The sequence below is a fragment of the Terrimonas sp. genome (genome assembly GCF_003075435.1).
Taxonomy (GTDB): Bacteria; Bacteroidota; Bacteroidia; order Chitinophagales; family Chitinophagaceae; genus Agriterribacter.
Genome location: NZ_QCZJ01000012.1, coordinates 1 through 115,343, shown reverse-complemented (window position 1 = coordinate 115,343; position 115,343 = coordinate 1). Strand labels below are relative to the sequence as shown.

Here is a 115,343-nt window from a genome sequence, read left to right as displayed (position 1 = left end):
ATTCATCAGCAAACACAAAATGCAGGATGTTGACCCCGATCAGCAGGCAAGACAATTCCTGCAATTAATATACTGGTTGAATAATGCAGGCTATGAACATTACGAGATATCCAACTTCTCACTACCGGGCAGGCGTAGTCGCCACAATACAGCTTACTGGCAGGGTAAAACTTATTACGGTTTCGGGCCATCTGCCCACTCGTTTAATGGTATAAATACAAGAAGCTGGAATGTTGCCAATAATGCTTTATATATAAAATCAATCAACCAGGATATATTACCGGTTGAGCAGGAAACACTAACTGAAACCCAGCAACTCAACGAATATATCATGACTTCGCTGCGCACAATGGAAGGCATTGATCTCATTAAAATTAAAAACGGCTTTGGAGCACATCACTACACCAATATTTTAAAAACAGCAGCTTCATTTACAGGCGGGAATATTATTTTGGATGAAGAGCATATTATACTAACGAATGAGGGGAAGTTATTTGCGGATGGATTAGCGGCGAAGTTGTTTCTTGATTAGTGATTAAGGATTTGTTTCAGAATTTTTAAGGGCTTCGAATTTTTAAAAGTTCAAGATACGCTTTGTAACAGTATATCAGTCGCCAGCATAAACACAACCCTATACAGTTGGCTACAACAAAACCATTACTACATTATATATATGAAAACACTTTGGTAAAATCAATTTAAAACATCCTATATTCACTTAAGAAAATAAAGCATGGGACACAATAAACTTGTGCAACGTTTTCGCCAATTTAATTCTCACTCATATTGAAATGCCCATAATAACCGCTTTGGATGTTGTAACAATAGAAAACTGAAAGAGGATTACATTAAACCTAAAATCAGTTTATGAAAACACTTGTGTTATCATTTACGCTTTTGTTCATTACTTTTTCAGCTTATGCGCAAAATATCAGTTCTACCCTTGAGATAAAGCCTTACTTCAGGTACGATAAATATCCAAAGTTTAGGTTTGATGATAATTCTATAGCAGCCAAAGATATCAGTATCCAGGGTAAAAGCTATGGAGTTTCTATCGCATATGGTCATGGAATTTCAGACAATTTGAGAGTGAAGTTTGCACTTGGCTACTATAGGCTTTCTTTCAATAAAATTGATGCGGAAGGCAGGTTTGGGGATGCTGGTGCAAGGGTAATAAATTATCCAAGTCCCTTGTTTATACCTTTTTCTACTAATAAATATTGGTATAATACGGTGTCAGTCTCTGCCGGTATTGAAAAAATATTTTCGTTAAAAAATGGCTTTTCTCTCTCTGGAGGCATGAATATTACCGATTCCTATTCTTTTTCGCAGTATTACAGAATTAAGCAGGATTACCCTACAGGCCCGCCGGATAATAAGTATATGCGTTATAAAAAAAGGAATGTTTCTGCCACTTTAGATTTACAAATGGGAATAAACAAACGATTGGGAAAAAGAATTGAACTTAGTCCGGTGATCAATCTGCCTGTTTTTAGCATTTGGGCTTTAGATGATGCTTTCTATGAAGGCAATAATCCTGAAAATAACGCTCTTTACAAGTCAAAATGGTTAATGGCCTATGGCGTTGGATTACAATTCATTTATTTACTTCATCCATAAATACTAAGCATATGAAAATTCACAAATCACTACTACCAATGCCATGTTTTTTATTTCTTATTATTTCATTGCCAATGGCACAAGTAAAGGCAAATAAAGCAATTCCAAACTTCGGAACAAGAAGTATTGGCATTTCCATTCCTGCCATCTGGAATAATTCCCAAGGCACCTATTATCAATTAGGAAATCCAAAACATCCAAAAGGAAGTGCTATAAGTTATGGGGTGAATATTAACTATTCTCAATCATTTTATAAGAGCGTCTATTGGAAATTAGGAATCGGTTATTTTCAACAAAACTTCAAAATAAGGAGACCATTTAACTATAATGACAATCCGGGACAATTAGGATACGCTACTCAGTCATACATTTACAACAATATTCATTTGTTTGCGGTAGCAGGCTATAAAAAAGCAGTAAACAATAACCTAATATTAAACGGTTGTGTTAGCTATAACTTTTTAAACTCCTTTCGTCAAAAATACATAGTAAACAATGATAATAAGGTATGGCAAATTAACCGAAGATCCATGCCGGTAGGGAACTTGATAATCTGTGATCTTGGTATTGAAAGAAGCATATCCCCAAAAATATCTTTTGGAACAAATCTTATCATTCCTGTTTATTCCCATTGGTATAAAGACGAAATATTTATCGGCAATAATTACGAGCAAAATGAACAACGAATAGCCCAAAACATATTTTCTGCAGGACTAAGCTTTTCATGTCAATATAACCTTTAAACTAAAAACCAATTGTATGAAACCTATTAAAAAAATCTTAGTATTACCGTTACTAATACTTTGCCTTTTATCAAAAGCTCAGGTAAGCACCAACATTAACAGTAGCGAATTGATAAGCGAAACAGGAAAGTTTATTAGATCCTATAAATCTAAAATTGATTTTGAAATCCCTGCTAAAAATATTCCTGATTTATTGCAGGCTGAAAAGAAAAGAAACACTGCAACAGCCGAAGTTCAACCATTCCAGATAGCAGTTCCGATCCAAATTGATCTGGATTTTACTAAATTAATAGAATGGAATTATGATGATACTTTTGCTTATGGAAAATTTTCCATCAAACTCAATGGCGCATTGTCCTCAAGCATAAATTTTGACAGCTTCTATTTGCCGGAAAAGACAGAAATGTATATATACAACGAAAGAGGGAATATGATTACCGGGCCTATAACAGAAGCTGAAAATAACGCTAACAACATATGGGGAAGCTGGGTTCTTAAAGGGGAGTTTCTTATAACTGAAATTAAAACACCCATCTCAACATTAAAAAGACTTATTCTACACTCAAATAATATTGCCTACGGATATAAAGAGGTATATCAGGTGTCAGGGTTCGGGCAATCAGCCGCCTGTGAAATTAATGTATTATGCCCATTGGGCAATGGATGGCAAAACGAGAGAAATTCTGTTTCATTATTACTTAGTGATAATGGAAGCGCATGGTGCAGTGGTTGTTTAGTAATGAATACATGCAATACAAATAGACCATTTTATCTGACAGCAAACCATTGTTTTAATCCTCCAAATCTACCACAGCAAAATGTAGCCGCATGGCGATTTACATTCCAGGCCTGGAGTCCTACATGCGACCCTTCACAAAATTCAAATGGCGTAACATATAATGGTTCCACATTACGAGCTAACTGGGCAGGTTCAGATTTTTGTTTGATAGAATTAAATAACACCCCGCCCACAACCTCTGGTATTAATTATGCAGGATGGAATAGAAATACGAATGGAATTACACAAACTACACTTATTCATCATCCACAAGGTGATGTAATGAAAATAACGAACGATATAAATGCCCCTACATTCGGCAATTTTTCAGGCGCACAATGCTGGCATTTACTAACAGATAATGGCACAACGGAAGGCGGATCTTCCGGTTCGCCCTATTTCGACCAAAACCACAGAATTATAGGACAGCATTTTGGAATTGATGACGCAAACCTTCCCGTTTGTCAGCAGGTTAGCAAATATGGCGGTCGCTTTGATATTTCCTGGGCAGGTGGTGGCACTAATGCCACCAGGCTCAGCAACTGGCTTGATCCAAATAACACAGGCACCATAACAACCAATACTACCAATGTGTCAGCGTTAGTGCCTCCGGTCATAACCGGAGATGTCAGTACATGGTGTAGTTATTCAAACCGCATCTTTACAGTTACTGCTACGGCAGGTACTACTTATACCTGGGCAGTTAATGATAAGCTAAATATTCTTTCAGGGCAGGGTACTAACCAGGTTACTGTAAGCCCCGGGTATAACGGTACCGGCGTTTTAACCCTTACAAGAACTGTATGCGGCGTTGTTTATACCGAAAATATAAATATTAATGTAGCAGCTTCAGGTATCGGCGGTACCATAAGGCAGACCGGGCAGGCTAATAAGCAAATGAATACCGTTAATTTCATTAAAGCCGGCACTGCCGATGTAGACCTGGTGCTACCAGGCTCAACCTCCATAAGCTGCACCCGAACTTCCGGTTCTGGCACGTGGTACTATAACAGCTCAGGCAAAATTCTCACTATGAATTTATCAGCAGGGCAAAGCGCTGATTTTTATATGAGCGGAACAGGCAGTTGCGGCGCTACCAGCAGAACGGTATCTTTTACGGTTAGCTCCGGTGGCTATGGATACCTCCTTTCACCTAACCCGGCAAATGATTATGTAACCGTAACGGCGGTAAAAGATGAAAATGCGCCTGAAGGAAAAGCAGCCTGGGATGAAGACCTGAGCTATGAGGTTGCGGTATATAATGTTAACCAGGCGCTTATAACAAAAAGCAGGAATGTAAAAGGGCAAAAACAAGTTAAGCTGAATATCGGCGGGCTTGCTAAAGGTGCATACTTTGTTGTAATAAAAAATGGAAACAATATTTCATCTCAGCAGCTTATCATTAAATAAACGGCATAAAAAACTATACTGCAGAGATCAGATGATTCAACGCTCCTAACAGCAGGTTAGGGGCGTTTTTTGTAAATATTTTTTACCGCCTGGTTCACTACCAATATCACTACCATTATTATGATAGCGCTGCTGCTGAATATGGTATAGGAGAAGGGCATTTGCAATGTTTTCTGATACTAATATACAAAACAGGGCTGAAGCTTTTTGTTAAGAAAGGATGAACGGAAGCTACCAAACCGTTGGAATTATTCCTCTTACGCCCATATCCACCACTGTTTCCCCTTTTGCCGGATCCCATTTACCGTTCTTTACTACTTCCTGCCATTCAAAGCTTTTATTGGTAGAAACAGCCACTTCTATAATAATGTTCTCTGTTTCTTTGCCGGTTATGGTTAGTTTGCTGCCTGCAAAAGCCCCGGTAACCACACCTGAACCTGCCGGAACAGGCGACGTGGTATAGATCGGATTGACCTCCGTAGTTACAGCCGCCTGCCCGAAAATAGTATCTACTTTACTGAAATCCTCGTAGCTGATATTGCTCTCAAATCCCCAATACCCCTGGCTGCGGTTTTCGTTTATACCGATAACCTGCGAATTGATTTGATATGAGGTGATATAAGTATTATAGCCAATAAAAGAAGCAAGCGTGCCCGAAAAGTCCTGGTCAATATGCAATGTATCGCCAATGTTTTCATCTACATGATATTGTATGGTACAATGCTGGTAAGCCGGCAACAGGCGCAACCATTCATATGTTCCGGCCGCAACATCTTTTAAAGGAATAGCAAAAAACACTTCATTATTCCCGGCAAGCACCGATCTGTCAAAATAAATAGCGCTATCGCCGCCAAGGGCTGTTTCTTCCCCTTTATAAATAACAGCACCGTTACCCAATGTGGTAGTATTTGAAGGAACAAGCTCAATATAATGAACGCTCATTTTGCTTATTGCCGGGCTTTGCGCTCCATGATCTTCCGGCAATGCTGACGGTTGCCCTATATTATTTAAGCGCTCCTGAGTAGAATCAAACCTGAACCTGAAAATTAAATTAGGTTCAACAGCCACTTCATCTTCTTTTTTACAGGAAATGATCCCCAAACATATCAGTATGCAAAACAGGTAAAACTTCACGTTGTGCTATTTGATTTGCAAACGAAATTAGCTTTTCAAAAATTGCTTTGCAATAAAAGAGAAGACATCAGTTATTTAATTTAACAAAGCCTCCATCAATCGGGTAATCACAACCGGTAATAAAAGAAGCTTCGTCTGAACAAAGGTATAAGGCGAGATAAGCAATTTCCTCCGGTTTTGCCATTCTCCCTATCGGCTGGGTTTTAGAAAGTTTTTCAAACATTTCCGCTTCTTTGCCAGGGTAATTCTTTGCCAGAAAACCGTCAACAAAAGGTGTATGCACTCTTGCCGGCGAAATAGCGTTGCAACGGATATTGTACTTCATGTAATCTTTAGCCACAGAAAGCGTCATGGCGGCTACAGCTCCCTTGGCAGTTGAATAAACAAACCTGTCGGGTATACCCACCATTGCGGCAATAGAAGCCATATTTAAAATAGAACCGCCTTTTTCTTTCATAAAGGGAATGACTTCATGCAGGCAATTGTATACGCCTTTGATATTTACAGATACAATACGGTCAAAATCTTCTTCACTGGTATTATCCGCCTGACCTACATGAGCAATACCCGCATTATTCACCAGGATATCAATTGAACCATGTTTAGCGGTAATTTCTGCCGCTACTGCCTTCACGTTTTTCTGATCGGCAACATTGCATTTATAAAACGCGGCTTTGTTACCTGCATCAACTATTTCCTGCACGGTAGCGCTGCCGCCTTTTTCATCCATATCAAGCACATATACCTGCGCTCCCTGCCTTGCAAAAACTGTTGTAATAGCCTTTCCTATTCCGCTTCCCCCACCGGTAATAATGGCGGTTTTGTTGTTAAGTGTGAACATGATGAGATTTCTGATTTGAAATTTTAAATTTGAGATTGTGCGGGTTGCGGAAACAGGTTTAAAGTTTATGGTTTTAGTTTATGGTTCAGTTACCACTTTTACAAAGATACTCCTCTCTTCCACGGAATAAAATCATCCTGGTTGAGCTGTACGGCTTTGGGAATTACTTCGCCACTGGCTGCTTTTATACAGTATTCCAGTATCTCTTCTCCCATTTGTTCAATGGTTTTTTCTCCTTCAATAATTCCGCCGGTATCTATATCAATAATATCTTTCATTCTTCTTGCCAAAGATGAATTGGTGGCTACTTTAATGGTTGGGCAAACAGGATTACCGGTTGGCGTTCCCAGTCCGGTAGTAAACAATATCAATGTAGCACCAGAGGCCGTTTTACCGGTTGTTGCTTCCACATCATTGCCCGGTGTACAAACCAGGCTCAATCCCGGTTTTTTCACTTTCTCTGTATAATCCAGCACATCAACCACAGGAGATGTACCGCCTTTCTTAGCAGCACCGGTTGATTTTATAGCATCAGTGATCAACCCGTCTTTAATATTACCGGGAGAAGGGTTCATGTGAAATCCAGAACCCACTTTATGTGCCAGCTCATCATAGTTACGCATAAGCGTAATAAATTTTTGGGCAGTTGCTTCATCCACCGAACGGTCAATCAGCTCCTGCTCTGCCCCACACAATTCCGGGAACTCAGCCAATAACACTTTTGCGCCTAACCCTACCAGTAAGTCTGCGCAATAGCCCACCGCCGGGTTTGCAGATATACCACTGAATCCATCACTGCCGCCACACTTAACGCCTACACACATTTCCGATAAAGGAGCGGGAGTACGTTCGAGTTTATTTAATTCAACAAGCCCCTCAAAAGTTTTACGAATAGCTTCTGCCACCAGTTGCTCTTCACTTTGTGATTGCTGCTGCTCAAAAACATATAACGGTTTATCAAAACCAGGATTTCTTTCTTTCAAATATTTCAGATAGTCCTGCACCTGCAGGTTCTGGCAACCCAGACTCAACACGGTAATACCCCCAACATTAGGATGATCAGAATAGGCAGCGAGCAATTCACCCAGCGTTTTGGCATCCTGCCGGGTACCGCCGCAACCCATCTGGTGATTCAGGAATTTTATGCCATCTATATTTTTAAATACCCTGCGTTGTTTAGGATCGGGTTGTAAAGCTGTGATATCAACACTGCCCAGATCTGCACCTTCTTTAAAGGCATCCACCAAAGATTTAGCATAGGATTTATACTTATCAGTTACGGCGTATCCCAATTCATTGTGCAAAGCTTCCCTTATTACATCAAGATTCCTGTTTTCGCAGAACACGGTGGGCAGAAAAAGCCAGTAATTGGCCGTTCCCACTCTTCCATCGCTACGTTTGTAACCATTAAAGGTTCTGCCGGCAAATTTTGATACGTCCGGCGCATGCCACTCATATTTTGCAGCACGATAAGCATAAGCATCAGCCGCATGTTTGGTATTATCGGTTGTCATTCTGCCGCCTTTCGGCACATCAAACTGGATTTTACCTACCAGCACGCCATACATATATACAGAGTCGCCGGCCTTCATATCGTCAATAAAAAACTTATGCTTGGCGTCAACATCATCAACCAGCGTATAACTGTTTCCGTTATGCTCAATTACTTCACCTTTTTTCAGGTTTGTGAGGACAACCAATACATTATCCTTGGGATGTATTTTCAGAACTCTTGCTTTCATCGTTCAAAAATTAGTGGAATATCCGGGGTTTAAATAGTAGAACAGGCAGCGAAATTATTAAAATGGGGGGTGATAATAAAAATTGAATTTGCGGGTAAGCGGTGAGTATATTGAATACGGAAATATCTCTGCTGAAAAATTATATCATTATAATAATGGCGAAATCAGCCTTGCTGTTTTTTCTATCATCTCTTTATAAAGCGGTCGCTTATCCCATTTTTCTATATCCACCAGTTCCGCGTCTTTAATGTCGTTATAAAAAACATCTGCCATCTGGTTAGCGATTTCCTTATCGTATACAATAGCATTTACTTCAAAATTCAGATCAAAACTCCTGTAGTCCATATTAGCTGTGCCAACTACAGAAAGCTTTCTGTCGGCAACAAGTGTTTTAGCATGTACAAATCCTTTCCTGTATAAATATATTTCAATACCTGCTCTTGCGAGATCACCGTAATATGACCTAGCGGCTGCATTCACTATTATGGAATCAGATTTATCAGGCACTAAAACTTTTACTTTAACGCCACCCATTGCCGATACCAGCAACGCATCAATAACACTTTCGCCGGGGATGAAGTAGGGTGTGGTAATTAATATTTCCTGGGTGGCAAGATTAATAGCCTGTAAAATAGAAAACAAAATAACAGGCACTTCTGAATCTGGTCCGCTGGCTGCAATCTGCACTATTTTGTTTCCTGCTTTAGGTATAGATGAATATTCAGGAAAGAACGCTTCATTTGGCTTTAAATGATCTTTAGCACAAAAATTCCAGTCGCACATAAAAAGATATTGGAGATACCTTACACCGGAGCCCTGAATATAAAGATGAGTATCACGCCAGAAGAGCTTGTTTTCTTTTGCGTTAATATACCTGTCGCTAACATTAATCCCACCAATAAATCCGATGGTTCCATCTATTACAATTATTTTGCGATGGTTTCTGTAATTAAGCCGGTTGGCCAGTGCAACAAAAATTATTTTATGAAACGGAAAAGTCTGCACATGATTACTCCTTAATCGCCTAGACAATGTGCGGCGGATAGAGCGGCTGCCAAAATCATCATATATAAATCTCACCTCAACGCCTTCTTTTGCTTTGCGTATAAGAATTTCCTCCACAGTTTTTCCTATTTCATCATCCTCAAAAATGTAATACTCTATATGAATATGGTGTTTTGCTTTTTCTAATGCAGCAATAACTTCAGGAAATTTTGATTCCCCGTTAATCAGCAGCTTTACATCATTATCGCCGGTTAATGTGCTCATACTGCCATTCACCAGCATATAAGCAAGTTCACGGTTGCTTTCCAATAGCGCTTTGTTTTCATTGTAGGTTTTTTGAGAAGACTGCAATGATTGTATCCTTATTTTTTCAGCAAGCACATCATCGGCAACCAGCTTTTTGTCATACATTCTTCGCTTCCTGTAATTAATGCCAAAAGAGAAATATATGATTGCGCCGATTACAGGGATAAATACTACCAACAGAAGATATGCCAGCGTTTTTATATTGTTCTGCGTATCATAAATAATGCGGAAGCAAACAAGAATAAGGGCGATAATATAAAGTATTTCGAAAAGTAACAGCCAGTTCATAATGTAGAACGCTTATAGTATATTGTTTTGGATAAAGGAGTTGCCGGAAAATGATTGCATTCTTTATAAGAAAGATACTAATTTATTGTGAGCAGGAGTGTAAGTAGTTCTGCATTTCAAAGGCGTTTGATAATAACGATCAGCATTCCTGTAAAACAGAAAAGTTTAGATGCTTCATTCATCTAAACTTTTCTGTTTTGATTTCAACAATATTTTATCAACTCGCCCAGGCCCTGTCGCCTTTTTTATATGCTACACAACCCTCGTATTTTCCGGGTACTGCTACATAGCGCAAGGCTTGTGTAGCCCCGGGTTCAGAAGTAAAATAGCCAAGCAGGGTAAGCTCTTTCATCATTCTGAAGTAATGCTTGGGGTCTTCATTCTTTTTAGAAGCCATATAATCTTTGGCTTCTTTATCAATATCAATCAACAGCGCTTTACGTTCTTCGGCACTGCTATCCATAAATGATTTGTTGTTTTTTTTCTTACTGGCTTCTTCCAGTTTTTTCATTCCATCAATAAACACCTTTTGATCAGCTTCAGGATAACAGTCCGTTACCATCACTGTCATAAAAGCGCCAACCTTAGCAGCCTTGGCGCCGGGAGTATCTGTTGCAGGTATTATTGTTTCTGCTATTTCATCAAGATAGGCAGCGTCTGTAGCAGCAAACAAAGGTTTAGCGCTGCTATCATCGCTGCTTTTTTTATCAGCAGGTTTACATCCTTCTAAAAAAGCGTTAGCGCCAATCACGGTTCCTCCAAGTATCAGGGCAACTCTCGATAAGGCATCACGTCTGTTCATATAATTCGTTTTTAAGATTGTCAAAAAAATTTTTAACCCTTACATTAAAGATTTTGTTTCTTTAATTCACTAAATGCATGATCAACAGCTCTTGCTGTAAAAGCCATATAAGTAAGAGATGGATTTACGCAACCCGCTGAAGTCATGAACGCCCCATCTGTTACAAATACATTCGGCGCATCCCATACCTGGTTAAATTTATTCAAAACAGATGTTTTAGGATCGTGCCCCATACGTGCGGTTCCCATTTCATGTATACCTCTTCCTAAAGTGCCGTCTCCTTCGCGCCCCTGCACATTTTTTACGCCGGCAGCTTCCAGCATTTCAATAGCATCGCTCAGCATATCCTTGCGCATTTTCTTTTCATTCTCTTTATACTCAACATCCATAGCCAGTACAGGTAAGCCCCATTTATCTACACGTTGCTTTCCGTTTTTATCAGGAACAGGGCGCATACCAAGGTCTTTGCCGGTAACGGGATCATTGAATTGCTCCATTTTATCACCGTAGGTATTCTTATCAATATATATCCTGTTTTCATGGTAAGGCAGTGTTTCACCAAAGCCTCCTATACCCATTGTCCATACACCTGGCTCAACCAACGCATTCTTAAGGTCTGCTCCCAGGGACACCTCTTCTGCCGAACGGCTGTAACCGCCCCTGCTTCCTCCTCCCTGGTAGCCAAAGCCACGGAGATAGTCTCTCTTATCGCCAAAGAAATTCCTGTAACGTGGAATATAAATACCATTGGCACGACGACCAAAATAGTATTTATCTTCATAGCCATCCACTACTCCACCGGCGCCTACACCAAGGTGATGATCCATTACATTGTGCCCCAGTTCTCCGCTGCTGCTTCCAAGCCCATCGGGCCATATATCTGTTGCAGAATTCATCAACACCCATGCACTGTTAAGTGCAGATGCATTAAGGAAAATAATTTTGGCAGTATACGTATATGTCTTGTTACTTTCAGCATCCAGCACTTCAACGCCGGTAGCTCTTTTTGTATCCTTATCGTATAAAATTTTGGTAACAATGCTCCAGGGGCGCAGTGTGAGGTTGCCTGTTTTCATAGCGGCAGGCAATGTAGAAGATTGTGTGCTGAAATAAGCGCCATAAGGGCAACCCAACCAGCATTTATTGCGGAACTGGCAATTTTGTCTTCCCTGATCGGTAAAAGGAACAGTAATATTAGCTGTGCGGCCAATAATCATTTTTCTTTTGCCGCCGAATTTTTCTTTTATGCGGGCTGCCACATCTTTTTCAACACAGGTCATTTCCATAGGAGGTAAAAATTGTCCGTCGGGCAATTCCGGCAATCCTTCTTTTGATCCACTTATGCCGGCAAATCTTTCAACATGATCATACCAGGGAGCAATTTCTTTATAGCGAACCGGCCAGTCAACGCCAACCCCTTCTTTTGCGTTTGCCTCAAAATCCCAGTCACCCAAACGGTAGCTCTGCCTGCCCCACATTAATGAACGCCCACCAACATGGTAGCCACGGAACCAGTCAAAACGTTTGATTTCTGTATAAGGATTTTCCTTATCGCTGCACCAGTAATCGAGGTTGGTTTCATTTAAAGGATAATCTCTTTTCAATACAGGATAATCATGAACCATCTGTTGCGTGCGCCCGCCTCTGTGCGGAAACTCCCACGGATTTTTGTTGGCATTTACATAATCTTTTACGTGTTCAATATTTCTCCCACGTTCCAGCATAATTACTTTCAGTCCTTTTTCGGTCAACTCTTTTGCGGCCCATCCGCCACTTATTCCCGAGCCAATTACAATAGCATCATAAACGTTTTCCGGCATAAGTTATAGTTTAATCAATTAGCAATCTGTTTTTAATAAATTATTAAAAATATATGTGACTGGATTATACATCGCAAATTTTTACCGCAGCTTCTAGTGATGCAATCTGTCCTTGAGCATCTTTGGGTGTAGGGATGAATTCCTGCGCTACATATCCTTTAAAGCCAATATCAATGATAGCTTTCATTATAGCAGGGTAATACAATTCCTGGGTCTCGTTTATTTCCCTTCTGCCGGGAACACCGCCTGTATGATAATGAGAAATATAAGGGTGATATTCTTTAATTGTTCTTATCACATCTCCCTCATCAATCTGCATATGATATATGTCGTACAGCAATTTGAAATTTTCAGATCCAATGCGTTTGGCCAATTCTACCCCCCAGGCTGTTCTGTCGCATTGGTAATCTTTGTGGTCAATTTTACTGTTGAGCAGTTCCATTACCAGTGTTACCTTATATTTTTCAGCAATACCTATTACCTGTTTTAAACCATCGGCACAGTTTTTCCAGCCGGTTTCATTGTCGAGATTCCGCCTGCTGCCACTGAAGCAAATAAGTTGCTTATAGCCTGCTTTAGCAACAAGAGGTATCATTTCGCTGTAATTTTTTATTAACTGCGGATGAAACTCGGTATGATTCCAGCCATCCTCAAGATTTATTTCGGCCCCGTTGCACATAGAAGAATAAATACCATATTTCTGCAGTACCGGCCAATCCTTTGGTCCAATAAGATCAATAGCATTGATGCCTAATTTCTTTACAGACGCGCAAAACTCTTCCAGGGATATGCTGCCATAACACCAGCGGCATACCGAATGATTGATATTTCCTTTCATATTATAATTGCTTTCTTCCCCACGTTTGGAAGAAACAGAACCGGCAAATGCCGGCGTGGTGCCTATTGCCAGAGAACCTGCAATAATATGCTTTATGGCACGCCTGCGTGGATTCGATGATGAAGTGGACATAACCTTATAACTGGCAGTTAAGGTAGGAAATGTTTTATAAATAAATTTCTTTTTGATTGTTAAGCTGCATTTTTTTGAGAATTCTTAAAAGGGAGAAATAAGGTGGCTATATTAAAATTAATGCTGTGAACCAATACAGTTGTAAAATTATTTCACATAAAAAGAAATTGCAGTAAACGTAAATGTTTTATTTTTAATCCCTCTTCAGATTTTTTATCACGTTAATATTTTTTTCATGAACAGAAAATTAAAAATGGGAATGGTAGGCGGAGGCAAGGATGCCTTCATCGGCGCCGTTCATCGTATTGCTGCCAACATGGATGGCCTGATTGAATTAGCTTGTGGCGCACTAAGCCACAATCCTGATATCGCAAAAGATTCCGCAAAGTCATTATTTCTTCCTGAAAGCAGAACATATACTACCTACCAGGAAATGATAAAAGCGGAAGCAAAGCTTCCGGAAGGTGAACGTATGGATTTTTTAACCATTGTTACACCGAACTTCGTACACTTTGATCCTGCATATATGGCACTGGATAATGGCTTTAATGTAGTGGTTGAAAAGCCAATCACGTTTACTTTGGATGAAGCTAAAAAGCTGCAAAAAAAGGTTGAAGAAACAGGACTTGTTCTTGCATTAACGCATACCTATTCCGGCTACCCGATGGTTAAGCAGGCAAAGCAAATGGTAAAGGATGGTGCATTGGGAAAGATCAAAAAAATAATAGTAGAATATCCGCAGGGGTGGTTAACCCGCATGAGCGAAAGGGAAGGTAATGCACAGGCCGCATGGAGAACAGATCCATCTAAATCAGGTAAATCTGGTTGCATGGGAGATATCGGTACACATGCCGCGCATCTGGCAGAATACATTACCGGTTCACGTATAACAAAGCTCTGTGCGGATTTAAATATTATGGTTCCGGGCCGTGCACTTGATGATGATGGAAATGTGTTGTTGAAATTTGACAACGGCGCGGCAGGAGTGCTTATAGCATCGCAGATTGCCGCCGGTGAAGAAAACGCGCTTAAGATAAGGGTGTATGGCGATAAAGGCGGACTGGAATGGGCGCAGCAGGAACCTAACACTTTATTGCTGAAATGGCTTGATAGACCTACAGAAATATACAGAACAGGCGGCGGTTACCTCAGCAGTTTTGCCAAGCATAATACGCGGGTGCCGGCAGGTCACCCCGAAGGTTATCTTGAAGCTTTCGGTAATATCTATCGCAATTTTGCGCTTACTCTTTCCGCAAAGCTTGATGGCACAACACCTACTACAGAAATGCTGGATTTTCCAACAGCGGCTGATGGTGTAAGAGGTATGGCGTTTATTGATAATGTGGTGAAGAGCGGAGGAAGCAGCGAAAAATGGACTGATTTTACGGTGTAGGGTACAGCGTGTAGAGACAAGGTATGCCTTGTCTCTACCTAATAACCGGCAAATGGCAAACCACAGACATCAAACCTGTGTTTTTTGCCCTCTACCCTTCACCTTCCACCTTATTTAAGAATTTTAAAATTTTATAGTCATGACGAACGTACAGGGCCCCGGTATTTTCCTTGCCCAGTTTTTAGGCGATAAAGCGCCTTTCAATAATTTAAAATCTATTTGCGAATGGGCGGCAGGCTTGGGTTATGTGGGTGTGCAGATACCAACATGGGCTACCCATATTATTGACATAGATAAAGCGGCTGAAAGCAAAACCTATGCAGATGAAATAAAAGGTGTGGTAAACGAAGCCGGATTACAGATCACAGAACTAGCCTCTCATATAATCGGGCAGTTGGTTGCTGTGCATCCGGCATATGATGCACTGTTTGATGGCTTTGCCCCGGCGCAATATCATAATAATCCAAAGGCCCGTACAGAATGGGCGGTAAAGCATCTGAAAAACGCGGCCAAAGCTTCCAGGAATCTTGGCTTGAATGCGCATGCTACCTTTAGCGGTGCCTTATTATGGCATACGGTATATCCATGGCCGCAACGCCCTGCCGGATTGGTAGAAACCGGGTTTACCGAATTGGCTAACCGCTGGTTGCCCATATTAAATGAATTTGATGCGCAGGGAATTGACCTGTGCTATGAAATACATCCCGGCGAGGATTTACATGATGGCATTACCTACGAAATGTTTCTGGAGAAAGTTAAAAATCACCCGAGAGCCTGCCTGCTGTATGATCCAAGCCATTTTGTATTGCAATGCTTAAACTATCTGGATTATATCGATAATTACCATGAGCGCATCCGCATGTTCCATGTAAAAGACGCGGAGTTTAACCCAACAGGTAAACAAGGTGTATATGGTGGCTACCAGGGCTGGGTGGAACGTGCTGGTCGTTTCCGCTCGTTGGGCGACGGACAGGTTGATTTTAAATCTATTTTCAGTAAACTGGCAGCCTACAATTATAAAGGATGGGCTGTGCTGGAATGGGAATGTGCACTGAAACACCCTGAACAGGGAGCTGCTGAAGGAGCGCCGTTCATTAAAAATCATATTATTCGTGTTACAGAGCACGCATTTGATGATTTTGCCGGAACAGGCAGCGACGAAAAATTTAATCGCAAGGTTTTGGGGCTTGAGTAGTTTTTCTTCGGATATTTATGGCCGTTTTTTTGACATAATCATGACAATTTAAATAAAGTAAGTAATGAAGAAAATTTCATCGGCCCTGATTTTAGCAGTGATTTGTTATGCCTGTGGCAACCATCCTTCAGAACCAAAAAAACCGATAAGCGCCAGTATTAATCCACAGATTGGTGAAACCAAGGCTAAAAAAGCCTTTGTGGTTGATTCTGCAACAGGCGCGGTAACAGTAGCTGTGCCGCCACCGCCACCTGCAAAAGATGGAAAAGCGCTGATAGCTGGTGGTGACTGCCTCGCATGTCACCAGGAGAAAACAAAGCTGGTTGGACCCTCATATGCAGAAGTTGCAAAAAAATATAATGAGAAAGACATAGCAAAACTTGCAAAAAAAATAAAAGAAGGAGGTGCTGGTGTTTGGGGTGAAATTCCAATGGCGCCTCACCCAACTTTATCCGAAGAAGATTGCGAAGCAATGGTAAAATATATTCTTACAATCAAATAATAAAGAATGAAAAAAATAATATTGAGTGGTTTTGCATTGGGAGTTTTAGCGTTAAATAATCTAAGTGCTCAAACCAGGGACAATGAACTGACTGCTAAAGAAAAGAAAGCAGGATGGACATTACTTTTTGATGGTACAACTACCAATGGCTGGCATTCATACGGTAAAACAAATTTAGGCGAAGCGTGGTCTGTTCAGGATGGCACCTTGTATTTAGGACCCCACGAGGGCGAAGAAGCCGGCGGTGATGCAACTACCGCTGAAGAATATGGAGATTTTGAATTAAAGCTCGACTGGAAGATATCCCTTAATGGTAATAGCGGTGTTATTTTTCTGGTAAATGAATCCCCTGAATACAAACGTTCTTATTTAACCGGGCCTGAAATGCAGGTGCTGGATAATAACGGTCACCCGGATGCAAAGATCATAAAACACCGTGCCGGCGACTTATATGATCTGATTACCAGCAAACCCGAAAATGTAAAGTCTCCAGGAGAGTGGAACAGCATTACCATAAAATTTCACAAAGGCAAACTTGAACTCTGGCAAAACGGCGCTAAGGTTGTATCAACCACAATTGGTGATGATGCCTGGAACCAAATGGTAGCAAACAGTAAGTTTAAAAATATGCCTGGATTCGCAAAAGCAAAACAAGGTCGTATTGCATTGCAGGATCACGGTAATGAAGTTTGGTTTAAGAATATCAAGATCAGAAAATTGTAATAATACCATTACTACAGATAAAGTAAAAGAGGCTGTTCTAAAAGGACAGCCTTTTACTTTTTGTGGTCATCCCTTTCATGTTCGGGTTAATGATTATATCAATGTTCCTACTCCTGTCTTTTATGGTTATGCAATAGTTAAAAGGAAAATAAATCCGGGTACTACCCTAAATAGGTATTGCTGTAACCGCTTATAAAGAGTACATTTAATTTATCGAAGCCGATGCTATTTGCTCCTTACTCTATAACACATCATAACTGATCCTCCCTGAATTTTTAAGCATTTAAAAATTATAACATGGAAAAGCAGGAAATACCTGAATTACTGGGTAATTATATTAATATCATTAATGCCGCAGCTGAAAGTAATAATGGAGAAAGATGCATGATAGCCCCAAGCCCTGAATTAAAAAAGAAATTAAAGGCAGATTTAAAGCAGGTAAAAAGAAGCCTGGGAAGCTCTGTATTAAGTACCCTGATTAAGCCTTTGGCAAAATCAAGATTAGGGTTTAATGATGGATTATTAAAACCAGGAAGTGTATTTGCCTTGGGAACCTCTGCTAACGGAGTGCGTGTTCGTTCAGCATCAAGAGCGCCATTGCAGGGCACACTTAAGGTAGCAGTTATACTGGTTGATTTCAGCGATAAACCAATGACACAGCCTAAGAAAAGGTTTGAAAATTTGTTTTTTAGTGAAGGGGTAATAGCAACAGGCAGCGTAAAAGAATATTATAAAGAAGTTACCAATGGACTGGTATCTATTACCGGGCAGGTAGTTGGTCCTTACAGGATGCCCAGGAAATTAAGCGAGTACGCGCATGGCGACAGCGGCACGGGCAATGCTACGCCGAATGCACGTACATTGGCACAGGATGCTGCCCGGGCCGCAAACCCAAAAATAAACTTTAGTACTTATGATAATGATAACGATGGATATGTTGATGCTTTTGTGGTGATTCATGCCGGACCGGGAGCCGAGGTAACAGGTAGCTCAAACGATATATGGAGCCATAAATGGGTATTACCACAGGTGTATAACGCAGACGGAACAAGTATATACGCTTATCTTACCGTTCCGGAAGACTGTGAGTTGGGAGTATGCGCACATGAACTTGGACACTTGCTTTTTGGATTTCCTGACCTGTACGATATTGATTATACCAGTGAAGGTATTGGCAACTGGTGCCTTATGGCAGGAGGCAGCTGGAATAACAATGGACTTACCCCTGCTCATCCCTGTGCATGGTGCAAAGTGCAGCAAAACTGGGTTACCACTATTAACCAGAGTGCTAACTCCGCCGGCGTTGTAATAGAGGATGTAAAATCCGGGAAAAAAGTATACCGGCTGTGGAGGGATGGCGGCCCTGGTAATGAATACTTTCTTGCAGAGCATAGAATGAAAAAAAACTATGATAAATATATTCCTTCAGAAGGCTTACTCATTTACCATGTAGACGATTCAATGGAAGATAACAGTAATGAACAGCATTATAAAGTAGCGCTTCTGCAGGCAGATGGAAATCAGCACCTGGAAAAGGGAACAAACGGAGGTGACACAGGAGACGTTTGGCCGGGAACCTCGAGAAAAAAAACGTTCAGCCGTTCCTCAAAACCTAACAGCAAAAGTTATGGCGGACTGGATACAAAAGTAGCCATCAGAAATATTAAGCTTAGCAGCGGAAAAATCACTGCAGATATTTACGTTAAACCAGGCGCTGCCGCTACAAAAAAGCCAGCGAAAAAGAAGAAATAATCTTTGCAATAAATAGATCAGTAGCTTTATTAAAAATATCAGTTTGATGTATGCCCCCGATAAGGCCTAATTGTGCTATTATTGTAGCTATTGTAACACATACGGAAACGTATAGTGAGCAGAGCGACTTTAATATATTATCATTAGATGTTAAGAGCGCTTCGCCCAAAAAGGAAGAACCATTTTTATTTAATGAAAAGGAAGATAACAAACTCAAAGCCCTTATAAGCAAAGAGAGCTGTATATCTGCTGACATTAATGAAAAAGCTACTATTAAAGCTGAACTAAAAAAAGTGGATCCAGGCTTATGGCGTATAATTAAACTTATATAAAAAACCTTTGTTTGTTATCATAGATTAATTATTGGTAGTTATAAGCATAATTTTTTAGGAACTTCTGCAATAAAATATACATTTGCATTACCGCTTGCACTATTTGTTGTAGCGGATTCTCTTAAATCCATTCTTTTAAATCCGGTAAAACCGGTTACTTCTTCAAGTTCATTATCCCTTGTAAGCATTCTAAGTTTTCTATCCTTTCCTGGAACCAATTGTTTCAACAAGTCGTCATTTATTATTAACATACAATTGTTTCAACCTCAAACCTCTTAATCATGAAGAAAAGTGTACTTTTTGCAGGACTATGCCTGTTCCTTGGCATCAACCTTGCATCAGCTCAAATTAATCAAACAGTCACCTATCCCACAAAGCCACTTCGCTTTGCTTTAACGGCAGAAGGAAATTTTAATGCAGCAGAATACCCGGGCAGATACGGAGTGAGCGGCGCCGCGAAAATGATGTTCAAAGCGCAAAAAAACCACGATACTTTTCATGAATATGTAATTACTTTCAAAGCATTGCATAGCCCTGCTACAGATGGAGATTTTTTTAAGGGATTTGATGGCGGGCATTACAATAATATAAGCACACTTTTATTAACTGGCGGTTACCGGTTTAATTTTGGAGTACCCCGTTACATGATTGATGGGTTTACCGATGAAGTTGGGGGCTGGTTTATCGAAGCTAATGCAGGTGTATCTTATATCCATTATTCAAGAACATGGGCTCCTGCTATTGCGCCTTCTATAGGATATGCAGTAGCACGTCATCTCGACCTCATTGGATCATTTACTGCTTCCTGGGCCGATACAAAAAAACTAAAGAATAGCCTTTTCATCACTGGTTTAGGGCTACAATATCATTTTTAATAGTAATAACCTCGGTTAGATTATTTGCAACAGGTTTATATATTCGCAAAGCGTTTATATAAGCCTGTGACCATTATACAAATCAATACCAATATATATTCATCCCCGGAAATCTGCTTCGATCTTTCCCGGAGCGTGGAATTGCATAAAATATCAACCATTGATACAAATGAATCCGTGGTTGCCGGCAAAGCAACAGGTTTATTTGAAAAGGGAGATACCGTAAAGTGGCGGGCTAAACATTTCGGCATTTACCAGCACCTTGAAATGAAAATTACGGAGATGGATTTCCCTGTTTATTTTGAGGATTGCATGCTGAAAGGCATTTTTAAAAGTATTACGCATAAGCACTATTTTAAAAGGAATGCTGATCACACCATTATGACAGATGAATTCATGTATAAAGTTCCTTTTGGTATTGCAGGTGAAATATTTGACAGATTATTTCTAAAGAAATATATGACTGCCTTATTAGAAAAAAGGAATGAAACGATAAAACAATTCGCTGAGAGCGAACGGTGGAAAGAACTATTCTGATTTGACGACATTATTTATCACCAGGCTGCTCAGCTTCATCCTCTTCTTTTCTTTCGGGTATTTCTATTGGGGATAGCGTATTTGGCTTATCATCTGTATCACGATCAGGTACTTCAATTATTTTCTTCCGGTTTCCGGTCTGTATTTTCTTCTCTATTTTTTTTATATCCGGAAAATCAGCCTTGCCTCCTTTTTCAGATGATTTATTCTTTTTCATTGGTACAATTAATTTAATGAATATCTCCTATCCCTTTCATTGCCCTGCCCTTAAGGTCGGGCAATGAAAGGGGAATACATACCCCGTATTGCTGAAAAGTTTCGGCTAATCTTTTTTTGCTTTAAATACAATCCAGAGGATGAGGATAATTACCAGTGCAACAAGAAAGAACGCCCACCACATGCCTGCCTTAAAAATTGTTTCAACAGCGCTGCAACTGGTTAAAAAGCTAGTGCAAAGGATGAGCAACACTGATATAAATGTTTTCATATGCCCTGTTTTAAGCAGAGATAATCCAACTATTATACCACGCTTTGGCAAACCGGCGAGATGCTGCCTTATTAAACATTATTGATTGATCAAAATCTTCTGCCCGTTTTTCCTGATGGATTCATATACCGCATCAATTACGATCATATCCTTCAATCCTTCTTCACCTGTCATATTGGGATCGGGCTTGCCGTTCAATATACAATCAGCCAGCCCGTCCATCTGCGCCGCCTGGTGTGTTACGTCCTGTATCTGTAATTCGCCTAAATGCGTTCTGCCTTTAATTGGTCCATAACCAAATGCAGGGCTTAGTTCTGCGAAACCCTTCTCTCCGATCATATACAGTCTTTCAAAATTGTTGAAATTATACGTAGTACCGCATTCCGCTATTGCGCCGCCGGGAAAGCCGAGCTGAAATGTAACCGTCTCGTCAACTTCAGCAAATTTTACGGGATCGGTTTTTGCTTCCTGTGCCGTAACCCATATTGGTTCTTCACCGGTTGCATAGCGGGCGCCATTAAGCGCATATACACCCACATCCATCATGGCGCCGCCGCCGGCAAGCGCTTTCTTCAACCGCCATTGTGTGGGATCGCCAATGCGAAACCCCATATAATTGTTTACATGCATTATTTTACCAAACTCGCCAGCCTGCCGCATACGGATTATTTCGCGGGTATGCGGTTGAAAATGCAACCTGTATCCTACATAAAATTTTACGCCGGCTTTCTTGCAGGCTGCAATCATTTCCCTTGCCTGCTGGGCAGTATCAGCCAGGGGTTTTTCACATATAACATGTTTACCTGTTGCCGCCACCTGCAATACATGCTTCTGATGCAATGAATTGGGCGTTGTAATATATACAACATCTATATCCGGGTTTTTCGCAATATTTTGCAGATTATCATAATTGTAAATATTCTTATCCGCTATATTATAATCCTTTTTCCATTTATCTATTTTGGAAGGTGTGCCTGTAACAATGCCGGTTAAAGTCGCCATCTGGCATTGCTTCATTGCTCTTGCCACTATGCCTGCATAACCACCTAATCCCATTAATGCAACATTTAATTTCCGCCCGGGAATTTTATTGGCTGAAAAAAATGAAGCCTGGCTCATTAATGGCGACAATGCGGCAGCGCCAAGTCCCATAGATATTTTTTGCAAAAAATCGCGACGGGTATTCATATGATCTTATTTTTATTCGGCTATAAATAATAGTTATGAGGGAAGTTAATTATTATAGTTGGTATATTGCGACATACCTTTAAAACATTATCATGCAACACCAGAGCTATAAAAATCATATACGCTATTATCCGCCTCATCATTTTGTTTTTTATCCTGTTATAGCAATACTGCTTGGCACAGCACTCTATAAATATTTTACTGATGATGCAAATAATGCCTCATGGTTAATAATTGCTTTGCTGGTTACATTAACAGGATGGTTAAGTTTTATGATGCGGCAACACTATGCACTCACTTTACAAAACAGGATAGTAAGGCTTGAAATGCGGTTAAGATATTTTCAACTTACCGGCAAACGATTGGAAGACATTGAAAATAAAATCAGCTTTGCACAATTGGCCGCTTTACGCTTTGCCTCAGATGAAGAGCTGGAGGATTTGATACAACGCACACTTGCAGATAAGCTTCCTCCAACCCAGATAAAAGAATCTATCAAAAACTGGGCGCCTGATCTTATGCGTGTTTAACTTTTCCGGATGATTCCCAACCTAGGGAAGGTTGGAAACCTGTTAACCATCAGGATGCTTTATTCAGTAATTTCTTTTGCGGAACAGCGCTTCTTGCACTGCGCATATGTTTTTCATGAATGATGGCAGCAAGCGATTTGCCATACACTTTACTTTCAACCCACGAAATAACATCGAGATATGCAAAAGCACGTGTTTCAAAACGGTTCTTTTCAAGATGCTTTATCTTTTCAAGAAAATTTTCCAATTCCGGTTTTAACTGGCGTGGCGAAACATTAAATGAGCGTCTTAAAAAGCGGAACATCTCTTCTTCAACAACAGTCAGGTTTTTCATTTTCGCCATAAAACGATATACCGATTTTATCAGCGATTCTATAATATCATAATTACCCAGCTCATAATGCGCCATTAAATGAAGCACTCTTGCATAACATTGCAGGTCGTGGCGCAGATCCTGTGAGCCATGTATGATTTTTTGCAGGTAGTCAATAGATTCTGAATAACGCTCTGCTCCAAAATATAGCGTTGCTATCTTATAATTGAAAACAAGAATCCTGTGCCGGTCAACAAACAGCGCATACTCTTTAAGGTTAGTTTCTATTTCAGGCACAAGTGATAAACCTTCCTTAAATGTTCCAACCATCAAATGCCAGTTTAATTTGGCAATGTTGATGTATATAGAAGTATGCACGCGAAAATTATCATGATGCGTAGCCGCAGGTGTTTTCGCAAAATTTTCAAACTTGCGTATGGTGCCCTGGAATTTGCGGTAGTTGCGCAAATCAAAATGCGCATTCAGCAAATTATGCATCCCCTTTACGTAGTGCCCGGTTTCTACAGTAATCATAGTAGGGTGCTCATCAAATAATTCTATCCATTTTTCACTGTAACGGTAATACATCAAAAAATCCTGGCGAATAAATGCATACCAGCAATAACTCTGGTATAAATATAATTTTTCGTAAAACCCATTTACTGCGTTTATATCCTGGGGCAAATAGCTTTTAAAGAAAGCCTTTATATCTTTTTCATCATTTTCGTTGCGGGCATGCCCGTATTTAACATACCAGCGGTATAACAACAACGCAAGGTTTGAAAGTCTTGTAACACGATCAATATGTTCACTGATATCTACTGCTTCTACAGACAGCTGTTCGGTTTTTTCAAGCGTACTTCTTGTTATATGTAGTGTTTCTATTTTCTTTTCCAGGGAGATAACCTGTGCAAGAAAATTAAATTTTTGGTTGGCTTTGGCTAATTCTTTCGCTTTCTCCAGTATTTTCAGGCTTTGGATCTTAAGCCCTTTGTTATATAATAAACGGGCATGATCCAGGTGCTCGCTCAACTGGAGATCTGTATTTTCTGTTGTTTTCAGTAAACGGAGGCTGGCTAAAAGCTGCTTGTAAAGATGTGTTTTTAAATTAGCCAATTGAGGTTTGGTAACACCTTTCAGCTTTTTCAATAATATCTTCTCATCATATTCGGGAAGCTTGTCTAAAGCATCGAATAATTGAATGATTTTAAGGTCCTCTTTTCCCGAGCTCCTCTTTATATATAGCTTAAAATGCCTTTTTTCCGACTTTTCTAAAGAACGAACAAGCTGAAATAAAGCATCTGTAAAACTGTTGGACGTCATAATAATTTTTTCCTAAAACTCAATGCCAGTAAGGGTTTCATAGGTTCTACAACCCTTTTGGCATGATAAAATTACGAACAAGTTGTTTTGTACAGCATAAAAACGCGTATTACTTTTACATTGTCAAACGGAAAAAGAGAAAAGGCAAGCAAATCGTGAGAAAAAAATGGCAAGTGGCAAGTGAGTTAGAGGCATCCAAATGATAGCAAAAAGTTGCCATCATTTACAGAAAAAAGACTTATTAAGAATTTTCATATGGCAAGCAATCGTTAGAGGTCATCTGTTTCTACAGAAGACCTTTTTTCTTTTGTAGGGGTCAAATATAACCATGTTTTTTAAAAAGTATTAACTTTTTCTTAATTTTTTTCTTTCTTTTTAAAGAATCTCAAATTCGGGGTCTTGCCAAATTCCGGTTATTTTATGTTTTCCAATGGGTTCTTCATTTAACTACCCCTATTTTTGCCGGAATGAGCAAACGCAGAGATAAAAACCAGGTTTTACAGGGTATTAAAGTGGATGATTATGCCGCCGAAGGCAAATCTTTGGCGAGAATAGACGGGAAGGTTGTTTTTATTGAGGGGGCAGTGCCCGGAGATATCGTGGATGTGCGGCTTTCTAAAAGCAAAAAAGACTGGGCGGAGGGCAAAGCCATTCATTTTCAATCTTATTCTTCTGACAGGGTTGATCCTTTTTGTGAACATTTTGGAACATGCGGCGGCTGTAAATGGCAAATGCTGCCCTATTCGAGGCAATTAGAATATAAACAAAACGAAGCGGTACAAAATCTCAAAAGACTCGGCAGAATTACCTTACCTGAAATTTCGCCTATTCTCGGCTGCAACAGCAATACACGGTACAGAAATAAGCTTGAATTTACCTTTAGTAATAAGCGGTACAAAACCTGGGAAGAACTGAGAGTAATGGATGCCTCAGGCGAAAAAAAAGAAGATGTTCCTGCGCTGGGCTTTCATGTACCCAGGCTGTTTGATAAGGTGATTGATATACATACCTGCCACCTGATGGATGAACCGTCCAATCTCATAAAAAATACCATTAGAACATTTGCTATTGAAAGGGGATATGCTTTTTATGATATCAAAAATCATACAGGCTGGCTGCGTACCCTGGTTATAAGAGTATGTACAACCGGCGAAGTGATGGTAAATATTTGCCTGGGTTATGAAGATAAAAAAGAACAGCAGGTGTTATTTGATCACCTGCTTAAGGCAGTTCCTGCAATCACTACATTGCTTTATACTATTAATCCCAAAAAAAATGATAGTATTCACGACCTTGAACCTGTAGCTTATTATGGAAAAGGATTTATAACCGAGCAACTGGAAAATTACAGGTTTAAAATAGGTCCGAAGTCTTTTTTTCAAACCAACAGCAGGCAGGGAGAAAAACTATACCAGATTACCAGAGATTTTGCGGCATTAACCGGCAACGAAGTGGTATACGACCTGTATTGCGGCGCAGGCAGCATTGGCATATTTGTAAGTGCGCAGGCAAAAAAAATTATAGGCGTAGAAGTGATAGCCGAAGCCATTGAAGACGCGAAAGAGAATGCCCGGCTGAACAATGTGCATCATGCTTCATTTTTTGCAGGTGATGTTATTAATATTTGTGATGATGCTTTTTTTGCAGCGCACGGAAGGCCGGATGTGATCATTACTGATCCCCCAAGGGCCGGTATGCACGAAAAACTGGTGCAAAAGCTTATTGAAATAAAAGCGCCAAGAATTGTTTACGTAAGCTGTAATACAGCTACACAGGCAAGGGATCTTCAATTGCTGAATGATTATTATGAAGTTACCCGGGTTCAACCGGTTGATATGTTCCCTCATACCCATCATATTGAGAATGTAGCGCAATTAAGGCTGAGATAGGGGTAAGGTATAGGGTGTAAGGTGTTGGTATTTCAGATTGTTGCAAAATTGCTGAGTGTTTATAGTTAACAGATTATTGGTTAAGATTTAGGATATATGGGGTTGATAATTCTGCCTCATGGTTTAAATTCGCATCTAATTTTGGAAAGATTATGACAGAATTCCGTCCGAGAGGTTTCCAGGTATTGCCATTGATAGTAAAGAATTTACTGATAATAAATGCGCTGGTTTTTTTAGCTCAAAAAGCATTTGAGGGATCAACAGGTTTTTCCATTGAAAAATATTTTGCATTGCATGATATTCATTCGGTGTATTTTAAACCGCACCAGTTGATTTCGTATATGTTTTTACACGGAAGTTTTGAACATATTTTGTTTAATATGTTCGCTTTGTGGATGTTTGGAAGTACCCTTGAGAACTATTGGGGTCCTAAAAAATTTTTAATATTCTACCTGCTTTGTGGTATTGGTGCCGGCGCGTTACATCTTGGAGTATTATACTATGAAAACGAAATGTTGATACGTGATACATATCAAAAAATAGCATCCCTGGGTGAGGGGGCTCAGCTTGAGGCTCTGAAGCAAATGTACATACAAATCAATACCTCTACACTCGGGGCGTCAGGCTCGGTATTTGGTTGTTTGGCAGCATTTGGCTACTTATTCCCTAACAGTCTTATTTATTTATACTTTTTCATCCCTATAAAAGCCAAATGGTTTGTAATTATGTACGGGGCTATGGAATTGATACTTGGTATTCAAAACTCTGCCGGCGACAATGTTGCGCATTGGGCGCACTTAGGCGGAGCGTTGATCGGCTTTTTGTTGGTATTATATTGGAATAAAACCAACCGTAGAAAATTTTATTAGTAAATTTATGTTATTATAGCCTGTAAAATGTAAGGAATGGGAGTGCTTCAACAAACAAAGACGCGCAGGGTTTTTTTCGGGGCCGATAATGACGCGCTGGTAAAGGTTATCATTATTAATGTACTTATTACAACAATTCTTTTCTTTATCCGGTCTGTTTACCTGATTTCAGGCCTGGAAGCAGGTTTATTTACAGTACAGATATCGGATTGGTTCGTACTACCTGCCGATGCTGCAAAACTACCATCCCGGCCATGGACTTTGATAACGTTCATGTTTTCCCATACAGATATCTGGAGCCTTATTGCCAATATGCTGTGGCTTTGGGCATTTGGATATATTGTACAGTCTTTGCTTGGTGGCAAAAAATTAGTACCACTCTATATTTATGGCGGTATTGCCGGTGCTGTTGTTTACCTGCTGTGCAGCAACCTGGTGCCAGCTTTTGCTGTAAACGCACCTCAAATGGTATTAGCAGGAGCCAATTGCTCTGTTATGGCGATTGCTATAGCCGCCACCGTTACAGCCCCCGGGTACCGCATTTTCCCGCTTTTAAATGGAGGAATTCCGCTTTGGATACTAACGGTTATATATGCCGTAATAAATTTTACAGGCACAACATTCGGTAATCCTGCAGCATATGGAGCAGAGCTGGGAGCCGCCGGAACAGGATTTTTATTTTTATGGCTTCTTAATAAAGGGTATGATACCGGAGCATGGATGAGCAGAATGTATAATTGGATATTTGATTTGTTTAATCCCGACAAAGCGCCCAAACATTACGTAGAAAGATCAAAAGTTTTTTATGATACCCAGGGGCGGGAGCCATATAGCAAAATACCTAATTTAAATCAGGCCAGGGTTGATGAAATACTTGATAAAATCAATCAGAAAGGATACAATAACCTTACTGCAGAAGAAAAGGATATACTCCGTCGTGCGGCAGAAGAAGACCTATAATCGAAATAAATGATCCGAAAATTTTCCAGACGCTTATTGGTCTTTATATACATCTGTATCTGTATTTCTTTTCTTGTAGGCTGCCTCTCACCTTTTTTTAATCCTTTCAGGTGGTGGTTGTTTGGGTTTATTGGTTTGATGTTCCCCTATATCCTTATTACACTTACGATCTTTTTCTTTTTTTGGCTTTTTGTAAAACCGAAGTGGTGCATATTGGCAGCGCTATGTTTTATTATTGGCTGGAAAAGCATATTAGCGGTATTTGCCTTTCACATAGGCAAAAGTTTTGACAAGAATAAAAAGCAGGAAAATACGCTGCGGGTAATGACATGGAATGTGCGGAGCTTTGCAAGAATTGATGAAAAGTTTAAAAAGCCGGGATTAAGCATTCACCAGATGAAAATGCTTGATTTAATTAAAGAATACGATCCGGATGTTTTGGCCATGCAGGAATTTTTTACAGTAGATTCCGGCAAATATTTTAACAGCGTCTGGCATTTTACAAGAGATATGGGTTACTCCTATTATTATTTTTCAAAAGACGAGGTAAAGTATCGTCATTTCTTTTCAGGAACAGTTATTTTTTCAAAATACCCCATTGTAGATACTTCAAAAGCTTCTCTTTCGCTGGCAAAGGATGACGTTACAGAAAGCCTTTTATCTGCAGACATTGCTTTTAAAGAAGATACTATACGTGTGTATACAGGGCATTTGCAATCTTTTGGTTTTAAAGAGAGGGAATACGAGGATATCTCCAAAATAAAGAATGACCCTTCTGAGCGTCTTGATGCTTCCAAAAACATTTTCAGGAAAATGAGATACGCGTTTGAAAGAAGAGGGGAACAAGCTGAGTTTATTCGTGGTAAGCTTGATTCAAGCAGACACCCGGAAATATTCTGCGGCGACTTAAATGACGTTCCTAACTCTTATACCTATTTTTCAATAAAAGGGGATAAAAAAGATGCCTTTATAGCCAGTAATTTTGGCTTCGGTCAAACATACTATAGCTTTTCTTCCGGGTTTATGAGAGAGCTTCCTACCCTTCGCATTGATTATATTTTTGCAGACCCCAGGTTTAAAATACTGCAATGCGACCGTATACCAAAGGTTTTCTCTGATCATTTTCCGGTAGTTGCTGACGTGGCACTGCAGAAATAAAACGCCGGTTAGTGCTGAGTTATATACCTCCATTTATTCCATTTATATTTGCAGATATCTGTATACAACATCGAAAATTATGTCTGAATTAAAAGTTTATAATTCACTTACAAGAACAAAAGAAGTATTTACGCCTATTACACCCGGTTATGTTGGCATGTATGTATGCGGACCAACAGTATATAGCGATGTGCACCTTGGAAATTGCCGCACTTTTATTTCTTTCGATATAATATACCGCTATCTTAAATATCTTGGGTATAAGGTTCGGTATGTAAGAAACATTACTGATGCAGGGCATCTTGAAGGAGACCGGGATGAAGGCGATGATAAATTTTCAAAAAAAGCCAGGCTTGAGCAACTGGAGCCTATGGAAATAGTACAGAAATATACACTGGGATTTCATAAAGTGATGGAGCTTTTCAATAACCTTCCACCAACCATTGAACCTACAGCTACGGGGCATATATCTGAGCAAATTGAAATGGTAAAGCAGATCATTGAAAATGGTTATGCTTATGTGGTAGATGGCACTGTTTATTTTGATGTAGAAAAATACGACAAGGAAAAGCCATATGGCATTCTTACCAACAGAAAGCTGGAAGACCTGCTTGAAGGCACAAGAGAATTAGGCGGTCAGGATGAGAAAAAAGGACGCCTTGATTTTGCCTTATGGATAAAAGCCAAGCCAGAACATTTAATGCAATGGCCTTCGCCCTGGGGAATGGGCTTTCCGGGCTGGCATATTGAATGCTCAGCTATGAGCGGAAAATATCTCGGGCACCAGTTTGATATACATGGCGGAGGTATGGACCTGGCAGCTACACATCATACTAACGAGATAGCGCAATCGCAGGCTTGTTATCATACCAGCCCGGTAAACTATTGGCTCCATACCAATATGCTCACAGTAAACGGGGCCAGAATGAGTAAAAGCGCCGGGAATGGATTTTTACCTCACCAGTTATTTACAGGCGATCACCCACTTTTGGAAAAGGCTTATGCACCTATGACGGTTCGTTTTTTTATGCTGCAAACACATTACAGAAGCACGCTTGATTTCAGTAATGAAGCATTACAGGCAGCTGAGAAAGGATTGAAGCGACTATGGGAGGCGTACGATAATCTCAACAAATTGACATATACCGGAACAGGCGATAGTGAAATTGATGAAGAGCTTGAAAAGCGAACTATTGAACTGATCAATGGTTTTGATGACTCAATGAATGATGATTTCAATACCGCGAAAGTGCTGGCGAATATGTTTGAGCTTGTGCCGGTAATTAATTCTTTAAAAAACGGACATCTGCCTTTAACCAGCATCAGTAAGCAAACGCTTGAGCTTTTGCAGCATAAATTTAAGGTGTATCTTTTTGATATTTTCGGATTAAAAAATGAGAAGGAAGGAGATAACTCGTTGCTTGAAGGTGTATTACAATTGCTTATCCAGATAAGAAAAGAGGCAAGAAGTAAGAAGGATTTCGCCACTTCTGACAAAATCAGGAACGAGCTACAGGGGCAGGGAATAATTTTAAAAGATGAAAAAGACGGAACTGTAAGCTGGTCTGTTAACTGATTTGAGTATTATTTCATGTTTCTGCGCTTTATAAAGAAACCCGGGGATAAAACCGAGAATACTGATGCCCACAATTAAAACACAACGTAACAGTTCAAAAAAACAATTTATTGTTGCTAAAGCTGCAAAGCTATTCCGGGAAAAAGGCTTTTCTGCAACATCCATGAGAGATCTTGCAGAGCAGGTAGGGGTGGAAGCCGCCAGCTTATATAACCATATACAGTCAAAAGCAGAGATTTTACAGGATATCTGTTTCCGGACAGCCAATCTTCTCACCCAAAACCTTGAGAATATTGAAAACAGCAAAATAACAGCCATTGAAAAAATAAAGTCTATTCTCAGGTTCCACATTCAGCAAATGCTGAATAATTATGAAGAAGTACATGTGGCAGACCGGGAGTGGCGGCATCTTACAGAACCTTATCTTTCAAATTTCAAAGTACAGCGCAGAGCTTACCGTCAGCGTTTAGCAAATATTATTACCGAAGGCATTCAAAAAAACCAGATTAAGCCTATAGATGCACCAACTGCTGTGCTGATCATGCTTCATGCTGTCAGTGGAATAGAATCCTGGCATCGCTCAATGGAAAAGATATCTCCTGAACAACTTGAAGATAATATGATCATCATTTTGGTGGAAGGATTGAAAATTTAATTATTTGTTTCTTTATATCATATGTTGTTGTAACTTCGGACAATTGCTGTTCAATGTAAAACCCACCACTATTGCTGTGCAGCACGAATATGAGTTAATGAAATTCTCCTTTCAGCACAACCTTGAAAAACATCATATCCTATTCTAAACTAGATTGTATTGTTTAACCCCTTCTTAATCCAAAAAAAACTAAAAACCATGGCTATCAGGGAATCTGTAAAAATGCTCCCAAACGAAATCTGGAAAGACCTGCCCGAACATGAAACCAAAGGTGCTGTCTGGTATAAATATGCCATATCAAATCATGGCAGAATAATCAAGTACAACAAACGTATGGCAGATGGGTTTATCCTTAAGTTAAGCCGTCAGGCAAATTACCCCATCTGGAGAAAAAAGCTTAATGGAAAATATTTTACTGCGTTGGTACATCGCCTGGTAGCCAAGCATTTTCTGCCTAAGCCAAAAGCAAAACAACTATTTATTATTCATCTTGATCATAACTATGAGAATAATAAATACACAAATTTAAAATGGGCCACACAAGATGAAGTTTCTGCACATAACAGGAAAAATCCACGTGTAAGAGCCGCTATAAAATACAGGAAAGACAACCCAACGGTTAAGGGTGCAAAACTGGATGTAAAGAAAGTAAAGGTGATAAAGCAAATGCTGAAAGAAAAGAAAACCCTGAAAGCAATTGCTAAAAAATTCAATGTATCTGATATGCAGATACACCGTATAAAGACTAAAGAGAACTGGGCTCATGTGAAGATATAATTGTAACCGATTAACCTGCCATAGTATAGTGCTCCTGCCAGTAATAGCGGGAGCATTATTGTTTTATATACTCCGGATAAAATATTTCAGGATAAGAAACGATCAATTGCCCTGTTATAAGTCCCAGTAAACAACTTCTTCCAGAAAAAGTTCATACACTTCCTTCCAGCCGGCAAACATTTTATCACTGCCGAAGAAATTATTGTGCCATATGGTGATCATGGTTCCGTTTACCTTCTTAATCGTGTCATGATATTTCCGGATTTCAGTGAACGCCTGGTGCGGAGCAAGCTTTTGCTCATAATATGCATTGGCGTCCATAAAACAAAAAGGATAGATAAGCAGAGATGTTATTTCTTCTGCAGCAAGATCGTACCAGTAAAAAGGAGATGCGACTGACGCCCTGAATCCGTTGATGCTTCCGTAGCCCATTGAAAATTCACTGTGTATGCCCTGCTCAATAAGCTTGCGGTAAGTGCCGGGAAACCCCATGCGGATATAGTGTTGCCTGCTATGCACAACTTTCCGTTCAATGATGGCTTCCAGTATTTTTATTTCTTCATACAGTAGTGTTTCATTATCGCCGCTTTGCCAGGAAGGATGTACACCAACATTATAGCCAATAGAGTGATATTTTATCAGTTCCCGCATTTCCGGAATTGCCGGGTCAATATTTTTGTCATATTCACCGGTTGAAGCAGCCACAAGAAAAAAATAATAGGGGTTGAGGTTATATTTCAGGTGAAGCGCGTATAGCCATTCATAGGTATCAAAAGGATCCTCTTTTTTACCCGCAATCACTTCAAAGCGGTCTTTGATGTCATCAATCTCCCCTTTCAGTAAAGAGCGCATTGCGCCTCCTGCATTTCGTATTGTACCTTTATGCAGGTAAGAAAAAGCGATATCAATATCGTATGTGGGGATAAACCTGAATTTTCTCAACGCAAACAAAAGAAAAGGAAATCTCGACTGCAAAACAATCTGGAAATCTTTCAGCCAGTAGTTGACGAGCGGCTGTTCTAAAAATGCCTCTTTAAAAGCAATACTTTCTGTGTGTGCAAAGCGACCGTATTCATCTTGTTGATGTGGGAGATACTCTTCATAGCGGGAGAGTAAAAAAAATGACGCCGCGAAAATGTCGAATGAATGATCGCCCTGCGTACAGGGAAAAAGTACTTTATAATGATTGTGTTCTTTTACAGGAATACTGATCTCCCTGATATCATTTTCGAAAAGCAGGGAAGTGGATGGAACTATATGAAATTCATCTTCTGATAACTGGTTGAAAGAGTAGTTGATCTTAGCGCCATCAAAGTTGCGGAATTCCTCAGTGCTGCTGGTATAAAAAACTTCAATACCGCTGAAGTTATGCAATAAGGTTCCGGCAATATACTTCAGTCTTGAACTTATTTCTATGGAATAAATAAGCAGCATGTTTAATGCGGCAAAGTTTTTACAATGATAACTAAGGAAACGAATTTAACCGGAAAATCATCCTTTTAATTTCCTGCGAAATGATAATATAAGATATTTTACGTAATGCTAACAGCAGTGAAGTGCCCGTTATGCGCTTATGCTTCTATTCCTGGTTTTCTTTGTGTGAAAAACGCTTCACTCTCCATCCTTATAATATTGATTGGCAATCTGTTCAAGCAATGTATAAAACTCCTCCCCGTATTTTCTGATGAGTGCTTCTTTTAAAAAAACGTACACTGGCACCTGCAGCTTTTTACCGAGTTTGCATGCCGGGCTGCAGAGCGTTTCCCGTGGTTCATAGTTAACCAGTTCGTAGGTTTTTGTTTTCTTTGTTTTGATGGGGTAGAGATGGCAGGTCAAAGGTTTTTTCCAGCTTATTTTACCATCAAGATAGGCCTGCTCAATACCACATTTTATGATGCCTTTGTTATCGTAATACCCGTAAGCGCATATCTTACCATCAATGGTTGGTGTTACCCAGCCAAAAGACCTGTCGTAATAATACTTACCCTTTTTTTCTATTTCATCCATGCCTTCTTTGGTAAGATATGGTTTAAGTATCTCGTAATTATCTTCCAGTATCTGTGTTTCTTCTTTTGATAGCGGTGCACCGGCATCGCCGTCTTCACAGCAACCACCTTTACATTTAATAAGATCACAAACAAATTGTGCCTTTACCACATCATCACTTACCAGAATATTATCAATTTCTATCACGGGTTATTTTCTTGTAAAGGTAAGGGGAAGTGAGAAAAGAGTGGTAAGTAGAAGACTGGCAGCAGTAATAAAGCTGTTATGGCTGATCACTGCTATATCAATTTTATTCTAACATCGTAAACAAAATCTTCCACATCAAGAATTTTAAAGTCTTCTGAGTTTGGGTGTTGTGGATTAAGGATGAAATTGAACTCACGGGGAATAATAGCTGAAGGGATTTTAATTATGGGTGAGTTGGCTGACCTTAAAAGCTTTGTACCAAGATCTTTAGTGGAAGATGGGGCTGGTGCTTCTTTCCAGTTACCCGGAAGGCCTTTTATTGCTAATTCCTGTATTCCGGTATCAGGTATTTCAAATGTTGAGATGCTTAGTGATCTGGGGATGTCATCTATATTAACGTTTACAGTATATTCCAAAACAGCAAGAGCCCGGCTTTCAGAAGTATAAATGCAGGATGTTAAAATATGATTCCACCTGCCGCCATGTAATCTTGCTCCTTCTCCGGAAATATCTTTGCTGAATTTAGTCCTACCAATCCTGTATACAATCATTGCTATTTATTTCATGAGTATACCCCATATTCAATTCTCCCGATAATATTTTTTACCTCTTCCCTTCCAAACTGGTTATTGCATACTTCGTATGGCGTTTTACCTCCCAATGCATAATTTTGCCTGAACATCCATTGATTAAAGCTTTCTTCATCTTCAAATACCTCATAGCCATAAGAATATATATCCGCTAACCCAAGCATTCTTTCGCTTAAAGCACTATTAAATTTTCCAGCACCGGTTTTATTTATAAGTGTTGCCCTTGTAACGGAAAGCAGCTTTGCAAGTTTATCATAATCCAGGTTTGTTCTCGCCTTTAATGTTTCCAGGTCTTTTTTGCTGATCCCAATATTTAATCTCTCCATTTTTTCCATCGGCGTCATCTGGCTTTCCGGCTTTTTTACAGTGCCGGAAAAAATGATTGGATTTGCTTTTGAAATTCGCAAAGCAGGGTTTGCAGTATTAACGCTTACGGAGCTTAAACGTTTTTTTGAGTGGCTCCGTTTACTATGGGTGTTTTGTTTTATTTTTGGCATAGTATAATATTTTACCTTATTCAGTATAAAAATATACTAATCTATTTAATCGGCAAAATTTTATTACAGCTGAATGCCTACTGTCTCCCTCATCTCCATCTAACCGTATTGATCATATGCTGCATATCCTTACCTATAAAATCGTATACAATATTCAGGGAGTCTTCATTGGGAGTATCGTTGAAATATAGCGCCCCGCGTAAGAAATGTTTGGTAGTATCAGTTATAAAAAACTGCTTGCCTGTAGCAGCATTGCCGCCCACCCTGAAGAAAACGCCACCGTATCCCTGTGGTGTAATAAATGCTGAATCTTCAATAGATGAAGCCTTGGTAGTATGCTTGAATGTTATTTTGTAAGCGTCGTTTCTCAGGTTATCGAAAGTATTTATGGAAGAAGAATCCTTATACCCGTTTCCGGTTTTCACTTTATATATTGATTTACCGCCGATGGTTTTATAACTCAGGTAAATCTTGGCATTGAATGAAGGGTAATCAATATTTATCCAATATGGATTATCAGGGTCGGCATCAAAATAAGCGCTGTCTTTAACAATATTGGCATAAACAGGATATTCAAAAGTATAGGGATAGCCGTGCTGATTGAATAACTGGTATTGATGTTCGGGGAATGTTATATTAAAATAGCCTTTCGGTTTGGGTGTATAGTTGCTGTTGCAGGAAAATATTGCTAAAAACAAAAAGCCAAAGGAAAACAGGTATCGATTCATCATATAGTTTTTGGTAAAAAGGAGAGAAGCTGTCAGCTATCAGCCTTCAGCTATGAGCTATTGGGTCCTTCGTTTCACGTCTTACATTTCACTATTGCTCATTCACTATTGCCTATTGCCCCGCTTACCCTCACAGGCCGGTAGGAGCTTTGATGGTTATTTTTACTTTTTTTATTCTGTTCTTCTCAATTTCGGTTACGGTAAATTCAAAATCACCAATGGTTATTACCTGGTTTTCTTTTGGAATTTCACCTGCTAACTCAAGTACAAGGCCCGCAACAGATTCGCTCTCTCCTCTAACCTGGTCAAAAGTATCTGGTTTCAATCCCATTGCTTTGCATGCATCTGTAATCATTATCCTTCCTTCAAATACAAAGTTATTATCATCTAATTTTTTATTGGCGCTTTCCTCATCATCAAATTCATCCCGGATATCGCCAATAATTTCTTCCATAATATCTTCCATAGTTACAATGCCTTCAGTTCCCCCAAATTCATCTACCACCACTGCAAAATGCGTATTCTTCTTTTGTAATTCTCTTAAAAGATCTTTAATGAGATTTTGCTCCGGAACAAAATACGGCGGGCGAATCAAAGAATGCCAGTCGTAATCATCTTTTTCATTTATAAAAGGCAATACATCTTTACTGTGTATAATGCCTACCACATCATCAAGGTTGTTTTTATAAACCGGTATGCGGGAATAATGCAGCTCTTCAATTTTTGTTACAAGATCCCGGAAACCTGTACTGTATTCAATAGCGCTTACATCAAGGCGTGTGCGCATAATTTGCTTAACGGTAACATGCCCGAAACGTGCAATGCCACGTAAAATATTTTTTTCTTCTTCTGTTGTACTTTCCGTGGCATTCATTTCTATTGCCTGGTCAATATCTTCGGGATTGTAAACGTGATGTTGCTTTATGCCACCAAAACTTCTTTCAATACCATCGGTATATTTCACAAACCATTTGCTCATGCTGCCAAAAAAAGAATACAGTACTTCGATGAGTAAAGAAGAGCTGTAAGCGAATCGTATATTGTTTTGTGTTGCCCAGACTTTTGGAAGTATCTCAGCAAAAAGCATCAGCAAAAACACGATCACTACAAGCTTAAGCAAAAAGCCTACCACCTCATTGGATTGGGTAGGGAGCTCATCCATCAAAACATTAGCAACTATAATAGCACTCAGGTTTACGAAAGTATTTGCTATTTGTAAAGTTGCTAATAAACGTTTGGGTTGGTCAAGCAGGGTAATAATTCTTCTTGCAGCCGGGTGTTGCTTTGTTTTAAGCATATTGATATCGCGGTAGCTGAGGGAAAAAAAAGCCACTTCGGCGCCGGATACAAAAAAAGATACCAGTAAAAGCATCAATAATAAAAAACCAAGGATAGCTATGCTTTGGGTATTTACTGCCAGTAATACCGGTTTTATATTAAGCAGGTAATAATGTACAACCGAATGATGGTCCAAAACTGATTGGATTTAAATGAAAAATTTTAATCATAAAGGCAGGTCAATTGGCCTGCCCGCTACACCTAACGCACAAAATTAAATATTCGTGTTAAAATGCCATGTTTTCAGGGGAATCGCCGATAGGCGGAATATCATTATTAAATCCTTCTGCCGGGTGGTCACCGGGATGGCTGCCATGCACGCCGTCAACTCTTTTATCAAGCATTATAAGATTATCGCCCACCACTTCCGTGGCAAATTTCCGATTGCCATCCTTGTCTTCCCAACTCCTTGTGCGCAGGCGGCCTTCTATATATACCAGGCTACCCTTGTGCAGGTACTTCTGAGCCAGCTCTGCCAAACCGCGCCATAAAACTACGGTATGCCACTCTGTTTGGCTAACCAGTTTGCCTGTACGGTCTTTAAATGTTTCGGTAGTTGCCAGGGGAAACTTTGCTACACCAATGTTGCCTTCTAAAAATTGAATGTCAGGGTCCTTACCAAGGTTGCCAATTAACATTACTCTGTTTACGCCGCGCATATTACTTGTTTTTAATTCGAGCAAAAGAACTTAACCATCAATGCTGACTTAAATTTACATTTTTTTCCTGCAAATAAGTAGTGATAAATTTCGGAAATGCATATAATGGCAAATCTTTAGGAATAACAGCAATAAAATCTTTGCCCAGATCCGGCAAACGGCTAACCGTTAATTCAATAAACCGGCCCTGTATAGTTTGGTGGGTAAGCTGCTGCACATAGTGTTTTGAAGTGCCGGTTATGCTTCCTTTATATTTGTTCATATATTGTTTGATGACATTGTGCCGGGCAATTTCCTCATTGCTCAATTTGCTTTCTGCTTCCACCAAAACAAACTCATGCAGGTTCTGCCATATATCTTTCCCGGTTCTCATCCTGATATATACCCTGCTGTTATATGTGATGATTATATAATACATCCAGCGGACTTTTTTAATGATCTTCTTTTCTTTAGCAGGAATTGCATCAACCAGCCCTTCATTATATGCTATACATTCATTTTTCATTACGCAATCATCACACAACGGAAGTTTGGGCTTGCATATCACCGCGCCAAAATCCATAATGGCCTGGTTGTATATGCCCGGTAATTTTTTATCGAGCAGGTTATTGGTCAGCGAAGTAAGCAACGCTTTCCCTTTGGTTGAATCAACAGGCTGTTTTATGCCAAACATTCTTGCCATTACCCTTAGTACATTCCCGTCAACCACGGCATAAGGCAGGTTAAATGCAAAAGACGCAATAGCCGCCGCAGTGTATGGGCCAATGCCCTTCAAGGCAAGAATATCTTCGTAGGCAGATGGAAAAACACCTTTATACCGGTCATGGATGATGCTGGCAGTAGCAATCAGGTTTTTGCAACGGGTATAATAACCTAACCCTTCCCACAACTTAAACACCTGTGCTTCAGGTGCGGTTGCCAGGTGCTTTACAGTGGGGAAAGCTTCAATAAATCTCAGGTAATAATCCCAGCCCTGCTCCACCCGGGTTTGCTGCAGTATAATCTCGCTCAGCCATATTTTGTACGGGTCTTTTTCCCCTTTCCATGGCATGGCGCGCTTATTATATTTCCGGTTCCATGCTAAGAGTTTACTGGTAAAAAAAGGTTTCATAAGGAGTAATTACCTGTTATTCAACTAAATGTCGGGGTTTTTATTGAACCGGAATACAATTTTCTGAAAAAGGGGGCGTTCAGTACATAGTAAATACAAAATGCGGCAATAAATTGGTTTTCTTCTATCTATAAATGGGATAAAAAAATTTTTTGTAGCGTTTATTTGCACAGAATGCAAGATTTTTGCTATCTTATCGTTGAATTTCATTTACTTATAAAAACAATACCATGCGAAAAGCTGATCTCATCAACAATATTTCTGAAAAAACAGGTATTCCTAAAGTGGATGTTCTTGTAACATTGGAAACCATGTTTAAAGAAGTAAAAGAAAATCTTGCCAACGGCGAAAACATTTACATCCGCGGTTTTGGCAGTTTTATTACCAAGAAACGTGCTGCTAAAATTGGAAGAAACATTAAGAAAAATACTGCTGTTCATATTCCTGAACATTATATACCTGCATTTAAACCTGCTAAAGAATTTGTACAGGAAGTTAAAAAGCTGCAATCTGCAAAGCCGGTTGATGAGAATTTTGACGATGAAACCGATGATAGCATTTAACTTTGCGGCAAATTAAACGATTTTGAAAAAGCAACAATGGGTTGTTGTGTTCTCTGGGCTCGTTTTATTACTGAGCCTTTATTTTTTAGGAAGAACCAAGCCCAATAATACCAAGCCGCCGGCAACAGCACAGTCGCAAACAGGCGATTCGCATGAAGAACATTTAGAGACAGAAAAGATCCTTGCTACTGCCAAGTCGCGGCTCTCTCCTGAACAGCAGGCCTGGGTTACTGCAAAGGAAAACAGCATTACCCGGGGTGATGTAAATGCACAAAAAATTAAACTCTACAACGAACTCGCATATTTCTGGAAAGATTCAGCCCGTGTTTTTGAGCCTTTCGCTTATTACCTGGGGGAAAAGTCCAAATTGGAAAATTCTGAAAAAAGCCTCACCTTTGCTGCCCATTTGTATTTAAAGCAGCTAAAGAGTGTTGATCAGCATGCTTTGCAGGTGTGGATGGCTGACCAGGCTGCGGATTTGTTCAGGCACGCGTTGCAGGTAAATCCTGAGAATGATTCCAGCAAAATAGGTTTAGGAAGCAGCTATATTTTTGGAGCTCACGGCGCTTCAACTCCTATGGAAGGTATCCAGAAAATACTGGAAGTAGTACGTAAAGATTCCACCAATATATACGGACAGTTTATGCTGGGTTATGGTGGAATAATGACAGGACAGTATGATAAGGCTATTGAAAGGCTGAATACTGTGGTGAAAATGGAGCCTGATAATGTGGAAGCTGTTTTTTTACTGGCTGAAGCATATGAAAGGCACGGCGAAAATGCAAAAGCCGCTGAGTGGTATGAGGCAGGAAAGAAATTTGTTCAGAACCCTGATGCCATACAAGCGATTGATAAAAGGATAAAGGAATTAAAATAAATTATTAAGTAACAAAAAACTATTTCGGTTTATGCCTTGTGGTAAAAAAAGAAAACGTCACAAAATTGCTACCCACAAACGTAAAAAACGTCTCAGAAAGAATCGTCATAAGAAGAAAAACAAATAGTTTTTTTGTTTTGATGCCGGTTTGCTCCACTGGATTTATAAACATGTGAAAGGTTAATTGCTGCTTATAAAGTGGTAATCCCTTTCACATATTGATTTCTTCCTTTTTTGAGGTCAGATTATAAAGGCGTTTTTACTTGAACAAAGAATTAATTATCAATGCAGTTTCTGCAGGTGTTGAAATAGCCCTGCTGGAAGATAAGAAGCTCGTGGAATTGCATCATGAAAAAGCAGATGCAAGTTTTGCCGTGGGCGACTTATACCTGGGAAAAGTTAAAAAGCTTATCCCGGGATTGAATGCTGCATTTGTTGATGTTGGCTTTGAAAAAGACGCTTTCCTGCATTATACAGATCTTAGCCCTTATGCCCGCTCGCTGCTGAAATTTACACAGCAGGCCATGAATGCACAGGGCGATTTTGATTTTGCACAGTTTCAAACCGAACCTGAAATTATTAAAACCGGTAAGATCAATGAGGTGTTGGGTCAAAAGCCTAATATACTTGTACAGATCCTTAAAGAACCCATCGCTGCAAAAGGCCCGCGCCTGAGTTGCGAAATTTCATTGCCCGGCAGGTTTGTTGTGGTTACCCCCTTCAATGATATTATCGCGGTTTCACGAAAAATTCATTCTTCAGAAGAAAGAAAACGGCTTAACAAAATTGTTGAAGCCATTAAGCCAAAAAACTTTGGCGTGATTGTGCGCACCGCGGCTGAAGGCAAAAACACCGCTGAACTTCACGAAGATTTGAATATGCTGGTTGAAAGCTGGAAAAACCTGCAGCATAATTTAAAAGATGCTACAGCACCTGCTAAGATCCTCAGCGAGCAAACCAAAACCACCAGTATGCTGCGTGATCTGCTGAATGAAGATTTTAACCGCATAGTGGTGAATGATAAGAACATCTTTAATGATACCCGCAACTATATTCAAAAGATAGCACCTGAAAAAAAGGAAATAGTTACGCTCTATAATAATGGATCTTCCATATTTGATCATTATGGTGTAACAAAACAGGTAAAAGCTTCTTTTGGCAAAACGGTTAACCTGCCCAGCGGCGCTTATCTTATTATTGAACATACGGAAGCATTGCACGTAATTGACGTGAACAGCGGTTATAAAAGTGTGAGCAATAACCAGGAGATGAATGCACTGGAGACCAATCTTGAAGCCGCTGCAGAAATTGCCAGGCAATTGCGCCTGCGCGACCTTGGTGGTATCATAGTGGTTGATTTTATTGATATGAAATTGCCTGATAATAAGCGTAAGCTTATTGAGGCAATGGAAGAGTTTATGAAGGCAGACAGGGCTAAGCATGCCGTGCTCCCAATCTCTAAATTCGGTTTAATGCAGATTACCCGGCAACGTATGAAGCCGGAAGTGAATATCAATACCCAGGAAGTTTGCCCTACCTGCAACGGCACCGGCAAAATATCTTCAACACTTGTACTGGAAGACGAGATAGAAAAGAACCTGAGTTATCTTGTAATGCAAAAGCATAAAGGTTTAACTATCGTTGTACATCCTATCATATACGCCTATCTCACCAAAGGCTGGATCTCCATTCGCAGAAAATGGAGCTGGAAATACAAACAAAAGATCAAATTAAAAGCCGACAATAATTACTACCTCACCGAGTTTCACTTTTTTGATAGTAATGATGAGGAGATAAAGTTGTAGTGTAGTTTACAGGAATTATAAGCAGGACTATAATTATTCCTTCATACAAAAAATAATATTCCCTACCTTTCCATCTTACCCATTCCGAAAATTGTTTCCCTTGAACCGATCTCTCTTTTTAATCTTTAGCTTTCTGTTGAGTAATGGTTTGTTTGCCCAAAAACAAAACGCCTCCTTTCAATTACATATTCATAAATCCACATTGCCAGTTAAAGTTGATGGTATTGCTGATGAACAACCCTGGCTTGATGCAGAAAGCGCTTCATCTTTTTATATGGTATTGCCCATGGATACCAGCTTTGCAAAAGTGCGTACAGATGTAAGTATGACCTATGATAATGAAAACCTGTACCTGCTGGCTGTTTGTTATAACTATGGCAATGGCAGGCACATGGTGGAATCACTCAGGCGTGATTTTGCTTTCCTGAAGAATGATAACTTCCTGTTGTTTATGGATACGTTTGAAGACCAGACAACCGGGTTTTCCTTTGGAGCAAATGCTTATGGCGCGCAATGGGACGGAACCATGTACGAAGGCAGCAAGGTTGATCTTAACTGGGATAATAAATGGACATCAGCCGTAAAAAACTATGATGACAGATGGGTATTTGAAGCTGCTATACCGTTTAAAACCATACGCTATAAAAAAGGATTGAAACATTGGGGTATCAACTTCAGCCGCAATGATCTTAAAACAACTGAAAAGTCAAGCTGGACACCTATTTCACGGCAACTGCCAACAGCATCCCTGGCACATACAGGCACTTTAGTATGGGATGAAGAACCGCCAGTGCCGCGCTCCAATATTTCTGTAATTCCCTATGTGCTTGGTGGTATTTCAAAAAATTATATAACCAATGCAAAAACGGTATTTGAAAAAAATATAGGTGGTGATGTAAAAATTTCGATCGGACCTTCTCTCAACCTTGATTTAACGGTACGTCCTGATTTCTCGCAGGTAGAAGTAGATAAGCAGGTAACGAATCTCAGCCGCTTTGAATTATTTTTTCCTGAACGCAGGCAATTCTTTTTAGAGAATGGCGACCTGTTTGCCAATTTCGGCTATGCTGATCTTCGCCCGTTTTTTTCAAGAAGAATAGGCTTAGGTGTACCGATAGACTTTGGTGCCAGGCTGAGTGGCAAGCTTGATAAAAACTGGCGTATCGGTGTAATGGATATGCGTACAGCTAAAGTAAATGATGCGGCCTTACCTGCGCAAAATTTTGCAGTGCTGTCGTTGCAACGAAAGGTTTTTAAACGTTCCAATATTGGTGTTATTTATATTGACAAGGCTTCGCTTAATTATAATGCGTTACAAAACCCCGATAGCAGTAAAAAACTATATGCCGGTTATAACAGGAATATAGGACTGGAATATAATCTTGCTTCTGCCAACAATATATGGACAGGGAAGGCAATGGTATTGAAATCCTTTCATCCCGGCATCTCCAAAGGCGATTGGACGCAGGCTGCGCACCTGCAATACAATAGCCGCAAATGGCTGATATACGGACAGGCGCAATATGTTGGTGAAAACTATATTCCGGAAGTTGGATATGTACCAAGGCGGGGTTATGTAAAATTCAATCCGCAACTGTCTCATTTCTTTTTTCCGAAAGGCGGCAATGTGCTGAGCCATGGACCTGTTATAAACAGCACTTATTATTTTAACACCAAACTTCATGAAACGGATCACAGCAATATTGTATCCTATCTTACAACGTTCCGGTCAAAAGCAACCTTAAGTATTGTTACGCAGCAGGATTATGTAAAACTGCTCCGCCCCTTTGATCCTACCAATACAGGTAAAGATTCATTAGCTACAGGCACACAGCACCAATGGAATACCATTGGGTTTGATTATGTTTCTGCACCCCAGCATTTATTTACTTATACCTGCTCTTTGCGATACGGAGGCTATTATGCCAACGGGCATTTGCTGATGATCAACAGCGATTTGGGTTATCGATTTCAGCCTTATGTGAACATAACGATGAGCACCAGCTATAACCAGTTACGCCTGCCGCAACCCTGGGGCAGAATGAATTTTTTATTGATCGGGCCAAGAATTGATGTAACGTTTACGAATACACTTTTTTTCACTACCTATATACAATACAACGAGCAGCTTAAAAACCTTAACATCAATACAAGGCTGCAGTGGAGATATAAGCCCGCATCCGATCTTTTCCTTGTGTATACGGACAATTATTATCCAGGACCATTTGCGGTTAAAACAAGAGCTTTTGTGCTGAAGTTTAATTACTGGTGGAGTGTGTAGATGGGCGCCATGTACCAGCTGCCAGTGCGGTAAATGATGATTCTAAAAAATACAGGCTACAGTAGAAATATATGGCGGTATCTATTAATAAAGACTCGCTTGTTATTATAAATTTTGAAAGCTTTGATTGTTTATCGGGTGGTTACCAATGCATACAGGAACAGAAAAATATCTTGCAATTTCAATCGCTTCGACAGGAGATATAATAAATGCAATTTCGTTTTTTTATCTAAGCAAATAATTCCTGGCTTAATATTTCCCTTTAATTATATTAGAGGTTAATATCTCTTTTGCTCTCCTGTATTGTATAATTCTTTTCTTAAAACCCTTTCTTTCCATGAGAAATATATTACCTAATAAAAAAAGAGTAATTATTTGGAATAGTCAGCTTGCCTGCGATAACTTAACAATCTTTCTGAATCAATCTTATTTTTCTTTAGCTTCGTCATTCTAAAAATAATATTATGGCAATAGCAGTTGGCACAAAAGCTCCTGATTTTACATTAATAAATACAGAAAAAAAAGAAGTTTCTTTAAAAGATTTTGCAGGTAAAACATTAGTGATAAATTTTTTCCCGGCTGCTTTCACAGGCGTTTGTACAGAACAGCTGTGCAGCAATCGCGATGAATTAGGTTTTTATAATAATATTGGCGCTGCGGTTGTTGCAGTATCTGTTGATCTTCCCTTTTCGTTAGGCATATTTAAAGCACAGCAAAATATCAACTTCGATCTTTTGTCTGATTTTAATAAAGATATGATTAAGGCTTACGGCATGTATCTTGAAGATTTTGTATTGGGTTTGAAAGGTGTGTCAAAAAGAGGCGTGGTAGTTGTAGATAAAAGCGGCACCGTAGCTTACGCCGAAGAAACAGCTAACCCTGGCACGCAGGTAAATTTTGCTGCTTTGAAAGAAGCACTGTCTTCAATTAAATAAATTTAACAGAAAGGTAAATGTGAGAGGGCGCCTTTCACATTTATCTTCTCCCTCAGATCTTACTTCCCTCAATCACTATTCCGGCAATGCTACAGATAATGCGGTTTCTTTTTCTAAGCTTATCTGATTCAAAGTTGCTTCAAGAAGCCTATTGAATTCCGCAGGCTTTTCAATCATTGGATAGTGACCTGTGCCATGTATTGTTTTTACAGTATAAGAAGTTTTCAGGTATTTTTTAATTGCTTCTTCATCTGTTGGCGTATAATCGCTCACTATTAAATGGAAAGGAATTTTTAAGCGGGATAGCATAGCAGGTTCACCGGGCACAAAATTCATAAGCGATTTCAAAGATAATGTTGCAATAACAGGATCAGAAGATCGTACATCATTCAAAACACGGTTTACCAAAACCGTATCTGCATAGCCAGGAGGAAATAGCGATGCCCTGCTGAATTCCGTTGCAACAGCATCGAAATTACTTTCCATCTCAACAAAAAGACTGTCGATCTGTTTAATTGTTTCCGGTGAATAGCTTGTTGGAACAGGTTCTTTAAAATTATCAATACCAATAAATCCAATTATTTTAGAAGGAATAGCGTCAGCGACTTTTTAAATAATATCACCTCCCATTGAATGCCCTGCTAAAATAATTTTATTTAACCCCAGGTTATTTATTACAGATACGATATCGCCTGCATAGTCATTAACAGTCCAGCTTTTCCTGTTATGCCCGCTTTTGCCATGCCCACCCAAATCCGGGGCTACAACAGTAAACCGTTTCTTAAAATAATCTGCCTGGCTTTGCCAGTATGTTTTATTAATACACCATCCATGTACAAATACAATTGCCGTATCGCTGTTGCCGGCAATATCATATGCTATGCTTACATCCCCATGTTTTATTTCAGGCTTTTCAGCTTCACCTGGTCTGCACGCAAACAAACAGCAGCAATATAAAAGGAGCAGAAGTTTTACCATAAGCAATTTTCCATTCCATATTGAAGGTATTGTATTTAAAAGATTGCGCCCGGATTGGAATTATTAAATCAGAAGACAGGGTTGGCTTTGATTACTAATATTATCTAAATCATCAAACTAAAAATTCCGTTACTTTTCTAAGTATAAGTACTTTACTCCAATACGTGATTTTTACAGGATTATGCACACTTAAAAAAATGTGAACACTATTTATAAAACCCCAAATGCAGTCCTGTTGTGCCAACCAAACAGGAAGTTATTATTTTGGAAAAGAGAACCTGATATTATTCACATCCTGTTAATTTCTTTTGTTCTTAATAAATTAATTAATTGTGATCTTTATAAACACCACGGGCGGAAAACTTCCCAATATTAAATTAAATGTTAATCCCTTACCTTATTCTGTGTTATATACAGACAGGGTAGTTTCGTCTCGTTTAAAAAAAAATAATTATGGGACTATTTGATAAAAGAGTACAATACAAGCCGTTTGAGTATCCTGAAATACTTAAGTTTTCAGAGGCGATCAATAAGTCGTTTTGGGTGCATTCAGAAGTAGACTTTACTGCAGATGTTCAGGACTTTCATGCGCATCTTACTGAGGCGGAGCAGAATGCTGTGAAAAACAGTTTGCTGTCCATTGCACAGATAGAAGTTGCCGTAAAATCGTTCTGGGGTAATTTATATAATCATTTTCCCAAACCTGAACTGAATGGGCTGGGCGCTACTTTTGCCGAATGCGAGTTCAGGCATTCTGAAGCCTACTCCCGCCTGCTTGAGGTGCTGGGATATAATAACCAGTTTGAAAGCCTGGTAGAAGTGCCGGTTGTAAAAGAGCGTATTCAATATTTATCTTCGGCATTGCAGAATGCTAAATCTGCTGATAAAAAAGAATATACCGTTTCACTTATTTTATTCAGCCTGTTGATTGAAAACGTTAGCCTGTTCAGCCAGTTTGCTATTATTCTTGCCTTTACAAGATTTAAAGGGCTGATGAAAAATGTGAGCAATATTATTGCGTGGACTTCCGTAGATGAGCAGATTCATGCCAATGCGGGTATATTCTTAATAAACAAGCTGAAAGAAGAATACCCCGGCATATTTACGCAGGAAACCATTGAGCATGTACGCGATGTGGTAAAACAGTCTATTGTTACAGAAGGCAAAATGCTGGACTGGATTTTTGGCGCAGGTGAAATTGATATCATCAATAAGCACAACCTCACTAACTTTATGAAGTACAGGGCAGATGAAAGCCTTAAGCAAATTGGCATTGAACCTGTGTTCAATGTAAGTGCAAAAGATAACGCGGCTATGATGTGGTTTGAAGAAGAAGTATTTTCAAACAGCCTGGATGATTTTTTTGCAAAGCGCCCTGTAGAATATACCAAGTTTGATAAAAGTATTTCTGCCCACGATTTGTTTTAACCATTTATCCTTTACCTCTATAAATTAACTTACAACATGACGACACTATTTGCAACCGCGCCGGCAATTGCTGAACAACTTTTTGATACTAAATGTGAACAGGAAAAACTATGGTGGAAAAATGAAGAAAGCGAACAGATCCTCAACAGGGGATATTTGCTGAAGGGGGAAACCGTAGAAGGAGCTATTGAACGTATATGCTCTGCTGCTGCGCAGCGCTTATACAAGCCTGAATTAAAAGAAGCGTTTAAAGAAATGGTGGAACGCGGCTGGATGAGTTTGAGCTCACCTATATGGGCGAACATGGGAACAGAAAGGGGGTTGCCTATTTCATGCTTCAATGTTCATGTGCCTGATTATATAGAAGGTATTACACATAAGCTGGGTGAAGTGATCATGCAGACAAAGCTGGGTGGCGGAACATCTGCATACTTTGGTGCGTTAAGAGAAAGAGGAAGCGCGGTAACGGATAATGGAAAAAGCAGCGGCGCGGTAAGCTTTATGCGTTTGTTTGATACCGCGATGGATACGATATCACAGGGCGGTGTTCGTCGTGGTGCATTTGCTGCATACATGGATATAGACCATGGTGATATTGAAGAGTTCCTCTCTATTAAAGATATCGGGCATCCCATACAAAATCTTTTTTATGCCGTATGCGTCCCCGATTACTGGATGCAGGATATGGTTGACGGCGATATGAAGAAAAGACAGATATGGGCTAAGGTGCTTGAAAGCCGCCAGCAGAAAGGATTGCCATATATTTTCTTCACCGACAATGTAAACAGGAACAAACCGCAGGTATATAAGGATCTGAACCTTACGATCCATGCCAGCAATCTTTGTTCTGAAATTATGCTGCCGTCTTCTGAAGATGAATCGTTCATCTGCTGCTTATCATCTATGAACCTTGAGTTATATGATGAATGGAAAGATACCAACGCGGTTAAGCTGGCTATCTTTTTCCTTGATGCGGTATTGCAGGAATTTATTGCCAAGTCAGAAGACAATCATTACCTGAAAGCCGCCAATACTTTTGCTAAACGCCACCGTGCATTAGGGCTGGGCGTATTGGGCTGGCACTCTTACCTGCAAAAAAACATGATACCTTTTGAAGGCATGAAGGCTAAGCAACTTACTGCTTCCATATTTGCTGATATCAATGAAAAAGCAATGAAGGCAACCAAGGACCTGGCATGGATATATGGTGAACCGGAATTATTAAGAGGATATGGAAAGAGAAATACCACATTGCTCGCTATTGCTCCGACAACATCTTCCTCCGCAATCCTGGGACAAACCTCCCCGGGTATCGAACCATTCAGCAGTAACTATTATAAAGCTGGCTTATCCAAAGGCAACTTCATGCGTAAGAATAAATATCTTAAAGAACTGTTGGTGCAAAAAGGTATTGACAATGAAGATACATGGCGCAGCATTATGCTGAACCACGGCAGCGTACAGCATTTAAAAGAACTGACTGCTGAAGAAAAAGAAGTATTTAAAACCTTTAAAGAGATCAGCCAGCTCGAAATTATTCAGCAGGCATCCATCCGCCAGAAATATGTTGACCAGTCTCAAAGCCTGAACCTCAACATACCCGCGGAACTTCCTGTAAAAGAAGTAAACAAGCTGCTTATTGAAGCATGGAAGCTGGGTATTAAAACTTTATATTACCAGCGTAGTCAGAGCGTTTCTAAAGAGATGGTGACAAACCTGGTGAGTTGCAAAAGCTGCGAGGCATAACACATACGTGTTTTAAATATTTTGTTTATAGTCCCATTAGTTTTAAACGCAGGATGATTGTTATCGTTCTGCGTTTTTGTTTAAAAAACCTAAAGCATAATATTATGCACGTTTTTTATTTCCGCCATAACAAAAGTGCTGTGCGTGCTGCCGATGCTTTCAACGGAACCCAGCTTATTAAAAACAAATTCCTGGTAATGTTTCATATCGCGGGCTAATACTTTCAATATAAAATCGTAATCACCCGAAACATTATAACATTCTACAACCTCATCAATTTTCATAATATCCTCCACAAACTTGTGGCCGATGGTTCTGTCGTGCTGTTTCAGCCTGATATTGCAAAAAACAATAAATCCCTGGCTGAACTTTTCAGGATCCAGCACTGCCACATATTTTTTAATATACCCGTTGCTTTCTAATTTTTTTATGCGTTGTAAAACCGGCGAAGCAGAAAGGTTTACCTGTGCAGCCAACTCTTTTATGGTTTGGCTGGAATTATTGCTTAAGATTTTTAAGAGCATTATATCTGTCTGGTCCAATTGATCCATAAAAAATTTTTTTTCGGGAGCAATATTAATGCGTTTGCAGCATAATTTGCTTATTTGATTATACAAATCAGTTTTTTTCACTTAAAAATCAATTAGTATATAGTTTTTAAAGCTTTAAATTAATTTAGTCGCGAAATTTAAAGTTCTTAACATATTTCAACAATCGGATCAGGTTCTGCTTAGCTGAGATTAATAGGGAATCGTGTGCAAATCACGAACTGTCGCGCAACTGTAAGTAACAAAAGGTTCTATCAATACATATCCACTGTTCATATATAATCAGGATGGGAAGGATGATAAAACTGTTACAAGTCAGGATACCTGCCTGCTCTGGATGTACGATGCTTTCGCGATGTGAAGCTTTGGACAGATTGATGGATATTACTGAATATCCCTATGCTCATACTTTTCTTCCAAATTTTCTGCGCTTAAGAAATCAGAAATGGTTCAGGCACTTTTATAATGATCGTCACTCATTTTAAAAGCATTAAAACATGCAAACACACAACCTGGGCTATCCGAGGATAGGCAGCCAAAGGGAGCTTAAAAAAGCAGCCGAGCAGTATTGGGCCGGAAAAATTTCGTTAACGCAGTTGAACCAGGCAGGCAGCGCAATACGCCTGCATAACTGGTCGCTGCAAAAAAAAGCTGGCATTGACCTGGTACCATGTAATGATTTTTCATATTACGACCATGTGCTCGATACCAGCCTGATGACAGGCGCTATTCCGGCGCGGTATCACGACTTGATGCAGGACAAGCAACTGCCCCATCCTGACCTGCTTTTTGCCATGGCAAGAGGATACCAGAAAGACGGGTATGATATTACTGCCATGGAAATGACCAAATGGTTTGATACCAATTATCATTATATCGTTCCTGAATTCACAGCAAACCAACAGTTCTCCCTCTTCAATACCAAAGTGTTGAATGAATTTGTTGAAGCAAAGCAAAATGGCATACCTGCAAAACCTGTATTGCTGGGACCTGTATCTTATTTATTATTAGGTAAAGAAAAAGAACCAGGGTTTCATCGCCTTGAACTGATCAAAAAATTGCTTCCCGTATACATTGAAGTATTAACAAAACTGGAACAGGCAGGCGCATATTATATTCAATTAGATGAGCCGTGTCTTTCTTTGAATCTTACGGATGCTGAGCGCAAAGTTTTTACCAAAACATACGAGGAGATCAAAAACAAATTGCCGGACCTGAAAATTATTCTGGCAAGCTATTTTGAGTGTTACGGAGAAAATCTTTTTACAGTGCTCAAATTGCCTGTTCAGGTTTTACATCTTGATCTTGTACGTTGTTCAGGGCAATTAGATGACATACTGGCAACAGATTTTGTACACAGCAGAACGATACTTTCGTTAGGTGTGGTTGATGGAAGAAATATCTGGAAGAATAATTTTGAAACCTCGCTGGCATATATTAAGAAAGCGGCCGATAAAATTGGCAAAGCAAGAATATGGATTGCTCCATCCTGTTCGCTGCTTCATGTGCCTTGTGATCTTGACCTGGAAACCGATGAAAAAGTATTAACGCCTGAAATAAAACAGTGGCTTGCTTTCGCGAAACAAAAAATTGATGAGGTAGTAACACTGAAGCAACTGGCTAATGATGAAAACAGCGAAGTTGCCAACACAAAGCTCAAAGAAAATATTACTGCCAGTCAAAACCGTAAAACATCCAGCCTAATTCACAACGCTGCTGTAAAAGCAAGAGTAAAAGCAATTACAGATGCAGATGCTGCGCGGCAAAATGCTTTCTCCATAAGAAAAGAAAAGCAGCATAGTGCATTAAACCTGCCGTTATTTCCAACTACCACTATTGGTTCGTTTCCCCAAACTGCCGAGGTTAGAACATGGCGTGCTAAATGGAAAAAGGGTGAGCTAACACAGGTGCAATATGATGAGCTGATTGCAAAAGAAACAGAAAAAGCCATACGCTGGCAGGAAGCAATTGATATAGATGTTTTAGTGCATGGTGAGTTTGAGCGTAATGATATGGTGGAGTATTTTGGAGAACAGCTGAAGGGTTTTGTTTTTTCAAAAAACGGGTGGGTGCAGAGCTATGGCAGCCGATGCGTTAAACCCCCTATTATATTCGGTGATGTAAGCAGGCCGGAATCGATAACAATACGGTGGACCGCTTATGCGCAATCGCTCACAAAAAAATCAGTAAAAGGTATGTTAACCGGGCCGGTTACCATATTGCAATGGAGCTTTGTTCGCAATGATCAGCCGCGCAGCGAAACCTGCACACAGATTGCATTAGCAATAAGAGATGAAGTGGCTGACCTGGAAAAAGCAGGCATTAATGTAATACAGATTGATGAGCCTGCAATCCGGGAAGGATTACCCTTGCGCAAGGAAAACTGGCAGGCGTATTTGAACTGGGCAGTAAAAGCATTCAGGATATCTGCAAGCGGTGTGAAAGATGAAACGCAGATCCACACACATATGTGTTATTCCGAATTTAATGATATCATTCAAAACATAGCGGATATGGATGCAGATGTAATTACCATTGAGTGCAGCCGCTCGCAAATGGAGCTACTGGATGCATTCGCTGCATTTAAATATCCGAATGAAATTGGCCCCGGTGTTTATGATATTCATTCACCGAGAGTTCCATCACAAAAAGAAATGACGCAATTGATGGAAAAAGCGAAAGCGGTTATTCCGATGGAACAACTTTGGGTGAATCCTGACTGCGGCTTAAAAACACGGGGATGGAATGAAACAAAAGCGGCGTTACTTGAAATGGTAAATGCAGCCAAAGCGCTGAGACAACAGGTAACAGTAAACGCGTGATAAATGTACGGGGCAGGCTGAAATCAGTCTGCCTCGTAACTATCCGCCATTTTATTATACTTATTCCTGTATTCAACAGGTGTAAGTCCGGTAATTCTTTTAAACAGATCTCTGAAAGCTTTTGTATCCGTATAGCCAACATCATACATTACTTCTGCAACGTTTTTTTTGCTTGCCTCAAAACTTCTTTTGGCGGCTTCAATGCGAACCCGCTGCATGTACTCCACCGGTGTGTTATTGGTTGCCTGCTTAAATCTCCTTTCAAAGTTTCTCCGGCTTATATTTACTTTATCGGCCAGTTCATCTACCGTAATTTTTTCCGGGTAATTTTTTTCAATAAAGTGTTGCGCCTGCAAAATTTCTTTATCTGCATGATCTTTCTGTCCTGTGAAAATAGTGAAGGCTGCCTGGCTGTTACGGTCTATATCAATGGCAAAATATTTTGAAAGAAGGATGGCGGTATTCCTTTCGGTATATTTTTCTACCAGGTATAATAATAAATTCCATAATGAATTAGCTCCGCCGCTGGAATACAGCTTTCCCTCATCAGTAATAACAGAGCCATCCACAATTTCTACATTGGGAAACTTTTCACGGAACTTATTGTAGGACGACCAATGCGTGGAGCATTTTCTGCCATCCATCAGCCCGGTTTCTGCCAGTAAAAAAGCGCCGATACACAGGCTTGCCAGCTCACTTCCTTTTGCATACATCTGCAATATCCAGGGTATTGCTTTTGCATTTGCCGCAAGCGCTTCGTCAATATCGCCATACAGGGCAGGTAATATCACCAGGTCCGTTGTTTTTACATCACTTATCTGGCGGTCAATCCTGATAATGTATTCACCATCATTGGCAGCCATATTTTTTTTGAGTGCTACATACTCCACATCAAACATCGGCTTTTTACCCACTTGTTTTAGAAAATCATTCGCTGTTTTAAAACAACGGTATGCAGGGGTGATGGCTTCTATCACTGCATTTTGGGGTACATATACTGATATCTTTTTCATATCCTGTTTTTTCAGGAAATAAAGATAAGCAATGTATTTGGCGGAATCAGCCCTTAAAACTGTCGTTTACGCACTACCTGTAAATCTTATTTAAATGCCATTTTTGTATTGCTAATTTGATTTGACGTATATGAAAGCAATACATGCATATCTCACTTTTAATGGCAATTGCAGGACAGCTATGAAATTCTATCAAAAATGTTTGGGAGGCGAGCTTTTGTTGCAGTTGGCAGGAGAATCACCATTATCCGATATAATGCCGGCTAAAATGAAAAAGCTGATTGTTCATTCAGTATTAAATGGTAAAAACTTCTGTCTTACGGGTACCGATATGGCAACTGATGACAGATTGCAAAAAGGAAATGCGGTTGCTCTGTTGATAAATTGTTCGAGCGAACGTGAACTGAAAACAGTTTATAAAAAGCTTTCTGCCGGAGGCAAACAAACACAGCCGGCTGAAAGAACGTATTGGGGCGCTTTATTTGCTACCCTCACTGATAAATACGGGAACCACTGGCTGCTTAATTATAAAAAGTAGTACACCACCATATTTTTTAACTTTTAAATCAAAAGATCATGGCAATGCAATTAAAGAAGATAGTACCACATCTTTGGTATGATACCGAGGCAAAAGAGGCGGCCGAATTTTATGTTTCGATTTTCCCCGGCTCAAAAATCAACAAGATAACCACCATTCATGATACACCATCCGGCGATTGTGATATCGTACGCTTTGAATTATCGGGCAACCCGTTCATGGCGATCAGCGCCGGCCCGGAGTTTAAGTTCAATGAATCGGTTTCATTTATTGTATCATGCGACACACAGGATGAAATAGATTATTACACCGAAAAGCTTACTGCAAATGGCGGGGAGCAGGGCCCCTGCGGCTGGGTTAAAGATAAGTTTGGGCTTTCCTGGCAGGTTGATGCATCTGCATTACAGCAAATGCTTGAAAATGGAACAGAGGAACAGAAGAACCGTGTAACAAACGCTTTTTTGAAAATGAAAAAACTTGATCTGTCAGCTATTGAAAAAGCGTATAAAGGGTAAGTGTAAAACAATTGCAAAAACAACTCATTTTTTATATTTAAATATTCAACGATCATGGCAAACAACACAGTAACACTTCATCGTGTTTTAAAAGCATCGCCCGCAAAAACATTCAGGGCGTTTTCTGACCCCCTGGCGCATGCCGCATGGCTTCCGCCTTATGGCTATTTATGCACTGTACATAAAATGGATTTTAAAACAGGCGGTGAATTTAAAATGTCGTTCACTAATTTTTCAACCGGGCATAGCCATTCTTTTGGCGGCAAGTATGTAGAGATCAAACCCGATGAATATATTAAATACACCGATAAGTTTGATGATCCTAATTTGCCCGGTGAAATGACTACTACGGTTTGGCTGAATAAGGTTATAGCAGGCACCGAGCTGAAAATTGTACAGGAAGGCATTCCTTCTGTAATACCTGTTGAAATGTGTTATCTCGGCTGGCAGGAATCATTAGACAAGCTGATGCGATTGATTGAGCCTGAAATTCCGGATGCATAAATCAACAGCACAATTATAAAAAATAATAGTGCCGCCTGCAAAACAATGCTTGCTTGTTTTGCAGGCGGATATTGCTGAAAACTGCAATAGCTAATATTGTTCATCCCAAAATTGCTGGTATATGTCAACCTCACCTTTGGCATCAGGCAATATATATAATGCATGCATTGCCTGCATTTTGTGCTGATCGTTTACAATTGAAACCAATCAGGACGCAGATATAATGAACATATATGAAAGTTCTAAATCCTGTTCACGATTAGTATGTGTTCACGAATAATGAACAGGAGAAATTTATGGACAGAAAACAATGCTTTACTTACGTCCCAACCGCTCCTTCATCTTCAAATACAGCACATAATCCGCATTTAACAGTTCCAGCAATTTCTCGTAAAAATAAAAACTGTTTGATCTGTCAATTTCGCTAAAATCATTGGTATCAATGTGCGTAAGGGTACATTTAAACATCTCCCACAATATATCATGTGCCCGGCCGAGCCTGTAATTATCAAAAAAATCATAGATGATTTTTTGTGGACGCTCTACCGCATCTTTAGAGAGATACCAAAGTTCTTCTGCTGATATGCGATCCTGGTTATTATCCCTGTGCATGCCACTATTGTTTTAAATGGTTAGAATTTTTATTATAGATTTTAAAAGATAACCGCACCAGGCATAGCAGGTGTTGATAAAAGAATACCAGGTTGCCTTTATAGCTTTCATTTATGCCTTCGTAAGTAATTACAGCATCCAGTAAATCCAGCAATTCCATTTCCAGGTACCCGGGATCAAAAGTGTTACAAAATTTGTTAAGGAAAAAGAATGGATCGGTGTGTTCACCCTTAATTAAAGCATTAGCTGTATCTTCTTTTTCTGTTGCTTTCTTTCGGTGTTTTGATCTGCCCTTTGCCAGTTTATTTTTATAAGCCTTATTACGGTATATAGCATGCCAGTGATCTGCCAGCTTTTTCAGCCAGTCGATCACGTCCATAAGATCTTCCCTGCTGTTAGCTTCATCATACGAACTTTGGTCGTTACACAAAGCAAGCCGCTGCCACTTCTCTAAGCCAGTGCTGAAATCTTGCGGGTTACAGGTTTGGAATACCTTATGTAGTACATGAGTGGTTTTCTTTTTGCCGTCAACCAAAAAATCAAATGGCTTCCGGAAGCGCTTCCGTTTATGAACACTGTTTTTCATGCTGTTGTGTTGTGAGTGTTAGCCTGGTGATCATTTGCCTGTGTGTATTGTATTTTTAATCCCAACAGGAAAATACTTCCAGGAGCGGCGACCTTTACAATGCTGTCTGCAATTGCATGTTGGTATGTGGCGAACCCCGCACGGCAATGCTTATATGAAGTTGTTGTGCTCATAGTTATGCCTGTTGAGATAGTTTACGCCCCGGTTTGTGGAACCATTGTTTAAACCAGTAACGATGCTGCTTATCTCTCCATTTGGCATAGAGGTCAATCATTTTCGTCTTACCATGGCGGGGAAACAGCATACCCATGGCATTCATTTCTTTGAACATGGTGCGAAGCTCAGTTTCTGTGTAATGTCGTTGCCCATAGCCGTGGGCGATAAAATAATTGATAAGATGTTCTTTTGCCAGGTCTCTGTCTTTGCTTTTCCAGCTGGCACAGGCGAGGTTATCCATAAAATCAATGAGCATATCACGGGGAGGAATATCTGTTAACCTGCACAGCATAAGGAACTGGTTGGGAATGATGAACTCATATTGTGCATTGCGGGCGTAAGCCCCGGTTTGCCATTTGAAATATAGTTTGGATCTTTGTTTGGTGTTGATCTTTTTCATCTAAACTGTTTAAAACAAGGATAAGTAAAGCCTGTCCACAGCACAAAAAGCGCTATAGTTGGTAATTAACCTATACAGATCACCATTACCGGTAGTGATAATAGGAATTACATTTCGGGGGGTATTGCTGACCTGAATCTATATAATAAACTGCTAAGAAGTGTCCCGGTGCTTCATTGTTGTGACAGATAGCGTGATAATAGTTATAGAAAATCAAACACAATGTATGACCATTCCTACAATTTAACAAGCCTGTGTGTAAGTATTTATATATTTTTTTACTTTCATTCCGTTAATGTTTATAGAAAATCTTAATAATCAATGACAAAGCTGGGAATATATCTGGCTCAAAAGTCGGTGAACAAATCTGAGGTGGCGCGCAAAACCAGTATTTCGAGGGCGCGGATAAACGAGCTTACACTTAGTGGGCGCAGCCATTTAAGAGCGGAAGAACTATACCTGATCGCCCTGGCTATTGGTGTACCGCCTGCAGATCTGCTGGAATATATCTGTGGTAACCTTACACTTAATACACAGCTCACTATCGCTGCTGAAGACCCGGTGCCTTTTAAAAAAGATGTGAAAAGAAAAAAATAATACGGGTTAATAATTAGGGCTTGCTGTTTAACTCCCGGCATTTATTTTTTTAAGTTTTTACCAGTAACCGGGTTAGCCGCATCTTTTTGTCTGGTTTCGCCGAAGGCGAAATTGAAAAAATGCGAAGCATATTTTTTCAAAAGACAAAAAGCAGCGGCGTTCCGGTTACGCAGCCCGCCGGCTGTGGAGGCAAAAAAAGGTTCGTAAAATTTAATTATGCCGAAACAGCTGCATGGTTTTTGAAAAATTTGATTCAAAACCCTTGCAGCAATTTAATAACCAAAGCATGAATATACAATGACCTTTATCAGCATATCACCAAAATGGAGTTAAACAGCAAGCCCTAATTAATATTATGTAATACCATTAAACGCCGTATAATACTGTGGGGTATTTGGTTTAACCTTTATAAGTCGCCGGTGTTTGCAATTTGTTGCCGGTTTCGAACAGCCGGTACTTCTTTTTTATGCAAATGTTTTTGAAGCAAGAGATTGGTACAAAACCAACCGGCAAAAAAGGGCTTCAATTTGAACCCCCGAACTTTCCCCATTCTGCCTTTGCTCCAATAATTTGGTGGGATGGCAATTTCAGTATTGAGATTAGTCCGGTTGGTCGCGCTGTAACAATACTGAATGTAGATAAGGCTTGTTCAGTTTTTACGTGCGTCCTCTTACTCACAGATCAGTTTAATGGAACATGCAGTAATTATTACTTAATTATATAACAGTGGGTCGCTTAATTTTTTATTCAAAAGTCATGGAAATTAACAGGATCAGGAACCAGATTATCTCATACGATTGAAACCATCATCACCACCATAATACCTGTAAACCGAATTTATCTCTCCGGATTTTAGCATCTTTTTTTATCTGTGGGTGGCTCCGCAATTGTTGCATGATACTGCTGCCGATTTAATTCCTGCTGGAAATGCCGGGATATAATATAAATGATAATATTCCCTGAAGACCTTAATTGACAGATCAAATGCTTTACAGTTGGGACAAGCATGCCCATGATCTGTATATTTTTTAATTCTGCCTGCTTTTTTGCCGTAGATAATAAACATGAAAGTGTTTTATTAAATAGTGATCAGGGTTAATGTACGGTTGGTAAGCGATAAAAATAAACAATGAAAATAATTATAACTTACAAATACGAAAACAGGTTTGTGACAGATCATCAAAAGTTAACTCGCGATGCTACTTCTCCTGTGATGATTGTACGACACATTCTGACAATATTTTTTTCAGTTTTGGAACTTGGAAATAGTCATCAGAAAAAATACTCGCCAATGGTTATTTGTCCATTCAATCTGTCAACAATAGAATTGCTTGCCATCTCGGGGTCAATATACCTGAAGCCGGCTTTTGAAGACAAGCCATCTTTCAGTTTTTCCTTTAGCTTCTCACTGATTATAATTTCGTCAACCGGTGTTTTGGGCTTTAAGTAATTGCAAATCCAAAGTCAAATAAACTTAAACAAGAGGAAATAATTAAATTTTGATGGAAAATTGCTAATAGGCACATTCAATTGTACGGAGAAGTTATTGCCCAATTGGCAAGAGGCATTTGAATTAATAATTGAGTCATAAAAGTGAAATAATAATATTTCACACACTCCTCGTATGAGCATTCTCCGGCGCCTTAACAAAACAGCTATTGCCATTCTGCACATCCACGTTATACAGTCTTAGGGTTGATAAAAAGCGCTGTACAAAGCAGCAGGCATATCTCTTTGAAATAACAATATACCAACAGGTATTTTATTGCTCATTGATAGCCTTACAGAAATTGTATTGCACCTGAAAAAAACTTTACCCCGGCTTTCAAAAACTTTATACGTTTACAAAATATTACTAAATTGAGAACTCAATTAATCTTTAGATTACCTCCGATACCGCCAGTATATTGTTGCTGGTCTAAATTGTATTTACTTTTTTAGTTTCAATGCGCCATTTCAAACATATATTTAGTACCGAATGAAAAAATTTTTACCTATTCTGTTTATCATCAATCTTTATACGGTAAGCATATGTGCCCAGGTAAACACTTCAGACAGCCTTTCGCTTGTGCAATTTTACAGCAGAACGGGAGGAATGGCATGGTCGCAGCAGTACAACTGGCTAACCGGCCCGGTTGCAAGCTGGCAGGGAGTTACATTAACAGGTGACCGCGTAACAGAACTACGCCTGCCAGGCAATGGTTTAACCGGAAACAATTTTGGAGGGGCACTCAACCAGCTGTCAATGCTTGAGGTTATTGACCTGTCGGACAACCAGTTGAGCGGTAATATACCTGATACTTTTTATTTCTCTCTTAACCTGGCTGAGGTTAATTTTTCGCATAACAACTTTACAGGTAAATTTCCAAAATCACTAAGCACCCGAAACAGCTTAATAAAGGCAGACGTTAGTTATAACCAGTTATCGGGTAAAATTCCTGAAGGGCTTTGCAGCCTTTCCGGTATGCAGGAATTAAAGCTCAACAACAATAGTTTTACTTTTGAAGGAATGGAATGCATTGCAACAGTAACAGGTTCCAGTTATAATAATCAACAAAAAATAAACGCTGATAAAAAAAACAATATACTTACTGTAAGTGTGGGAGGAACAGCAGTCAACAACACCTATACATGGTATAGGGATAGCGACATCTATGCAACGATCTCCGGGGATTCTAGTTTTGCTATAACAGAAACCGGAACTTATTATGTAAGCGTAACTAATATTGTAGCTACGCAGCTTATACTGGAGAGCAACCCAATAATAATAGCTCCTATCCAAAATACAGATAGTCTCGCCCTTCTTGATATATATTCAGCTTTGGACGGCAACAACTGGACGGATAATACAAATTGGCTGTCCGGAACCCCTGCCGCTACATGGTCTGGGATTACTGTAGAAAACGGGGAAGTTACAATGCTGGATTTAAGCGACAGAAACCTTAGTGGTGAAATAATGCGGAATAATAAAAACGCAAATCCCAGTAAACGCATAATGGGATTGTCTGATGCTTTGCAAAATCTTACAGCATTAAACTGGTTATCACTTGCCAATAATAATCTTAGCGGAAATATCCCTTCTGGCATTGCAAACCTTTCTAATCTTACTTATTTATCATTAAAAAGCAACTCGTTCAACGGTGCCATTCCTCAGGGAATTTGCGATCTCAATAATCTTACTACAATAGATATCAGCAACAATGCATTTAATTTTGACGGAATGGAATGTATCGGGCAGAAACAGGGAGCGATATATGACAACCAAAGAAACTTAACCGTAACCAACAAAAATCCCAACCTGGCTGTAACAGCCGGAGGAACACTTGCTAAAAATACATACACATGGTATAAAGACAATATCCTGCTGGAATCACGTACAGGAGATTCCACACTTACTATAACAACATCAGGCACCTATTATGTTGTTGTTACTAATACAGATGCAAGCGGGTTAAGTCTTATAAGTTCACCGTTATCAGTGTCTGAAGTATTACCGCTGGAATGGATTGGGTTTACGGCGCAATCGTGTTCAGGAAACATCTGCCTGACATGGATTACACAAAATGAATATAATACCTCCCATTTTGAAGTTGAAAAGAGCAGTGATGGTGTTAATTTCAAAAAACTTCATGCTGTTATTTCTAAAAACAGTAGCAGCAAAAACGAATATAGCTACACCGACATGAATCCCGAAGAAAAATATGTTTATTACAGAATTAAGCAAACAGATAAGGATGGGAAATACACCTACAGCAAAACTGTTCTGATCAATAATGCAGCGCCCCATTCATTACAATTTTATCCTAATCCTGCAAACGACTATTTTATTATACAGGGCGTTCGCAAGTCCTTTAAAATAATTATATATAATTCTGCAGGGCTGGTAGTAAAACAGGAAACAGGTGTAAAAGAAGGAATTCCTGTTTACATTAACAACCTGAATCCCGGTGTTTACATTGCTAAAATTATTGACAGCAGTAATAATGAAATAATCCTCAAGTTGATAAAACAGTAATAAACCTGTTTCTACCTCTTTGATGCTATATTGAAATTGAATATTTCAGGATTTTCAATTGCTTTTACAATGAAATGGATAGTTGATTACGGCTATCCTATTCAAATAGCTGCCTGTCGCTTTATTTTTATTACCACAGCAGTGGTCAGGTGATTTTGCCACATACTTGCAGAAAAACAAAGAAAGGAAATCGACAACATCAAAAAAATTTGATTGAGATCACGGTATTCAATTGAAGTGCGGGTGTTCCCGAAGATCTACTTCATATATGCTTGCGACTTCTTCATATGTAGGACATATAGCATCCGAGTCTTCTTCAGGAAGTTTATAATCTGAAAGATCAATGCGAACAATGATCTTTCTTTTGATATGATCTCATAAATATTTAATCGTTTTTTATTTCTTATTAAAGCAGTAGCGGATAAAAACAGAAGATGTGCCGTCAGCATGTACCCTATTGGTGCGATAAATAACTTTAACGGGAAATCGCATGACTTATACAATTTGTGAGACACTGCAAATCAGTTAAGTCTGGTTAATTAAGAATCTTTCGAAAGGCCGGTAAGAAAATTGACTTTGTAAACTGATGACTACTTATTCATTAATGTCATATTGCATATGAATCTTAATACCAAAAAGATTTGCTTCAAGCTAAAAAATCTGCTATAAAATGTTAAAGGAGCGATCGACAAATCTACTCCTTCCTGCCATAAAGCAACAGACGTTTGAAAGCATATATAGCAGGAAACTTCTTAAATGCTTTTTCAATGCGACCGTTATATTCAGAAATAAATATTTCCTGCTCATTTCCTGACATTCTTTCCAAATAAGGAATCAATGAAGAACCCGAAATGAAATCAAATAATTTTTGCGGGCTATCTGCAATGATGGGATATACTTTTTGTATGATCTGAATTTTACTTAATCCACTATCAAACATAATCTGTGCATATTCATCAATGCTTAACACCGGCGACACCCTTTTCCAGACTTTCAAATAATCTATAAAAGGGTTTTCCTGCACAAGTTTTATCAATAATTGATTGAGCACATTTTCGTTCTGCACCGGCATCTGTACTGCCAGTTGTCCGTTAGTATTGAGTTTTGAAATCAGGATGGGAAATAATTCTGCATGGTTATCTGTCCACTGTAAGGCCGCATTACTGAGAACCAGGTCCCATGACGAATCATTTTTCGCAAACGCCTCAATAGTTGAGTTTTGAAATTGCAATTTTTCGTTCGCATATATTTCCGAACCTGCAAGCATTTCATCTGAAGAATCAATACCTAAAAAAGAAGTTCCTTCAAATTTTTCAGACAAGATAGCGATTTGTTCGCCCGTGCCGCATCCTATATCCACTGCATTTCTTATCCCTTCACCAGAAATCATTTCCATCAGGTCAAAAAAAGGCTGATACCGTATGTTTTTAAACTGATTGTATTTCCCGGAGTTCCACGGCATACATTGTTGTTTATAAATGATAAAACTACTATTATAAAGAAAAAGTCTCCCCCAATTCCAGTATTTTCAGTTGTCCGCTAATCGCGTTGTCGTGATTAAGCTTGTTCAGTATAACTTCAGGCTCTCCCATAGGTTCATCTGCCGAATCAAAAGTACCGTAATGAAAAGGGATCATCCTTGCGGCACCTAATGCATTAAAAGCCTTAACGGCATCATACGGGTCCTGGTGGTGCTGGCCCATGAACCATGCAGGAGAATAAGCTCCGGCGCCAATAAGGGCAACATCTATTTTTGGAAATAATGTTCCGATTGTATGGAAGTGCGAGCCATGCCCCGAATCTCCCCCGAAGTAAATACATCGTGTGGCGGACTGGATCATAAAACTGCCCCAAAGCGTTCTGTTGCCATCAAAGGGATTTCTGTTGGCCCAGTGCCTGGAAGGTAAAAATGTAATCGTCAATGCGCTGTCTAATCTGTATTGCTGATACCAGCCTGCTGAAAGAATTGGATTGTTAACCCATTTTGAAATGAGCTGATCCAGTTTCAACCCCACCAGTATTTGAGCGTGGGGATTATTAGCGGATAATAATTGGAGGCTCTTTTTATCGCAATGATCATAGTGCGCATGCGAAACAAGAATATAGTCAACATTTAAAAATTTGCCCGGTGCAACCGGCAATGCCGAATATCTTTTCACAATGGGCAACCTACCAAACATCGGATCAATCAAAATACGGATACCAGACAGTTGAACAAAGAAACTGGCATGCCCCAACCATACAACTTTATCAGCAGGGTCATTCAACCAATCTTCATTGCTTCGGACAGCTATACGCCAGCTATCTGCTTTCTTTTCCTGTCTTTGCGGATTTCTCTGGAACATATATTTCAATACCTCTCTGAAACTAATCACTGTTGGGCTTTCCGCGTAAATGAACAGCCCGTTTTGATCCAGTGGAGTACCTGGCCAGCCCGGTTTAATAGTAACCAATCCGGGATTTGAAGTGTAGCTTTTAACTACAGGCTTTGTTTTCTTTTTAAAAACCATTTTAGTATCAATAATATTGTAAGCATTTTATTCAGCTATAAAAGTTATATCAATAACTCAGCTGTTCCCGGACAGTTGGCTGGGAGCTAATCCAAACTGCTTTTTAAAGGCAAACGAAAAATGCGACAGGTTTTCAAAACCAACCTCATAGCATACATCCAGGGGTTTTTTCTTTTTTTCCGTAAGCTGGTAATGCGCAAGCTCCAACCGCTTTTGAGTAAGCCATCGTTGTGGTGTTGTGCTGAAGGCTTTTTTAAAATCCCGCTTAAAAGTGGTGAGGCTTCTGCCGGTGAGGTAACCGAATTTTTCCATAGGCAGGTTGAACATGAAATTCTTTTCCATGTAATCAACTAGGTTGATCTTGCCCGGCTCCTCAAAGTTGGCAAGCACCTGATCAATTTCACTGTTTAATGTTCGGAGAATACTAATGGCTTCCGTAATCTTAATCGATGCTATATCCTTAGGTATATCCTTCATGTCAAAATAAGGCATGAGCGAAGCAAGGCAGCTTTCTAATAAAGGATGGTTGCTGAAACTATAGATTTTAGGCGATTTCAGCGGATTGGATTTAACGTTCCTGCTGGCATAATAATCCCTTAACAGATCTACCGATAAATGCATCACTACTGTTTTATGCGGCTGGCCGTCTTTAGGATAATTGATGATCGTTGCCAGCTGGTTTCTTGGGATCAGGAAAATATCTCCCTTTTTGAAAAAATAAGTGGCATCTGCCTGAACGATCTTGGTTTCCCCGGAAAGAAACCATACCAGCATGTGGTGATCAAACATAATGTCTGATTTAAAAAATTTATCCTCGTAGCTGGAGAGCTTTATATCTTCGGTAATATACCGGGCTTTGTAATCCATAATTTTATTTTTAAAGAAGTCAGTAAGGCAAAAATAGAAAATTGCATACAGTTTGCTTTGTTTAAAAGGCCGTAAGCCGGGGAAGGGAATTGCGGTAATTCCCCTTCCTCATGAATGGCTTTTGGATCGGCTGGCCGCTCAGCCCGGTCTTATTCATGATCTTCGTGGCCATCGGCTATCAGTTTATGAAGCCGGTATAGCGATCGTTTTTATTTCGAGATATTCCTCAAATCCGGCTACACCATTTTCACGCCCGATGCCAGATTGCTTGTAACCGCCAAACGGTGCATTGGCAGAAAAGAAGAACGCGCCATTTACATTCATCGAACCGGTGCGCACACTACGGGCTACGTGCATAGCACGTTCAAAAGAGGCTGATACAACCGAACCGGACAGTCCGTAGATGGAATCATTGGCGATACGGATGGCATCTTCATCATCATCGAACGGAATGACCACCAAAACAGGACCAAATATTTCTTCCTGTGCAATGCTCATTTTATTATCAACGTCGGCAAAAAGTGTCGGCTCAACGTAATAACCTTTTGCGCGGTCTTTCGGTATACCACCGCCTACAACCAAGCGTGCACCTTCGGCTTTACCTTTTTCAATGTAACCGAGTACATTCTTTCTTTGTATTGCGCTAACCATAGGTCCCATAATATTTTTCGTATCACACGGGTCACCATAAGGAATATTGTGAAAGATTTTTTCCAGGATGGTTATCGCTTCTTCATAACGGGAAAGTGGAATGAGCAATCTTGAGTTTACAATACAACCCTGACCGGCATTGGCACACACAAAGGCAGCAGCCGGAAGTGATTGTTCGAAATCTGCATCGTCAAGAATAACCATTGCAGACTTACCTCCCAGTTCCAGTAATGTTTTCTTGATTGTCTTCGATGCATTTCCCATTACACGGCTGCCGGTGGCTGTAGAGCCTGTGAATGAAATAACATCCACACGGGAATCTGAAGTAAGCAAAGAACCGATGTTAGCGTTAGGGCTTGATGTTAGTATATTGAGTGCGCCGGCGGGCAGGTCGGGACATTGCGAAGCTACACGGCCAATCATGGTAGCCGCCCAGGGCGTGTTGTTGGCGGCTTTTAGTACAACGGTACAACCAGCTGCCAATGCAGGAATGATTTTTTGCAGATTGGTTTGTACAGGAGCGTTCCAGGGTGTGATAGCGACAACAACACCGGCTGCTTCTTTACGTATAATACGTTTTGCCGGACCGCCCATTGGCGAACCTAAATCCTCGATTTCTTCTTCAAAGGCATAGCTGTTCAGCAATTCCAGTACGTAGTTAATGTCTGTTACCGAACTGTTGAGCATTGCTCCATAAGTAAAGGCAAGGGGCACACCACTTTCTGCCACCAATTGGTGCCGCCATTCATCGGCAACGGCTAATAATCCGTCACGCAACTGAACCAATGCCCTTGCGCGTTTTGCAGTATTGGTTGACCAGTCTGTTTCATCAAAACAACGTCTTGCGGCAGTCAAAGCCAGGTCTGCATCTGCTGCGTTGGCAGCAGCCACTTTTCCTGCAACTTCTTCGGTTGTGGGGTTGATGACATCGTAAGTCTCACCGCTTACGGATGGTGTGAGTTTACCGTTGATAAACAACAATTGCTCCGGATTGATTTTTTTTAAATTTTCCATTTTTAAATTTTTTAAAGATTTTATACAAAGAGATTCCTGTTCGTGCTTATGCACGATTTTTGTTTTTTGATTTAAGTATTAATAGAAAGAAATGCTATAGGCTGTGAGATGAAGCGAGTATTACAGATTGAATTTTAAACCCGTCATTTTTTCAGTAAGCGTCCAGAGTTTTTTTGCACTGGCTTCATCGAGTGAATAAGGATTTACGCCTTTTTGGTTGGAAATATCTGTACATAGCGAGGCAATATCTGCATCTTCGCAATAAACGCCGCCAATATTATTTAATAAGGGAGATGTTGCACACCATACTGTAGTGGCAGCGCCCTGCGGAACTGTTTTTAAGGAAGCTGCTATTTCAGGAAACATTTTACCGTTTTCATCAACAAAACCCATTTTCTGAAATAATTCTAACGGAGCCTCTCTTCCGAGTTCTGTTCCGCCAATGGAACCGGGATGCACAGCGTATGCTCTTACATTATAATCACGGCTACGATTGTTCAGCTCCATTGAAAAAAGATTGACAGCCGTTTTGGATTGTCCATATCCTTGTAAGGTTTCATATTCCCTGTGCAGGAAATTGGGATCTTCAAAATTGAAGGGGGCGAAATGGTGCCCATGAGATGAAACATTCACAACTCTGGCGCCTTTTGCTTTTTTCAGTGCGGGCCATAACCTTGCGCTAAGCTGAAATTGCGCCAGGTAATTGGTTGCCAATTGTGATTCGATGCCGCGATCATCCCTGCGGAGCGGCACCCACATAATACCAGCATTGTTGATAAGTAAATGAAGTGGTCTGCCTGAAGCAAGAAATTTGTTTGCAAACGCATCAATAGATGCCGGCGACATTAAGTCCATTGCCACTATTTCTACATTGGTAATTCCCGCCAGATTATTCTTCGCCTTTTCAATGTTTCGTGCAGGCACAACAACAGTTGCACCGGCCGCCGCAAGCGTGCGGGTAGTTTCCAGTCCAATGCCTGTGTTACCGCCGGTAACGATGACAATTTTACCTGTAAGATCAATGTTTTTAATTACATCATTGGTTGTTGATTTTGCGTTGAAACCCGAACCTGCTGGTTGTTGTAAAGCTCCCTGGTAATTGTTCTGTTCCATTTTTAATTTGTTTTGTTGGAACAAAAGTAGAAAGCCTCAAAGCCGCCGACTTTGTTTAAAAGCCCTAATTTGTTTTGTTTAAAAGACCATTGGGTCATACGAAACGTAAATCGCTTGTTTAACTGCAAATCAATCTGTAAAACATATCCTTTTATGATAGGAAAAGCACTGTCGTATTCCATGAAGTGTTGGGAAAACTAACTCTAATCACTAAGGATAGTCGCCTGGAGATCGACAACAACAAAACTGAAAATGATATAAAACCTATTGCTCTTGGCGAAAAAGAATTTCCTGTTTGCCGGACCTCATGAATTAGCACAGGCATCCCATGATCTATTCGCTATTGGCTTGTTGTAAACTTAACGAAGCTGAGCCTATGAGTTGGCTTACACATATACTGAAAAAATTCCGAAAAAGCATCAACGATATCGAAAATCTGCTGCCTCAAAAGCCCTAACCTCACATGGTCGGATGGATACGAAACAGCTACCGGAACCCGCCGTAAATGAGTTCGAGCCATCATCTCACTATAACAACAAAGACGCTGATAAACAGCGTCTTTAAAATTTGCGGACCGGACGGGATAGTTCATTCCGACCATTCCTATTTGAAAATCAGTTGATTACTTTTTCAGGTCTACTTTTGGGTCTACTAAAAGAGCAAATTATAACGCATTTAACGAGTCCTTACATCGCTTAACGTTGACGGGATAAAGTTAACCATCTTTTCAAAATATTATAAAGAGAAGGGCTAAATTATCGCCCGCAAAAACCATGTGATAACATATTTCAGCAACTATAACAGATCATAAATTTCCTTTTCGATCAATATATCTTCTATCACAATAGATAGGTTATCACATGGTTTTTGCGGGATGCCAACGCCGTTGCAGTTGTTGGGTTGGATAATAAATGCTTATCGGCGGCGGCAGGCGGTTTATTGAGAAAATCCTTTCAACAGTTTTTCAAGCCAAATTTTCATCATTTCAATATCGAAAGATGTTTCCTCCTGCATTCTTCTTAAGAAGGGACTAGCTTGTCCTTTTTTAATTTCGTCAGCTAAAATATTTTTAATTCTGGTACATAAGGTATGATTATCAACGCAGACCTTTTTCATTTCTCTTCCTATTACCATAGCAGCAATATCTGTTAGTTCTAATTCCTCCTCTGTAATAAATAAATCACTGTGATGATTATAGATCAGGTCTGATTGCAAATGAAAGAAATCCCTGATGATACCAGCTATATCCCTGGGATCTTTAGCTCTGCGTTCCGGCCTGTCATCATAGGAAATCAGTTTGAGTAACACTATGGACGAAAGTGTAGCGGCTTTGAATGAATATTTATCCGCTATATCTGTTTCCTCTGTTCCTGCCTGGTATACTTCTTTAAAGCCATTTACCTTTATGCTGGTCATACCTTCTCCTTCCAGCACTACACTATCATCAATTTCAATATCGCCAAAAGGTAGCAGATCAATCTGAATACCTGAGGGGCTGATCAATACGAATGCATTTTGCCTTGTTTCAGTAAATCCTTTCTGTTGCAATGCAGTTCTTACCTGTTCATATTCCTTTTTAGCCGGAATCAAAACAGCGAAATCAACATCCCGTGAAATCCTCGATTGAAGTTGCCCCTTCTTATACCAATAATCACGTGCAATGGCGCCGATCAAATAATAATCAATGTTATGGGCATGAAATACTTCTCCCAATAGTGCAAACAATTCCTCCAGTTCCTTATCATTGATATGCTTCAACATGCGCTTTTAAATATTGGTCATAAATTAATTGCGCTGCCTCTGCGCATCTCGGATCATCAGTAAGAAGCAAGTCAGTATATACCAAAAGCGGTGGCACACAGTCGAGAAAATCTTTGTAATGTTGTTCGAGCCAAAACTGCTGGTATAGATCAACTTCACCTTTAGCATCAGGCAATATCTGAAGTGCACGCATTGCCTGCATTTTATGCTGGGGGGTATACAATTGAAACCGCTCAGGACGCAGGTAGTTGGTTAATATATCTGCAGCAGGTTCTCCACCCCATAAGCAACCTGCTTTTTTCATATCCAGTTTTTTCCAATCATGCTGTGGGTTATTTACTTTATTCCATGTATATGTTCCTAATAATAAAGTGGGTCTTAGTATTTCCCGGTAGCCCACCAGCCAGCGCTCCAGTAGCCCAGCTATATTTTTGAGCCGGATATTTTTCTTATCAATGTCAAAAATAAAACCTGCTTCACGCAAGCCATCCATAATATACTTGATATTGCCTAAGGCAATATTTGTATCAGCAGCCAGCTTCCGGTAATTATCGTTTACAGCTTGCGGATGATTTAGCAAGTGGAAAACAGCTTTGAGTCCTGTTTTCATAAAAGCCCTGTTGGCTGTAGCTTTTTCTATTTCAGCAGGATTTTTGCCGTCAATAAAAATCAACAAATCTCCATTCCGGATAAACGCATTGCCATTAGCTTCAAGATAATTGATCTGCTTTTCCTGTAGTGCTTTCTTTACACCGGCAGGTATATTGGCAGTAATTACCAGCAATGGTTCGGTAGCCTTAGGCTTTTTTATAAATGTCGCAATATGATCGTGGCGCAATGTTTCTTTCAATACAACAGCAAATGGGTAGTTCTTTTTATTATAATTAAGTTGCAGCAGCCCGTCTGCGTCTCCACTTACATAGACTTTCCATTTCCCTTTTATGGGAGTTTGTTCACCCAGTTTATCCAGCGCTGCTGTTACTATGTGTTCTTTTTTGTTCACTTTTTGCATTGTGTTCATTTTTAATGAACAATCAAATATAATGAACAAAAGTGATATTCTCCAAAATCTGTTCACAAAAATTACGTGTTCACTAATAGTGAACGGCAGAAATTTGTGAACATTTGGTGCCTGTGGGAAAGAAAAGTTAACTGATAAAGTAAATATTAATAGAGTTAAAAATAATCACTGCATGGCTATAAAGCAGACTAACTGTTTGCGATATTATTGTACAGTAATTATTTTTTCAGCGCATTAATTATTGCCTGAAATTTTCCAGCCCTGCTCCAGGTTTTCTACAATTTTTTCCGCCAGCTCATCGGGATCAGGCAGGTTGTCTAAATCGGCCAATGATTTGTCTTTAATCCAGGTAATATCCAACGATGTTTTATCTCTTGCAATGATTCCATCGTAATAGAACTTACACCCACGTCCCTCGGAATTTTTTTCACTGAAAGTTTCTTTTCTCTTACGGCGATTTAAAGGATTATAGCAATTGATGAAATCCTGAAGGTCTTCCTGCTTAAGCGGATTTTTTTTGAGGGTATGATGAATGTTAGTACGATAGTCATACACCCATACCTCTTTTGTTCAGGGGCTTTTGCTGGCTTCCTTACCATACCAAAATAACACATTTGCCTTTACACCATCGGCATAAAAAATGCCGATTGGTAAGCGAAGTATGGTGTGCAGATCAGTTGTTTCCAATCGCTTTTTGCGAACTGTTTCACCAGTGCCGCCTTCAAACAATACGTTATCGGGTAAAACTACTGCTGCATGGCCTGTTGTTTTGAGTATGCTTTTAATATGTTGTACGAAATTGAGTTGTTTGTTGCTTGTAGTAACCCAAAAACCCTGATGATTGTATGTAAGGTCTTTTTTTTCCTGCTCACCTTCTTCGTTGGTAAATGTCATGCTGCTTTTTTTGCCGAAAGCCGGATTGTCCAGCACATAATCATATCTTGTTTCTGAAGAGGAGATCAGTGAGTCATTTGGCGAAATCAACGTATCGCCGTCTATATCGCCAATATTATGCAGGAACAAATTCATTAATGCCAGCCTGCGTGTACTCGGTACAATTTCGTTGCCGGCAAATGTTTTAAATTTCAGGAATTGCTTTTGTACTTTATCCAGCGTTGTATTTTCTGTTAACCAATCGTATGCCGCCAGAAAAAAGCCACCGGTACCACATGCAGGGTCTGCAATCGTTTTATTAGGCTCGGGGAGAATACAGGCAATCATAGCTTTAATAGTTATGAAACATTAAAGATTTTCGATAACGTCCTTATAGCCCCTACCAATAGGGATCGATATTCCATTCACTTCAACTGATTCTGCAGTATATGATTCCAGTTTATTAATTGAAATGATAAATGAGCGATGGATGCGTTTAAAACAATGGTCAGGTAAAAGGGTTTCTATTTCATGTGTACTCATTCGTGATATAAATTCTTTTTTTTCCGTAACCACTTTTATATACTCTCGTTGACTTTCTATGTATAATATTTCAGAAAATAGAATTTTAATTTTTTTCTTTTGAACAGTGAGAAACAAATAGTCTTTCACTTCATTTGCCTCATTTATGGGAAGGCTATTGTACTTAGTAACTCTTACTTTATTTACGGCAGTTAAGAAGCGTTCAAATTCAATAGGCTTAAGGAGATAATCTGTTACATCCAGGTCAAATCCCTCTACAGCATATTGGTGATAAGCAGTAGTAATGATAACTGCAGTTTTTTTTGTAAGTGTCTTTAAAAAAGCCATTCCCTTTAGTTTTGGCAGGTGAATATCTAAAAAAATCAATTGCACTTCATTTGTACGTAACCATTCTGTCGCAAGTATGGCATCCTTAAAGCTGCCCTCTAATTGCAGAAAGGGTACTTGTGCAACATAGTCCGATAATACTTTAATGGCGAGTGGCTCATCCTCTATTATAATGCATTTTATCTTAGACATTGCTTGCTAAATTGATTCGTAATGTTGATGTAAAAACAGCCTTCTCATGCCCTACTGTTAAATCATAATCTTTATAGAGTAGTGCTAATTGCTTACGCAGGTTAGAAAGCCCGATATTTTCTTTCACTTCTTGTGCAGTGGTAGTTTCTTCTATTGAGTTTTTTACTGTAAACAATAATTGCTGTTGCTTTACTTCAAGATTAATATCTACAAAAGGCCTAGTTCTAGTTTCCGAAACGCCATGTTTAAAAGCATTCTCCACTAGTGGAATAAGTAGCAAAGGTGGTATGGCTTGTTTTGAAATTTCAATATTAGTATTAAGTGTGACGAGTAGCGAATCGTCATAGCGGAGTTTCTCAAGGGCAACATAATCAGAAATTATCTTCAACTCATCATCGATGGTTATAAAGTCCTTCCCAATTTCATACAGCATAAACCGCAAAATTTTGGATAGCCGTAAAATTGATTCAGGAGCCAAGTCATTTTTATCCCTGGCTAATGAATAAATATTGTTTAAGGTATTAAATAGGAAATGTGGATTTGTTTGGGCTTTCAGATAGTTTAATTCAGCTTCCTTTTTTTCAATTCTCAATTGATTGTTTTTTTCTCTGAGCCTGATGTTGTTGTATATATTCCGCACTATTGTAAAAAAAATGATACAGGCAATGCTAAATTGAGAATGAATTGCCACTCCCTTCAAAAATGTGTGTTTGGGCGCATAATCTATATAAATACCCAATTCTATCCATAGCTGGCGCCAACCATACAATCCAAATGTATAAAATAGGATTGCTATAAACAGGAAGAAAAATGCACGCTGATTATTTTTACATGGCCATCGGAATAAACGTAAAATTTTCTCAAATAATATATAATTAAGAATTGTAAGATAGCTAATCAGGAAAATGCTATTAATAACCCTGCGTACAAAGGTATCCCGGTATTCAAAAAATTCACCGAAGGAATACAATATCAAATAGCCCAAGCCAGTGTACAAGTACAATCGAACTAGCTTGCTATCTATTTTCTTATTCATTCCTCCTTTTGTTTAATAAAATTACCCAAAACCAGCTTATTCGCTTACAAAGTCTGTGAATGGAGGATCGGCATCAATAAACTACTGGATTATGTCAATCAACCGCTTTGAAAATAGAAGTATTCTCTTTCATTTTACCTCATAGCGGTAATTTGTCTTTCTGTTTACAAAAAACCGCTTCTCATTGACACGACTCTTTCGGGCATAATTATTTATCTAATCTTGCATCTGAATTTTTATTATTTCATGCAATTATTTCAAATCGATATAGACAAACATCATGCTGTTAAATGTAGTTTATTTGATGCTATAAGCTCAGATAAAATTATAATTATAGTATCCGCCGCTGGGATATTGCAATCATTTTATAAAAAGCTTGCTGAAATTTTTCAAAAAAATAAGATTTCAACAATCACATTTGATTATACAGGCATTGGCAAATCTTTGAATAGAAATATCAAAAATGAAAATAGCAGCCTGACAAATTGGGGAAACAGAGATTTAGAAGCTGTAATTAACCATACCATTGAAATTTACCCTAATCATAACCTTATCCTCTTGGGCCATAGTATTGGCGGTCAATTAATCGGTTTAGCTCCATCGTCTTACAAGGCAGATAAAATTATTCTCGTTGCGGCACAATCTGGCTATTGGAAATTCTGGAAAGGAGCTAGTAGAATAAGAATGTGGGTAAATTGGTATTTGTTGGTTCCAGCACTAACAAAAGTATTCGGGTATTTGCCTTCTAAAAAATTGAGCAGGATGGAGAGCTTGCCTAAAAATGTTGCTGAAGAATGGGCTAAGTGGTGTAAGAGCAGCGATTACTTATTCCCTTATTTTTCTGACGGCGAACTTTACTTTGACCAAATAAAATGCAGCTTAACTTCTATAAGCATTGATGACGATTTTTTTGCTTCAAAAAAATCTGTTGAATGGCTGACTGCAAAATTTAAAAATGCAAAGATAAAAAGGCTGCACTTTTTTCCTGAAAATTTTAAGGCTTCAAAAATTGGGCATTTTTCATTGTTTACTGAAAAATTCAAGCATAGTGTTTGGAATATTTTATTAGAAGAAGCCCATAATTAAGAGAAAAGAAGCAACACAAATATTTTGGTTAAATAGTTAATGGCTACCCGATTCCTGTATTAAAGAAAAACCTCACACCCTTTTTAAGAAAAAATATGAATGCAAATAAAAATACGGCAAAGGCTGCCGGGTTTCTTTACCTCGCTGTTATAGTTACAGGAATGTTCAGCCTGGCTTATGTTCCGCAAAAGCTTATTGACTGGGATAGTGGAACAGCAACATTTTATAACATTACTGCTTCTCCTCTTTTATTCAGGCTTGGTATTTACAGCAGCGTAGTTTGCTATATGGCGTTTACATTTTTGCCCCTTGTTTTATACAAGCTTTTAAAAACTGTTAATGAGTTCCATGCAAGGTCAATGGTAATACTGGCATTACTGAGTGTGCCTTTGTCATTTAATAATTTACAACATAAATATGCCGCATTAACGTTCACCGGAAAAGAATCGTTTCTACATGATGTTTCAACAGAAAACTTACAAAGCAAACTAATGTTTTCTCTCCATCAGTATAACGATGGGCTTTTGCTTGCAACCGTATTTTGGGGACTTTGGCTTCTCCCATTCGGGTTACTGGTTTACAGATCAGGATTTATACCGAAGTTTTTAGGCGTTTTATTGGTGTTGGGTTGTGTTGGTTATTTGGTAAATTTTACCGGCAATACTTTATTTGAAAATTACTCCAAAGCAGGGATTGGAAAATATATGAGTATGCTGCCGGCAGCAGGAGAAATCTGTATATGTTTTTGGCTGTTATTTTTTGGTTCAAAAGCAAAGGCAAATGGAAAATAACGAAATGCAATTCGAAGACTTTAAAATCAATATCAAACTGAAGCTCTCAGCGCTTTGGACTTCGGTAATGTTTTTGTACATCTATGGTGATTATTTTGAATTATACGTTCCCGGAAAAGTACAAGGGCTGCTGAATGGGCAAAACATGTTGAGTACGCCTTACAAATTGCTTTTGGCAACAATTATTTTGGCACTTCCTTCACTCATGATTTTTCTTTCTCTTATGATAAAACCAAAATGGAATAGGGTTTTAAATATTTCAACTGGAATATTTTTAACCCTGTTCACTTTATTTGTAGGGGTTTCATCCTTTACTGAATGGAGAATGTTTTATGTAATGCTGGCTTTATTGGAAAGCGTCATTACATCAATTATAGTATGGAAGGCCTGGATCTGGCCAAAGAATTAATATTCCAATCACTTATTCATTTATATAACATATCCAAAACTTTAAAAAATGAAATTATTTAAACAGTCCCTTTTTATCGTATTCATCATGTTCCTTGCAACATCTTGCGAAAAATCAGATTCTGATACTGGTAATATTTATCCTAAACAAGTTTCTATTACTTATAAAGTAACGAGTACAACGACTAATTCTGCCACGCTCATTCAGTATAAAAATGAAAGTGGCCGGAATACGGATATTGTAAATCCTGCTTTACCATATTCTAAAACAATTACAAGAACTGTAAATAAAAATGATGTTTTGTCATTAGGTTATGGTACACATACGGCTCAAACCGTTAAATTAGAAATTATAGTAGATAACAATACTGTAAAATCCCAAGAGTTCCCATCTACTGCCGGGGCTATCATTTATGCTTTTGAATAATAATCCTTAAAAATAATATCATGCAAAAAAAATATTCGATAAGCCTGCTATTTGTTATGTCATTTTTTTATGGAACTCTCTTTGCCCATAATGAAAAAGAAATTTTCAATACCCAACAAACAAGTATTAAAAACTCTATTACTTCAGATTACAGTGATGATAAATTTACCTATGCCGAATTAGTTTTTCAAAGAGCTCTTGGACAAGATAAATTTTGGGTAACTGGAATCAATGTTTCTAAAGAGATAGGAACTGCGGTTTCGGTCTCTAAATACAGAGATGAAGCGATAGAAATAATTGGGAAAAACGGCTGGGAGATGGTAAGTACTCTTATCCGAAACTTCGATGGTGGGTTTGAAATCTTTTATTACTTCAAAAAGAAAATTATCTAATAAAGATTAAACTCAAAATAATTGTTCTAACATATCATTAGAAAATAATTTTTTCTACAAATACTTTAAAAAAAATGAAACAACTTAGCACATCTCTTTTTATCGCACTAATCATTTTATTTGCAGCATCTTGCAAAAAATCAGATTCCGATACAGATAATACTTATCCTAAACAAGTGAGCATTACCTACCGTGTTAGCAGCACAACAACGAATAATCTGGTATCCATTACCTATGATAACGAAACCGGAGGACAGACTACTGTCAACAATCCATCATTACCATTCACGAAAACCATCACAAAAACTGTAAACAAAAACAATATTATAACACTTGGATATTTTGTCAATCCCCCTCAAACCGTAAAACTGGAAATACTAGTCAACAATCAGGTTGTAAAATCTCAGTCATACAGCGATCCCAATTCTGCAATGTCATACACTTTTCAATAACAAAGAAAGTAGTGAGTAACGTTAAAACAATAAAGTAAATAGTATGAAAAAATTATTCTCAGTTTATTTAACTGTAATAATCCTGTCAGTATTCTCATTCTCTTGCACTAAGGAAAGGTATATTGGTGAACCTGGAAATCTGGTTCCAAAAACTACAATGGAAGATGCTAATCTTCCGTCAATAACCGTAAATGGTGCAAAGCTGCATTCAGAAGCTTTTGGTGCAAAAGACAGTACATTGATTATATGTATTCATGGTGGCCCAGGTGGCGACTACCGTTATATGCTCAATTGCAAAACTCTTGCAACAAAAGGCTATCGTGTTGTTTTTTACGACCAGCGAGGTGCAGGTCTTTCTCAACGATTTTCAAAAAGTTGGTATAAAACCCAAGGCAGTGATGCCATTAATAAAATTTTTTATGATGAATTAAAAGGCGTGATAGCTCATTATAAAACATCTGGTTCGCAAAAAGTAATTCTATTAGGGCAGTCGTGGGGAGCAATGCTAGCTACCGGCTACACCGGTAAATACCCAAACGAGATAAATGGCCTAATTGTAGCCGAGCCGGGTGGATTAAAATGGGACGATGTGGTTGACTACGTTTCCGAATCAAGGTCGTTCAAGTTGTGGAGTGAAACTTTAAATGATGCTACATATATTGACCAGTTTATAAGTGGTAAAGAAGACCAGCACGAAATCTTAGATTATAAAGCTGGCCTGATGGGTACTACAAATGCAATAGTTGGTGATGTTGGTTCAGATTTAGGCAATAATGCTCCATCTTATGTTGCATCCCGCAGTGGCGCCGTTGTTAATGCAGCATCGTATGAATTGGGGCAAGATACTAAGCCTGATTTTTCGGCAGGTATCAATAATTTTTCTACCAAAACACTTTTTATCTATAGCTCTAACAACAAAGCATACCCGGACAGTTGGGCAACAAAAATTTCATCAGTTTATCCTACCAAAGAAATTTTTAAAGCACAAGGCGTAGGTCATTCAGGAATGATAGACCAGGTAAATTTCTGGGCGACAACTATGGAGCCTAAAATTATTTCTTATATACAATCATTATAACAACACAAATGAAAACGATTACGCTTAAATCAATTATTATAATTGCTGCTTTCTCATTTTCTCAAAAAAAAATATATGCACAGGTTATAAACTGGAAAAATATTTCCAAACAAACCAAGCACCTGTTACATGCTAATGCAGGTGCAGAATATGGCATAACAACGGGCTTGGGTTATCATCACTTAATACCCATTAAAAAATTTCCTTTATGGATTGGGGGTGAATTCTCTATACCATCTGGAGATAAGTTCACAGATGATTTTAAAGTGAGGTTAGGTGCACAAATAAGGATTGCCGCATTCAATCATTTTCAATTTTCAGTGAGGGTACAAGGAATATCCAGGCGTTACCAGAATCAGTCGGTTACACTTTTCAATTTTGGAAGTGATTTCGCTGGCGCATTTGGTTATTATCGTAAACATTGGTTTTTGGGAGCTGAAGCAGGGTTTGATAAAGCCATTGTTACAAACTTTAAACATAGCGGGTGGTATAAAAAAAATATTTTCGAAAATGTGCAGGACGGCTGGTATGAGCCCGCAACCGGAGGTGATTTTTATTACGGGTTGCAAGGTGGCTTTTCTATGAAAAAAGCAGATATTACTTTGAAGTCCGGAAAAATTCTACAACAAGATTTTAAATCACAGCCATTGCTACCTTTTTATGGGCAATTGGGATTGAACTTCAAATTTTAAAACGAGAGTGTCTTTTCAACGTTACAGACACAGGTGAACAGCAGTAAGGAGATACCAATGTTTAACCCGGAACTAACTTCAGTTTCTGGATAAAACTATGCTACTGCCTCGCCCGCAGGCACTACCAATCCGTTGAGAATAATTCTACAAACAACCCTTTTAACTTTTACAAAAAAGTTAAAAAAGAAACAAAGATTAGTTGTAAAATTTGAGAATTGTATCAAAACGTATTATATGTTCGATACCATTTAAAAAATCATCTGCTATCCAATAGATGCCTGTAAATTTATCATCTGTAAGCACCGATAATACTGTTTTAGGTGTTGTAACTCAAAATTATCATTTTATTGATGCTCACGGTCTTTCTCCTCCTTCTAGCAACTTGAGCTATTTTAGATGTCAAATCACACCAATTCCTGTGAGTCTTCAGTGGTTTACAGGAATTGATGTTTTGCTCCTATGAATCACTCTTGTATTTACTTTTATCGCTACGCTTTTCCCGGCAATATTTTAGCCCAGTACAGCCAGGGCAAAATATATTTCTTCAATATGTACATACTCCATCTCTCTTTGCTCTGATCAAAAGGAAAAGTTTCCTGAGGTTTATTGTCGTAATCAAATTCTGCCAGCACCAGTTTCCCATAACCGGTTACCAGCGGGCAACTTGTGTAGCCATTATATTTAGCTGTGAGCGGTTGATTAGCAACGGCTGAAAGGATATTTTCAACAACAACTGGCGCTTGTTTTCTTATGGCCGCGCCGGTTTTGCTGGTGGGTAAAGCAGCGGAATCTCCCAGTGAAAAAATATTAGGGTAACGTTCGTGTTGCAAGGTATATTTATCAACATCAACCCAGCCTGCGGCGTTTGCCAGCGAACTTGATCTGATAAAATCAGGAGCACTTTGCGGAGGAGTAACGTGTATCATATCAAAGTCCACTATATATTCCTGGTCTTTATTGCTTTCACCAAACCCAACAAATGTTGCTTTTTTATTTGGACCATCTATCTCAACAAGTTTTACAAAAAAATGAAAGCCTACTTTCGCCTTTTCACAAACCTTCAATAAAGTTTTTTCATATTTTGGTACGCCAAACAGCCGGGTTCCGCCACTCCAGTATTCTATTTGAGCTTTTTCCAATACTCCATGTTTTCTGAAATAATCTGCCGCCAGGTACATTATTTTATGGGGCGCTCCGCCGCATTTTACCGGGGTATGGGGGTTGTAAAAGATGGCTTTGCCTCCTTTGAAGTTTTTGATACATTCAAAAGTGTAGGGTGCGTAATCAAAACTATAGTTAGAGCAAACATTGTTTTTACCTAATGTTTCTTTCAGCCCTTTTATTTCATCCCAGTTAAGTTGTATGCCTGCAGCTACAATTAAATAATTATACTGAACAGCATCTCCATTATCAAGCTGTACAGTATTTTGTTCAGGCGAAAATCCCGTTACATGCTGCCGGATCCACGTAACTCCTTTGGGCATCACATCCGCTTCATTGTGTTCAGTGTCCCGGATATTAAATACACCCGCTCCAACCAAAGTCCATGCTGGCTGATAATAATGCTTTGTAGCTGCATCTATTACAGCTATATCCAGTTTTTTATTTTTTAAAAGAAGTTTTGCCGCAACAGAAATTCCTGCGTTTCCACCACCAACTATAACTATCTGATGTTTGTAAAACATATGGCACTGATTTTATTTTTTACATAGTTAGTTTAATAAGGTATGATATGTGACATTAATCACTATAAAAAATTATTATAACTGTGCATGAATGTTGCTGCTCAGATTATAGCTATTTAAAAAATTATTTTGTATCCAAAGGTGATCATCGTCAATATTCATGGTAATATCTGTCATGTGTATGTGTAACTAAACATACATAAGCTGGTTATGAATTGCGGACTTTTGATGTAAAGAGATTTTATATGATAACACAGCAATGCAAAACAAGATGTCCCTGAGGAATGTACAGGGAGCACAACGATTGACTTAAAAAATATTTTTAATTTTTCAAACCACTGATCATGAAAATTGAACAAATTTATACAGGCTGTCTTGCAGAAGCGGCATATTATATTGAAAGCAACGGCGAAGCGCTTATTATTGATCCGCTTAGGGAAACAGCGCCTTATATTGCAAAAGCCGGAAAAGACAATGCTACCATCAAATATATTCTTGAAACCCACTTTCATGCAGATTTTGTTAGCGGACATATAGAGCTTGCAAAGAAAACCGGTGCAACAATTGTGTTTGGTCCGACTGCAGCTCCGGGTTACAATGCTTATATAGCTAAAGATGACGAGGAATTGAAACTCGGAGATGTAACGATAAAAGTATTGCACACTCCGGGACATACAATAGAATCTACCACGTATTTATTAAAAGATGAAAAAGGAAAAGATATTGCCATATTTACCGGCGACACATTATTTATTGGAGATGTAGGAAGGCCGGACCTCGTTCAAAAAGTAAAAGCGGAAATTACGCCTGATTATCTGGCAGCGTTATTGTTTGATTCTTTGAGAAATAAGATCATGCCGCTTGCCGATGATGTGATTGTTTATCCGGGGCATGGTGCCGGCAGCGCATGTGGTAAAAACATGAGTAAAGAAACTACCGATACCTTAGGTAATCAGAAAAAATTCAATTACGCGCTTCGCGCTGATATGTCAAAAGAAGAATTTATCAAAGCGGTTACAGACGGGCTGGTTGAACCACCGCAATATTTTCCTTATAATGTATTGATGAACCTCAAAGGCGGTATACCGTCTGTTGATGATGTCATTAAAAAAGGTACCACGCCACTTACACCTAAAGATTTTCAACTGGTGTGGGAAACAGAAGAAGCGCTGGTTATTGATACCAGAAGCAAGGATGTGTTTGCTGCTGAATTTGTACCCGGCGCTGTCTTTATTGGTCTTGATGATAATTTTGCTCCCTGGGCTGGTGCTTTAATTACAGACCTGAAGCAACCTATTTTATTGATTGCAGAAAAAGGCCGCGAAGAAGAGGCCGTTATCAGGCTATCGAGGGTTGGGTATGACAATACACTGGGATATCTTGAAGGAGGAATAAAAGCATGGAAAGAAGCAGGCTTTGATACCGACAACATTCCTGAGATAACTGCAACAGACTTTGCGGAACTATATGCAAAAGATAAAACAATACACCTGCTGGATGCCAGGAAAGAAAGTGAATTTACCAGCCAGCATATTAAAGGCGCTAAAAATTTTCCACTGGATTTTATTAACAGCAATATGGGGATGCTGCAAAAAGATAATAAATACTATATCCATTGCGCCGGTGGATACCGTTCACTTATTACCACCTCTATCTTAAAATCACGGGGCTTTGATGTGGTTAATATTAAAGGAGGGTTTAAAGCCTTAGGCGCAACAAAACTTGAGAAAACAGCATATAAAGCGCAGGCAACCATGCTTTAATATTTGAACAGGTTGTATGGCGAACTGGTTGTCATTTGTGGCAGCCAGTTCTTTTATGGACAGGTGATAAAAGTTACATCCTCTGTTATGAAGTATAAATACTTTTACAAAAAAATAATAATGACTACTATAAAATTAACAACACAGGATTTTAAGGATAATATATTTAATTATAGCGAAGGTGAAGACTGGAACTATAAGGGCACACTCCCGGCTATTATAGATTTTTACGCAGACTGGTGTGGTCCTTGCAAAATGGTTGCCCCGGTTTTAGAAGAGTTGTCTAAAGAATATGACGGGAAATTACTCATTTATAAAGTAGATACTGAGGCAGAGCAGGAACTGGCAGCCGTTTTCGGCATTCGCAGCATACCCACTTTTTTGTTTATCCCTGTAAATGATCAGCCCGTAATGCAGCCGGGTGCATTACCTAGAAATATATTTAAGCAAATCATTGAAGAGAAACTGGTCGTAAGTACCCAGGCCTGACAAAGTAATCACCATACTTAAACTTTTTAATGAAAACGCTCCTTTTTAAAAGGGAGCGTTAAATTTTTATTTTACACCGAAAAGGTGACTATTATCACTTAAGTACAGATCGGCACAGGTTATTTTGCCTGCTTCAGCATTAAATATTTACAATGACAAAGCAATTCTGGGATCAGCGATATACCGACAATGAAACCTTATATGGTAACAAGCCTAATAATTTTTTTAAACTTTTTATTGACCTTCATAAGCCCGGTACCTTATTGCTTCCTGCCGAAGGAGAAGGACGCAATGCAATATATGCCGCAAGCAAGGGGTGGCAGGTGGATGCATTTGATTATAGTGAAGTAGCCAAAGCAAAGGCGCTGGCAAACGCTAAAGTTGCAAACGTGCATATTAATTATTGGGTAGCCGATATTGATGCCTTTAAAGCAACAAAGCAATACGATGCCGTTGCGCTTATTTACACACATGTACCCCCGGATATCCGGAAAAAATTTCACGCGGAAATGATGAAATCATTAAACTCCACCGGTTTTTTAATATTGGAAGCATTTGGAAAAGAGCAGTTAGCTTTATCATCCGGCGGCCCAAAAGACGAAGCAATGTTGTACGATGCACCCTCGCTGTGTAATGATTTCCGGCTTTTGCATATATTGAATTGTGAACAGAAGCACGTTTTTCTCGAAGAAGGAAAATTTCATTACGGTGAAGCTTCAGTGCTGCGATTAAGCGGTCAAAAATTGTAATCATTGATAAGTAATACTTTTGTACGGAAAATATAAATCGGTATATCACACTATGAATGATCAGAAACAATTCCACGAACTTTTTCCCAATCTTGAAGAAGGTTTGTATGAAGAACTGATGCAATACGGAGATATAAAAGAAGTTCCTGCCGGAACGGCATTGCTTAAAGCCGGGCAAACCATACGGTCAACAATGCTGGTATTGGATGGTATTGTAAAACTATACCAGGAAGATGATGAGGGTAATGAGTTTTTCATGTATAACCTGCAGCAGGGTCAGGCCTGCGCAGTGTCGATGATCTGCACATACCAGCAGGAAAAAAGCCAGGTAACCGCTAAGGCAATGACAGATGTGGTATTGCTTACCATTCCGCTGGAGTATATGGACAAATGGTTGAGCAAGTACAAGAGCTGGCATTATTTTGTAATTAAAACCTATCGCTCCCGGTACGAAGAACTGTTGAAAACCATTAATGAAATTGCTTTTAAAAACATGGACGAACGCCTGGAGTTTTATCTTAAAAAGCAGGTAAAGCAATTTGGAAAGCATGTAAAACTTACCCACCAGGAAATAGCAACTGATCTCAATTCCTCAAGAGAGGTTATAAGCAGGCTGATGAAAAAAATGGAAAGAAATGGCTGGATCATTATCAATAGAAATTCTTTTGAATGGATAAAAGATTAAAGGGACTTTATTCTTAAAAATAGTCAATCAATTTTTTGTAAGTAACCATAATCACCGATAGAGCCATTTATACCTGCCATCTTTGCCGTATAAATTATAATACAGTATGGAAATAGCAGGTTACTTAGCATCGCTGATCATAGGCATTTCGTTAGGATTAATAGGAGGCGGAGGATCTATTCTTACCGTGCCGGTATTGGTGTATTTATTCCGTGTTCAGCCGGTTATTGCAACCGCATATTCACTTTTTATTGTTGGTTCAACCAGCCTTGTAGGCAGTTACCCCAAATATAAACTTGGACAGATCAATCTTAAAACAGCGCTCATTTTTGGTATTCCTTCTATTGCGGCGGTATATGCCACAAGAGCGTTCATTGTTCCGGCAATACCCGAAAATATATTTACAATAGGCAGCCTGGTTGTAACAAAATCATTGTTGATGATGCTGCTTTTTGCAGTGCTTATGGTATTTGCATCAGTATCTATGATAAGAGATAAGAAAGAGCCGGTTGAAGCAGGAGCGGAAGAGCAGAAGTTTAACTACCCGGTCATATTATTCGAAGGATTAGTGGTTGGAACACTTACCGGGCTGGTAGGCGCCGGTGGCGGTTTCTTAATCATACCCGCACTGGTATTACTCAGTAAATTACCCATGAAGCAGGCTGTTGGTACATCGCTGTTAATCATCGCAGCAAAATCATTAATTGGTTTTACCGGCGATCTTGGTAAAGAAACAATGAACTGGTCATTACTCTTAACAGTAACAGGACTTGCCATTGTCGGGATATTCATCGGAAATAAATTGAGCGGCAAAGTGTCTGCAGGGAGTCTTAAAAAAGGATTTGGCTGGTTTGTACTGGTAATGGGCATTTACATTATAGTAAAAGAATTATTCTTTCCCGGAACAGGTGGAGGACATTAATTATAAAAAATTATTTAATCTTTAAAACAATGACAATATGGAACAAATAACTATGATGCCACGTATTGGAGATAATGCTCCGGATTTTGAAGCGATAACAACTATTGGTAAACTTACATTTTCTGAATATAACAAAGGTAACTGGGTGGTATTATTTTCTCACCCTGCAGATTTTACTCCGGTATGTACTACAGAAATGAGTGGCTTTGCAAAAGAAATGAAATTTTTCGGCGACCATAATACAAAATTGATAGGACTTAGCATTGATAGTATTCACTCGCATATTGCCTGGGTAAACGCGGTATATGAAAAAACAGGCGTACTATTTGAATTCCCGATCATAGCAGATATTGATATGCGCGTAGCTAAACTGTATGGTATGCTGCAACCCGGTGAAAGTGAAACTGCCGCTGTAAGAGCCGTATTTATTATTGACCCCAAAGGTAAAATAAGGTTAATAATGTATTATCCTATGAATGTGGGACGTAATATGGAAGAAATTAAACGTACATTGGTAGCACTGCAAACTTCGGATGAAAATAAATGCGCTATGCCGCTTGACTGGAAGCCCGGAGATAAAGTAATTGTAGGTGCACCAAAAACACTTGAAGCCCTGGCTGAAAGAAAGAAAAGCAACCTCGAAATGGTAGACTGGTACCTGGCAAAAAAATCTTTAGCATAATCATTTTTTATTCAAAATATGGTGTGTGACTTATGTCATCTATGATTGAATAAAACTATAGGATATTTGCAGTATAACTTTAAAAAGTATAAAAATGAAAATAGAACAGATATATACGGGATGTTTAGCACAGGGTGCTTACTATATTGAAAGTGACGGAGAGGCGGTGATCATTGACCCTTTACGCGAAGTGCAGCCCTATATTGACAGGGCTGAGCGCAGCAATGCCAAAATAAAATATGTGCTGGAAACACATTTCCATGCAGATTTTGTATCCGGCCACCTGGATCTTTCAAAGAAAACGGGAGCTCCTATTGTATACGGACCTAATGCAAAGCCTGCATTTGATTTTTACGCAGCAAAGGATGGTGAGGACTTAAAAGTTGGTAAAGCAACGATCAAGGTTTTACACACTCCCGGACATACTATGGAAAGCACCTGTTATTTATTAAAAAATGAAAATGGCAAAGAGGTAGGTTTATTTAGCGGCGATACATTATTTATTGGAGATGTTGGTCGTCCTGATCTTGCACAAAAAGTAAAGTCCGATTTAACACAGGATAAACTTGCCGGATACTTGTTTGATTCGTTGAGAAATAAAATTATACCGCTGGCAGATGATATTATTGTATATCCTGCACATGGCGCAGGCAGCGCTTGTGGTAAAAATATGAGTAAAGAAACCACAGATACGTTGGGGCATCAGAAGAAAACGAATTATGCCTTACGCCCTGATATGACAAAAGAAGAATTTGTTAAAGAGGTAACTACCGGGCTTGTAGAACCTCCAGCTTATTTCCCCCTGAATGTTATGATGAATATACAGGGATATGAAAGCATTGATAAAGTACTGGAAAGAGGTTTGCATGCCATGTCGCCCGATGCGTTTGAAACCGCTGCCAATGAAACGGGGGCTTTAATGCTTGACGTTAGGGCAGCTCAGGATTTTGCAAAAGGATTTATTCCTAACTCAATCAATATAGGTCTTGAAGGATCATTTGCTCCCTGGGTGGGAGCTATGATACCAGATATTAAACAGGAAATATTGCTGATTTGTGAGCCAGGTACTGAAGAAGAAGTGGTAACACGATTAAGCAGGGTGGGATACGATTATGTTATTGGTTACCTGGAAGGTGGTTTTGAATCATGGAAAAAAGCCGGTAAAGAGGTTGATGAGATTAAAAGCATTAGTGCAGGTGAGCTGGCTGATTTGCAGGCAAAAGATCCTTCATTACCCATACTTGATGTGCGTAAAAAGAGCGAATACCTGAGCGAGCATATAGTAAATGCAGAAAATGCGCCACTTGACTTTATTAATGATTCGATGAGCATGATAGACAAAAACAAAACATACTATGTGCATTGTGCGGGGGGATATCGCTCCATGATATTTAACTCCATACTCAGAGCAAGGGGATTTGATAACCTGGTTGACGTAAGAGGTGGTTTTAAAGCGATCAAAGAAAGCAATCGCCTTAAAGTTACAGATTATGTTTGCCCATCTACCCTATTATAAAACAGTTTTAAATTTTAAGCAATGACACTTAAAGAAATAACCGCGGACCCCGCAGCAAAATTTGTTGATGTAAGGTCGCCTATGGAATTTAATAGCGGGCATGTTGGCGGTGCTGTAAATATACCCCTTGATGATTTTGTATTCAGATACAAGGAAATTGACGGACTTGGAAAAACGCCTGTAATTTTTTATTGCCGCAGCGGCAACAGGAGCTCCCGGGCAGTGGAATATCTGAATAGTATTGGCATTAAGAATATATACGATGGCGGTGCTATCAGCGATTTAGTAACTTATTTAAACTGATACCATGTTAGGAATAATTAAAAAGTTGTTTGGCGTGGGTAATAATGTTGATTATAAAGCATTACTAAGCCAGGGAGCGATGATTGTAGATGTAAGAACACCCGGAGAGTTCAGGAGCGGGCATATTAAGGGTGCTATAAATATTCCGTTGGATGAAGTAAAAAGCAGAGCTGTAGAATTGAAGAAAAAAAACAAACCCGTTATTACCTGCTGCCGCAGTGGAAACAGGAGTGGTATGGCAAAAAGTATGCTAACTTCAGCAGGCGTGGAATGTTATAACGGTGGTGCATGGAATGTATTAAATCATAAAATAGTATAAGTTATGAAAGCATTATTAGCTACAGGCTGGAGTTTTATGCGTGTACTCAGGGTAGGAATGGGGATCGCGGCTTTGATATTTGCATTTAAAGATCATGATTATATACTTGGTATAGCTGGTGGTCTTTTATTAACAATGGGAGTGATGAATATCGGATGCTGCGGCGTTAACGGATGTAGTGTAAATACTCGTTCTGCAAAAAAGAGTTCTGCAAAAAACGGGGAAGAAGAAATAGCATTTGAAGAAGTGGTATAATATGTATAGCCGGCAGGAGATATTGGTGAGCTATAAATACTTTACAAACTGAAAGGAATGAATAGTATTGATCGTAAGAAACATTGGGAGAACATTTATCAAACAAAGCAATTGAACGAAGTGAGCTGGTATCAGCCTACACCAGAAACCTCGCTCGATTTTATAAAACAATTTAACCTCCCCGTTACGGCAAAGATTATTGATATAGGTGGTGGCGACAGCTTTTTGGTCGACCATTTACTTGACATGGGTTACCAGGATATTACAGTACTCGACATTTCGCAGGTAGCCATTGACAGGGCAAAACAACGGCTCGGAGTTAAATCTAAAAAGGTAAAGTGGATTGTTGCAGACGCGGCTGATTTTAAGCCGGCAGAGCAATACGACTTCTGGCACGACAGGGCCGCGTTTCACTTTTTAACGAGTGAACAGGATATATCCAATTATATTACAACAGCAAAACAATATATACATCCGTCAGGTATATTGGTTATTGGTACTTTTTCTGAGCAGGGCCCAAAAAAGTGCAGCGGAATTGAAATAAAGCAGTATTCAGAAACAACGATGACCAGCCGTTTAAAAAATTTTTTTGAAAAAATAAAATGTATAACCGTTGATCATAAAACACCGTCAGGCGCTATACAAAATTTTGTGTTTTGCAGTTTTAGAAAACTACAGGCAGCCTGAACAGTCCTGGTAGTAATTGGTAAGTATAATAATTTTTAAGACCGTTATATATGTTTAAATCAATTTTTTTGTCAGCAATTATGTTCATGAGTGTATTGGTTGCTTTTTCTCAAACTAAAACAAAAACTGCAAATAAGAAAGGAGAAATGGAATGTTGTAAAAATCATTCCATGCAGCAGTGCAGCCATGATGGTATGCATAAAAAAACAAAGCACCAGGTTGTTATTCAGCTTACCAGCGGCGATACGCTTGTTTGGAAAGCGGTAATGAATAACCTGAAGCATTTAAAAGAAGCATGGGGCGATAGCGTTGCTATTGAGGTAGTGGCGCATGGGCCTGGCATAGATCTTCTTCTATCCGCTAAAACAACACAACAAAAAGAAATCGCTGGGTTTAAAAACCAGGGCGTTGTTTTTATGGGCTGCGCAAATACACTTAAAGCAAGAAACCTGACTAAAGAAGCGCTGATACCTGAAGCCGTTGCTGTGCCCAGTGGAATTGGTGAAGTAATTATGAAGCAGGAAGAAGGATGGAGCTATCTTAAAGCAGGATTTTAAATAGTAATGACATACAAAGCGATTATACAACTAATGAGCGGCGATGAAGCAGTGATAAAAAGCATGGCTTCACAGATCAGTAACTTGCGAACAGCGTTGGATAATAACGTTGAAGTGGAATTGGTTTGTCATGGACAGAGCGCTGATTTTGTAGTAAACGCGGGAAATAAGTGGGGTGATATTATTCAAAAGCTTTTATCAATGAGTGTAAAAATAGTAGCCTGCGAAAACATGCTTAAAGCAAGAAATATTTCTGCAGTACAATTATATCCCGGAATAAAAACAGTGCCTGCCGCCATTGCAGAACTTGTGATAAAACAACAGGAGGGATGGAGTTATATTAAGGCAGGGTTTTAACCTCCGCAATTATTTTATTTCCAGCTATTAAACAGGTATCGTCTTAAAGGAAATTCTGCTGAATTGTAATAGTATTCAGCATAAGGAGCCTTGTTTCTAGTTATAAGCTTTTCAAAAGCTAATAACCCTGTGCAAATTGTTGTATAGGTATAAATAATCTTCAGTAGAATGAGAAGAAAAGGTATTAAATATATTGTTCTGGCAATTGTCTTTTTAATGATTCGGGGAAATGTATATGCGCAGCAAGAAACAGATAACCCGGATTCCGCAACACATGCAAATATATCTGCCGCCGACACAAGTTCTTTTTTAAATGCATTTAAGAAAGGGCATTTTCATGGTAACTTCCGGTATTTTTTTATGGCTTCAGATAATAAGCCTGGCTTAACTGATTATTATGCCAACGCTATTGGTGGTGGTATAAAATATGAAACTGCTTCGTATAAAGGATTTCAGTTCGGTGTGGGCGGTTATTTTATTTTTAATATCGGTTCGTCTGATCTTACGAAACCCGATCCCAAAACAGGGCAGCCTAATCGTTATGAAATTGGTTTGTTTGATATTCAGGATCCCGGCAACAAAAACAATATAGACAGGCTGGAGGAATTGTATATAAAATATAGCTGGAAAAAATCGCATCTTGCTTTTGGCAAACAACTGATCAACACGCCCTTTATCAATTTGCAGGATGGACGTATGCGCCCTACGGAAGTTGGTGGGGTATATGGTGAAGTAAATGATATTAAAAACACAAAGATTGAGGGAGGATTTATTTACCAAGTATCTCCCAGAAGTACCGTAGAGTGGTTTAAAGTTGGGGCATCTATTGGCGTTAATCCCCAGGGTGTAAATGCTGAAGGAGGAAAATCTGACTATGCAGGCAACCTGAAAAGTAAAGGCATTGTCCTTCTCGGAATAACGCATGCCATCAACAATAATCTTTCATTTAAAGTATGGGATGTGTTTGTTGAAAATATATTCAATACAACACTTTTGCAGGCGGATTTTTCCTATCCGCTTTCAAAAGAGAACAGCCTTACGGCAGGCTTGCAATATATACGACAGGATGCAATAAAAGATGGAGGAAACAGTATTGCTTCAAAAGCATATTTCGATAAAAACGGCAAATCAAATGTATGGGGAGCAACAGCAGGCTGGAAAAATAATCACTGGCAGGCTTCGGTTAATTATACACGTATAACAGATGATGGCAGATTCCTTATGCCCAGGGAATGGGGGCGGGAACCATTGTTTACTTTTTTGCCCAGGGAAAGAAATGACGGCTTTGGAGATTTGAATGCCTATCTTGTTAAAGCTGCTTATAATATACCCAAAGGATTTTTAAAACTGGAAACCGGGCTGGGCTATTATGACCTGCCTGAAATAAAAAATTACGCGTTGAATAAATACAGCATACCATCCTATGTTCAATTTAATTTTGATGCAGTATACTCCTACAAAGGTCTGTTAAAGGGCCTGGAAACCCACTTTCTCTTTGTTCATAAATGGAGAAAAGGGGATACCTATGGTAATGATAAATATGAGATTAATAAAGTTAACTTCAGCTTATGGAATCTTATATTCAACTATAACTTTTAAAGATCAGGAAATACCAATCAAGAAAGAACATACAGGCTTATCCCTTTTTTTGAATAAAATAAGTTGGGTGATTAAAGTCACCCTGTAAGGAAATGATATATTTAAATTGCATTAAAAAATGAAACCAATTTATTTTGTTTCCCTGCTTGTTATCAGTGTATATAGTTGCGGCGGCAGTATTAACAATACAACAGCGGTTAACAAAGGTATTGAAGCAATATTTTCCGGAACGGGGAATAATCTTCCCGGGCTCAGTTTAAAAGATGTAAACGGAAACACTTTGAATCTTACAGATTTTAAAGGAAAGAAAGTATTTGTAAATATGTGGGCAAGCTGGTGTCCGCCGTGCCGTGCCGAAATGCCTTCTATTCAAAAGTTATATGAAAAAACTAAAGATAAAAATGTACAATTCGTAATGATTGCTCTTGATGACAATTTCAGCAAATCCATTTCATTTATGAAATCGGCCGGCTTATCCATACCAGCCTTTTATCCCAATGCTCAATTGCCTGCATTATTGAATGTTGAAGCTATACCTTCTACATTTATTTTTAATAAAAATGGTACACTTATTAAGCATATAGAAGGCGGAGATCATTACGATACGGAAGCATATGTGAAATTGCTTACACAATAAACCAGGTTTCTGTTTGCCCAAAATGTTAAACCGGCTTTTATTACCCTGGTGATTTTCATCACACAGCAAAAAAATTAGTTAACGCATTTTTGCACTCATAAAATACAGATAGAAAATGATGGAGTTTTTAAAGCAGCCCTGGCCCTGGTATGTAGCCGGTCCCATTATCGGGCTCATTGTTCCGGCACTATTGATACTTGGCAATAAGCATTTTGGTATATCTGCGAACCTAAGGCATGCCTGCGCCGCATGCTTTCCTGCTAATGTTAAGTTTTTTAAGTACGACTGGAAAAAAGAAGCGTGGAACTTCTTTTTTGTAGGAGGAATATTTGTGGGAGCAATTATCGCTTCACAATTATTAGCCAACCCTGAACCTGTAAAAGTCAATCCAAAGCTTGTTGCTGAAATAGGCAGCTATGGCATTAATGATTATAGCAGCATGGTGCCTAAACAAATATTCAGCCTCGAAAGTTTGTTTACACTAAGAGGAGTGATTCTGCTGATAGGCGGAGGCTTCCTGGTTGGGTTTGGTTCAAGATATGCCGGAGGCTGCACTTCCGGTCACTCTATTATGGGATTGAGTGATCTTCAATGGCCTTCTCTTGTAGCCACAGTAATGTTTATGGCCGGTGGATTTTTAATGGCAAATCTTATTCTGCCATTTATTATGAAATTGTAATTATCGTCACTTAATAAAAATAAGCAATGCAAACAGTATCTCAACATATATCATCAATTCAGCAACCGGTTGCTGAAACAAATACAACAGCAGTAAATGCAGATTTTGAAGTAAGATCGCTTGATACCATGTGTGTGAATGAATCTCACAAAGTTCACCCCTGGTGGTATAATTTTAAATACATGATTGTAGGCGCTGTATTTGGGATTGTATTTGTAAAGGCAGAGGTAATTTCCTGGTTCAGAATTCAGGAGATGTTCAGGCTTCAAAGTTTTCACATGTACGGAATAATAGGCAGCGCGGTAATAGTAGGAATGATCTCAGTATGGCTGATTAAAAAGTTTAACATAAAAACCATGTATGGTGAAAAAATAGAGTTTCATCCCAAAAAATTTAATAAAGGACAGATATACGGAGGACTTTTATTTGGCTTAGGATGGGCTATGACCGGCGCTTGCCCGGGACCGTTATTCGCGCAAATAGGAACAGGGGCATTCGTGGTAATTGTTGTATTGCTCAGTGCCATTGCCGGCACCTGGACTTACGGTTACTTCAGAGAAAAGCTTCCTCATTAGTAACTTCTTTGGATGGTTGATAAAAAAAGGTTCTCCCCCAATAAATGCCAGGAGAGCCTTTTTCTTTTTTTCTACTATATACTGTGTGCTGGAATGTTTTTAATATCGGTGAAGTAATGTGATATGTGTCACTTCGTACATAAGTTTTAATTATGAATTTTGCTGTGGTTTCATTAAGACAACAGTTAACTCCTACAGCAATAATAAAAAAATACTTCTTCGTTCAAAAGCTATATAACGATGAAATTGAATTACAAAGAAGATTGGCCGCTCTATTTGATTGTACTGGGAGTAATTACCATGATAGCAAAAGAAGCTGTCGAAGTGGTTCTTACCCCCTCAAAAAAAATGACCAGTGAAACAAATAAAAATGAATGGCATCAGCCAAGTCTTTACCTTGATAATGAGTTGAAAGGAGCAGACAGGGAAATGGTATTGTATGGCGAAAACCTGATCGCGAATACTTCATATTATTTTGGTCCTCATGGAACAATACAACCCATTACCAACGGCATGAATTGCCAGAACTGCCATTTGCAGGCCGGCGCCAGGGCATGGGGCAACAATTATGATGCGGTATTTGCTACTTATCCCAAGTTGAGAGACAGAAGTGGAAAATTAGAAACCATTGCCTCAAGGGTAAACGATTGTTTTGAGAGAAGCCTTAATGGGAAAGCTATAGATACATCATCAAAAGAAATGCAGGCGATAGTAGCTTATATAACATGGCTTGGGCATACCGTAAAGAAAGGAGATAAGCCGCCTGGTTCGGGCATAACGCAGCTGCCATATTTAAACCGGGCTGCTGATCCCGGAAAAGGCGCTGTTGTGTATGCGGAGAAATGCCAGACCTGTCATGGCAATCATGGAGAGGGTGTTGCGGAGGGAAGCGGATATGGCTATACCTATCCGCCATTGTGGGGAGACCATAGCTATAACACCGGCGCCGGCTTATTCAGAATTTCGAGATTCGCCGGTTATATAAAAGACAACATGCCTTTTAACCAGGCATCGCATCAATCGCCCGCATTAACAGATGAAGAAGCCTGGGATGTAGCGGCATTTGTAAACTCACAGCCAAGGCCGGTAAAAGACATCAGCCACGACTGGCCTGATATATCGAAAAAACCTGTTGATCATCCTTTTGGCCCTTATGCAGACGGCTTTTCTGAGCAGGAGCATAAATACGGGCCCTTTCAACCGATTGCTGATGCACGAAAAGTAAAATGAGTATATCTATGCCATATGTTTAATAGATATTTTCCGGCACGAGGATAGATAAATGTTGAATAAAAAAGATCGTATTTTGGCGGACATACCAACATATAGCATTTGTAATCTTCATGATAATGATACAGACGATGTTGTTGTTGTGAGTCTTAAACCTTATTTGTTGTCAGCCAGGTCTGTTGTTTTTCCTCACCGGCACTCTTTTTACCAGGTATTGTATATAACCCACGGCGGAGGGCGGCACATTATTGATTTTGAAACCTACCCTGTAAACAAAGGCGTGGTTTATTTTCTTTCCCCGGGGCAAATACACGAATGGGATTTTGACGAAAACACAGATGGTATACTGATCAATTTTAGCGCTTCTTTTTTTAGTACATTTTTGGCCAACAGTAACTACCTGAACGACTTCCTGTTTTTTTCTTCCAACGGAAAACATTCGGTCATATCGTTTAACGCAGAAGAAGGCATTGAACATATATTCAGGCAGATGCTGGATGAATATGCATTATGCAAAGAAAATTATACTGATATTATACGCGCACTGTTGCTAACGCTTTTTGTGCTTGCCAACAGAAAGATAGAAGCCGGCAACAAGCACAAGGACCCTTACCTCTTCAGACAGTTACTTACTTTTGAGAAACTGGTAGACCAGCATTTTATGAAAAAAAGGCTGCCTAAAGAATACGCAGAATTAATGTTCATTACGCCTAATTATCTTAATGCTATTTGTAACAAATTAACAGGCAGATCTGCCGGAGAATTCATCCGGCAACGAATATTACTGGAAGCAAAGCGTTTGCTTGTAAACTCTGCTTTTTCTGTAAGTGAAATCGCATGGCAACTTAATTTTGATAACAATTCGTATTTCTCCCGTTTCTTCAAAAAGTATGAGCATATAAGCCCTGAAGATTTTAAAAAGAAAAAGTAAAAAGGTACACTCGCTGCCTAAAAAGGTAAACCAACACATCCGCTTGCCAATCTACTTTTGTAAAGTAAAACGTATTTTATGAAGGGAGGTAATGATCACCATACAGATGTTGAAAGACACTTTAAACCTACAGGCACTATTGCATTTTTAATATTGCTTTTATTACTTACCGTGGTAATATGGTTTAGCGTATACAATCTTCAGGTTGAAAGGCATTAATCAGTAAATGTTGATGGTATGAATAAGTATGAAATAAAGGCAATCATATTGAGTAGTGCAGTGTTGGCAATATTTTTCTTTGCGATATTATACAACCTGTTCGCAAGAAAAATAGATGTTCCGGCCTGTATACCATATGACGCGGCATTTCAGCAGTCAGCTGTAAAAAAGACAGACGACAAGCATTATGAAGTATATGTTATCGCAAAAATGTGGACTTTTGATCCGGCAGAAATTGTAGTTGATCCGGGTAGCACTGTTGACTTCTATTTATCATCTGCCGATGTGGTTCACGGTTTTGATATCGAAAATACTTCTGTTAATATGATGGCAGTACCTGGTGCAATCAATAAGGTAACTGTTCAATTTAACGACTATGGTACTTACAGGATTGTTTGCCATGAATATTGTGGTGCCGGGCATCACAATATGATGGGTAAAGTAATGGTAATGCCAACAAATTAATGTCATGACAATATCAGATTCATATAGGAAAACGATACTTACGGGTTTATTTATGCCCATGACGCTTTTTATACTGGGGGCTTATAACGGTGTTATGCAAACGCTGTACCGGGCGGGTGTTATTAATCAAAATGAAGTAGCAGGTATTAATTATTACCAGGGGCTTACCATGCATGGTGTTATCAATGCAATAGTGCTCACTACATTCTTTGCTGTAGTGTTTGGACATGTTACCATGAGCCACTATTTAAAAAAAGAGCCGCCCAAATGGTCTTATAAAATTTCAATGGTATTGATGGTGGCAGGCACCATAATTGATACCGTATTGATGATACTTGGAAAGGCGCAGGCCTTGTATACCTTTTATGCGCCGCTCAAAAACTCTCCTTTATTTTATCTGGGAACATCGCTTTTAATTGTAGGCAGCTGGATAGCTTTTTTTGGCTGGATACAGGTGTATACGGCATGGCGTAAAGAAAATCGGGAAAGAAAAATGCCTATAGCAGTACTTGGTACTTTTGTGAATTTCACCATGTGGTTTATCGCCAGTATTCCGGTTGCTTATGAATCACTGGTAATATTACTTCCCTGGTCTGCCGGTTGGACAAATGACGTGAATGTGCCTCTTACACGTATGTTGTTCTGGATGTTTGGACACCCTCTTGTATATTTTTGGTTATTGCCTGCTTATATCGCATTTTATACCATACTGCCTAAAGTAAGTGGCGGCAAATTATATTCCGGCAATGCCGCAAGATTAGCATTTCTGCTGTTTCTTATTCTTTCCACACCGGTAGGTGTTCACCACCAGTTTAGCGAGCCGGTTATGGGGCAGGGAACCAAGCTTTGGGTAAGTATACTTACCTATGCGGTTTCTATTCCAAGTTTTATGACTGCTTTTACGGTAGGCGCATCCCTGGAATTAGCTGGAAGAAAGCGAGGTGGTAAGGGACTATTTGGCTGGATGGGAAAACTTCCCTGGTTTCAGTCCGGCAATTACCTGGTAGGATACTTTTTATCCGGTCTTTTGCTTTTTATTTTTGGCGGACTCTCTGGAATTGTGAATGCTTCCTATGCTTTGAACCAGATGGTGCATAATACCGGCTGGGTACCCGGTCATTTTCACATGACGGTAGCCGGACCTGTATTGCTTGTGATACTGGGCATGAGTATTTATATGTACAGCAAGGTTGCCGGTAAACGAATCCGCTTTTTAACCATTGTTACCATTGTTCCTTATATATGGATGATTGGGGTAGCATTACTTTCTCACGGGCTGATGGCCGGCGGCTTAATGGGTGAGCCCCGCAGAACAAACCTGGGAATGACCTATACCAATCCACAAAGTGATTTGTTCAATAGCCATTGGATACCCAGCACCAGTATGGCAATGATAGGTGGTATATTGATGGGCGTTGCTGCATTGCTGTATTTTATAAGCTTTTTTGCTACAGCACTGAGTAAAAAAACAGCAGTACCGCAGATAGAATTGCCCGAAGCAGAAGAGCTACATGAAGAACGTCCTGTGCGCTTATTGCATAATATGCGCCCGTGGATTATAGCAAGCGTGGTACTCACCCTTATTACCTACGTGCCTTCCCTGCAAAATGTTTTCAAATATAGTAAGCCTGTTCCTGGTAAGTTTAGCACAGACAGCCCGGTGAATGAAACGAACATACACAATAATAAAACCGCAGCAGATGAAAAACCTGACTAAAAAAGGATGGATGCTGTTTTTAGGCATATCATTGTTTCTGCCTGTAGTAGCATTTGCTGTATTACAATGGTACAATAATAAAGTAACTTCTCTGCCTTATTACGGCGAAAATTACCAGGTTGCATCAAAGCCACCATTTCATACTGTGCAGCGTTTTGAATTTCTCAACCAGGATAGCGCACTAACGGATAGCCGGTTTACAGATGGTAAAATATGGGTAGCTCATTTCTTTTATACTTCATGTCCTGTTATTTGTCCCAGGATGATGAACGGGATGAGTGAAATTTCCAAAGCATATGCAGGGAACGAAAGTGTCCGGCTGGTATCTCTTACCGTTGATCCTTATCACGATACGCCATCTTTACTCAAAGATTATGCGCTTGCAAAAAATATCCGTAATCAGCAATGGCAATTGCTTACCGGAGCCAAACCTGATCTTTATCGTTATGCGCGTAAGGCGTTATTTATTACTGCTACAGACGGAGACGGCGGACCCGGTGATTTTATCCATAGCGACAAACTGGTACTGGTAGACAGAGCAAATCATATCCGCGGATATTATGATGGTACTGAAAAATCTGAAGTACAACTATTGATTAACGACATTAAGCGTTTGCTTGATGAATAAGCAATATTATATATGAGCATTAGGGGAAATTTATATTACAGGATTATTGTGGGAGGATTATTTCTATCACTCGTTATACCCGGCCGTGCAGGCGTTGCGGATATACCGGAAGGCAAAAAAGTTTTTTCGGGGCGTTGTGCCTCCTGTCATTCTGTAACAAAAGATCTTACTGGTCCTGCATTAAAAAATGTGGATCAAAGACATACGGAAGAATGGATCATTCGTTTTGTTCATGGATCACAATCTGTAATTAAATCAGGAGATGCGGCAGCCGTTCAGCTCTTTGAGAAGTTCAATAAAACGATCATGCCTGACCATCCCGATCTTTCAACTGCTGATATACAAAATATACTGGCCTATATAAAAGATGAGAGTGCTAAACTTGCCAATGCACCCGTCAATCATAATGTTCCAGGCAACCCCAAGCCCTATACCGGGAAAAGCAGCGTGCTGCACCAGATCGTTTATCTTGATATCGCAGGAGAACACCGACCGTTAGATATAAGCAATCCTCTTATAATAATAGCTTTAGGCGGGGCTATTATTATCCTGGTATTAACATTGGTAATGGTAGTTAGGGTAAACGATTTTGCGGAAAAACAAAAAAACAGGTATTCCTGATCTATGATTCATTGTAATCAGGGATGTTAAAAATATATAAATCATTCAGGTTTATATTGCAGGTTTATACCGGAAAAATTATTTTTGCGGCAATATGATAATTGCACGGGCATCAAATAATTTACTGAAACATTGTTTTATTATAGTTTCTGCATTGTTTGTGTTGTGCTTATCCTGCCCGGTTAAAGCTGGAATTAAGAAGCTGGTAGGGATTTCCTCAGATCAAAATATTTCCTCCAAAAAAAATACACCTCATGTAAACACACAATCCGAAACTTGCACAAAAGCATCGGAAACTCCTCTGGCCATTACCGGAGGTTCTGCACTTTTTAATGCAGATTTTACCCCTGTTATAATTTTCACAGCTACTGCTGTATCCTTTTTGATACTGGCATTTAGCAAAGAAAAGGTACATCCCCGCTATAATAATAGTCAAAAAATTGCATACACCGTTCCTATCTTTCTCCGGCACCGGAAATTGACCATCTGAAATACGTAGCATCTCCTCATACTTTTGCCTGCATTCACTTCAGGCAGTAACCACCATTGCATTTATCTGATCATTCCGGGCATATAATATGCCTGTTTAATTCTTGCTGATAATGATACAATATATCAAGACCGTTATGCTTTTGCTGACGGCAGTTGCAGGCGCATCTGTATATGCGCAGCAAAATACATTAGGCTCCCTCTGGCTTAAGGTTGAACAAAATTACCCGGGTATAAAAGCAGCACAATCTGCAATGGCTGCAGCAGTGCTCAACGAAAAATCTGTAAACGGCAACAGGCTGCCACAGGTAAAAATGCAGATCCAGAATTCGTATAGTACGTATGACGGAAGCGCGGGAGCATTTTATCCTCAACCGGGATTTTTTAATGTGAGCGGCTCCGCAGGTATGCTTACAGGAGCTGCGTTTTCACCTAATACTTTCAGTTCTGCAGTTTTGGAATGGGATTTTTTTTCTTTCGGAAAGCTAAAGAAGGAAAAAGAAATGAGTCATTCCATTACAAACACAAGGATACTTGAAAAAGATGCCTGCCTCCTGAAGCTGAAAAAATCATTGTCGGAACGTTACATCAGCCTCATATATCAGGAAGCAAAATTAAAATGGAATGAAAAAAATATTGATCGGTTAAATGATATACGCGGCATCACTTCGGGCTTGTCTGCTGCCGGGCTAAAGCCCGCGGCAGACAGTTTGCTTGCCCTGTCTTCTTATATGCAGGCGCTTGGTGAAGCCGACCGGCTGGGTGGAAGCCGGCAGGCAGCTTTAATAAACCTTTCAGAACTGTTGAATGCTGATACCTCATTCAATAAAGCTCCGCTTACAAAAATTACTGTGCCACCAGGTTTTCTCTCTCCACAAACAACGCTGAATATAGCGCATCCTATGCTCATGCTTTTGAATGAGCAGTCTGCTTATTATGAATTAAGCAGCGCGTTCCAGAAAAGATCATCGCTTCCTTCACTCAAACTATTGGGAGGTTATGCTTTTCGCGGATCGGGCATTAGTGAGGGAGGATATGTTTCCGGTAAATTTAGGGATGGGTTTTCCAATACTACGAATAATGTACTCGCCGGATTAGGTATTACCTGGAATATCACCGATTTATATACCAAACGTATTAAAGCCGGCGCATTGTCGAAAGAAGCAGAAAGATCAAAATTACTGACGGAGCAATACCAGCAGTCCATGCAAGCGAATCTTTCGGCAACAGCCATAAGGATATTTCAGCAATACGAACAATTAAAGAAGATAAAGACGGCCGTTGAACAGGCGGACGCTGCATACAATATGTACCTGGCCCGTTACAAAAGCGGGCTTATCAATCTCAGTGAACTACTGCAGATACGTATCCTGCTCGAACAGGCAGAGAACAACCATATTGAAGCATCAAAAAATTACTGGCTGTTACTGGCTGATGAAGCTGAACTAACGGCGGATTTTAATTTCCTGTTTAACAATCTTTAATTCTCCAGGTATGAATTTAATTCGGTTTGCATTAAGAAAACCCGTATCCGTAATGGTAGTGGTTATCGCTATTACTTTTATTTCATACGGCACGATTAAAAAAATAAATATTGATATTTTCCCCAAAGTAGAATTACCCGCAATGTATATCGCCATGCCATATGGTGGTCTTTCGCCTTCATATATGGATGGGTTTATGGCCAATGAGTTTCAAAAGGTACTATTGTTTGTGAGCGGTGTAAAGAATATTGATTTTAAAAGCGTGCAGGGATTAACCCTGATGAAGCTAACCTTTTACCCCGGCACTAATATGTCGCAGGCCGCAGGAGAAGTTTCTACCTCGGTTTCGCGGGCGATGGGATTTTTACCACCCGGCGCGGTACCGCCCATTGTAGTAAGGTTTGATGGAAGCTCATTGCCGGTAGGGCAGCTGGTATTTGAAAGTAATCAACGTTCGGTAAACGAAATACAAACATTGGTATTGACCAAAGTAAGGCCAATGTTCGTTGAAATTCCGGGCATCACTGCTCCGGCGCCTTTTGGCGGAAATATACGTTCTATTGTAATTAATATTGATCCGGAAGCTATGCAGTCTAATGGTTTAAGCCCCGAAGATATAACGGCGGCCATCACCAGGAGCAGCCTCCCTTCTCCCGCCGGAAATATCCGCATTGGTGATGAGAACCTGATGGCGCCGGTTAATTCGATTGCCAAAACCCCCGAAGAATTTCTGAATACACCTGTAAAAACGGGAAACGAGCGAACAGTATATGTAAAAGATGTGGCACGGGTAAACGATGCAGCAGATCAAACCGTGGGTTATGCGTTGATAAACGGAAAGCGCTCGGTATATCTTCCGGTAATCAAGAAAGCTGATGCTTCTACACTCGAAGCAGTAGCCAATCTTAAAGCATCTCTTCCCAGGTTAAAAGATCAGTTACCCGAAGATGTAAGCATTCGTTATGAATTTGATCAGTCCAGGTATATAGAACGTTCCCTTTCAAATCTTATTCATGAAGGAATATTGGGTGCCATTTTTACCGGGTTGATGATCTTCCTGTTTCTTGGTGATGCCAGGGGTGCGCTCATTGTAGTATTAACAATTCCGGTTGCTGTTTTAACTGCTGTAGCGGCACTTTATATGTTCGGACAAACAATAAACATTATGACGCTTAGCGGGCTGGCACTTTCCATAGGGATACTGGTGGATGAGGCTACGGTTACCATTGAAAATATCCATCAGCATATGGAAATGGGGAAAAGGAAGCAACGGGCTGTTATTGACGCGCTACTGGAAATTTCTATTCCCAAAATGCTTATTCTCCTGTGTATTCTTGCAGTATTAACACCGGCTTTTATAATGACGGGGATACCAAGAGATATGTTTATGCCTTTGTCTATGGCAGTTGCTTTTGCCATGATCGCTTCATTTATTGCCTCGCAAACTTTTGTGCCTGTACTTGCCAACTGGGTAATGAAGCATACACACAATACAGCAGCCAATACTCCCCGCAAACGAGCATACTTCGAAAAATTCAGGGTTAATTACGCATACAGAATGAGGAAATGGTCAACGCGTTCCACATTGCTGTTGAGCATATATATTATTGCAGCAGGTGGCATTGCCGTAGTGCTGTTGAATATATCCGGCAAAGATGTAATGCCTGTTTCCAACGCTGGCGATTTCCAGATGCGGATACAGGCACCGCAGGGAAGCCGGCTGGAAAAAACAGAGCATATAGTAAAAGCGGTTACGAAAGATATACAATCGCTGGTTCCCGGAGATGGTATTACCATTACATCAGCATTTGCAGGGGTACACCCCGCAGGATCGCCTATCAATGCTATATTCCTTTTCACAAGCGCCTCACATGAATCGGTATTGCAGGTATCGGTAAACCAGCACGTATATACAAACTCTATGGAAGACCTGAAAGAAAATATCCGTAAAGTTATTGCCGAAAAACATCCTGGTATTCAGGTAAATTTTGAGCCGATGGAATTAACGGAAAAAATTATGGGGCAGGGAGCTATGACCCCGATAGAAATAAAAATTGGTGCGCCGCAGGTAAAAGCGGCAAATGCGTTTGCTATGAAAATTGAAGCCGGGCTGAAAGAGATTCCGTATATGAGAGATGTACGTATTGCAGAATCGGTTGATTACCCAACATTAGAAATAGAAGTTAACCGCGACCTGGCGGCACAGTTCGGGTTAACCATGCAGGAAATAACAAAGAGCCTGGTTACTGCTACTTCATCTACCCGTTTTACAGATAAAAATCTCTGGGCAGATCCAAAATCGGGGCTGGTATTTCAGGTGCAGGTACAGATACCGGAAGGGATAATGTCTTCCGAAGAAAAATTGCGTTCACTTCCACTGAAAAAAGGGAACCTGCGGCCGCTTCTGGAGGATGTGGCAACCATAAAAAGAGTAACATCGCCTGCGCAGGTTAACCGTAAGGGCCCTATACGCTATGTTACGGTAATCGCTAACGTGTACGGAAAAGATCTGGGAACAGCATCTTCTGCAGTGAAAACTGTCATAAAAAAGGCGGGAAAACCACCCCGGGGGGTTGCTGTATGGACGGAGGGAGTATTGCAGCTTTTAGACGACACGATGGACAGCCTTATATCCGGGTTAGGTGTAGCCATCATTGCGATATTCCTGATGCTTGCCGCTTACTACCAGTCTTTTAAAATACCACTTGTTATCCTTTCTGTATTGCCGGCGGTACTGGCAGGTAGCATGATATTGCTTTTCCTTACCGGCAGCACCTTAAATCTTCAGTCATACATGGGTATAATTATGTCGCTGGGAGTATCTGTGTCCAATGCCGTACTGCTTATTAACCAGGCAGAATATTACAGGAAGCACCTGGCATTAAAACCGGTAAACGCGGCAAGGCTTGCTGCATCTTCAAGACTGCGCCCGATATTAATGACGGCAGCGGCAATGCTTGCCGGCATGTTGCCTATGGCAACAGGCATGGGAGAAGGTGGAGAACAGGTAGCACCGCTGGGCAGAGCAGTAATAGGGGGATTAATAGCTTCTACAGCATGCATTTTATTACTGTTACCACACTTTTATGCTGCGGTAATGCGAAAAGCACAAACAATCAGTCCGTCGTTAGATCCGGATGACAGCAACAGCCGGTACTTTTCTCCTCAAACCATATCGTAAACTTTAAACTAATCAAAAATGTATCATACTGTAAGCATAAGGCATAAACAAACCGGTGTATTATTTGTAACAGCAATCATACTCTTAACCATAGCAGGTTGTTCTTCCAGCGAAAAGAAGCAGCGACCCGTTATTGAACAGCATATAAAACCGGATTATACAACGGTGCCGGTACAATTAATGAACCCGGCTTACGAAATATCATTACCTGCCAACCTGGAGCCGTATGAGCAGGTGGCTGTGCATGCAAAAGTTCAGGGATTTGTGCAAAAAATATTCGCAGACAGGGGAAGTTATGTACGGAAAGGCCAGTTGCTGGCGATTTTGGAAGCGCCCGAAATAAACCAGAAATACCTGTCTGATAAATCATCCGAACAAAAAGTATACAGCGATTATGTCTATGCAAAACAAGCATACGACCGGCTGACAGAAGCTTCTGCAACCGCAGGGTCTGTTGCCGCAATTGAGCTTGAGCGTGCAAAAAGCATAATGGAAAGCGCTAAGTCGGCATACGAAGCGTCCAAAGCCGGAACACAGGGCACCGCGCAATTACAAAACTATTTGCGTATTACTTCGCCTTTTGATGGTGTTGTTACTGAGCGCAATATTTCTGAAGGCGCTTTAACAGGAGCAGGAACCACGCAGGCTTTATTTAAGATAGCACAGGGAAATAAGTTGAGATTAGTGCTTGCTGTGCCCGAAAAACATGCTGCTTCTATACAAAAAAATACGAAAGCCACTTTTACAGTAAGTGCCCGTCCGGGAAAAATATTCAATACCATGCTTTCAAGAACATCTGTATTGCTTGACCAGCAGGATCGCTCGCTTACTTTAGAATTTGATGTAGATAATCATTCCGGGGAGTTACAGGGTGGTGATTATGCCCAGGTAAATCTTAAGCTGCAACGACAATCACCATCCTGCTGGGTACCCCGCAACTGTGTACTCAATACACAAACGGGAACATTTGTGCTGACATTGAAAAATGAAAACGTAAAAAGAATCGCTGTAAAAGAAGGTATACGCACAGATACGCATACTGAAATATTTGGTGAAATAAGCGATCATGACCAGGTTATTGTAAATCCTACAGAAGAGATGAAAACCAGTTCATGATTGCACCTTAGCCTGTTGGCGCTACGCTGAAATATCATTCTGAAAGCTCCAATGGTCACACGATGCGTATTTGTTCACCGTGTGTTAAACGTTTGAGTCAGTGCTTATACCCTGGTTCGGCGCCCGGGTAAAAGCACTGACTTTTCCAAATGGCAGGTTATTTTATCAACGTACCTTCTCTTATTTCATCAGATGCATGAAAGATAATTTCGTCACCCTCTTTCAAATCTCCGAACACTTCTGTGTAGTTGTTAGACGTTAACCCTACTTTTATTTCCCTGTACACGGCTTTTCCATCTACTACCTGAATAATATACTGTTTTTCTGTTGAACGCACAATAGCATGATTAGGTACCAGAAGTGAAGATGTGCTGGATAGCAGGGGAATTTTAACTTCGGCATACATGCCGGCTTTCAACGCCTGGTCTTTGTTGCTGATATCGATCTCTATTGCTTCTGAACGAAGGCTGCTGAGGGCGTTGGCAGAACGGCTGATCATTGCGGTATTTTCTTTTCCCGGAATGGCATTATAGGTAAACCGTACAGGGTTTTTCAAATCCACTTTATCTACATAAGCCTCGGGAATAAATACTTCCAGCCGTAGCTTTTGAAGGTGCTGTAAAACAAGTAACGGAAGATCATTTGCTTTGCTTCCGGGTCCTACAAGCGTTCCGGCTGATATATTACGTTGTATAATTACACCATCAAAAGGAGCGGTAACCGTAAGGTAATTTTTAATGTTGTTGATAGCTTCTACATTCGATTTTTCTGACATGACCACAGCTTCGTCCGCCTTCATTCTTGACAGGGCATTATCCAGATCCAGTGGCGCTACCGCACCAGCTTCTTTAGCTGCTTCGAATAATCTTCTGTATTTGTCTTTACTCGCTGCTGCATTTTCCTGTGCATGTGTGAATTTAGACATAGCTGCCTGCACCTGCGATTCAATTTCCGGAGCTTCCAGTGTAAGCAATACCTGGTTTTTGTGCACAATAGTACCCCTGTCTACTTTTACAGATTCTACAAAGCCGTTTACCTTGGCATAAATATTTACCTCTTCAAATGGTTTTAATTGCCCCGGCAGCTTTACATAACTCGATAAAGGTTGTTCTTTAACTGTACCCACTTCATATTTACTTTCGGAATGGGGTATATCCTTCTTGCCTGTCATATCTACAGGCTGCTGGCGGGTAGAACAGGCAGTTAAAATAATAACCGAACAAATAAAAATCCCGTAATAATTATATTTCATTTCTGTTTATTTTGTTTTGTATGACCGGATAGCCCTCCGGCCGGTACCTATTTTCGTGTAATTGTCAACGTACGTTTTCTATTTCATATGTATGATCTCTGGCTGATCCGGTTTTACTTTTTCAGGCATGAGCGAAGGAGATCTGTACCCGGCTTTCTTTTGTATCCATCCAATCACCTGCGGCAGTACAAACAATGCCGCAATGGTGGAAGCTATCAAACCACCTACCACGGCCCGGCCTAATGGTGCTGCCTGTTCGCCGGCCTCTCCCATTCCGAGAGACATAGGCATCATACCGGCTATCATTGCAAAGCTGGTCATTAAAATAGGTCTCATTCGTATAACGGCGCTCATTACGGAAGCTTTATCCGCATCCCTGTATTGCAGGCGTAATTTTTCTGCATTGGTAACAATAAGAATAGCGTTGGCTACCGAAACTCCTGTGGACATGATCATGCCCATATATGATTGCAGGTTCAGTGTAGAGCCGGTAAGTAAAAGCGCTCCCAGCGAACCGGCTATAACAGCCGGCACTGTAGAAAGTACCGCCAATGATAAACGGAAAGACTGGTAATTGGCCGCCAGTAAAAGAAAAATCACAACAATGGCAAAAAGCAATCCGCTTTGCAGGCTAGAAAAAGTTTCCTTAAGCAGGCCCGACATCCCTTTTACTTCGGTTACCAATCCTTTTGGTGGTGTTCCCATAGACGCCAGTACCTCCTCTACCGCAGCAGTTGCTGTACCGAGGTCTTTTTGGTGAATGTTTGCACTAACGGTTAAAAAGCGTCTTGGACCTGCCCTGTCGTACTCTCCCGGAACATACGCTGTTTTAAATGTGGCTATATCTCCCAGTACAGGACTGCTTTGCCCTTTCACAAGAGGTATTTCTCTCAGTTCGTCCATCGTATTCATTACATACTCCGGTATCTGAACCTGTATCTGGTAGGTGTATGCTTTTTCTTCATCGAGCCACTGGTTTTTTTCGGTAAACCGGCTGGAAGAAGTGCTGGCAGTTACAGACCGCGCAATATCCTGCACATTCAAACCCAACTGAGCCGCCTTCAACCTGTCGAGCGAGATAGTAACAACGGGGAACTTTAATGGCTGGGCTATCTGTACATCGCGAAGAAATGGCACCTGCTTCAGCTTATCTACAACCCTATAGGCATATTGCTCTATTTCTTCCATGCTTTTTCCTGCTACCCGAACTTCAATAGGTGTGGCAGCACCCTGGCTCATTATCTTTTCTGTCATATCCATAGGCTCAAAGCTCAATCGCAATTCGGGCATGGCGTACAGGATGTTGCGGCGCAGGGCATCCTTCAGCTCATCCATATTCACCTTAAAATGTTTATCCAGGGTAACCTGCATAATCGCCTCATGCGTACCCGTATTAAAAATGTAGAGGTTGCTGGTGCCATAACTACTGGGTATTAATCCTACGTAGGCAGAACTTATAGAAACATGATGATTCACTGTGGTATCAATGATCTGCAAAACTTTCCGCACCTTTTCTTCTGTGCGTTCGAGCCTTGTACCATCACGCTCCTTAATACGTAACTGAAATTGCCCGTTGTTTAGCCTGGGCATCATGTCTTTACCGGTATAGATAAATCCGCCGGCTACCATTGCAATCACCACTACCAGGTAAGTGATCACCATTGGTTTTTTGAAAGACATACACTTTGTTATAAACGTAAGGTACCGCAGCTTTACACGTTCAAATAAATCATTTTTTGCAGGTTCTTTCTGTTCCACCCGGAGATGATCATTTACCTGTTTTTCTTCTGCAGCGTCCAGCGCCATCCCCGCATGCGCATGAATGTTTCCATGATCATAATGCTGGTATTTTTCCTCCCGGATCATCCAGTTCGATAATATAGGTACCAACGTTAGTGCCAATACATACGAAACAATCATGGTAAACCCTATAGAAAGCGATAATGGGAGAAACATAGCTTTTGGAACGCCATTCATCATTAAAGAAGGTGCAAACACGGCGAGTATACAAAGCAATATCAGTAACAGCGGAAAAGCAATTTCCTGGCAGGCATCGAGGATCGCCTGCTTCTTACTCTTTCCCATTTCCAGGTGCTGGTGAATATTCTCGATCGTTACCGTAGACTGGTCTACCAGTATACCTATAGCCAGAGCAAGCCCGCTCAAGGTCATTATATTGATTGTCTGACCACTTATCGACAGCAGCAATACACCAATCATGATAGCAACAGGAATGGTGGTAACAACAATAAGGCTGCTTCTCAGGTCTCTCAAAAACAATAATACCATTAATCCGGTGAGCAATGCACCCAATGCCCCTTCGGTAACAAGGCTTTCCACGGCATTTATTACAAATACAGACTGGTCAAATTCGTAAGAGATGTTTACGTCATCCGGCAAAAGGCTTTTGATTTCGGGTATTTTTGATTTAAGCCCCTGTACAACATCCCAGGTAGAAGCATCTGATGTTTTAACTACGGGTATGTATACCGATCGTTTACCATTGATCAGCGCATAATCTACCGTTATATCTGTTGCGTCAGCTACTCTCGCAATATCTTTTACCAGTACGGGCACACCATTTTTGGTTACAACGGGAATATCGCCAAATTCTTCAACCTGCTTTACCAGGGTATTAATGGTGGTCAGATACATAGTATTATCCAACCGGATATTACCCGAGGGAGCCATTACGTTAAACCTGGCAAGGGCAGCTACCACTTCATCCGCCGTCAGATTATAGCTCCTTAGCTTATTGGGGTCAACGTTTACGGTAATGGCTCTTGAATTGGAGCCAAACGGCGGCGGGGCAGATAATCCCGGAACAGAAGCAAACATAGGACGCACACGGGTAGCAGCAAGATCATAGATTTCTTTAAGTGTTCTTTTTTCTGCCGAAAGTACCAGTTGCCCCACCGGCAGCGAAGACGCATCGAAGCGAACCACCTGCGGTGGTAGCGCACCGGGAGGAAAAAACTTCATTGCACGGTTTACCTGTAATGCTACCTGTGCACTGGCTTCCGCCATATCTGTGTTTTCATAAAAATTTATTTTAAGCATTGTCAGCCCCTGAATATTTTTGGCAGTAATGCTTTTTACACCATTCACGTAAAGGAACTGATCCTGCAGACGGGTAGAAAAAAAACCTTCCATTTGTTGTGCCGACATGCCTCCATATGACTCGATAACATAAATAGTAGGAAGATTTAGTTTGGGAAAAATATCTATCGGCATTTTTACTACGGCAATAATGGCAAACAAAACCAGGCTGAGCGTTATAACAATAGTACTTATAGGCCTTTTGAGGGCTGCTGTAACTAACGACATGTAATCATTAATTTAGGGTTTGTAATAAAACCGGCAGTTGATTTTCCACCAGTGCTTTTTCAAAAAGTGCTTTACAAAACAGATACCTGGCATTGGTATAATCTGTTTCAGCCCGGTACAAAATATTTAGCGCCGCATTCAGCTCAACAATATCCGTTAAACCATTCCTGTACAGCGAAAGCTTTTGCCGGTAAGCCGCATTAGCGGCTTCCAGTTGTCGCGGTATCTCCTGCAGCCTGTCGTAAGCAGTGGTTAATTCTACCTGTGCCTGTTGAATTGATATTGATATTTCAGTTTCCTGTTCATGGAGTTTTTGTAAAGCATAAGCTGTTCCGGACTGCTGCGTTTTAAGCTGAAGCTTTTTTCTTTTATTGTCAAAAACATCATAGGTAATGCCTACACCCACCAGGTAGTTTCCGCGCTCAAAACCTATACCTTTATATAAAGCACGGAACTCGTCGTAGGCACTTACACTTGATCCCCGCCCCCAAATTGCCGCCTGAAGGGAAACCTTTGGCATATACAGTTTCTTCAGCAATGCTTCTTTGTCGAGGCTGTTTTGATGAAGTGCTTTATAATATTGCAATAAAGGGTGTGATGCTGTATCCGGCTGTACAGCCCAGTAAGCAGTATAGCTGTTGATCAGCCTGTCTTCCAGGAGGGTATCGGGTACAATAGCCTGCGCCTGCAGCCCGCTGATAGAAGATAGCTGCAACTGTATCTTTTTTACCTCGTTAGATAATTCAAGCTCAATAAGCCTTGCCTTTGATAACTCTGCTTCAGCTATGCTGGTATCCACACCTGCTTTTATACCCGCAACGGCTAAGGCATGAATGGTACGTTTTATTTCCTGGTTGCGCATAATATTCTGCGCCTGTATTGCCCGCATATCATTTAATCGTATCAATTGCAGGTAATATGCTATCGTAATATTTTTCATTTTGTATTTAGACTGATTGAACCCCAACTGTTCTACGGTAAGGTCTGAAAGCGCAAGATGTTGCCGGGCAGCGTAGGCACCGAAATTATACACTTCCCAGTCAAAAGCGGCAATTCCCATATCAGTCAGGATGGAAGACGCATTACCCTTCTCTCTTACCCGGGAGTTTGACGGCACAATGCCGTAAGAAAAATACCCGCCGGGTAAATTGTTATTTGTACCCAGGTCAAGCTGGTAGTTTAGTTTAAGAGAAGGCAAGCTGTTATACCTGCTGGCTTCCACTTCGGCCTGTTTAATACGGATAGCAGCAGAATCTGCTAACAACGAAGGAGCATTTAACTGCACATTATTGAGCAACTGATCTAACGAAACTACTTTTGGCTCTTGTTGTGCATGTACAGCAAAAAAGAATGCACAAAACAACAACAGCAGAAAAAACTTTCTGATATTCAACATGAATTGCAATTAAGGATTTGTATTGAAACATTTTCAGCTCACAACTGGTCAATAGATTGACAGGTTGTGGTTTAAGGCATCTTTATAATGTAAGTCTTTGCACTTTTCAACATCGAAAGTTGTTATGAGTCGGATATGCTTGGACGAACTGTAGTAAATTAATTATGAGCTGTTTTTGGAACGGCACCATTTCAACAATAACTGGCGAATCAGCATTGTATACCAGGAGGAGGGCCGCGGAGCAAGACCGAAGGATAACAGAAAGATGTGACAAAGCCGGATAGGTAAGATTCAATTGGCTTTTTTATTACAGGGATCGAAGGAAAATATGTTAATCCGGCAAAATTCAGTATCATTTCTGAAGGCTGAAATCTCTTGTTTAATCTTACACCATTTTCTGCAGAAAGCTGATCCTTGTCACTTTTATCATCGGAAGAAACAATGAGTTTTGCTACCTGCATAATCTTAAAAACCACCACAGTGCCACGTTTGCCCGGATAATCTTGATTTACAGAGAACAATTGTGCAGCGAAGAATATCGCATAGAGAAGAGTCAATATAATAACTGATCCTGTCTTTTGTATTATTTGTTTCGCCCGCATCGTGACGAAGTTAATGAATAATAAAATAGCCTATTCTTCTCATCTGCATTATTAATGTAAACATCTTGTTATTTACGAATACATTAATTAAAAAATCTATTATCTAATGAAAAGAACTTGTAAAAATATAGGAGTGCGATAAAATCATTGTCATGAAAATACTAATACAGAAATAGTTATAGAGCCAAGGCCAATTAAACAGGTACATTTCAAATTTTCGCATCGCATTTAGTTTGCCCTCACTCCCTGCCTACCGCAGGGTCCAGCCAACACACATGGCTGGGCATTGAGACTGCGGAGAACTGAGCGCAGGCAAATACCACAGCGGTTAAAAATATTATAAGTGCAGTTGTAAAAACTTTTGCTCGTTTATAAATTATTACTAAATTGAAAACTCAATTAATCCTCATCTTTAGATAGCCTGCCACTACCCGAACCCATATTCAATTAAATATTAGTGGCTTTGTAACTGTGCTCCAAATGTAAATTGGAATAGTTATGCCTCTTTGTATATCCGCTTTGCAGAAAATGCGAACGGGTGTTACAAATAAGAGCTTTATGTTTTAGTATATCTATCGCCAGGGCTCGTGTTTCACGAGGCTTGAAAACGGCGATAAAATTTATTTAAAAAGAGACGAGGTGTTTCGTGAGACACGAACCACGGCGGAAATTATTCCCTGCTTCGTCCCTCACTTTTGACCGGATGATATCAACCTGCCTTTTAGCTGATTGCTCATCTGTACATGTTCCGAGGTATTGATATCCCAGGTCAATGCTCCAGGCCAAACAGGCAAGATTATCCATCATTGCTTTGTCGGCCGGCAGAATGCGAATAACATTGGTTGTTGGATTACCCTCAACTATAAAAAGCCCCTCACCCGGCACGAACTCCATAAAGGCATTATTAATAACCTCGTTTATGTTCATGATCATACTATTGCTTCAAAGGTAGCTCCAAACAAAAAACAAAAGAACAGGTATTTTAGAATAGTCAGCGGATAAATTATCCTATTGTAACATTACCTCGCAATACCAACACATCGCCAAAAGACAAGGTAAAGAGGCAACAGAATAAACAATGAGCTTTTATATCACCTCTTTAAGTGTTTACACATACCGCAACACCAACATCATTACACCAAAAATGTTTATAGCGTTTGCATAAATACAGGCAAATACAACCGCAGTTAAAAATTTTGTACGTGCAGTTGTAAAAACTTTTGCTCGTTTATAAAATAGTTCTAAATTTAAAACTCAATTAATCCTCATCTTTAGATTGCCTGCCACTTCCCGAACCCAATTCAATTAAATATTAGTGGCTTTGTAATTGTGCTCCAAATGTAATAGGAGTGGAGATAGTAGTGTATTGTGAGTTTAGATATCTTGAAGAGCACAAAATATATATGGGTATAATGTGATAAAACAGAAATCAGAGTATTATAATAAAATAATCGCAAACGCTTGTATGCAACCTTGTGAATTTCATTGACGCAACAAGCAACTTGCCTACAGATAGGCAGGTACAAAATGCATAACGCTAAAAAATTAATTTCCAACAACTTATCATTTATGGATATTGCGTTTTATAGCATAAATTATGCGTGTTGTATGCAACCTTTAATGATGACGTTAACGTTTTAACCATAATTAAATCATGAGTAAATTTAAATTTAAGTTTAAAGTAACTGGGCTTGAAATAGAAATTGAAGGTAGCAGAGAGGAAGTCGGACTGATTTCTAACGCTATTGGTGACCAATTTAAAAACATGATTCAACCCGCTGCAAAGATTATTGATGAAGATGCTGACTTTCAAGTTGTGGACGAGCAATTGAAGATAAATGGCGGAAAGAATTCAGGAGAAAAAGGAAAAAGAAAAAAGAAAACCCGAGTACAAAGCAGTAATGGAAAATCGGAGAAGAGCGAACCTATTGACTTCAAAAATGATGTAGAAAAATATGGTGCCCCTATCCAATCATGGTCAACCTTGGAAAAATCATTATGGTTACTTTATGTTTTACAATCCGCTGAAAATATTGATGAGTGTTCAACTGCACAAATCTCGGATACTTTTAACAAGCATTTCAAACAGCAAGGGACAATCAGAGGAACAAATGTCTCCAGAGATTTAGGCAAAAAGAAGTCCGGGACAGATGCATTAGTTGGTGAAAACACAACGAGTACACCTACAAAGTGGTATCTAACACAAAAGGGTATACAAGAAGTACAAAATTTAATTATTAGCTTGAAATCCAATGGGGCTAATTGAACGAAATCAACTAATTAACCCAAGTTGCTAGTTAAATGAGGAGAAAAAGAGCATCAATAAAAGATAATTTTGAGTTACCACACACAAAACTCAATTATCAATGCTCACAGCTGATAAAATTATAGGTATTTATTGTAT

Annotated in this window: 115 protein-coding genes and 1 riboswitch (1 of these 116 running past the window's edge); of the genes, 72 read left to right on the top strand and 43 right to left on the bottom strand. The window is 39.6% G+C overall.

The features are described from left to right. The 4 genes from hemW to DC498_RS14420 all read left to right on the top strand — a co-directional run. Positions 1-532, top strand: the 3' end of a protein-coding gene (gene hemW / locus DC498_RS14435) for a radical SAM family heme chaperone HemW (protein ID WP_116874877.1). The gene continues 596 nt to the left of window position 1, outside the view; only the last 532 of its 1,128 coding nucleotides appear in the window; the start codon falls outside the window, past its left edge; its stop codon occupies positions 530-532. A gap of 335 nt (positions 533-867) precedes the next feature. After that, complete coding sequence (locus DC498_RS14430; protein WP_116874876.1) at positions 868-1,620, top strand: hypothetical protein; 753 nt, start codon at positions 868-870, stop codon at positions 1,618-1,620. Between the two features lie 11 nt (positions 1,621-1,631). Beyond that, entirely contained in the window at positions 1,632-2,363 is a 732-nt protein-coding gene (locus DC498_RS14425) for a hypothetical protein (RefSeq protein ID WP_133176859.1), read from the top strand. A 16-nt stretch (positions 2,364-2,379) separates the two neighbouring features. Further along, complete coding sequence (locus DC498_RS14420) at positions 2,380-4,551, top strand: T9SS type A sorting domain-containing protein (RefSeq protein WP_116874874.1); 2,172 nt, start codon at positions 2,380-2,382, stop codon at positions 4,549-4,551. A 231-nt stretch (positions 4,552-4,782) separates the two neighbouring features. Here the strand turns inward: DC498_RS14420 and DC498_RS14415 are convergent, their stop codons facing one another. The 7 genes from DC498_RS14415 to DC498_RS14385 all read right to left on the bottom strand — a co-directional run bounded on the left by DC498_RS14415 (position 4,783) and on the right by DC498_RS14385 (position 13,459). Next, positions 4,783-5,685 carry a hypothetical protein gene (locus DC498_RS14415; protein ID WP_133176858.1) on the bottom strand — a complete coding sequence of 301 codons (903 nt, stop codon included), beginning with the start codon at positions 5,683-5,685 and terminating at the stop codon, positions 4,783-4,785. Between the two features lie 67 nt (positions 5,686-5,752). Next, the gene (locus DC498_RS14410) at positions 5,753-6,526 is read right to left on the bottom strand and encodes an SDR family NAD(P)-dependent oxidoreductase (RefSeq protein ID WP_116874872.1); all 774 of its coding nucleotides are present in this window, start codon (positions 6,524-6,526) and stop codon (positions 5,753-5,755) included. Between the two features lie 98 nt (positions 6,527-6,624). Next, complete coding sequence (locus DC498_RS14405; protein ID WP_116874871.1) at positions 6,625-8,268, bottom strand: UxaA family hydrolase; 1,644 nt, start codon at positions 8,266-8,268, stop codon at positions 6,625-6,627. Positions 8,269-8,415: 147 nt separating this feature from the next. Beyond that, entirely contained in the window at positions 8,416-9,867 is a 1,452-nt protein-coding gene (gene cls, locus DC498_RS14400) for a cardiolipin synthase (protein WP_116874870.1), read from the bottom strand. A 217-nt stretch (positions 9,868-10,084) separates the two neighbouring features. Then, on the bottom strand, positions 10,085-10,669 hold the full coding sequence (locus DC498_RS14395; protein ID WP_116874869.1) for a gluconate 2-dehydrogenase subunit 3 family protein: 585 nt from the start codon (positions 10,667-10,669) through the stop codon (positions 10,085-10,087). A 44-nt stretch (positions 10,670-10,713) separates the two neighbouring features. Further along, positions 10,714-12,489 (bottom strand): GMC oxidoreductase, encoded by a 1,776-nt coding sequence (locus DC498_RS14390; protein WP_116874868.1) that lies wholly within the window; start codon positions 12,487-12,489, stop codon positions 10,714-10,716. 64 nt (positions 12,490-12,553) lie between these two features. Further along, positions 12,554-13,459, bottom strand: coding sequence for a hydroxypyruvate isomerase family protein (locus DC498_RS14385; RefSeq protein ID WP_116874867.1), 906 nt, complete (start codon positions 13,457-13,459; stop codon positions 12,554-12,556). Between the two features lie 235 nt (positions 13,460-13,694). On the opposite strand from DC498_RS14385, the gene DC498_RS14380 reads away from it, so the two are divergent. From DC498_RS14380 to DC498_RS14355, 6 genes are all read left to right on the top strand, one after another. Continuing rightward, on the top strand, positions 13,695-14,852 hold the full coding sequence (locus DC498_RS14380) for a Gfo/Idh/MocA family protein (protein ID WP_116874866.1): 1,158 nt from the start codon (positions 13,695-13,697) through the stop codon (positions 14,850-14,852). 139 nt (positions 14,853-14,991) lie between these two features. Further along, the gene (locus tag DC498_RS14375) at positions 14,992-16,047 is read left to right on the top strand and encodes a sugar phosphate isomerase/epimerase family protein (protein WP_116874865.1); all 1,056 of its coding nucleotides are present in this window, start codon (positions 14,992-14,994) and stop codon (positions 16,045-16,047) included. A 64-nt stretch (positions 16,048-16,111) separates the two neighbouring features. After that, complete coding sequence (locus DC498_RS14370; protein ID WP_116874864.1) at positions 16,112-16,549, top strand: c-type cytochrome; 438 nt, start codon at positions 16,112-16,114, stop codon at positions 16,547-16,549. A gap of 6 nt (positions 16,550-16,555) precedes the next feature. Beyond that, complete coding sequence (locus DC498_RS14365; RefSeq protein WP_116874863.1) at positions 16,556-17,272, top strand: 3-keto-disaccharide hydrolase; 717 nt, start codon at positions 16,556-16,558, stop codon at positions 17,270-17,272. A gap of 297 nt (positions 17,273-17,569) precedes the next feature. Continuing rightward, positions 17,570-19,024, top strand: coding sequence for a M6 family metalloprotease domain-containing protein (locus tag DC498_RS14360; RefSeq protein ID WP_116874862.1), 1,455 nt, complete (start codon positions 17,570-17,572; stop codon positions 19,022-19,024). 50 nt (positions 19,025-19,074) lie between these two features. Next, positions 19,075-19,356 carry a hypothetical protein gene (locus DC498_RS14355; RefSeq protein WP_116874861.1) on the top strand — a complete coding sequence of 94 codons (282 nt, stop codon included), beginning with the start codon at positions 19,075-19,077 and terminating at the stop codon, positions 19,354-19,356. A gap of 38 nt (positions 19,357-19,394) precedes the next feature. Here DC498_RS14355 and DC498_RS14350 read toward each other — a convergent pair whose 3' ends face one another. Next, positions 19,395-19,583 (bottom strand): hypothetical protein, encoded by a 189-nt coding sequence (locus DC498_RS14350; RefSeq protein ID WP_165813847.1) that lies wholly within the window; start codon positions 19,581-19,583, stop codon positions 19,395-19,397. Between the two features lie 54 nt (positions 19,584-19,637). On the opposite strand from DC498_RS14350, the gene DC498_RS14345 reads away from it, so the two are divergent. Together DC498_RS14345 and DC498_RS14340 are read left to right on the top strand one after the other, a co-directional pair. Further along, the gene (locus DC498_RS14345; RefSeq protein WP_116874859.1) at positions 19,638-20,231 is read left to right on the top strand and encodes a hypothetical protein; all 594 of its coding nucleotides are present in this window, start codon (positions 19,638-19,640) and stop codon (positions 20,229-20,231) included. A gap of 66 nt (positions 20,232-20,297) precedes the next feature. Next, the gene (locus DC498_RS14340; protein ID WP_116874914.1) at positions 20,298-20,768 is read left to right on the top strand and encodes an SRPBCC family protein; all 471 of its coding nucleotides are present in this window, start codon (positions 20,298-20,300) and stop codon (positions 20,766-20,768) included. Positions 20,769-20,778: 10 nt separating this feature from the next. On the opposite strand, the gene DC498_RS14335 is transcribed toward DC498_RS14340, so the two are convergent. From DC498_RS14335 to DC498_RS14330, 3 genes are all read right to left on the bottom strand, one after another. Beyond that, positions 20,779-20,985 (bottom strand): hypothetical protein, encoded by a 207-nt coding sequence (locus DC498_RS14335; protein WP_116874858.1) that lies wholly within the window; start codon positions 20,983-20,985, stop codon positions 20,779-20,781. Between the two features lie 105 nt (positions 20,986-21,090). Continuing rightward, complete coding sequence (locus tag DC498_RS26195; RefSeq protein ID WP_165813846.1) at positions 21,091-21,255, bottom strand: hypothetical protein; 165 nt, start codon at positions 21,253-21,255, stop codon at positions 21,091-21,093. Between the two features lie 78 nt (positions 21,256-21,333). Beyond that, positions 21,334-22,443, bottom strand: a complete 1,110-nt coding sequence (locus DC498_RS14330; protein ID WP_116874857.1) for a Gfo/Idh/MocA family protein — start codon at positions 22,441-22,443, stop codon at positions 21,334-21,336. A 92-nt stretch (positions 22,444-22,535) separates the two neighbouring features. Between DC498_RS14330 and DC498_RS14325 the strand changes: the two genes are divergently transcribed. Next, positions 22,536-22,973 carry a DUF6526 family protein gene (locus DC498_RS14325; protein ID WP_116874856.1) on the top strand — a complete coding sequence of 146 codons (438 nt, stop codon included), beginning with the start codon at positions 22,536-22,538 and terminating at the stop codon, positions 22,971-22,973. A gap of 49 nt (positions 22,974-23,022) precedes the next feature. On the opposite strand, the gene DC498_RS14320 is transcribed toward DC498_RS14325, so the two are convergent. Further along, positions 23,023-24,609, bottom strand: a complete 1,587-nt coding sequence (locus DC498_RS14320; RefSeq protein WP_116874855.1) for a hypothetical protein — start codon at positions 24,607-24,609, stop codon at positions 23,023-23,025. A gap of 467 nt (positions 24,610-25,076) precedes the next feature. Here DC498_RS14320 and rlmD point away from each other — a divergent pair, with 467 nt between their 5' ends. From rlmD to DC498_RS14285, 7 genes are all read left to right on the top strand, one after another. Next, a complete protein-coding gene (rlmD, locus tag DC498_RS14315; RefSeq protein ID WP_116874854.1) occupies positions 25,077-26,498 on the top strand; it encodes a 23S rRNA (uracil(1939)-C(5))-methyltransferase RlmD in 1,422 nt (473 codons plus the stop codon). Positions 26,499-26,650: 152 nt separating this feature from the next. Continuing rightward, on the top strand, positions 26,651-27,367 hold the full coding sequence (locus tag DC498_RS14310; RefSeq protein ID WP_116874853.1) for a rhomboid family intramembrane serine protease: 717 nt from the start codon (positions 26,651-26,653) through the stop codon (positions 27,365-27,367). A gap of 36 nt (positions 27,368-27,403) precedes the next feature. Next, entirely contained in the window at positions 27,404-28,327 is a 924-nt protein-coding gene (locus DC498_RS14305; RefSeq protein ID WP_116874852.1) for a rhomboid family intramembrane serine protease, read from the top strand. Between the two features lie 9 nt (positions 28,328-28,336). Further along, complete coding sequence (locus DC498_RS14300; RefSeq protein ID WP_116874851.1) at positions 28,337-29,485, top strand: endonuclease/exonuclease/phosphatase family protein; 1,149 nt, start codon at positions 28,337-28,339, stop codon at positions 29,483-29,485. A gap of 79 nt (positions 29,486-29,564) precedes the next feature. Then, on the top strand, positions 29,565-31,061 hold the full coding sequence (gene cysS / locus DC498_RS14295; protein WP_165813845.1) for a cysteine--tRNA ligase: 1,497 nt from the start codon (positions 29,565-29,567) through the stop codon (positions 31,059-31,061). Between the two features lie 64 nt (positions 31,062-31,125). After that, positions 31,126-31,716, top strand: a complete 591-nt coding sequence (locus DC498_RS14290; protein WP_116874850.1) for a TetR/AcrR family transcriptional regulator — start codon at positions 31,126-31,128, stop codon at positions 31,714-31,716. 198 nt (positions 31,717-31,914) lie between these two features. Beyond that, on the top strand, positions 31,915-32,493 hold the full coding sequence (locus DC498_RS14285) for an HNH endonuclease (RefSeq protein WP_116874849.1): 579 nt from the start codon (positions 31,915-31,917) through the stop codon (positions 32,491-32,493). Between the two features lie 114 nt (positions 32,494-32,607). On the opposite strand, the gene DC498_RS14280 is transcribed toward DC498_RS14285, so the two are convergent. The 8 genes from DC498_RS14280 to mutY all read right to left on the bottom strand — a co-directional run bounded on the left by DC498_RS14280 (position 32,608) and on the right by mutY (position 39,609). After that, entirely contained in the window at positions 32,608-33,927 is a 1,320-nt protein-coding gene (locus DC498_RS14280; protein WP_116874848.1) for a polysaccharide deacetylase family protein, read from the bottom strand. 177 nt (positions 33,928-34,104) lie between these two features. Continuing rightward, positions 34,105-34,686: a DUF3109 family protein gene (locus DC498_RS14275; RefSeq protein WP_116874847.1), complete on the bottom strand. Its 582-nt coding sequence runs from the start codon at positions 34,684-34,686 to the stop codon at positions 34,105-34,107. A 92-nt stretch (positions 34,687-34,778) separates the two neighbouring features. Next, positions 34,779-35,237 (bottom strand): RES family NAD+ phosphorylase, encoded by a 459-nt coding sequence (locus tag DC498_RS14270; RefSeq protein ID WP_116874846.1) that lies wholly within the window; start codon positions 35,235-35,237, stop codon positions 34,779-34,781. An 11-nt stretch (positions 35,238-35,248) separates the two neighbouring features. Beyond that, entirely contained in the window at positions 35,249-35,773 is a 525-nt protein-coding gene (gene parS, locus DC498_RS14265; protein ID WP_116874845.1) for a type II RES/Xre toxin-antitoxin system antitoxin, read from the bottom strand. Between the two features lie 89 nt (positions 35,774-35,862). After that, the gene (locus DC498_RS14260) at positions 35,863-36,504 is read right to left on the bottom strand and encodes a gliding motility lipoprotein GldD (protein ID WP_165813844.1); all 642 of its coding nucleotides are present in this window, start codon (positions 36,502-36,504) and stop codon (positions 35,863-35,865) included. A 127-nt stretch (positions 36,505-36,631) separates the two neighbouring features. Continuing rightward, positions 36,632-37,975 (bottom strand): gliding motility-associated protein GldE, encoded by a 1,344-nt coding sequence (gldE, locus tag DC498_RS14255; protein WP_240628018.1) that lies wholly within the window; start codon positions 37,973-37,975, stop codon positions 36,632-36,634. A 91-nt stretch (positions 37,976-38,066) separates the two neighbouring features. Next, complete coding sequence (locus DC498_RS14250; protein ID WP_116874844.1) at positions 38,067-38,498, bottom strand: single-stranded DNA-binding protein; 432 nt, start codon at positions 38,496-38,498, stop codon at positions 38,067-38,069. A gap of 37 nt (positions 38,499-38,535) precedes the next feature. Beyond that, positions 38,536-39,609, bottom strand: a complete 1,074-nt coding sequence (gene mutY, locus DC498_RS14245) for an A/G-specific adenine glycosylase (protein WP_116874843.1) — start codon at positions 39,607-39,609, stop codon at positions 38,536-38,538. A gap of 230 nt (positions 39,610-39,839) precedes the next feature. Here mutY and DC498_RS14240 point away from each other — a divergent pair, with 230 nt between their 5' ends. The 5 genes from DC498_RS14240 (at position 39,840) to DC498_RS14220 (ending at position 46,070) form a co-directional block, all read left to right on the top strand. Continuing rightward, positions 39,840-40,172 (top strand): HU family DNA-binding protein, encoded by a 333-nt coding sequence (locus DC498_RS14240; RefSeq protein ID WP_116874842.1) that lies wholly within the window; start codon positions 39,840-39,842, stop codon positions 40,170-40,172. 22 nt (positions 40,173-40,194) lie between these two features. Continuing rightward, positions 40,195-41,049, top strand: coding sequence for a tetratricopeptide repeat protein (locus DC498_RS14235; RefSeq protein WP_116874841.1), 855 nt, complete (start codon positions 40,195-40,197; stop codon positions 41,047-41,049). A gap of 263 nt (positions 41,050-41,312) precedes the next feature. Beyond that, positions 41,313-42,854: an Rne/Rng family ribonuclease gene (locus tag DC498_RS14230; protein WP_116874840.1), complete on the top strand. Its 1,542-nt coding sequence runs from the start codon at positions 41,313-41,315 to the stop codon at positions 42,852-42,854. A 202-nt stretch (positions 42,855-43,056) separates the two neighbouring features. Next, positions 43,057-45,135 carry a carbohydrate binding family 9 domain-containing protein gene (locus DC498_RS14225; RefSeq protein WP_240628017.1) on the top strand — a complete coding sequence of 693 codons (2,079 nt, stop codon included), beginning with the start codon at positions 43,057-43,059 and terminating at the stop codon, positions 45,133-45,135. A 464-nt stretch (positions 45,136-45,599) separates the two neighbouring features. Further along, entirely contained in the window at positions 45,600-46,070 is a 471-nt protein-coding gene (locus tag DC498_RS14220; RefSeq protein WP_116874838.1) for a redoxin domain-containing protein, read from the top strand. A gap of 75 nt (positions 46,071-46,145) precedes the next feature. Here DC498_RS14220 and DC498_RS14215 read toward each other — a convergent pair whose 3' ends face one another. Further along, a complete protein-coding gene (locus DC498_RS14215; RefSeq protein WP_116874837.1) occupies positions 46,146-46,556 on the bottom strand; it encodes an alpha/beta fold hydrolase in 411 nt (136 codons plus the stop codon). Positions 46,557-46,679: 123 nt separating this feature from the next. Continuing rightward, positions 46,680-47,012 (bottom strand): alpha/beta fold hydrolase, encoded by a 333-nt coding sequence (locus DC498_RS14210; RefSeq protein WP_165813843.1) that lies wholly within the window; start codon positions 47,010-47,012, stop codon positions 46,680-46,682. A gap of 489 nt (positions 47,013-47,501) precedes the next feature. Here DC498_RS14210 and DC498_RS14205 point away from each other — a divergent pair, with 489 nt between their 5' ends. Further along, positions 47,502-48,476, top strand: a complete 975-nt coding sequence (locus DC498_RS14205; RefSeq protein ID WP_116874835.1) for a ribonucleotide-diphosphate reductase subunit beta — start codon at positions 47,502-47,504, stop codon at positions 48,474-48,476. A 36-nt stretch (positions 48,477-48,512) separates the two neighbouring features. Continuing rightward, positions 48,513-50,222: a ribonucleoside-diphosphate reductase subunit alpha gene (locus tag DC498_RS14200; RefSeq protein WP_116874834.1), complete on the top strand. Its 1,710-nt coding sequence runs from the start codon at positions 48,513-48,515 to the stop codon at positions 50,220-50,222. Between the two features lie 89 nt (positions 50,223-50,311). Here DC498_RS14200 and DC498_RS14195 read toward each other — a convergent pair whose 3' ends face one another. Beyond that, positions 50,312-50,773 carry an Lrp/AsnC family transcriptional regulator gene (locus tag DC498_RS14195; protein WP_116874910.1) on the bottom strand — a complete coding sequence of 154 codons (462 nt, stop codon included), beginning with the start codon at positions 50,771-50,773 and terminating at the stop codon, positions 50,312-50,314. Positions 50,774-50,926: 153 nt separating this feature from the next. Further along, positions 50,927-51,116, top strand: a riboswitch (cobalamin riboswitch). Positions 51,117-51,267: 151 nt separating this feature from the next. Here DC498_RS14195 and metE point away from each other — a divergent pair. Continuing rightward, entirely contained in the window at positions 51,268-53,592 is a 2,325-nt protein-coding gene (gene metE, locus DC498_RS14190; RefSeq protein ID WP_116874833.1) for a 5-methyltetrahydropteroyltriglutamate--homocysteine S-methyltransferase, read from the top strand. Positions 53,593-53,615: 23 nt separating this feature from the next. Here the strand turns inward: metE and DC498_RS14185 are convergent, their stop codons facing one another. Then, a complete protein-coding gene (locus DC498_RS14185) occupies positions 53,616-54,605 on the bottom strand; it encodes a GlxA family transcriptional regulator (protein WP_116874832.1) in 990 nt (329 codons plus the stop codon). 130 nt (positions 54,606-54,735) lie between these two features. Between DC498_RS14185 and DC498_RS14180 the strand changes: the two genes are divergently transcribed. Genes DC498_RS14180 through DC498_RS14170 form a run of 3 tightly spaced genes read left to right on the top strand, consistent with a single transcriptional unit; the run spans position 54,736 to position 56,162 of the window. Further along, positions 54,736-55,143: a VOC family protein gene (locus DC498_RS14180; RefSeq protein ID WP_116874831.1), complete on the top strand. Its 408-nt coding sequence runs from the start codon at positions 54,736-54,738 to the stop codon at positions 55,141-55,143. Between the two features lie 38 nt (positions 55,144-55,181). Further along, entirely contained in the window at positions 55,182-55,658 is a 477-nt protein-coding gene (locus tag DC498_RS14175; protein WP_116874830.1) for a VOC family protein, read from the top strand. 54 nt (positions 55,659-55,712) lie between these two features. Beyond that, complete coding sequence (locus DC498_RS14170) at positions 55,713-56,162, top strand: SRPBCC family protein (RefSeq protein WP_116874829.1); 450 nt, start codon at positions 55,713-55,715, stop codon at positions 56,160-56,162. A 315-nt stretch (positions 56,163-56,477) separates the two neighbouring features. On the opposite strand, the gene DC498_RS14165 is transcribed toward DC498_RS14170, so the two are convergent. From DC498_RS14165 to DC498_RS14155, 3 genes are all read right to left on the bottom strand, one after another. Next, complete coding sequence (locus DC498_RS14165; protein ID WP_116874828.1) at positions 56,478-56,774, bottom strand: hypothetical protein; 297 nt, start codon at positions 56,772-56,774, stop codon at positions 56,478-56,480. Positions 56,775-56,778: 4 nt separating this feature from the next. Further along, positions 56,779-57,360 (bottom strand): hypothetical protein, encoded by a 582-nt coding sequence (locus DC498_RS14160; RefSeq protein ID WP_116874827.1) that lies wholly within the window; start codon positions 57,358-57,360, stop codon positions 56,779-56,781. A gap of 175 nt (positions 57,361-57,535) precedes the next feature. After that, positions 57,536-57,976, bottom strand: a complete 441-nt coding sequence (locus DC498_RS14155) for a hypothetical protein (protein WP_116874826.1) — start codon at positions 57,974-57,976, stop codon at positions 57,536-57,538. 321 nt (positions 57,977-58,297) lie between these two features. On the opposite strand from DC498_RS14155, the gene DC498_RS14150 reads away from it, so the two are divergent. The 3 genes from DC498_RS14150 to DC498_RS14130 all read left to right on the top strand — a co-directional run bounded on the left by DC498_RS14150 (position 58,298) and on the right by DC498_RS14130 (position 62,588). Then, positions 58,298-58,573 carry a helix-turn-helix domain-containing protein gene (locus tag DC498_RS14150; RefSeq protein ID WP_116874825.1) on the top strand — a complete coding sequence of 92 codons (276 nt, stop codon included), beginning with the start codon at positions 58,298-58,300 and terminating at the stop codon, positions 58,571-58,573. Positions 58,574-59,702: 1,129 nt separating this feature from the next. After that, positions 59,703-60,023 carry a hypothetical protein gene (locus tag DC498_RS26000; protein WP_133176857.1) on the top strand — a complete coding sequence of 107 codons (321 nt, stop codon included), beginning with the start codon at positions 59,703-59,705 and terminating at the stop codon, positions 60,021-60,023. A gap of 528 nt (positions 60,024-60,551) precedes the next feature. Continuing rightward, on the top strand, positions 60,552-62,588 hold the full coding sequence (locus tag DC498_RS14130) for a T9SS type A sorting domain-containing protein (protein WP_116874821.1): 2,037 nt from the start codon (positions 60,552-60,554) through the stop codon (positions 62,586-62,588). A 694-nt stretch (positions 62,589-63,282) separates the two neighbouring features. On the opposite strand, the gene DC498_RS14125 is transcribed toward DC498_RS14130, so the two are convergent. From DC498_RS14125 to DC498_RS14105, 5 genes are all read right to left on the bottom strand, one after another. Next, positions 63,283-64,050 carry a methyltransferase domain-containing protein gene (locus tag DC498_RS14125; RefSeq protein WP_116874820.1) on the bottom strand — a complete coding sequence of 256 codons (768 nt, stop codon included), beginning with the start codon at positions 64,048-64,050 and terminating at the stop codon, positions 63,283-63,285. Positions 64,051-64,081: 31 nt separating this feature from the next. Beyond that, positions 64,082-65,098: an MBL fold metallo-hydrolase gene (locus tag DC498_RS14120; protein ID WP_116874819.1), complete on the bottom strand. Its 1,017-nt coding sequence runs from the start codon at positions 65,096-65,098 to the stop codon at positions 64,082-64,084. 57 nt (positions 65,099-65,155) lie between these two features. After that, positions 65,156-65,965 (bottom strand): helix-turn-helix domain-containing protein, encoded by an 810-nt coding sequence (locus DC498_RS14115; RefSeq protein ID WP_116874818.1) that lies wholly within the window; start codon positions 65,963-65,965, stop codon positions 65,156-65,158. A 183-nt stretch (positions 65,966-66,148) separates the two neighbouring features. Then, entirely contained in the window at positions 66,149-67,630 is a 1,482-nt protein-coding gene (locus tag DC498_RS14110; RefSeq protein ID WP_116874817.1) for an aldehyde dehydrogenase family protein, read from the bottom strand. A 120-nt stretch (positions 67,631-67,750) separates the two neighbouring features. Next, a complete protein-coding gene (locus tag DC498_RS14105) occupies positions 67,751-68,743 on the bottom strand; it encodes an SDR family NAD(P)-dependent oxidoreductase (protein WP_116874816.1) in 993 nt (330 codons plus the stop codon). A 185-nt stretch (positions 68,744-68,928) separates the two neighbouring features. On the opposite strand from DC498_RS14105, the gene DC498_RS26800 reads away from it, so the two are divergent. Together DC498_RS26800 and DC498_RS26795 are read left to right on the top strand one after the other, a co-directional pair. Continuing rightward, positions 68,929-69,054, top strand: coding sequence for an IS66 family transposase (locus DC498_RS26800; RefSeq protein ID WP_370443910.1), 126 nt, complete (start codon positions 68,929-68,931; stop codon positions 69,052-69,054). Positions 69,055-69,071: 17 nt separating this feature from the next. Beyond that, a complete protein-coding gene (locus DC498_RS26795) occupies positions 69,072-69,200 on the top strand; it encodes a transposase domain-containing protein (protein WP_116874813.1) in 129 nt (42 codons plus the stop codon). 479 nt (positions 69,201-69,679) lie between these two features. Here DC498_RS26795 and DC498_RS14085 read toward each other — a convergent pair whose 3' ends face one another. The 6 genes from DC498_RS14085 to DC498_RS14065 all read right to left on the bottom strand — a co-directional run bounded on the left by DC498_RS14085 (position 69,680) and on the right by DC498_RS14065 (position 74,496). Next, positions 69,680-70,504, bottom strand: a complete 825-nt coding sequence (locus DC498_RS14085; RefSeq protein WP_116874812.1) for a nucleotidyl transferase AbiEii/AbiGii toxin family protein — start codon at positions 70,502-70,504, stop codon at positions 69,680-69,682. After that, positions 70,485-71,516 (bottom strand): type IV toxin-antitoxin system AbiEi family antitoxin, encoded by a 1,032-nt coding sequence (locus DC498_RS14080; protein WP_165813841.1) that lies wholly within the window; start codon positions 71,514-71,516, stop codon positions 70,485-70,487. Before DC498_RS14080 ends, DC498_RS14085 begins: the two co-directional genes overlap by 20 nt. A gap of 243 nt (positions 71,517-71,759) precedes the next feature. Beyond that, positions 71,760-72,080 (bottom strand): hypothetical protein, encoded by a 321-nt coding sequence (locus DC498_RS26415; protein WP_206197627.1) that lies wholly within the window; start codon positions 72,078-72,080, stop codon positions 71,760-71,762. Between the two features lie 15 nt (positions 72,081-72,095). Continuing rightward, the gene (locus DC498_RS14075) at positions 72,096-72,746 is read right to left on the bottom strand and encodes an HsdM family class I SAM-dependent methyltransferase (protein WP_206197622.1); all 651 of its coding nucleotides are present in this window, start codon (positions 72,744-72,746) and stop codon (positions 72,096-72,098) included. Between the two features lie 21 nt (positions 72,747-72,767). Next, positions 72,768-73,460 (bottom strand): LytR/AlgR family response regulator transcription factor, encoded by a 693-nt coding sequence (locus DC498_RS14070; protein WP_116874810.1) that lies wholly within the window; start codon positions 73,458-73,460, stop codon positions 72,768-72,770. After that, positions 73,453-74,496: a sensor histidine kinase gene (locus DC498_RS14065; RefSeq protein ID WP_116874809.1), complete on the bottom strand. Its 1,044-nt coding sequence runs from the start codon at positions 74,494-74,496 to the stop codon at positions 73,453-73,455. The genes DC498_RS14070 and DC498_RS14065 overlap by 8 nt, the downstream gene beginning before the upstream one ends. Before the next feature lie 246 nt (positions 74,497-74,742). Between DC498_RS14065 and DC498_RS14060 the strand changes: the two genes are divergently transcribed. From DC498_RS14060 to DC498_RS14025, 8 genes are all read left to right on the top strand, one after another. Then, positions 74,743-75,582, top strand: coding sequence for an alpha/beta hydrolase family protein (locus DC498_RS14060; protein ID WP_116874808.1), 840 nt, complete (start codon positions 74,743-74,745; stop codon positions 75,580-75,582). Positions 75,583-75,677: 95 nt separating this feature from the next. Then, complete coding sequence (locus DC498_RS14055; protein WP_116874807.1) at positions 75,678-76,373, top strand: DUF4386 domain-containing protein; 696 nt, start codon at positions 75,678-75,680, stop codon at positions 76,371-76,373. Beyond that, positions 76,363-76,782 (top strand): DUF6326 family protein, encoded by a 420-nt coding sequence (locus tag DC498_RS14050; RefSeq protein WP_206197621.1) that lies wholly within the window; start codon positions 76,363-76,365, stop codon positions 76,780-76,782. The genes DC498_RS14055 and DC498_RS14050 overlap by 11 nt, the downstream gene beginning before the upstream one ends. A gap of 48 nt (positions 76,783-76,830) precedes the next feature. After that, positions 76,831-77,208 carry a hypothetical protein gene (locus tag DC498_RS14045; protein ID WP_133176856.1) on the top strand — a complete coding sequence of 126 codons (378 nt, stop codon included), beginning with the start codon at positions 76,831-76,833 and terminating at the stop codon, positions 77,206-77,208. Between the two features lie 20 nt (positions 77,209-77,228). Beyond that, entirely contained in the window at positions 77,229-77,600 is a 372-nt protein-coding gene (locus DC498_RS14040; protein ID WP_116874805.1) for a hypothetical protein, read from the top strand. Positions 77,601-77,674: 74 nt separating this feature from the next. Then, entirely contained in the window at positions 77,675-78,052 is a 378-nt protein-coding gene (locus DC498_RS14035; RefSeq protein WP_116874804.1) for a hypothetical protein, read from the top strand. 43 nt (positions 78,053-78,095) lie between these two features. Beyond that, the gene (locus tag DC498_RS14030) at positions 78,096-79,130 is read left to right on the top strand and encodes an alpha/beta fold hydrolase (protein ID WP_116874803.1); all 1,035 of its coding nucleotides are present in this window, start codon (positions 78,096-78,098) and stop codon (positions 79,128-79,130) included. An 8-nt stretch (positions 79,131-79,138) separates the two neighbouring features. Then, positions 79,139-79,822 (top strand): hypothetical protein, encoded by a 684-nt coding sequence (locus DC498_RS14025; RefSeq protein WP_116874802.1) that lies wholly within the window; start codon positions 79,139-79,141, stop codon positions 79,820-79,822. Positions 79,823-80,310: 488 nt separating this feature from the next. Here DC498_RS14025 and DC498_RS14020 read toward each other — a convergent pair whose 3' ends face one another. Then, positions 80,311-81,507 (bottom strand): NAD(P)/FAD-dependent oxidoreductase, encoded by a 1,197-nt coding sequence (locus DC498_RS14020; protein ID WP_116874801.1) that lies wholly within the window; start codon positions 81,505-81,507, stop codon positions 80,311-80,313. A gap of 344 nt (positions 81,508-81,851) precedes the next feature. On the opposite strand from DC498_RS14020, the gene DC498_RS14015 reads away from it, so the two are divergent. The 27 genes from DC498_RS14015 (at position 81,852) to DC498_RS13885 (ending at position 106,362) form a co-directional block, all read left to right on the top strand. Then, positions 81,852-83,270 (top strand): MBL fold metallo-hydrolase, encoded by a 1,419-nt coding sequence (locus DC498_RS14015; RefSeq protein ID WP_116874800.1) that lies wholly within the window; start codon positions 81,852-81,854, stop codon positions 83,268-83,270. A 120-nt stretch (positions 83,271-83,390) separates the two neighbouring features. Next, positions 83,391-83,759 carry a thioredoxin gene (gene trxA / locus DC498_RS14010; RefSeq protein WP_116874908.1) on the top strand — a complete coding sequence of 123 codons (369 nt, stop codon included), beginning with the start codon at positions 83,391-83,393 and terminating at the stop codon, positions 83,757-83,759. A 152-nt stretch (positions 83,760-83,911) separates the two neighbouring features. Beyond that, a complete protein-coding gene (locus DC498_RS14005) occupies positions 83,912-84,508 on the top strand; it encodes a class I SAM-dependent methyltransferase (RefSeq protein ID WP_116874799.1) in 597 nt (198 codons plus the stop codon). Positions 84,509-84,560: 52 nt separating this feature from the next. After that, entirely contained in the window at positions 84,561-85,193 is a 633-nt protein-coding gene (locus DC498_RS14000; RefSeq protein WP_116874798.1) for a Crp/Fnr family transcriptional regulator, read from the top strand. Positions 85,194-85,299: 106 nt separating this feature from the next. Then, on the top strand, positions 85,300-86,115 hold the full coding sequence (locus DC498_RS13995) for a sulfite exporter TauE/SafE family protein (protein WP_116874797.1): 816 nt from the start codon (positions 85,300-85,302) through the stop codon (positions 86,113-86,115). Positions 86,116-86,152: 37 nt separating this feature from the next. Beyond that, positions 86,153-86,797 (top strand): peroxiredoxin, encoded by a 645-nt coding sequence (locus DC498_RS13990; RefSeq protein WP_116874796.1) that lies wholly within the window; start codon positions 86,153-86,155, stop codon positions 86,795-86,797. A 94-nt stretch (positions 86,798-86,891) separates the two neighbouring features. Beyond that, complete coding sequence (locus DC498_RS13985) at positions 86,892-88,313, top strand: MBL fold metallo-hydrolase (protein ID WP_116874795.1); 1,422 nt, start codon at positions 86,892-86,894, stop codon at positions 88,311-88,313. 21 nt (positions 88,314-88,334) lie between these two features. Continuing rightward, positions 88,335-88,616 carry a rhodanese-like domain-containing protein gene (locus DC498_RS13980; protein WP_116874794.1) on the top strand — a complete coding sequence of 94 codons (282 nt, stop codon included), beginning with the start codon at positions 88,335-88,337 and terminating at the stop codon, positions 88,614-88,616. 4 nt (positions 88,617-88,620) lie between these two features. Beyond that, complete coding sequence (locus tag DC498_RS13975; protein ID WP_116874793.1) at positions 88,621-88,935, top strand: rhodanese-like domain-containing protein; 315 nt, start codon at positions 88,621-88,623, stop codon at positions 88,933-88,935. 3 nt (positions 88,936-88,938) lie between these two features. Next, positions 88,939-89,190, top strand: coding sequence for a hypothetical protein (locus DC498_RS13970; RefSeq protein WP_116874792.1), 252 nt, complete (start codon positions 88,939-88,941; stop codon positions 89,188-89,190). Positions 89,191-89,247: 57 nt separating this feature from the next. Beyond that, positions 89,248-89,877: a class I SAM-dependent methyltransferase gene (locus DC498_RS13965; RefSeq protein ID WP_116874791.1), complete on the top strand. Its 630-nt coding sequence runs from the start codon at positions 89,248-89,250 to the stop codon at positions 89,875-89,877. Positions 89,878-89,945: 68 nt separating this feature from the next. Beyond that, the gene (locus DC498_RS13960; RefSeq protein WP_206197619.1) at positions 89,946-90,434 is read left to right on the top strand and encodes a DsrE family protein; all 489 of its coding nucleotides are present in this window, start codon (positions 89,946-89,948) and stop codon (positions 90,432-90,434) included. Positions 90,435-90,440: 6 nt separating this feature from the next. Next, positions 90,441-90,791, top strand: a complete 351-nt coding sequence (locus DC498_RS13955) for a DsrE family protein (RefSeq protein ID WP_116874789.1) — start codon at positions 90,441-90,443, stop codon at positions 90,789-90,791. 168 nt (positions 90,792-90,959) lie between these two features. After that, a complete protein-coding gene (locus tag DC498_RS13950; protein ID WP_116874788.1) occupies positions 90,960-92,390 on the top strand; it encodes an OprD family outer membrane porin in 1,431 nt (476 codons plus the stop codon). A 118-nt stretch (positions 92,391-92,508) separates the two neighbouring features. Beyond that, entirely contained in the window at positions 92,509-93,027 is a 519-nt protein-coding gene (locus DC498_RS13945; RefSeq protein ID WP_116874787.1) for a TlpA family protein disulfide reductase, read from the top strand. A gap of 115 nt (positions 93,028-93,142) precedes the next feature. Further along, entirely contained in the window at positions 93,143-93,706 is a 564-nt protein-coding gene (locus DC498_RS13940; RefSeq protein ID WP_116874786.1) for a YeeE/YedE family protein, read from the top strand. A 26-nt stretch (positions 93,707-93,732) separates the two neighbouring features. Continuing rightward, positions 93,733-94,281: a DUF6691 family protein gene (locus DC498_RS13935; protein WP_116874785.1), complete on the top strand. Its 549-nt coding sequence runs from the start codon at positions 93,733-93,735 to the stop codon at positions 94,279-94,281. 240 nt (positions 94,282-94,521) lie between these two features. Next, positions 94,522-95,511: a c-type cytochrome gene (locus tag DC498_RS13930; protein WP_116874784.1), complete on the top strand. Its 990-nt coding sequence runs from the start codon at positions 94,522-94,524 to the stop codon at positions 95,509-95,511. A gap of 76 nt (positions 95,512-95,587) precedes the next feature. Beyond that, the gene (locus DC498_RS13925) at positions 95,588-96,442 is read left to right on the top strand and encodes a helix-turn-helix domain-containing protein (RefSeq protein WP_165813840.1); all 855 of its coding nucleotides are present in this window, start codon (positions 95,588-95,590) and stop codon (positions 96,440-96,442) included. Positions 96,443-96,520: 78 nt separating this feature from the next. Beyond that, entirely contained in the window at positions 96,521-96,661 is a 141-nt protein-coding gene (locus DC498_RS26190; protein WP_165813839.1) for a hypothetical protein, read from the top strand. A gap of 18 nt (positions 96,662-96,679) precedes the next feature. Then, positions 96,680-97,126 (top strand): cytochrome c oxidase subunit II, encoded by a 447-nt coding sequence (locus DC498_RS13920; protein WP_116874782.1) that lies wholly within the window; start codon positions 96,680-96,682, stop codon positions 97,124-97,126. 4 nt (positions 97,127-97,130) lie between these two features. After that, positions 97,131-98,843 carry a cbb3-type cytochrome c oxidase subunit I gene (locus DC498_RS13915; protein ID WP_116874781.1) on the top strand — a complete coding sequence of 571 codons (1,713 nt, stop codon included), beginning with the start codon at positions 97,131-97,133 and terminating at the stop codon, positions 98,841-98,843. After that, positions 98,827-99,471, top strand: a complete 645-nt coding sequence (locus DC498_RS13910; RefSeq protein WP_165813838.1) for an SCO family protein — start codon at positions 98,827-98,829, stop codon at positions 99,469-99,471. Before DC498_RS13915 ends, DC498_RS13910 begins: the two co-directional genes overlap by 17 nt. A gap of 12 nt (positions 99,472-99,483) precedes the next feature. Continuing rightward, positions 99,484-100,092, top strand: coding sequence for a c-type cytochrome (locus DC498_RS13905; protein WP_116874779.1), 609 nt, complete (start codon positions 99,484-99,486; stop codon positions 100,090-100,092). A gap of 602 nt (positions 100,093-100,694) precedes the next feature. Then, positions 100,695-102,065: a TolC family protein gene (locus tag DC498_RS13895; protein WP_116874777.1), complete on the top strand. Its 1,371-nt coding sequence runs from the start codon at positions 100,695-100,697 to the stop codon at positions 102,063-102,065. Between the two features lie 10 nt (positions 102,066-102,075). After that, positions 102,076-105,246 carry an efflux RND transporter permease subunit gene (locus DC498_RS13890; RefSeq protein WP_116874776.1) on the top strand — a complete coding sequence of 1,057 codons (3,171 nt, stop codon included), beginning with the start codon at positions 102,076-102,078 and terminating at the stop codon, positions 105,244-105,246. 18 nt (positions 105,247-105,264) lie between these two features. Then, a complete protein-coding gene (locus DC498_RS13885) occupies positions 105,265-106,362 on the top strand; it encodes an efflux RND transporter periplasmic adaptor subunit (RefSeq protein ID WP_116874775.1) in 1,098 nt (365 codons plus the stop codon). 157 nt (positions 106,363-106,519) lie between these two features. On the opposite strand, the gene DC498_RS13880 is transcribed toward DC498_RS13885, so the two are convergent. The 4 genes from DC498_RS13880 to DC498_RS13860 form a co-directional block, all read right to left on the bottom strand. Continuing rightward, positions 106,520-107,614 carry an efflux RND transporter periplasmic adaptor subunit gene (locus DC498_RS13880; protein ID WP_116874774.1) on the bottom strand — a complete coding sequence of 365 codons (1,095 nt, stop codon included), beginning with the start codon at positions 107,612-107,614 and terminating at the stop codon, positions 106,520-106,522. A 78-nt stretch (positions 107,615-107,692) separates the two neighbouring features. Then, the gene (locus tag DC498_RS13875) at positions 107,693-110,941 is read right to left on the bottom strand and encodes an efflux RND transporter permease subunit (protein WP_116874773.1); all 3,249 of its coding nucleotides are present in this window, start codon (positions 110,939-110,941) and stop codon (positions 107,693-107,695) included. Positions 110,942-110,948: 7 nt separating this feature from the next. Further along, entirely contained in the window at positions 110,949-112,337 is a 1,389-nt protein-coding gene (locus DC498_RS13870) for a TolC family protein (protein ID WP_116874772.1), read from the bottom strand. Positions 112,338-113,563: 1,226 nt separating this feature from the next. After that, positions 113,564-113,866 carry a hypothetical protein gene (locus tag DC498_RS13860; protein WP_133176855.1) on the bottom strand — a complete coding sequence of 101 codons (303 nt, stop codon included), beginning with the start codon at positions 113,864-113,866 and terminating at the stop codon, positions 113,564-113,566. A gap of 727 nt (positions 113,867-114,593) precedes the next feature. Between DC498_RS13860 and DC498_RS13855 the strand changes: the two genes are divergently transcribed. After that, complete coding sequence (locus DC498_RS13855) at positions 114,594-115,205, top strand: hypothetical protein (protein WP_116874769.1); 612 nt, start codon at positions 114,594-114,596, stop codon at positions 115,203-115,205. Positions 115,206-115,343 lie beyond the last annotated feature (138 nt).

Bases quoted from the DNA above. Each gene is read 5' to 3' on its own strand.
- DC498_RS14430 (WP_116874876.1), top strand. From the start codon at position 868: ATGAAAACACTTGTGTTATCATTTACGCTTTTGTTCATTACTTTTTCA.
- DC498_RS14425 (WP_133176859.1), top strand. From the start codon at position 1,632: ATGAAAATTCACAAATCACTACTACCAATGCCATGTTTTTTATTTCTT.
- DC498_RS14420 (WP_116874874.1), top strand. From the start codon at position 2,380: ATGAAACCTATTAAAAAAATCTTAGTATTACCGTTACTAATACTTTGC.
- DC498_RS14410 (WP_116874872.1), bottom strand. From the start codon at position 6,526: ATGTTCACACTTAACAACAAAACCGCCATTATTACCGGTGGGGGAAGC.
- DC498_RS14405 (WP_116874871.1), bottom strand. From the start codon at position 8,268: ATGAAAGCAAGAGTTCTGAAAATACATCCCAAGGATAATGTATTGGTT.
- cls (WP_116874870.1), bottom strand. From the start codon at position 9,867: ATGAACTGGCTGTTACTTTTCGAAATACTTTATATTATCGCCCTTATT.
- DC498_RS14395 (WP_116874869.1), bottom strand. From the start codon at position 10,669: ATGAACAGACGTGATGCCTTATCGAGAGTTGCCCTGATACTTGGAGGA.
- DC498_RS14390 (WP_116874868.1), bottom strand. From the start codon at position 12,489: ATGCCGGAAAACGTTTATGATGCTATTGTAATTGGCTCGGGAATAAGT.
- DC498_RS14385 (WP_116874867.1), bottom strand. From the start codon at position 13,459: ATGTCCACTTCATCATCGAATCCACGCAGGCGTGCCATAAAGCATATT.
- DC498_RS14380 (WP_116874866.1), top strand. From the start codon at position 13,695: ATGAACAGAAAATTAAAAATGGGAATGGTAGGCGGAGGCAAGGATGCC.
- DC498_RS14375 (WP_116874865.1), top strand. From the start codon at position 14,992: ATGACGAACGTACAGGGCCCCGGTATTTTCCTTGCCCAGTTTTTAGGC.
- DC498_RS14370 (WP_116874864.1), top strand. From the start codon at position 16,112: ATGAAGAAAATTTCATCGGCCCTGATTTTAGCAGTGATTTGTTATGCC.
- DC498_RS14365 (WP_116874863.1), top strand. From the start codon at position 16,556: ATGAAAAAAATAATATTGAGTGGTTTTGCATTGGGAGTTTTAGCGTTA.
- DC498_RS14360 (WP_116874862.1), top strand. From the start codon at position 17,570: ATGGAAAAGCAGGAAATACCTGAATTACTGGGTAATTATATTAATATC.
- DC498_RS14355 (WP_116874861.1), top strand. From the start codon at position 19,075: ATGCCCCCGATAAGGCCTAATTGTGCTATTATTGTAGCTATTGTAACA.
- DC498_RS14345 (WP_116874859.1), top strand. From the start codon at position 19,638: ATGAAGAAAAGTGTACTTTTTGCAGGACTATGCCTGTTCCTTGGCATC.
- DC498_RS14335 (WP_116874858.1), bottom strand. From the start codon at position 20,985: ATGAAAAAGAATAAATCATCTGAAAAAGGAGGCAAGGCTGATTTTCCG.
- DC498_RS26195 (WP_165813846.1), bottom strand. From the start codon at position 21,255: ATGAAAACATTTATATCAGTGTTGCTCATCCTTTGCACTAGCTTTTTA.
- DC498_RS14330 (WP_116874857.1), bottom strand. From the start codon at position 22,443: ATGAATACCCGTCGCGATTTTTTGCAAAAAATATCTATGGGACTTGGC.
- DC498_RS14325 (WP_116874856.1), top strand. From the start codon at position 22,536: ATGCAACACCAGAGCTATAAAAATCATATACGCTATTATCCGCCTCAT.
- DC498_RS14320 (WP_116874855.1), bottom strand. From the start codon at position 24,609: ATGACGTCCAACAGTTTTACAGATGCTTTATTTCAGCTTGTTCGTTCT.
- rlmD (WP_116874854.1), top strand. From the start codon at position 25,077: ATGAGCAAACGCAGAGATAAAAACCAGGTTTTACAGGGTATTAAAGTG.
- DC498_RS14310 (WP_116874853.1), top strand. From the start codon at position 26,651: ATGACAGAATTCCGTCCGAGAGGTTTCCAGGTATTGCCATTGATAGTA.
- DC498_RS14305 (WP_116874852.1), top strand. From the start codon at position 27,404: ATGGGAGTGCTTCAACAAACAAAGACGCGCAGGGTTTTTTTCGGGGCC.
- DC498_RS14300 (WP_116874851.1), top strand. From the start codon at position 28,337: ATGATCCGAAAATTTTCCAGACGCTTATTGGTCTTTATATACATCTGT.
- cysS (WP_165813845.1), top strand. From the start codon at position 29,565: ATGTCTGAATTAAAAGTTTATAATTCACTTACAAGAACAAAAGAAGTA.
- DC498_RS14290 (WP_116874850.1), top strand. From the start codon at position 31,126: ATGCCCACAATTAAAACACAACGTAACAGTTCAAAAAAACAATTTATT.
- DC498_RS14285 (WP_116874849.1), top strand. From the start codon at position 31,915: ATGGCTATCAGGGAATCTGTAAAAATGCTCCCAAACGAAATCTGGAAA.
- DC498_RS14280 (WP_116874848.1), bottom strand. From the start codon at position 33,927: ATGCTGCTTATTTATTCCATAGAAATAAGTTCAAGACTGAAGTATATT.
- DC498_RS14270 (WP_116874846.1), bottom strand. From the start codon at position 35,237: ATGATTGTATACAGGATTGGTAGGACTAAATTCAGCAAAGATATTTCC.
- parS (WP_116874845.1), bottom strand. From the start codon at position 35,773: ATGCCAAAAATAAAACAAAACACCCATAGTAAACGGAGCCACTCAAAA.
- DC498_RS14260 (WP_165813844.1), bottom strand. From the start codon at position 36,504: ATGATGAATCGATACCTGTTTTCCTTTGGCTTTTTGTTTTTAGCAATA.
- DC498_RS14250 (WP_116874844.1), bottom strand. From the start codon at position 38,498: ATGCGCGGCGTAAACAGAGTAATGTTAATTGGCAACCTTGGTAAGGAC.
- mutY (WP_116874843.1), bottom strand. From the start codon at position 39,609: ATGAAACCTTTTTTTACCAGTAAACTCTTAGCATGGAACCGGAAATAT.
- DC498_RS14240 (WP_116874842.1), top strand. From the start codon at position 39,840: ATGCGAAAAGCTGATCTCATCAACAATATTTCTGAAAAAACAGGTATT.
- DC498_RS14220 (WP_116874838.1), top strand. From the start codon at position 45,600: ATGGCAATAGCAGTTGGCACAAAAGCTCCTGATTTTACATTAATAAAT.
- DC498_RS14215 (WP_116874837.1), bottom strand. From the start codon at position 46,556: ATGGAAAGTAATTTCGATGCTGTTGCAACGGAATTCAGCAGGGCATCG.
- DC498_RS14205 (WP_116874835.1), top strand. From the start codon at position 47,502: ATGGGACTATTTGATAAAAGAGTACAATACAAGCCGTTTGAGTATCCT.
- DC498_RS14200 (WP_116874834.1), top strand. From the start codon at position 48,513: ATGACGACACTATTTGCAACCGCGCCGGCAATTGCTGAACAACTTTTT.
- DC498_RS14195 (WP_116874910.1), bottom strand. From the start codon at position 50,773: ATGGATCAATTGGACCAGACAGATATAATGCTCTTAAAAATCTTAAGC.
- metE (WP_116874833.1), top strand. From the start codon at position 51,268: ATGCAAACACACAACCTGGGCTATCCGAGGATAGGCAGCCAAAGGGAG.
- DC498_RS14185 (WP_116874832.1), bottom strand. From the start codon at position 54,605: ATGAAAAAGATATCAGTATATGTACCCCAAAATGCAGTGATAGAAGCC.
- DC498_RS14180 (WP_116874831.1), top strand. From the start codon at position 54,736: ATGAAAGCAATACATGCATATCTCACTTTTAATGGCAATTGCAGGACA.
- DC498_RS14175 (WP_116874830.1), top strand. From the start codon at position 55,182: ATGGCAATGCAATTAAAGAAGATAGTACCACATCTTTGGTATGATACC.
- DC498_RS14170 (WP_116874829.1), top strand. From the start codon at position 55,713: ATGGCAAACAACACAGTAACACTTCATCGTGTTTTAAAAGCATCGCCC.
- DC498_RS14165 (WP_116874828.1), bottom strand. From the start codon at position 56,774: ATGCACAGGGATAATAACCAGGATCGCATATCAGCAGAAGAACTTTGG.
- DC498_RS14160 (WP_116874827.1), bottom strand. From the start codon at position 57,360: ATGAAAAACAGTGTTCATAAACGGAAGCGCTTCCGGAAGCCATTTGAT.
- DC498_RS14155 (WP_116874826.1), bottom strand. From the start codon at position 57,976: ATGAAAAAGATCAACACCAAACAAAGATCCAAACTATATTTCAAATGG.
- DC498_RS14150 (WP_116874825.1), top strand. From the start codon at position 58,298: ATGACAAAGCTGGGAATATATCTGGCTCAAAAGTCGGTGAACAAATCT.
- DC498_RS26000 (WP_133176857.1), top strand. From the start codon at position 59,703: ATGAAAATAATTATAACTTACAAATACGAAAACAGGTTTGTGACAGAT.
- DC498_RS14130 (WP_116874821.1), top strand. From the start codon at position 60,552: ATGAAAAAATTTTTACCTATTCTGTTTATCATCAATCTTTATACGGTA.
- DC498_RS14125 (WP_116874820.1), bottom strand. From the start codon at position 64,050: ATGCCGTGGAACTCCGGGAAATACAATCAGTTTAAAAACATACGGTAT.
- DC498_RS14120 (WP_116874819.1), bottom strand. From the start codon at position 65,098: ATGGTTTTTAAAAAGAAAACAAAGCCTGTAGTTAAAAGCTACACTTCA.
- DC498_RS14115 (WP_116874818.1), bottom strand. From the start codon at position 65,965: ATGGATTACAAAGCCCGGTATATTACCGAAGATATAAAGCTCTCCAGC.
- DC498_RS14110 (WP_116874817.1), bottom strand. From the start codon at position 67,630: ATGGAAAATTTAAAAAAAATCAATCCGGAGCAATTGTTGTTTATCAAC.
- DC498_RS14105 (WP_116874816.1), bottom strand. From the start codon at position 68,743: ATGGAACAGAACAATTACCAGGGAGCTTTACAACAACCAGCAGGTTCG.
- DC498_RS26795 (WP_116874813.1), top strand. From the start codon at position 69,072: ATGATCTATTCGCTATTGGCTTGTTGTAAACTTAACGAAGCTGAGCCT.
- DC498_RS14085 (WP_116874812.1), bottom strand. From the start codon at position 70,504: ATGTTGAAGCATATCAATGATAAGGAACTGGAGGAATTGTTTGCACTA.
- DC498_RS14080 (WP_165813841.1), bottom strand. From the start codon at position 71,516: ATGCAAAAAGTGAACAAAAAAGAACACATAGTAACAGCAGCGCTGGAT.
- DC498_RS14075 (WP_206197622.1), bottom strand. From the start codon at position 72,746: ATGATTGCCTGTATTCTCCCCGAGCCTAATAAAACGATTGCAGACCCT.
- DC498_RS14070 (WP_116874810.1), bottom strand. From the start codon at position 73,460: ATGTCTAAGATAAAATGCATTATAATAGAGGATGAGCCACTCGCCATT.
- DC498_RS14065 (WP_116874809.1), bottom strand. From the start codon at position 74,496: ATGAATAAGAAAATAGATAGCAAGCTAGTTCGATTGTACTTGTACACT.
- DC498_RS14060 (WP_116874808.1), top strand. From the start codon at position 74,743: ATGCAATTATTTCAAATCGATATAGACAAACATCATGCTGTTAAATGT.
- DC498_RS14055 (WP_116874807.1), top strand. From the start codon at position 75,678: ATGAATGCAAATAAAAATACGGCAAAGGCTGCCGGGTTTCTTTACCTC.
- DC498_RS14050 (WP_206197621.1), top strand. From the start codon at position 76,363: ATGGAAAATAACGAAATGCAATTCGAAGACTTTAAAATCAATATCAAA.
- DC498_RS14045 (WP_133176856.1), top strand. From the start codon at position 76,831: ATGAAATTATTTAAACAGTCCCTTTTTATCGTATTCATCATGTTCCTT.
- DC498_RS14040 (WP_116874805.1), top strand. From the start codon at position 77,229: ATGCAAAAAAAATATTCGATAAGCCTGCTATTTGTTATGTCATTTTTT.
- DC498_RS14035 (WP_116874804.1), top strand. From the start codon at position 77,675: ATGAAACAACTTAGCACATCTCTTTTTATCGCACTAATCATTTTATTT.
- DC498_RS14030 (WP_116874803.1), top strand. From the start codon at position 78,096: ATGAAAAAATTATTCTCAGTTTATTTAACTGTAATAATCCTGTCAGTA.
- DC498_RS14025 (WP_116874802.1), top strand. From the start codon at position 79,139: ATGAAAACGATTACGCTTAAATCAATTATTATAATTGCTGCTTTCTCA.
- DC498_RS14020 (WP_116874801.1), bottom strand. From the start codon at position 81,507: ATGTTTTACAAACATCAGATAGTTATAGTTGGTGGTGGAAACGCAGGA.
- DC498_RS14015 (WP_116874800.1), top strand. From the start codon at position 81,852: ATGAAAATTGAACAAATTTATACAGGCTGTCTTGCAGAAGCGGCATAT.
- trxA (WP_116874908.1), top strand. From the start codon at position 83,391: ATGACTACTATAAAATTAACAACACAGGATTTTAAGGATAATATATTT.
- DC498_RS14005 (WP_116874799.1), top strand. From the start codon at position 83,912: ATGACAAAGCAATTCTGGGATCAGCGATATACCGACAATGAAACCTTA.
- DC498_RS14000 (WP_116874798.1), top strand. From the start codon at position 84,561: ATGAATGATCAGAAACAATTCCACGAACTTTTTCCCAATCTTGAAGAA.
- DC498_RS13995 (WP_116874797.1), top strand. From the start codon at position 85,300: ATGGAAATAGCAGGTTACTTAGCATCGCTGATCATAGGCATTTCGTTA.
- DC498_RS13990 (WP_116874796.1), top strand. From the start codon at position 86,153: ATGGAACAAATAACTATGATGCCACGTATTGGAGATAATGCTCCGGAT.
- DC498_RS13985 (WP_116874795.1), top strand. From the start codon at position 86,892: ATGAAAATAGAACAGATATATACGGGATGTTTAGCACAGGGTGCTTAC.
- DC498_RS13980 (WP_116874794.1), top strand. From the start codon at position 88,335: ATGACACTTAAAGAAATAACCGCGGACCCCGCAGCAAAATTTGTTGAT.
- DC498_RS13975 (WP_116874793.1), top strand. From the start codon at position 88,621: ATGTTAGGAATAATTAAAAAGTTGTTTGGCGTGGGTAATAATGTTGAT.
- DC498_RS13970 (WP_116874792.1), top strand. From the start codon at position 88,939: ATGAAAGCATTATTAGCTACAGGCTGGAGTTTTATGCGTGTACTCAGG.
- DC498_RS13965 (WP_116874791.1), top strand. From the start codon at position 89,248: ATGAATAGTATTGATCGTAAGAAACATTGGGAGAACATTTATCAAACA.
- DC498_RS13955 (WP_116874789.1), top strand. From the start codon at position 90,441: ATGACATACAAAGCGATTATACAACTAATGAGCGGCGATGAAGCAGTG.
- DC498_RS13950 (WP_116874788.1), top strand. From the start codon at position 90,960: ATGAGAAGAAAAGGTATTAAATATATTGTTCTGGCAATTGTCTTTTTA.
- DC498_RS13945 (WP_116874787.1), top strand. From the start codon at position 92,509: ATGAAACCAATTTATTTTGTTTCCCTGCTTGTTATCAGTGTATATAGT.
- DC498_RS13940 (WP_116874786.1), top strand. From the start codon at position 93,143: ATGATGGAGTTTTTAAAGCAGCCCTGGCCCTGGTATGTAGCCGGTCCC.
- DC498_RS13935 (WP_116874785.1), top strand. From the start codon at position 93,733: ATGCAAACAGTATCTCAACATATATCATCAATTCAGCAACCGGTTGCT.
- DC498_RS13930 (WP_116874784.1), top strand. From the start codon at position 94,522: ATGAAATTGAATTACAAAGAAGATTGGCCGCTCTATTTGATTGTACTG.
- DC498_RS26190 (WP_165813839.1), top strand. From the start codon at position 96,521: ATGAAGGGAGGTAATGATCACCATACAGATGTTGAAAGACACTTTAAA.
- DC498_RS13920 (WP_116874782.1), top strand. From the start codon at position 96,680: ATGAATAAGTATGAAATAAAGGCAATCATATTGAGTAGTGCAGTGTTG.
- DC498_RS13915 (WP_116874781.1), top strand. From the start codon at position 97,131: ATGACAATATCAGATTCATATAGGAAAACGATACTTACGGGTTTATTT.
- DC498_RS13910 (WP_165813838.1), top strand. From the start codon at position 98,827: ATGAAAAACCTGACTAAAAAAGGATGGATGCTGTTTTTAGGCATATCA.
- DC498_RS13905 (WP_116874779.1), top strand. From the start codon at position 99,484: ATGAGCATTAGGGGAAATTTATATTACAGGATTATTGTGGGAGGATTA.
- DC498_RS13895 (WP_116874777.1), top strand. From the start codon at position 100,695: ATGATACAATATATCAAGACCGTTATGCTTTTGCTGACGGCAGTTGCA.
- DC498_RS13890 (WP_116874776.1), top strand. From the start codon at position 102,076: ATGAATTTAATTCGGTTTGCATTAAGAAAACCCGTATCCGTAATGGTA.
- DC498_RS13885 (WP_116874775.1), top strand. From the start codon at position 105,265: ATGTATCATACTGTAAGCATAAGGCATAAACAAACCGGTGTATTATTT.
- DC498_RS13880 (WP_116874774.1), bottom strand. From the start codon at position 107,614: ATGAAATATAATTATTACGGGATTTTTATTTGTTCGGTTATTATTTTA.
- DC498_RS13875 (WP_116874773.1), bottom strand. From the start codon at position 110,941: ATGTCGTTAGTTACAGCAGCCCTCAAAAGGCCTATAAGTACTATTGTT.
- DC498_RS13870 (WP_116874772.1), bottom strand. From the start codon at position 112,337: ATGTTGAATATCAGAAAGTTTTTTCTGCTGTTGTTGTTTTGTGCATTC.
- DC498_RS13860 (WP_133176855.1), bottom strand. From the start codon at position 113,866: ATGAACATAAACGAGGTTATTAATAATGCCTTTATGGAGTTCGTGCCG.
- DC498_RS13855 (WP_116874769.1), top strand. From the start codon at position 114,594: ATGAGTAAATTTAAATTTAAGTTTAAAGTAACTGGGCTTGAAATAGAA.